We start from the raw sequence: 109,873 nt of genomic DNA, 5'->3' as shown, positions 1-109,873 counted from the left end.
CTTCGCCTGCGATCTCACATAGGCGATGTAGCCACGCACGTCGCCGGCCGGCTCGGCGTAGGCCTTGCCGAGCTTCTTCTCGATTGCCGCCATATATTCGGTGGCCCATTGCGGCAGCGCGTAGTCGACGACCGCCAGGAACTCTAGCGTCGCCGCCAGCCGGATGTCGGCGATCGACGGGTTCTGGCCGCCGATGAACGGCTTGCCGTCCCTGAAGAAGCTATGGAAAACCTCCAGCGGCTCGGCGATCGCCGCCATTGCGGCCTTCTGCGCCTCGGACTTCCTGTCGGGATGGGCATCGCTGTGGCCGACCTCGCCGGCATATTGCGGGAACCCCAGCGCCGGATATGTGGCGCGCGCCACATAGGGGTAGAGTGTGCCGATCAGGTAGAACATGGCGCTGTCGATCATCGCCCGCCTGGCCGGCGCCTTGGGATAGAATTTCTCCAGCCCATACTTGTTTGCCAGATACTGCATGATGGCGCAGCTTTCCCAAAGCACGCCTCTGGGCAGCCCCTTGTCCTCGATCATCGGCGTCAGGTGCGCCGGATTGCGGGCCATGTATTCGGGCGAGCGCGTGTGACCCCAGGCGTCCGTCTCGGCGGCATCGAACCCTGCCGCGCGCGCAAATACCCGCACCGTCATGTTGTTGACGCTCGGCTTCAGCATGCTGAGCTTCAGCGCCGGCTTTTTCGCCGCCTTGGCCTTCGCGGTCTTCGGCACCGGCTTCTTGGCTGCCGGTTTTGCCGCCGCTTTCGGCGCGGCCTTTGCCGCTGCCTTCACCGCCGGCTTCGCGACTGCTTGTGCGGCAGGCTTGGCGGCGGCTTTCGGCTTTACCTTGGCAGCCGGTTTCTTCACGCTCTTGGTCACTGTCTTTGTCTTTGCCATTGTTGTCCTCCCTCTGTTTTGTTGGCCGTCAGTATGGATTCTTCGGCGTCCGGGCGTCCGACAAGGTCGCGCGGGAGCTTTCGACAAGCGCCTGGATCGCGTCGGCAAGATGCACTTCGGCGATGTTGTAGTCGCCACGCGCGACGCGCAGCCTGTGTGCCTGCATCAGCACCTCGGCATGGGTGAAACCCGCCGGCGGCTCGAAGCGGTAGGAAGCGAGTTCGATCAGCAGGCCGAGCGGATCCTCGAAGTAGATCGAATCCATGAAGCCTCGATCCTTGACGCCGCTGTGCTTGATGCCGCGCTCGTCGAGCCTGGCGACCGCCTGCAGGAAGGTGACGCGCGACACCGCGAACGCGATATGATGCACGCAGCCCGGATCGGTCGGCGTGCGGCGCTTGACCGGCGTGCGGCTCTCATCGGTGAAGACGGTGATGAGCCGGCCGTCGCCGGGATCGAAATAGAGATGGCTTTCGCTGGCCTTGTCGAGGTTGGGCTGCTCGAAGATGAACGGCATGCCGAGCACGCCTTCCCAGAAATCGATCGAGGTCTGGCGCCCTGCGCCGACCAGCGTGATGTGGTGAACGCCCTGCGATTGCAGTTTCTGCATTGGCCTTCTCCCCGCGGCATCGATTGCCCGTCAGGATCTGCCTGGCACCCTGCATTCCGCGCAGCGCTTCAGCCGTGCCTCGAAATCCATGAGGTGATGCTAATGCAATCGGTGACGCGGCGCCAGAAGCGGCACGTCCTATCGTTGCACGAAGGGCGAAGTCGCTCTGGGCCGCGAAAGCCTGCGGAATCTCTTCAAGGGATGGCGGCACGATCGCGACGCGAAAGCCGTCCGCATCGTGGCGGCCGAAGCAACGACTAGGCGACGGCCCTGAGCTCGGCTTCCGCAAGCATCCCCACACCGCCACACTCGGTGCAGATAAGGGTCTTTCCTGGGCAACTGGTCTGATGCGTCCCTTGCGGGCAGCAATGCCCTTTCGATACGCTCCATCGGGAGCAATCGAAAACCTTGCCGCCGCCGTGGCAATGCGGGCAAATCATCTTCAGTGACGCCATTCCAACTCTACCCGACCCAAAATCCGCACTGCCGCGGATGCTACCCCCGGCACCGCAAGTAACAGAGATTGCTGCGCCTTCAAGCGCCGCAGCCTGACTTAAATTGGGTGGATTGGAGGCTTTGAGCCTTCGGACCCTCCGAAATTTGCCAATCCACTGGCCAAACGAGGTCCGCGCGGATGCGTGTCCGGGTGCCGTCCGCCCCTTTCTATTCTTCGCCTCTATTCTCAGCGCAGGATCGCCACGAAATTTGGATAGGGCTGCTTCTTTCATCTATTCGGCCGATGCGCCAACTCATCCCGAGGACCATATTGAAGGTGATCCTACGGATCACCGAGCAGTCCGAAGCCAGTCCCTTTGCGACTACTCCAAGGCCCGCCTGACTCCCGGTCGGCGGGCCTTTCCCATGCAGGCGGCCAGGGACGAGCTCGGGGCGCAGGAGCGGATGGCGCGCAGCCGGAACCGCCTCGATCAAAGATTGAAGACGTGCGAGGCGGTCAGCCCGGCCAGCAGCACGCCCGCAAGAAGAGCGATGATCGAGGCAAGGAACCAGCGCAGCGTGACCCGATAGACCGGCTCGTCGTCGTCGCGTGGCAGCAGCGAACGCCACAATGCGACGAGTTGCAGAACGATGGCCAGCGCGAGAAGGACCGTCGCCAGGATCGAGGCAATCGTCCATCCGCCATCGGCTTCGAAATTCCAGTACCGCAGGAAGAGGAGCGAAAATCCGAGCAATACGGTGATCGCGGAGATCACACCTTGTCGGTAGCCGCCGGGCAAGGGAACCCTGCGTGCCTCGATGGCCTGAAAAGCCGGTTCGATGGTCTCGTCGGGATGGCCGTCCTGGCGCTTGGAAGGGTCGATCATGGAGGCAACATATAGTTGGCGGGCCCTGGAGGTCGGCGCGGGCTCCCGTTCAATCGATACGAACGAGGAAGCCCTGCGGCCGTCATCATCATCCTTGTGCCTTCGTCGCGCAAGGTGAGTGGCTCGATGCCATAAACAGTCGTATCTACCCGTGCCCCTACTGCGGACAGAAAGTGGATCAGCGCGACTTGGCCAGGTATTCTGGCACGAGGCGTCACGTCATAAGCCGTCGGCCTGCAGAAGAAGCAACGATCTCGAGTTCGGAAGATGGCGACAAAACGAGAAAGGCGCGTCAGCCGGAGCCAGCGGGCCTCGATTCCAGCCCACGGCGATTATGTGGGCTCAGTGTCGATCGGCGGCGGACACGCCACCTGAGCCACAACGCTCTACAGTTTCTCAGGCCTGGTCAGTTCCGGCTTCTTGGAAGCCACAGCCGCTGGTCCATTAACCACTGTCATGGATAGCGCGGACCCAAAACCCAGGTTAAACGGTTGGGCTATATGGAAAATCACCAGCATAGATTTTATTGCCATATCGAGGCTGACGGATCATGGGGCGTGTGGGACTGCGTCCGCAACAAGCCAGCAACATTGGGCGGCGGAGACCTGATCGGTTGCACTGCGCAAAGAGCTGAAGCTGCGGAACAGGTCTTGACGAGTATTTACAGCGGCGGGCTCGATGCACTCGCAGTTCGGATCGCCGGGATTGTCAGCCAGCGCGGTCGCACGCACCAACGGTGCATCTGGAACGAAAAGCCCACCACCACGGAGGCAGTGACGGGCTCTTAATTGTCAGCTCGATCGAGGGGACCGAGCTCCCGAAGAATTTCGCCGAGCGTAATCGGTTTCAACAACAAGCCCGTGCGTTAACCGCCGTTGGCAGGCGGTGCCGGAGCTGGTGCCGCCGGTGCAGGTGCTGCTGGCTTCGCCGGAGCCTCAACCTTGGGCGCTTCAACCTTTACGTTGATGTCCTGCCCATTGCCGCCGTGGATATTGATAACGCCTGTGAAGAACAACAAGACAACAATTGCGATGATTCCGAGAACAATGGCGACGGCGGTGCCGCCGCCTCCAGAGTTTACAACAGTTGGGCCGTCCGCCATGACTTTCCTCTCCAATTTTCCATTTACAACGGCTGAGTAACGGCCCCCGCACACATGCGTTCCGCTGTGAGGCTAAGGTCCAGGAAGTCACCCGACTGAAGTCCTGCGCCGCAACCGGAGCCTGGCAAGCACGTTAGGATCGCACCTGCGTTGCCCCTCGGTGGAGCGCGCAAATCCCTGTTGTGGATGTGGCCTAGTGGTGACTGTCGTGAGATTTTTGGAAGCGGGGCAACCGGTGAGTTTTGTCGAGAGAACGATTGTCCATCACGGCGGAAGTCAGGCCGCGAATGACAACAATTCCCCCGCTCCTGATACCTCCTCGGCCTTGGACCTCCTTTCGTCGGAAGATGATAAGATGGCGGACCTCGTCAGACGAACCGAGAGACTTGGTGTTGTCGTTGTCGTAGCCATGGCAATTGGCCTGGCCGTCGTACCAGCCCTTTGCTTTGCATTGAGCCGCGGGATATAGCTCGCCGCCTATCTGCGCATAGCCGGCGCGCTCGTGGTACAAGGTTGCCGCACACCCACCCAAGGCTTCTGTGACGTTCAAGTTGCCGGCTTGATCCATTCTCTGTGGCTGCCGGCCTCGTGCGCAAAGTCGGTGCGCGCTACATAAGACAGCATTTATGCAGCGCGGAGGAACGAATATCGAGATCAGGGCTTTCCTCTCGGCGCGTCTTTGCCTCTAGGCCGGCGCCTACGGCTTGTTCGTTGGAGGACCGATGTTGATTAGAAAAATGATTGCGTCGTCGGTTATCCTGGGAGCGCTGACGGGAGGCTGCCTTGCTCAAACGACCGACGACCCGTCAATCACAGCGTGCAAATCCACCGGACTGTTGGCGCTTCAGGAAAAGTCCAAAGACATCAGCGACCTCGTGATCGACATGGAGAGTGTCGCGATGAGCAAGGCCGACACCAGCGTTGAGGACGTTCCCGTCAAGATGGTTGTGCTGGGCGAAGCCTATATCGCTCGAAACGGGAAAACCGGCACACCAGACCGTTTTGTCTGTTTGCTGGGCGACAAAGGTAAAGTTCTGCTGACGTTCTTCACGGCCAAATGAAAGAGAAATCCGAACGCAGTTCGATAGTAGTGCTGGTTTTCATCCCAAGCGGCTTCTGGCTGTTGGCAGAGTTGGTAATGGCTGCCACCGGGTTGACACCGCCGGCAAAACTGACGGCACTTGAGGGAATAACGGAGAACCCCACGAAGAAAATCTACGAGATGCATTACGACCCTGGCATGCCCGAATAGATGGGAATGGCGATCCTCGCGGCTCGCCACACCCATCAGTGCCCTAGATGCTCAGGCCTTGCCGGCCAGCGCGTTCAACTTGGCGCAGAACTCAGCATGCGGTTTGCTCATCGCCGCGTCCTGGCATTCCTTCATCATGGCAGTCTGATGCTTCTTCGACATCTTTGCCCAGACCTTCTTCATGTCGGCATCCGCCTTCATGGTCTTCATGGTCTTATCAGTGAAGAAGGGGGCCATCATCTTTGGCTCGTCGAGGATACCGGCCAACGCCGAGCCGGCAATCACGGTAGCAGCCAAGGCGCCTAAGCAGACAGTTTTGAAGTTCATGGATTGTCTCCTCTCTCTCCTGACGCCGAATTGGCGACAGCGCATTCATTTAGATGATGCTCATATAAGCAGGTGGTCACGTTTTAGTGAGAGCCCGGTGATGCGCAAGCTTGACTGAACATTAGAGATCGCTAACAGTTTCCATCTGCGGCAGGGCGGGCTCCCCTGCTGAAGATCGGCTGAAAAGCCCTGATCGGCCCGCGTTCTCCCACGAGGCGCGGGCTTTCAACCGCCAGGGGCAGAGATGGCCGGCAATCCGGTCACGACCTACATCGTCAGCGTATTCGAGAAGCCGCACTGGCGGACCGTGCTGACCACCAAGGACAAGCAGAAGGCGTTCGATATGGCCAAGGAGGTTGGCGACCAGGTTCGGGTGGAGAAAATCACTCCGAAGCCGAAGAAGCGCTAAAGGCTCGGCGCAGTCGGCGACACATCCTGTGATAGATTGGCGAGCTTTGCAGGTCTCGGGCTGCGTGCGTGAGCAGCAGGACGACAAACAGAACCACCACCGCAGATGCGAACCCGGTAACGAGAGCCATCCGCGCAAACGTCGCTGACGTCTGGATGTTCCTTTGAAAATAGCCGGCGCTCGACGTGCTCGCGCAAAGCGGCTTGATCAATGAAAACGGTCAGATTGAGGAGCTGCACAGAAAGCGCGTCGCCCTTTCGGCTTATAGCGCAGCTTGCGTCTGGCAGACCGATTGTCCTGGAGCGGCTGATTGGTGAGTTCAAAATAACTTGTGTAATCCAAGAGTCTTAGGACATCATCGGCAGCCATGAACTGTGCGGCAATTCCACTTTCCGCGGGATATAGCTCGCCGCCTATCTGCGCGTAGCCGGCGCGCTCGTGGTACCAGGCTGCCGCACACCAACCCAAGGCTTCTGTGACGTTCAAGTTGCCGGCTTGATCCATTCTCTGTGGCTGCCGGCCTCACATCCTTGAGGAGCGCCCCCCTGACGACCCCTTCATTCCTTACGCATTTGTAAGGTCTGCGTCGTGTGAAAGCATGAAGATCGATTGTGAAGAGTGACCTTTATTCGCGGGCCGAGAAAGGAGATTGTCGCGATGGATGGTTCCGATGTTTACGTGTTGGGCGAGCGGCCATCCGAGCGGGGCGCTTATAGCGATTACCGATCAAGCCATCAGAACGCTGACTACGGCGACAGTTACTTGAGAACGTTCTGTTCCGGCTACTATGCTGCGTTGTGGTCGCGTATCGAACGACCTCTCGTCGAAAGCATTCTCAAGTCACTTGCCGGGCCGGACCGCAGCTGTCTTGACTTCGCGTGCGGCACAGGCCGCGTTACAAATGTCGCAGGCCCACTGTTTGGCGTGGTGGTTGGGGTCGATGTGTCCCAATCCATGCTTGCTTGCGCGCGGGTTCCGGAGACAGTGACGCTGGTGAAAGCCGATCTGACGGTCTCCCCGCTCCCCAGAAGATTCGACGTGGTTACGGCTTTTCGATTCTTCTTGAACGCTGAAGACACTCTTAGGAAAGACGCACTTTTGGCTATTCATGAGCATTTGAACGAGGGCGGGTTGCTGGTTTCCAACATCCACATGAACGCATCCTCGCCAATGGGGCTGGTCTATCGCTTTCTAAACCGATGTCAGGGACGCGTCGTGCGCAATACGCTGAGCGTCCAGGCATATCGCCAGATGCTCGTTTCCAATGGCTTCGCCGTCGAACAGGTCATTGGTTACGGGTACTTGCCGCGGCCCGGATGGCTGCTACCAAGGCTTTGCGAAATGTTGGTCGGGCCCATTGAGACGATAAGCAGGAGAGCCGGTATCCCGGAGCGCTTTGCCCAAAATTTCTTGGTGGTGGCGAGAAAACGCTAGTCGAGCCCCCATAGAAGCGGACCCGGCGGATGGCCCACTCCCCGGCAACTCGGGGAGTTGAACATTTGGGGAAACCTGTTCGGTGACGGCCACGGCTTTTCTCGGCGGGGCGAAAGCACATGTGCACACTTTCAGCTGTTGGCGCCCGTAGAGCGGCCAGCGATGGGAGAAAAGTGCGCTTCGCAGTCAACGGCTACTGCGGCCGATATTACCGCCCACCTACAGTGTACGGCGTGGCGCGGTATCAATTTTGCGGACAGAACTATGCCCTGATGTGGCGAGCCAACGAGGCAGTTCGTTTATGACTTCTACTGCAACGGCAATGGAAATCGTTGGTACGCCCAAGGGGAATCGAACCCCTGTTCCCGCCGTGAGAGGGCGGTGTCCTGACCGCTAGACGATGGGCGCGCTCAAGAACCGGCGATATAGGCTGACGGCCGGGAAAAAGCAACTGGGGTTCGGCGGCTTTACCGCATCGAGGGAAAACCGGCGGCAGACCTACCGTCTCGGCTCGATCAAGTCCCAGAGATTGCCGTGGAGATCGGCGAAAACAGCGACCGTGCCATAGGGTTCGAAACGCGGCGCTTCGCGGAATTCGATCCCCTTCTCCAGCATCGTCGCATGGTCACGTGCAAAGTCATCGGTTTCGAGGAACAGGAAGACCCGGCCGCCGGTCTGGTTGCCGATGCTTTGCCTTTGCGCCTCGTCGGACGCCTCGGCCAGCAGCAGCCTGGCGCCTTGCCCGTTGGCCGGCGCCACCGTCACCCAGCGCTTGCCGCCGCCGAGATCGACATCCTCGGTGAGCAGGAAACCCAGCCGCCCGACATACCAGGCGATCGCCTCGTCATAATCGGCGACGACCAGCGCCACGGTCGCGACACGGCGATGTTCGGCAAAATCCTTCATGCTTGGGCCTGCTCGTGGTTGCGGCCTGTCATCTGCTGCGAACAGCGAAACGGCCGATCAGGCGACGCTCGCCAATGTCATAGACGAAGATCGTGCGGCCGCCGTCGGCAAGTTCGGCATCGATCGAGATGCGATTGCCGGACAGCGACTGGCTCACCACCTTGGCGCCGACCGGCAGCACGATGTCGCCGCTCAACGGCTCGCCGGCGGGCACCTGGATATCGCCGACCGATGGCGGGTTCTCGGGAGATGCTTTGCGCGCTTTGTAGACAATCGCCGCGATCACCACCATAAGAGCCAGCAACAGCAGGCCGAGATTGATGGCCATGAAGCGGACGAGCTTGCCACGCATCTTTTCGACCTCGGGATCGAGCGGCTTTTCCTGATCTTCTTCGGCAGCGGGCCGGGCCATGGCAAAACATTCCGGAACGGTTTTTCGATGAGCGCTCATAACGAAGAGGCCCCCGAATTGATAGGGGACCAATTGACAGAGGCAGCACCCACCGCGCTGATAGCGGGCGAAGATGCGGCCGGCCAGCGGCTCGACCAATGGCTGGCGGCCAGCCTTGGCCCTGATATGTCGCGCAGCCGCGTGCAGATGCTGATCCGGCAAGGCGCGGTCAGGGTCGACGGCAAGCCGGTCGACGAGACCAAGCGCAAGATGACACCAGGCGAACGTGTATCGGTCGCGATGCCGGAGCCGGAGCCGGCCGCGCCACAGGGCGAGGACATCGCCCTCGACGTACTCTATGAAGACGACGCGCTGATCGTCATCAACAAGCCGGCGGGGCTGGTCGTGCATCCCGGCGCCGGCAACTGGACCGGCACGCTGGTCAACGCGCTGATCCATCATTGCGGCGACAGCCTTTCCGGCATTGGCGGGGTGCGCCGGCCAGGCATCGTCCATCGTCTCGACAAGGAGACCAGCGGCGTCATGGTGGTGGCCAAGACCGACCGCGCCCACAAGGCCCTGTCAGAGGCCTTCGCCGACCATGGCCGGACCGGCGATCTCGAACGCGCCTACCTGGCCCTGGTCTGGGGCATCCCGCAAAGGCCGACCGGAACAGTCGACGCACCGCTCGGCCGCGCCGCCGACCGGGTGCGCCGCGCCGTGGTGCCGGAAGGCCGCGACGACGCTCGCCATGCCGTCACCCATTTCGCCGTTCAGGAGCGTTTCGGCGAGAACCAACAGGCGTTCGCGACCGCCAGCCTGGTCGAATGCCGGCTGGAGACGGGCCGCACCCACCAGATCCGCGTCCATATGGCCCATATCGGCCACCCGGTGATCGGCGATCCTGACTATGGCCAGGCCTACCGCACCAAGGCCAATCGCCTGCCGGAACCCCTGAAAAGTCAGGTCAAGGCATTTTCCCGGCAAGCTTTGCACGCCTGGCTCCTTGCATTTCGCCATCCGGATACCCATCTACCGATGAGGTTCGAGGCGCCGATACCGAGGGACATGGAGGAACTCGTCGGCGGCTTTCGTAATCTCTGAACCTGCCATCAACGAGCTCGAAACCAGCCATCAAAAAACCTGACTGGCATTGTTCACTTCAACGTGACACACTGTTTCGTGTTGAACAAATGTCTGTCTTTTCTGGTTTTGTTCCTGTATAAGATCAGATGTCGCGAGCGAGCCTTTTGGTGTTCGCGTCACATGCCCGCCGCGTTTCGGGGGCATCACTCCAATAGAGAGGGGGCGCTATCATGGCCCAGTCACTACCCAGTATCGTTTCCGGCGAAGGCGGCCTCAGCCGCTACCTGGAAGAAATCCGCCGCTTTCCCATGCTTCAGCCGCAGGAAGAGTACATGCTCGCCAAGCGTTATGCCGAGCATGAAGACACTTCCGCTGCGCACAAGCTCGTCACCAGCCATTTGAGGCTCGTCGCCAAGATCGCCATGGGCTATCGCGGCTACGGCCTGCCGATCGGCGAAGTGATCTCGGAGGGCAATGTCGGCCTGATGCAGGCCGTCAAGAAATTCGAACCCGAACGTGGCTTCCGCCTCGCGACCTACGCCATGTGGTGGATCAAGGCCTCGATACAGGAATACATCCTGCGCTCGTGGAGCCTGGTCAAGATGGGCACGACCGCCAACCAGAAGCGCCTGTTCTTCAACCTGCGCAAGGTGAAGGGCAAGATCCAGGCGCTGGACGACGGCGACCTCAAGCCCGACCAGATCGCAGAGATCGCCACGCGGCTCAACGTTTCCGAAGCCGAAGTGGTGTCGATGAACCGCCGCCTGTCGGGCGACGCCTCGCTCAACGCCCCTATCCGTGCGACGGAAGGCGAATCCGGCGAATGGCAGGACTGGCTGGTCGACGACCACGAAAGCCAGGAAGAGATGCTGATCGAGCAGGACGAGCTGGAAAACCGGCGCGGCATGCTGTCGGGCGCTCTTGCCGTGCTCAACGACCGCGAGCGGCGCATCTTCGAGGCGCGTCGCCTCGCCGAGGAGCCTCTGACCCTGGAAGAGCTGTCGTCCGAGTTCGACATCAGCCGCGAGCGCGTGCGCCAGATCGAGGTGCGCGCCTTCGAGAAGGTGCAGGATGCGGTCAAGGCCGCCGCCAAGCGCCAGACCCAGGCCCTGCGCACCATCGAGGCCCAGCCGGCGGCTTAAAGACCGGGTTCGGCAATGAACAAAGGGCGGCGCCAGGAAACTGGCGCCGCCTTTTTTGTGATGCCAGCGATTTGGCGAAACCGGCCCCACAGCCCTTTCTCCCCGTCACTATACGGGGAGAATGTCCAGCAGGACAATGAGGGGCAGCGCCGAGATTGCGGGTTTGCCACCACACGAGCAGCGGCGTGATCATAATAAACGTTGGCGCCGCCCCTCATCCGGCTGCCGCCACCTTCTCCCCGTATAGTGACGGGGAGGAACTAACCGTGCGGCGCCGCGCCTTCAAAGCCCATCCAGCGGAAACTTCAGGTACCGCCGGCCATTGGCTTCCGGTTCCGGCAGCCGTCCGCCATTCATGTTGACCTGCAGCGCATGCAGGATCAGCCGCGGCATCGGCAATGTCCGGTCGCGGGCCTCGCGCAGGGCGACGAACTCGGCCTCGTTGCGCGCTGCAACGAGATGGATGTTGGTCGCCTTCTGCGCGGCCACCGTGCTTTCCCACAACGGCTCGCGGCCACCGGCCTGATAATCATGCCCGACAAAGACGCGCGTCTCGTCGGGCAGCGCCAGTATGCCCTGGATCGAGTGCCACAGCCGCGCGGCACTGCCGCCGGGAAAATCGGCCCGCGCCGTGCCGCTGTCGGGCATGAACAGCGTATCGTGGATGAAGGCGGCATCGCCGATCACATAGGTGATCGAGGCCAGCGTGTGCCCCGGCGAGAACAGCACCTTGACCGGCATGGTTCCGACCCGGAAGGTTTGGCCCTCTGCGAACAGCCTGTCCCACTGCGAGCCGTCGGCGGGAAAATCCGGCCAGTTGTAGATCGCCTTCCACAGGTTCTGGACGTCGACGATCCTGTTGCCGATCGCCATCGGTGCTCCGGTCTTCTGTTTCAGGTAGTGCGCTGCGGAGAAATGGTCGGCATGCGGGTGCGTGTCGAGGATCCATTCCAGCTCCAGCCCGCTTTCCCTGATGAAATCGAGCAAGGCATCCGCGCTCTTCGTACCCGTCGCGCCGGATTTCTCGTCGAAGTCGAGGACCGGATCGATGACGGCACACCGCTTCGTGGCAGGGTCGGTGACGACATACTGGATGGCCCCGGTCGGCTTGTCATAGAAGCCCCTGACCATTGGCCTGGCCAAAGTTACGTCCACTTCCGGCTCCCTCGACCCATCGCCGGCGGGAACAATTTTCTCCACCGGCACCCAACGGGAGCATGGTTGTCCACCGTCGCGGACCAGTCAAGCATGACGTGGCCCGCGAGGGCGGAAAAGCCAAAAACTGTTCCGGTGCGCCTGCTTCAGGCGGATGGCTGCTTGGTCTTCCTGAGATAGGGCAGGATGGTTTCGTAGGCGCCGAAGCGCTTGATCGCATCCTCGTTGGAGACGGCGGCGGTGATGATGACGTCCTCGCCCTGTTTCCAGTTGGCCGGCGTCGCCACCTGATGCTTGGCGGTGAGCTGCATGGAATCGACCGCGCGCAGAATCTCGTCGAAGTTGCGGCCCGTGGTCATCGGATAGGTCAGCACCAGCTTGATCTTCTTGTCCGGTCCGATGACATAGACCGAGCGCACCGTGGCGTTGTCGGCGGGCGTGCGGCCCTCCGAGGTTTCGCCGGCACCGGCGGGAAGCATGTCGTAAAGCTTGGCGACCTTGAGGTCCTTGTCGCCGATCAGCGGATAGTGCACCGAATGGCCGGTCGCCGTCTTGATGTCGGCCTGCCACTTTTCGTGGCTCGCGACCGGATCGACGGAGATGCCGATGATCTTGACGTTGCGCTTCTTGAACTCGCCTTCCAGCCCCGCCATCGTGCCAAGCTCGGTCGTGCAGACCGGTGTGAAGTTCTTCGGATGGCTAAACAGGATCGCCCAGCCGTCGCCGATCCAGTCATGGAACTTGATCTCTCCTTGCGTGGTCTCGGCGGTGAAGTCCGGCGCGATGTCGTTGATACGAAGGCTCATGGCACATTCCCCTGTAGCTGATCTGATCCCCGGTTCAGCGCGGCGGGCGGCAAACCGTGCCGCCACCAGGCGCCCGCCCTCCGGCACAGCCGCATCTTAGCGCAAAAATCGCGACTGCAAGATAATATGAAACTCTTGTCGGCGGCGGAATGAGCATTTTCATGCTGCCGACGGTGCCGGCGCAAGAGCCTTCCGGTTGCACGGGCGAGGCTTCGGCAACTCAGGCCTTGTTGATCGCCAGCGTCGCCGTCAGATCTTCCATGCGCTGCGCCAGCGCGCCGAGCGCGTTGGTCAGCACGCTGTCGCTCTTGTCGGCCTTGGTCAACGCCTCGTCGCGCGTCTTGCGCAAGGTCAGCACTTCGCTTTCCATACCCTTGACGCGTTTCTGCAGCTCCGACAGCTCGTCCATCACCATGATGCCCGCCATGACCGTCAGCCGCTGGTCGCCGATCTCGCCGAACGAGTCCTTCAGGTGCGAGACATAACGGTCGAAGCGCTCGGCAAGGTCGATCAGGTGCTCTTCCTGGCCCTCGTCGCAGGCCATGCGGTATTGCTTGCCGTCGATTGAAACCGTGACCTGTGCCATGGGCCAGCTCCTATCTGTCCAACACGGCGCGGATGGTTTCCATGGCGGTCACCAGCCGTCGCGAGACTTCCTTGTTGGCGTCTTCCAGCCGTTCGGCGCGCGCTTCGGAATTGTCGAGTTCCTGCGCCAGCCGCGAGCGGTCGGCATTCATCCGCTGCACTTCGGCCTCGGCTTCCGAATAGTCGCGCTCGTGCTCCAGCTTGGCCGCGACGGCGTTCTCCAGCCCTTCGATGGCCTTGCCCAGCCTGGCGATGACTTCCTTGAGCGTGCTTTCCCCGGTCATGGCTTCGTCCTGTGCCCTGCCCATCACCGAATCGTTCGCGTTCAGAACGCGTTATCTCGGAAACATTAGGCACCGGGTGAAGGCAACGTCAACAAAGCTCTCGCGACTGTCCCCCGCTAACGCTAATGTAGGCCCGCCGCCGGCATCACAAGACCGGCAAATGTGCACCCGATTTGTTGACTAAAAGCCCGCGCCTGCTATGTGTCGCGCACCCTTTTCAAGGGCTCTCCCAAGCCCCCAAACCCCCACCCTGGAGGAACCATGACGTCGCGTGAACAACATGACCGGATGGCCAATGCGATCCGTTTTCTCTCCATGGACGCCGTTGAGAAGGCGAATTCCGGCCATCCCGGCCTGCCCATGGGCTGCGCCGACATCGCCACGGTGCTGTTCACCCGTTTCCTGAAATACGATCCCAAGGCCCCGCACTGGGCCGACCGCGACCGCTTCATCCTGTCGGCCGGCCATGGTTCGATGCTGCTCTATTCGCTGCTCTACCTGACCGGCTACGAGGACATGACGATCGACCAGATCAAGCATTTCCGCCAGTTGGGCTCCAAGACCGCCGGCCATCCCGAATACGGCCATGCCACCGGCATCGAGACGACAACCGGCCCGCTCGGCCAGGGGCTGGCCAATTCGGTCGGCTTCGCGCTTGGCGAGCGCATCATGAACGCCGCCTTCGGCAACGACCTCGTCGACCACTACACCTATGTGCTGGCCGGCGACGGCTGCCTGATGGAAGGTGTTTCCCAGGAAGCCATCGCGCTTGCCGGGCATCTGAAGCTCAACAAGCTCATCGTCTTCTGGGACAACAACAACATCTCGATCGACGGTCCGGTTTCGCTCGCCGACAACACCGACCAGGTCGCCCGCTTCCAGGCCTCCGGCTGGAATGCGAGCCATATCGACGGCACCGATCCGGAAGCGATCGCCTACGCCATCGAGGCCGCCCGCCATTCCGACAAGCCGACGATGATCGCCTGCAAGACGACCATCGGCTTCGGCGCTCCGACCAAGGCCGGCACCAACAAGGCGCACGGCTCGCCGCTCGGCGCCGACGAGATCGCCGGCGCGCGCAAGTTCTTCAACTGGCAGTCGCCGCCCTTCGAGATCCCGGCCGAGATCCTGGAGGCATGGCGCGCGGCCGGCAAGGCCGGCGCCAAGCCGCGCACCGACTGGGAAGGCCGCCTCGCCAAGGCCGAGCCGAAGCTGAAGGCCGAGTTCGAGCGCCGCCTCGCCGGCAAGCTGCCATCCAACTTCGACGCCGTCATTGCCGAGTACAAGAAGAAGCTCTCGGCCGACAAGCCGAAGGTCGCCACCCGCAAATCGTCCGAGATGGCGCTGGAAGTCATCAACGGCGCCGTACCGGAAACCATCGGCGGTTCCGCCGACCTGACCGGCTCCAACAACACCAAGACCAGCCAGACCAAGAATATCACGCCGGACGACTATGGCCAGCGCTATGTCCACTACGGCATCCGCGAGCACGGCATGGCGGCCGCGATCAACGGCCTGACGCTGCATGGCGGCCTCATCGCCTATGGCGGCACGTTCATGTGCTTCTCCGACTATGCCCGCCCGTCGATGCGGCTTTCCTCGCTGATGGGCATCCGCTCGATCTTCGTCATGACCCATGATTCCATTGGTCTGGGCGAGGACGGCCCGACCCACCAGCCGGTCGAGCATCTGGCGGCCCTGCGCGCCATCCCCAACCACAATGTCTTCCGTCCGGCCGACGCGGTGGAAACCGCCGAATGCTGGCAGATCGCGCTCGAATCCGAAAAGACGCCGTCGACCCTGGCGCTGACTCGCCAGAACCTGCCGACGGTTCGCACCGAGCACTCGGCCAAGAACCTGAGCAGCCAGGGCGCCTATGAACTGGCCGCGGCCAGCGGCGAGGCGGCGGTGACCATCTTCGCCACCGGCTCCGAAGTCGAGATCGCTCTTGGCGCCCGTGACTTGCTTGAGAAGCACGGCCACCCGACCCGGGTCGTCTCGGTGCCTTGCTTCGAACTGTTCGACAAGCAGAGCGACGACTACCGCAAGAAGACGATCGGCAACGCGCCGATCAAGATGGCGATCGAGGCCGGCATCCGCCAGGGCTGGGATCATCTCATCGGTTCGGACGGCATCTTCGTCGGCATGACCGGCTTCGGCGCCTCGGGCACGATCGAGCAGCTCTACCCGCATTTCGGCATCACCGCCGAGGCGGCGGCCAAGGCGGCGGAGGCCCGCCTGCACGCCAAGTAAGGCCTGTGCATATGCCCAAACCGTATTGCGGTCTTGGGGCAAAGACATGCACGAAACAGAAATGACCCGGCGAAACCGCGCAAAGCGATTTCGCCGGGCTGGCCTAACCTAATCGATTTAAATCCGCGTCGTTGCGGCTGGATTCTTTCCGCTTGCGCCGCTATGAAGCTGCGGACCCATCGTCTGCCCTCCAGCTCCCAGGGAGAGAAAAATGACCGTCAGAGTTGCCATCAACGGATTCGGCCGCATCGGCCGCAATATACTGCGCGCCATCCACGAATCCGGCCGCAAGGACATCGACGTCGTTGCCGTCAACGACCTCGGCCCGGTCGAGACCAACGCGCACCTGCTGCGCTACGACAGCGTGCACGGCCGCTTCCCGCATGAAGTGTCGGTGTCCGGCGACCAGATCACGGTCGGCAAGGAAAAGTTCAAGGTCACCGCCATCAAGGACCCGACGCAGCTGCCGTGGAAGGAACTCGGCGTCGACATCGCGCTCGAATGCACCGGCATCTTCACCGCCCGCGACAAGGCCGCCGCGCACCTGACCGCCGGCGCCAAGCGCGTTCTGGTCTCGGCCCCTGCCGAAGGCGCCGACCTCACCGTCGTCTATGGTATCAACCACGACAAGCTGACCAAGGACCACATCGTCATCTCGAATGCCTCCTGCACCACCAACTGCCTCGCGCCGCTGGCCGCCGTGCTGCACGAGACGGTCGGCATCGAAAAGGGCATGATGACGACGATTCACTCCTACACGGGCGACCAGCCGACGCTGGACACCATGCACAAGGATCTCTACCGCGCCCGCGCCGCGGCCCTGTCGCAGATCCCGACCTCGACCGGCGCCGCCAAGGCGATCGGCCTCGTGCTGCCCGATCTCAAGGGCAAGCTCGACGGCATCTCGATCCGCGTGCCGACCCCGAACGTCTCGGTCGTCGACTTCAAGTTCATCGCCAAGCGCCCGACCACGGTCCAGGAAATCAACGACGCGGTCATCGCCGCTTCCAACGGCAAGTTGAAGGGCATTCTCGGCGTCACTCATCACCCGAACGTGTCGATCGACTTCAACCACGATCCGCGATCCTCGATCATGGCGCTCGACCAGACCAAGGTGATGGACGGCAACTTCGTTTCGGTGCTGTCGTGGTACGACAATGAATGGGGCTTCTCCAACCGCATGGGCGACACCGCCGTCGCCTTCGGCAAGACCATCGCCTGATCGCGGCCCCATCTTCCAGAGACTTGAAACGCCCGGCTTTGTCCGGGCGTTTTCATTTGCCGGAGCAGCGACGAAAATCGACGGCTTCGGCCAAAAAACCACCCTCCCGCCTTGCACTGGCCATGCCTTCGCCCCACTCTCCATTGAATCGGAAAGACAGGGAATTCGAGGGGCAAATCACGGATGGAGCATGCGATCTATCTCGTCACGCTGGTCGGCACGGCGTTGGTTGTCGCCGCCGCGTTTTCGAGCCTGATCGCCTTCCGCTTCGGCGCCCCCCTCCTGCTGCTCTTTCTGTGCATCGGACTCGCCTCCGGAACCGACGGCCTCGGCATCCAATTCGACAATGCCCGTATCGCCTATTTTGCCGGCTCACTGGCGCTCGCCGTCATCTTGTTCGATTCCGGCTTCGGCACGCCGCTCAACGCCTTGCGGCAGGCGGCGGGCCCGGCGCTCTCGCTGGCAACCTTCGGCGTGCTTCTCACCACCGGCCTGTTCGGCGCCGCCGCCTACTACCTGCTCGATTTGAGCTGGCTGGAATCCTTCCTGCTCGGCGCCGCCGTCGCTTCGACCGACGCCGCGGCGGTGTTCTTCCTGCTGCGCGCGGGCGAGATCAATCTGCGCGAACGCGTGCGCTCCACGCTTGAGGTGGAATCCGGCAGCAACGACCCGATCGCCATCTTCCTGACCATCACCCTGGTCGAGGTCATCGCGGCCCATGCCAACCCTGAAGCCAACGTCCTGGTCACCAGCCTGATCCTCGGCTTTCTCGTCAATATGGGCCTCGGCGCCATCGTCGGCGTGTTGGGTGGCCTTGCCATCGTGCGTCTCGTCGACCGGCTCAACCTCGACCATGGCCTGCTGCCGATCTTCGTGTTGACACTGTCGCTGATGGTCTTCGCCGCCGCCGGCGCCATCGGCGGTTCGGGCTTTCTGGCGGTCTATATCGCCGGCCTCATTGCCGGCAATTCCGACATCCGCGCCGTCACCATCCTCAAGCGCTTCCAGGACGGCATGTCCTGGCTGGCGCAGATCATCATGTTCCTGATCCTCGGCCTGTTCGCGACCCCCTCGCAGTTTCCGGCGATCATGGTGCCGGCGGTGCTGCTCGGCCTGTTCCTGATGTTTGTCGCAAGACCGGTCGCGGTCTGGCTCTGCCTGATTCCGTTCCGCCTGCCGCGACCCGAAGTCGCCTTCGTCTCCTGGGTCGGCCTGCGCGGCGCCGTGTCGATCCTGCTTGCCATCACGCCGCTGCTCGGCGGGCTGGAGAACGGCCGCATCATCTTCAACACCGCCTTCATCATCGTGCTGGTGTCCCTGGTCGTTCAGGGCTGGACCGTCGGTCCCCTGGCCCGCCGCCTAGGCCTCATCGTGCCGGCGCGGTTGGGGCCGCTGGACAAGGTTGAACTTGAACTGCCGGGCTCCGCCCATCACGAGCTACTCGCCTATCGCGTCGCACCCGGCAGCCCGGTGGCGCGCGGCGAGCGTATTCCGCGTTGGGCACGGCCCTCGCTAGTGTTGCGCGACGGCCGCTCGATGCGCTTCCAGGACATGGGCCGGCTCGCCGCCGGCGACCAGGTCTACATCTTCGTGCCGGACCGCTATCCGCGCCTGCTCGACAAGCTGTTCGCCAGCCGTGCCGTGGTCGACCCCGAGGATGCCGATTTCTTCGGTGCCTTCGCCGTCGACCCGGCGCGCTCCGCCGCCGAGCTGGAGGCCGCCTATGCGCCGGGCCTGACCGAGGCGGAGCAGAAGCAGACCGTCGGCGCGCTGGTCACGGCGCGGCTCGGCGGCCATGCCGAATATGCCGACCGCGTGCTCATCGGCTCGATCGAGCTGATCGTCAGGGACGTCGACGACAAGGGCAGGATCACGGGCCTCGGTCTTTCCTTCGAGCCGACCGCACCGGTGGCGCGGGTCCCGGTGTTCCTCAGTGCCGGCGAGATGGGCGACCGGCTGAGCGCCTTTATCCGCAACTGGCGCAAACCGATCGAGACGCAGGCGCTGGCAGAGCCTGAGGACGCCCCTGAGCCGTCGGTAGAAAAGGCAACGACCGGAAGCTGACAACAGCGATCGTTTGCCCTGTGCCATCGGCATGGGACGATCTTCACGGACTGTATCCCCGTCCGCCTCAAAATTTCGCACCGCGCCGCGGCCAAAGCCTTGCATCGTCACCGATGCGGGGTATGGTCCCGGCGATTTTCCGAGGAAAGGGACCAGCATGGCTGCCTTCAAGACACTGGACGATATCGGCAACATCAGCGGCAAGCGCGTGCTGGTGCGCGTCGACCTCAACGTTCCCGTCGCCGACGGCAAGGTCACCGATGCCACCCGCATCGAACGCGTCGCGCCGACCATCGCCGAATTGTCCGGCAAGGGCGCCAAGGTCATCCTGCTCGCGCATTTCGGCCGGCCTAAGGACGGTCCCTCGCCCGAATTCTCGCTGGAGCCGATCGCCAGGGCGACGTCAGAGGTGCTCGGCCGCCCCGTCGGCTTTGCCTCGGATTGCGTCGGCGACACGGCGGGCAGTGCGGTCGCGGCCATGAACAAGGGCGACGTGCTGCTGTTCGAAAACACCCGCTTCTACAAGGCCGAGGAAAAGAACGACCCGGCCTTCACCGAAAGGCTCGCCGCCAATGGTGACATCTTCGTCAACGATGCCTTTTCGGCGGCCCACCGCGCCCACTCCTCGACCGAGGGGCTGGCCCGTCTGTTGCCGGCCTTTGCCGGCCGCACCATGCAGGCCGAACTGGAAGCACTGGAGAAAGGCCTGGGCAAACCAGTGCGCCCGGTCGTCGCCATCGTCGGCGGCGCCAAGGTCTCGACCAAGATCGACCTGTTGATGAACCTGGTGAAGAAGGTCAACGCGTTGGTGATCGGCGGCGGCATGGCCAACACCTTCCTCGCCGCGCGTGGCACCGATGTCGGCAAGTCGCTGTGCGAGCATGACCTCGCCCCCACCGCCAAGCAGATCATGATCGAGGCGGCGGAGGCCGGCTGCGCCATCATCCTGCCCGTCGACGGCGTCGTCGCCAGGGAGTTCAAGGCGGGCGCGGCCTGCGAGACGGTCGCCATCTCCGACGTCCCGGCCGACGGCATGATCCTCGATGTCGGCGCCAAGACCGTGACCACCATCGGAGAATGGATCGACCGCGCCGCGACGCTGGTCTGGAACGGCCCGCTCGGCGCTTTCGAGATCGAGCCGTTCGATCACGCCACGGTTGCCGCGGCAAAACACGCTGCCGCGCGCACCAAGGCCGGCAAGCTGGTCTCCGTTGCCGGTGGTGGCGACACGGTGGCAGCGCTCAACCACGCCGGTGTCGCCGACGACTTCACCTATGTCTCGACCGCCGGCGGCGCTTTCCTGGAATGGATGGAAGGCAAGCCCCTGCCCGGTGTCGACGTATTGAAGCGGTAAGCAATCCAGGGAAAGCGTACAACGGTTCCCTGCGCGGTTGCGTCAAGGCAGCGAGATTGAGTGGTTCGGCGTTTCCGCGAAACGATGAACCGCGCAAAGGCATTTCAGCCAGGGCAGAAATGCCTAGCGTGGCGGAAGTGCGGTCAAGACAAGCGACCTGATCAACTCACCGGGAGCAAATGAGAGCGCCCGAGACTTTCAATCGATTCGAGCTTTCCGGCGTCATTCCTTTGGCGGTAGTGTTCTGTTAGGCGCAGATCAACCGGTTCAGGAGAAGCATGATGAGCGAACGTCTCGAAGACATTGCCGCCGCGATCGTGGCCAACGGCAAGGGCCTGCTGGCCGCCGATGAAAGTTCCGGCACGATCAAGAAGCGCTTCGACGTCATCGGCGTCGAATCGACCGCCGACAGCCGCCGCGACTATCGCGAGATGATGTTCCGCGCCAAGGACGCGATGACCAAGTACATTTCCGGCGTCATCCTCTATGACGAGACCATCCGCCAGAAGGCCGCCGACGGCACGCCGCTGGTCGACATCATCAAGGCGTCAGGCGCCATCCCCGGCATCAAGGTCGATGCCGGCGCCAAGCCTCTGGCCGGCTTTCCCGGCGACACCATCACCGAAGGCCTCGACGGCCTGCGCGAGCGGCTGGCCGACTATTACAAGCTCGGTGCCCGCTTCGCCAAATGGCGCGCGGTGATCGACATCGACATCGCCAAGGGCGTGCCGTCGGCGACCTCTATCGGCTCCAACACCCATGCCCTGGCCCGCTACGCCGCCCTTTGCCAGGAAGCCGGCATCGTGCCGATCGTCGAGCCGGAAGTGCTGATGGACGGCGCCCATTCGATCGAAACGTGCTACGAGATCAGCAAGATGACTTTGCTTAAGCTCTACAGCGAGCTCTACGCGGCGCGCGTCGTGCTCGAAGGCACGATCCTGAAGCCCAACATGGTGCTGTCGGGCAAGAAGTCGGGCACGGTGGACAGCCCCGAAAAGGTCGCCGAGATGACCATAAAACTGTTCCGCGAGACGGTGCCGGCGGCGGTCCCGGGCATCGCCTTCCTTTCCGGCGGCCAGGAGGACGAGGAAGCGACCGCCAACCTCAACGCCATCAACGCCATCGGCCCGCATCCGTGGAAGCTGACCTTCTCCTACGGCCGCGCGCTGCAGGCCGCCCCGCAGAAGGCCTGGAGCGGCAAGGCATCGAATGTCGCGGCCGGTCAGGCCGCCTTCACCCATCGCGCTCACATGAACTATCTGGCCGCGCTCGGAAAATGGAAGGCGAGCCTCGAACAGGCCGCCTGAACACAGCGCTTCCGTCTCCCTTCAAACCCGGGCCAATGCGCCCGGGTTTTTGTTTGCGGCAGGCGCGGGCTTGGGATGGAACCTGTCCGTCCTTATCTCCCTCTCGGCACCGGAGCATGATCCAAAAGGCGGGAGCCGGTCTTCTCGGACAAACGGGAGCCGGCTTGTCCAGGGATCATGCTCGACCAACGAGCGATGTCGGTTTGCGCTCATCCCGAACGTCCTTGGGGTGCAGACAGGGAGAGATTCATGCATCGCAACAAGATCGTTTCACGCGAAGACTGGTTCCAGGCGCACAAGGCACATCTGGCCCGCGAGAAGGAACTGACCCGGCTTCGCGAGCGCATCGCGGCCGAGCGGCGTGGATTGCCCTGGCTGAGGATCAGGAAGGACTATGTCTTCGAGACTGAACAGGGGCCGAAGAAACTGACCGACCTGTTTGGTGCCAACAGCCAGCTGATCGTCTACCACTTCATGTTCGGGCCGGGCTGCACGCATCATTGCGAGGGCTGCTCCTTCCTTGCCGATCATATAGACGGCGCCAATCAGCATTTGAGGCATCACGACGTAACCCTGGTGGTGATCTCGCGGGCGCCGCTGGCCGAGCTTGCGCCCTACAAGCGGCGCATGGGCTGGAAATTCGACTGGGTGTCGTCCTATGCCTCGGACTTCAACTTCGACATGCAGGTTTCCTTCACCGACAAGCAGATAGCCGCCGGCGACACCACCTACAATTTCGAGACCCGTCCACGGACATCGAGGGAGCTTCCCGGCACCAGTGTTTTCTACAAGGACGAGAGCGGCGAGATCTTCCTCACCTTCCTGTCGCGTGCGCGCGGCGGCGAGGCGCAGATCGGCGCCTATGACTATCTCGATATGACGCCGAAAGGCCGCAATGAAAATGGCCCCTATCATGGCCTGATGGACTGGGTGCGCCTGCACGACGAATATCAGGACAAGCAGGCGGCTCCGACGAACTGCTGCGACTGAAGGCGTTCACCTCCGCCGAAACATGCGCTAAGCCTGCCGCAAATCATTCCACGGTATCGCCATGCGTTTTCCCGCCCTTCTCACCTGGCTCGCCTTCCCCGTCTATGTCTGGCAGGGATTGGGTGTGCGCCGCCGCACCTCGCGGATGCTGCCGGCACAGGGACCGGTCATGCACGAGATATCAGGCAAGGCACCGGTGGTCTCGCTGCTGGTGCTGGGCGATTCCTCCGCCGCCTCGGTCGGCATAGGCAATTCCGAGGACGGGCTTGCCGCGCAGCTCGCCGTTCTGGTCTCGCAACGTACCGGCCACGCCGTGCGCTGGCGCGCCGCCGGCTTCAATTCAGCGACGTCAGGCCAGATCCGCGACCACGTCCTGCCCAATCTGTCCCCCGATCAGTGGACGCATATCGTGCTCGCCATCGGCACCAACGACACCAAGAATTTTCATTCCGTGCCGCGCTTCAAGAAGGAGTTCGGCGGCCTGCTCTACGCGCTGCGCGCCAAATGGCCGGAGGCGCGCGTGGTGTGGTCGCCGGTTCTGGAGTTCACGCGGGCGCCGGCCATGCCGACGCTGCTGGGGAAAATCCTCGAAATCCGCGCCACCGCGATGAACCGGATGGGCGAGCGGCTGTGCCTGGAGCGCGGCGCATTGCCCGCGCCCCGCCTGCCGATCACCAATCCCGAGGCCGGTTTTGCCTCGGACGGCTTCCATGCCTCGGAGGCGGGTTACCGGGCCTGGGCGGAACATCTCGTCGGCATGGTCCTCACCAGCTGACAGCCAAGAAACCGATCTTGTCTTGGGAAGGCCTATGTCAAATGCCCGAGCACGGCCGCCAGCGAGATCGCTGCCATGGCGAGAAGCGCCAGCTTCCAGAAATCGGCGCGCCGCCTGAGCCCGGGCCAGCCGATTGGCTTGATCAGCTGGATGACCATGAAGCCGACGATGACAAGGGCGAGAAGTTTCGTCATGCCGCCTTTGACCAGCAACGCGACCGGCTGTCAAAACCTGCTTATAAATCACCGGCCGAAGCCAGATGTTCCAGCGCATACCATCAGCGGACGATGCTTGCGGGGATGCAGGATCGCGCATTGCGCAGATCATAGATCCTAACCGTCGGCGCGACATAGCCATAGTTGCCATATGGCTTCGAAAATTGCACCACGACATGACCTTCGAGGCATTGGAACATGCCGGCAAGCTCATAAATTAGCGGATCCTGCGCTCTCAATCCTCCGCCACGCAGATATCGCTGAAACTTCAACGATACGAGGTAATCGGCCGACGAGAGATTGCTGTAGTCCCTGGTTTCCGGTGCCGGCTCTCCCATTGGATAGTCCACCACGAAACGCCTGATTTCCCGCTCTTCAAGGAAGCGCATCGCTGCAAAGCGTGTATCCGTTCCCCGGTCCAGGTTCGCGACATAGGCCATGCCGGCGTGCGCGCTGGCAACCATCGCAACAAGTCCAAGTCCGATTGCCACCGGCGTGCTTCGCAGCCCGATCGCCCTGGAGCAAGCGATGCCCGCAGCCAGCAGAAGGTAGACAACGACCGGCAGGATGTAACGCATGGAGCCGAAGAGTTTGAGCGGCGAAAGTTCGAGCAGGAAGAGCCAGATGAAGGCTCCGCCCGCGTAGGCGACAACATATCTGTTACGGTCGGCGATGATAGCGAAAGCGATCGCCCCAAGCGCGATCGCCGCGGTCGGGCTGGTGAGGCTGGGGATCAGATGGTAGCGGAAATGCATAAGCCCATAGCCCTCCCAGAACCACTCCTTGAGGTCGTGACCCGTTTCAGCATGCATCAGTTCCGAGCCAAGGCCTCTGATCACCGTTGAAAGGCCACTTCCGGCCTCGGTCAGCAGCGACGCGCCGAAGATCGCCAATATGGTAAGCGCGTCAGCGGCGACGATGATGGCGGTCTGCCTGAGACCGAGCCGGCAGTAGAAGATCGCCACGATGAAAAGAGCGAGGCTGTTGCCGGCGCCCACGTATTTCGCCGAGACGGCGAGGCCGAGCGCAAATCCGAAATAGACGAGATTGACTGAGTTGGCCTGCTCCCTCAGCCGCACGAGCGCATGCAGCCCGACACACAGGGCGAAGACCAGGACAGCGTCTTCCTTGAAGTAATGCGCATGAACCGCGATGGCTGGCGAGACCGCGAAAACGCAGGCCCACAGGAAGGCATTGATATCATCCGCGTAACGCCGCAACACGATGTAGAAGAGGATACTTGCCGCAACACAGGCCAACGCGCTGACACTTCGGCCAGCCAGCAAATAGTCATGTTCGTTCGACGCGCCGGAAAGCCATCCCGCGAAGCGGGCCAATACGATCAACAATGGCGGGTGTGCGTAATTGTGGTGCTGCCCCGCGGCAAACGCCACCTTGATCGACTCGTCCGGCTGGATCCCAAAAGGGAAGTCGAGATTGTAAAAGGCAAGCGACGCCGAGACTGCTGCCAGCACCAACATGGCCAACGCCTGCGAATCACTCCGTGTCAGGTCGGCGGCGGTGGCTGGCATAAGCGGCTGGCCGACAGTCATGGTCTCACAACGAACGAGAGGAATTTCGACAGCCGCTTTTTGCCCTGCATGGCGGCCGGCTGTCAAAGTACTCCTCTCGCCCGTCTGTCTTGAGTTACCTCAGCGGCTTGAGGCCGGCCTCGATCGAGGCGCGTTTCGGTTCGAGGAACGGCGGCAGGGCCAGGCTTTCGCCCAGCGTCTCCAGCGGCTCATCGGCGGTGAAGCCCGGCCCGTCCGTGGCAATCTCGAACAGGATGCCGTTTGGCTCGCGGAAATAGAGCGAGCGGAAGTAGTAGCGCTCGACCTCGCCGCTCGACGGCAGGCGGAATTCGCCCAGACGGGCGGTCCATTGATGCAGCGTCTCCTGGTCCGGCGCCCTGAAGGCGACGTGGTGAACCGCGCCGGCGCCTTGCCTTGCCGGCGCCAGGCCGGGCTGCACGGCGACATGAAGCTCCGCCGCCGGCCCGCCCGCGCCCATTTCGAAGACGTGGACCTGGCCCTCGCCGTCAGGGGAGGCATAGTCGCGGACCTTGCGCATGTTCATGACCCTGGTCAGCACCGCCTCGGTATTGGTGATGTCGGGGACGCTGATGACGATCGGCCCGAGCCCCCGGATCTGATGCTCGGCCGGTACCGGGCTTTGCGCCCAGGGGTGGCTGCCGCCCTTGCCGCCATCGCTGATCAGCCGCAGACGCTGGCCTTCAGGATCCTCGAAATCCAGGCCGGGATAGCCGCCGATGTCGGCAATCTCTCCTGTCTCAATGCTCTCAGCGGCCAGATGCTGCTTCCACCAGGCAAGGCTCTCCCGGCTGCCGACCCTGAGGCTGGTCCGCGCAATGCTGTGGGTGCCGCGTCGTTCGCGGCCAACCGGCCAGTCGAAGAAGGTGAGGTCCGTGCCCGGTGTCGCCTCACCGTCGGCATAAAAGAGGTGGTAGGCCGACGTATCGTCCTGGTTCACCGTCTTCTTGACCAACCGCAGGCCCAGCACCTTCGTGTAGAAGTGAAGATTGCCGGGTGCATTGGCGGTGATGGCGGTCAGATGGTGGATTCCTGTCAGTTGCAGGCTCATGGTCGTCTCCCTGTTTCTGGGGAAGAATTTTCTCCAGTCATATCAGAACTGCGGTCCCATCGCTGAAGGCCTTGTATCCCGACAGTCCGTCGCCGCGGATTGAACAACGACGCCCAGATAAGTACTCACAAAGTGAACAATCATCCTCCCGTGCACTGGTCGGTGACTGCGGTTCGAGGATGGCCTACCGAGGACCCGTGCCGGGCGGAACTATCGCCGCGAACCCTGCCATCCTCCTGACAGACTGCTGTCAGGAGGGGTGTGCGATACTGCCTTCAGTCAGAGAGAGGAGAATAGCCATGAACGGTTTCACCATTCTGCGCGGCATGCAGCACTATGTCGGCAAGGTTCGCACCATGCGCAACGAGATCCGCACGCAGCGTTTCATGAACGCACTGCCGGCGGACATCCGCAAGGATATCGGCTGGCCGGACATGTATGCGGAACGTCGCTCCCCCGGCAATTGAGGCGAATTTTTCGACGTTGATATTGGACATGGACGCGCCAATGCCCAGATATCGATGCATGTAACCCAAATGGCCTCCGGTTTCGGGGCCACGACATGCATCAAAATAAGCTATGGCGCGCCGGGGATGGAGCGAGCTTATGCCCGAACAGAAGACAATCGGCTTCCTCTTCATCGAAGGATTTGCCGACTGGGAGTATGGCCTGCTGGCGGCCTCGGCGGTTGAATGGTTCGGCGCCCGCACCGTGTCGCTGACGCCCGAAGGGAGGCCGGTGACCGGAATCAGCGGTTTTCGGCTGACGCCTGACCGCTCGGCCGGCGTTGAAGAGAATGCCGATCTCGATGCTGTCGCAGTCATCGGTTCCGACCAGTGGGCCGGCAAGGCGCCACCGGATGTCGCCGAACTGCTCAACGCCGTTGCAACGCGCGGCGGTGTCGTTGGCGGGATTTGCGCCGGCACGCTGGCGCTGGCTCGAGCCGGCATGTTCGAAGATGCCGGGCATACCAGCAATGGCCGCGACTGGATCAACGGTCATGAAGCCGGCTATGCGGGTGACAATAACTATCAGGACGTGCCGCACGCGATCGCGGACGGCAAGATCGTGTCGGCGCCGGGTTCGGCGCCAGGCACCTTTGCCCTCGCCTTTCTGAAGACGCTCTATCCGGAAAGAAGCAGCGATTTCGCACAGATGCGGACGCTGTTCGCCAGGGAATATGCTGAAGCCTCCTGACAGTATGCTGTCAGGAGGCGCGTGCAATGGTGAAACAATGCGCAGGGCCGGCCGAGAGGACGATCGATGAAAAGCTGGAACGACAAGCTGAACACGCCTGGCATCAACGGCGTGAAACCAACGCCGCGCACGGTGGGAGATGTCATCGAAGGCCAGCCGATGCTGGTGCCGACCGCACGCCAGGTCGATGACTTCATCCGCTCGATTCCCGAAGGCGTCGAGATGGACGTCCGTGCGTTGCGCACGGCGCTTGCCGTCGAACACGGTGCCGAAGTGACATGCCCGGTCACCATCGGCTATCATCTGCGCACGGTTGCCGAAGCCGCCAAGGAAGACCTCGAGCGCGGCATGACGCTGAGCGACATCGCTCCCTTCTGGCGCGTGCTCGATGCCAAGACGCCGACAACAAAGAAACTGTCCTTTGGCGCGGAGTTCGTTGCCGCGCAGCGCAAGCGCGAGGGACTGAAGCCGTAATGCATGTCATCTGCAAGTGGATCCCGTCTGGGAGCCACGGCATGCACGGGAAAACCACTGGGGAAGCAAACGATGCGCCGCGCCGACAGGCTCTTTCAGATCGTGCAGCATTTGCGGGGTGGCCGTCTGGTCACCGCCCAGAAGCTCGGCACGTGGCTCGAGGTTTCCGAGCGAACAATCTACCGCGACATAGCCGACCTGCAGTCGACCGGGGTCCCGATCGACGGCGAGGCCGGTGTTGGCTACATGATGAGGGAAGGTTTCGACCTTCCGCCGCTGATGTTCACGCGTGACGAGATCGTGGCGCTGGTTGCCGGCGCGCGCATGGTGCGCGCCTTTGGCGGCGCCGCCATGGCACGCGCCGCCGACGAGGCGCTGGTCAAGATCGGTGCCGTGCTGCCCGATACCGAAAAAGACCGCATCGCCCGCACCGAGATCCATACACCGATGTGGGTGGTCAGCGACGCCGCCCGCGAGGCGATCGACCTGATCGAGCGTGCGGTCGAGAAGCGCCAGGTGCTGACCATTGACTACTCGGACGAGGCCGGCCGCGGCACCGCGCGCGACATCAGGCCGCTCGGCCTCTGGTTCTGGGGCAAGGTGTGGACGCTGGTCGCCTGGTGCGAGATGCGCGACGACTTCCGCGCCTTCCGCATTGACCGCATCGCCTCGGTGGTGATCGCCGGCCGCATCTTCAAGCCGGAGCGCGGCAAGCAGCTTGCCGACTTCTACCGGGCGGTGGAGCGCAGCGAGGATTACGGCATGGCGCCGGACCGCGTGGCGCGAAGCTGAGATCGCCCATAAAAAAGCCCGCTCGAAGCGGGCTTTTTTTGGTCTGTCGAGACCCTTACTCGTCGTCTGCGTCCTCGTTCTTCGACTTCAGCGCCGAGAGCTTGGCGAACACGGCATTGGCGTCGAGTTCGGCATCCTCGTCCTTCGGCTTTTCGGGAGCCGGCACCAGCCGCTCGGTCAGGGCGGCGGGCAGCAGCGTATCGCCGACCGGCTGCGCCTGCTCGCGGCCGCGCGAGGCGCGGTTGACTTCCATGTCGAGGTCGATCTGCGACGCAAGGCCCAGCGTCACCGGATCCATCGGCTGCAGATTGGCCGAGTTCCAGTGCTTGCGTTCGCGGATCTGCTCGATCGTCGACTTGGTGGTGCCGACGAGACGCGAAATCTGCGCGTCCTTGAGTTCGGGATGGTTGCGCACCAGCCAAAGGATGGCGTTCGGCCGGTCCTGGCGCTTCGACAATGGTGTGTAGCGCGGACCCTTGCGCTTGGATTCCGGCACCCGCACCTTGGGGTCGGAAAGCTTCAGCCGCTGGTTCGGATCCTTCTCGGCGCGCGCGATCTCGTCGCGGGTCAGCTGGCCGGTCATGATCGGGTCCATGCCCTTGATGCCTTGCGCCGATTCGCCATCGGCGATCGCCTTGACCTCGAGCGGATGCAGCCCGCAGAACTGCGCGATCTGCTCAAAGGAGAGCGCGGTGTTGTCGACCAGCCAGACGGCGGTCGCCTTGGGCATCAGCAGCGTATTGGCCATTTTAAAAATCCTTCTCGTTCGCCCGCGTTCCCGCGCGGGCGGTGGTTTAGAGCCACCAAAATGGGAAATTCGCGGCCTGTATAACCGTTCCCTTGCCGTTTCGCAATGTTTTTGGAGGCGCGGCGGCCTCAATACGTTCGGGGGCCAGCGAGCGCATTAATGCCCAAACCGCCGGCGACCTCAACCAAAGGGTCCGGCGCTTTTGAGCAGGGCCACGAGCTGGCTTTGCTGGCGTGTCCCGGTCTTGGCGAATATTCGCTCCAGATAGGTCCGGGCGGTTTTTTCGGTGATGTTGGAGCCGGCTGCGGCGGCCTTGAGCGCGTGGCCTTGCGACAGCGCCGTGGCCAGCCGTGCTTCGGCTGGCGTCAGATCGAACAATCCGGCAAGCAGTGTTGGCGAAGGCACGACCGAGCTGGCGCTGAGCGCCGTCGCCGCCACCAGAATGTCGGCGCCTGAAAAGATCTCATGCGCCGAACGGCGCAACGGCAGCATGTGCAGAACCATCGGCCGCCGGCCGTCCACGCCTTGCACCGGTATGGAACGGACTGTCGGCTCCATGTCGTTGCGCGCGGCGACGACAGCCTGCTGGAACAGCCGGTTGGCCTCGGCATCGGCAATGGCCAAGCCGCCAAAGGCTGTAGGCAGGAACAGGGAGGACAGGCCGTCGAACAGTGCGTTAGCGAGCATCACCCGTCCTTTCAGCGACAGGACAGCCGCCGGCAGGCCCATCGCCGTCATGGCGGCAACTGTTCCTTCGGCGCGTTCAAGGCCGAGCCGCCCCGCTATCAGGCCGGCACGCGCCATGGCTGGCCGGAGACTGTCGAGCACGTCCAGGCTCCTTTGGTCGTAGTCGCCTTCACCGAGCCGTCGCTGGAAAACGAAAATCGCCAGCTCGCCGCTGGGCATCGGTATCGCGGTGCAGGCATGCGCGCCGATGCCCATGGCGCGAAGCCGTTTGCGGACCGGATCGTTCTCGATCTCGTCGGGCGTGAGGAAAGCCTCAACGTCGACGAAGCTCGCCGGCTGCAGCGCGCACATGCGCGAAACCGCCGCCGAAAACTGCAGCGCGTCGCTCGCCAGCAATTCGCCTTGCAGATCCTGCAGGAACGCTATCGCCCTGCCGCGCGCGGGCTGGTCGTCACCGAACAGAAACACGGCGCCACCCACGGAACCGGATACGGAATCGATATCCTCCAGCACATCAGGCCAGAGGTCTGGCACGAAGGCCGCCTCGTAGATTCTGTTCGTCAGATCGTCGAGCATGGGCAAGAAGCCTTTCCGGGCAAGCAACTTGCCAGGCCCGAACAATCAACGCTTCAGGCCGACCGATCTTCCCCCGTGGTCAAGCATGCCACGGCGGCAACCATGGTCAATAAGCAAGATGCCGAAGAGCGGTCGGCTTGAGCAGCACCATTGAACTGCCTCCTGCCGCTTGCAACGCGACGCGCCCTCTTTTGGAACCGGCAAGCCAATCACCCGGATCCCCAAAAGACAAAACCCGCTGGACTGGGTCCAGCGGGTTCGGAACCGGAGACGGGAAGCGTCTGCGACGGCTCTGCTTCTCGGCAAGTGCACGGCCTTGCGGCCGGGTCGTGCTTGAGATCAGATCGCCTGGCGGGCGATCCGTTCGATGTCGGCACGGTTGATGCCGAGGTCGCTGAGCTGACGCGCGTTGAGACGGTTCAGTTCGCGCACGGTCTCGTTGTACATGCGCCAGTTACGGAAAGCGCGGATCGGGTTCATGATGGTCCTCCTGATGGGGTGTTCGTTTCGATGCTGCACAGATAGTGATCATCGATGAGGACTTGAACGGCCGATTTTGCATAGCAATGATGCAAATGCTGCATTGCACCATTAAGCTTCTGTTCATCTTGTAGGCAGGGAGGAGCTGTCTCCGGACGTGTCGGGATTCCCGGTCAGGCCGGCCTCACCTGGATATCGGCACGTACTAGCCGACGTCGAGCACGATCTTGCCGATATGTTCGCCCTCCTCCATCCGCTCATGCGCGCGCCAGGCATCCGTGAGCGGGTAGATCATGTCCATGACCGGAGCGACCTGGCGCGTGCCGAGCAGCGGCCAGACCTGCGCCTCCAGCGCCGCCGCGATCGCCGCCTTGAACTCGACGGTGCGCGGCCGCAGCGTCGAACCCGTATGGGTCAGCCGCTTGACCATGATCTTGGAAAAGTCGGCACTGGCCACGGCGCCCGCCTGCACCGCGATCTGGACGATGCGGCCCTCGACGGCGGCGGCCTCGTAGTTGCGCTGGACATAGTCGCCGCCGACCATGTCGAGGATGACATTGGCGCCCTTGCCGTCCGTCGCCTCCTTCACCGCCTTGACGAAGTCCTCCTCGCGATAGTTGATCGCCCGGTCGGCGCCGAGCTTCCGGCAGGCATCACATTTCTCCTTGGATCCGGCGGTGGTGATGACATGGGTGCCGAAAGCAGAGGCAAGCTGGATCGCGGTCGTGCCGATGCCGGACGAGCCGCCATGCACAAGCAGCGTCTCGCCTTTCTTCAGGCCGCCGCGTTCGAAGACATTGTGCCAGACCGTGAAATAGTTTTCCGGCACCGCCGCCGCTTCCGTATGGGTGAAGCCCGCGGGCAGCGGCAACACGCTGCCGGTGTGAACCTTGACATATTCGGCATAACCGCCGCCGGGGGTGAGCGCGCAGACCCGTTCGCCGATGCGCCAGCGCGACACCTCGTCGCCAAGCGCGGCCACTTCGCCCGAGACCTCGAGGCCCGGCAGGTCCGATGCGCCGGGCGGTGGCGGATAGGCCCCCTTGCGCTGCTGCACGTCGGGCCGGTTGACGCCGGCGGCATGCACCTTGATCAGGATCTCGCCGGGACCTGGCTGGGGCACGTCGCGGGTTTCCGGTTTCAGCACCCGTGGGCCGCCCGGCTCCGAGATCGCGATCGCTGTCATCCTTGCCGGAATTTTCTGTCCGCTCGCCATGAACTTTCCCGTCTTTCCTCGCCGCGTTCTTACCGGCTGTTTGCATCGACACCCTTGCCCTATGTATGCTCATTGCCAAATCAGGCAAATGGCCAATCTGGTATGGCGGAGGAGGAGCAACCATGGCGATCTTCGACGACGAACCCAAGAAGAAGGCGCGTCCGCACGAGATCGGGCAGGACCTGTCGCTGCTCTCCGTTGGCGAATTGTCGGAGCGCATCGGCATCCTGCGAGACGAAATCGCCCGGCTGGAGGCCGAACTCAAGGCCAAGGACAACACCAAATCGGTCGCCGAGGCGCTGTTCCGCCGCGGATAGGCGATGGGCGCAACGGCCCGCCGCCGAAAAGCCCGAATGCGACTGTCTTCAGACCTTGCGTCCCTCCCAGAGTCCAGCCGGATCAAAAAATGCTCGCATCCTACAGGCCGATCCTCTCCCTGCTTCGCGGCACTGCCTTCCTGCTGGCTGCATCGGGCCTGCATGGGCTGCTGTTGCCCTTGCGCGGCCAGGTGGAAGGGTTTTCGACAGCCTCGCTTGGCCTGATGGGCACGGCCTGGGCCGGTGGCTTCGTCACCGGCTGCTTTTTTGCACCGCGCATCGTCCGCCGCGCCGGGCATGTGCGCGCTTTCGGCGCCTTTGCCGCGTCCGGTGCCATCGTGGCGCTGCTCACCGGCCTGGTCATCGACGAATATGTCTGGATCCTGCTGCGCGCTTTCACCGGCTTCACCATGGCCGGCGCCTTCATGGTCATCGAAAGCTGGCTGAACGAGAAAGCCACGAACGAGAACCGCGGCACCGTCTTCGGCCTCTATATGATGGTCACCTATGCCTCGATCATGGGAGGCCAGATGATCGTCGCCGGCGGCGATGTGAAGTCGGCGTCGCTGTTCATGATCACCGGCATCCTGTTCTGCCTGTCGCTGATCCCGACCGCGGTTTCGACGGCCTCGCACCCCAAACCGCTGCAGGACGTCAAACTCGACGTCAAGGGGCTCTACGCCAACTCGCCGGTGTCGGCGATCGCCTGCCTGCTGATCGGCATCGCCAACGGCGCCTGGGGAACGCTTGGTGCGGTCTACGGCGCCCGCATTGGTATTTCCACCGCCGAGATCGCCCTGATGATGAGCCTTGTGGTCGTCGCCGGCGCCGCCATGCAACTGCCGGCGGGGCGTCTGTCCGACAAGACCGACCGGCGTTTCGTACTGGCCGGTGCGGCTTTCGGCGCGGCCCTGTTCGCCCTCATGATCTTCCTGTTCGAACCGCGCTCCGGCATCTTCGTCATCGTCTTCACCGCTGCCTACGGCGCTTTCGCCTACACGCTCTATTCGATCGCCGTGGCGCATGCCAACGACCACGCCCGTGCCGAGGATTTCGTCAAGGTATCGGGCGGCCTGCTGCTGCTTTACGGCTTTGGCACCATGATCGGCCCTTTGCTGGCGGCGGCGCTGATGGGCTGGATGCGCCCGGAAGGCCTGTTCCTGGCGACCGCCTTCGCGCATCTGTCGCTGGCCGGCTACACGCTGCTGCGCATCAGCCGCCGCGCTCCGGTGCCGATCGGAGATCGCGACGCCTTCAAGACGCAACCGGCCGACCGCTCGCTGACGCCGGAAGCATTGCGGCTTGATCCAAGAAGAAAAGAAGAAACAGACAGTTGAGATTTGAAAAACTTTGCCTCACAAATAAGGCATGATGTTTTCCGACGCCTTCATGGCGATCGCCGACCCCAATCGGCGCCATCTTCTGGAAGAACTTCGACGCGGTCCGAAGACCGTCAACGAATTGGCGGCCGGGCTGCCAGTGTCGCGCCCAGCCGTTTCACAGCATCTGAAAGTGTTGCTCGACGCCGGGCTGGTCAACGCCAAGGCCGAAGGCACGCGGCGTGTCTACACGATAAGCAACGCCGGCTTCCTGAAGCTCAACATCTGGCTTGATCAATTCTGGGAGGCCTGATCCAGCGCCCTCAACCTTCGACAGCGCCCCGATGATCAGGTCTGTACATGCAGGAAGGCGCCAAGCGCGTCGAGCAGTTCGCCCGTTCCGTGCTCACGCGTGGCCGGCGTGTCGTGGCCGTCGAGGAAGGCCCCCTGCTCCGTCATCACAAGCCGCGTGCCACCGCTTTCCGCCATGAGCTCGATTGTCGCCAGTGACACCGAGACGCGGGTTTCGCCGAACAGCAGCTCATAGCTGTAGACGATGCGGCTGTCCGGCACGATGTCCTGATAGACCGCGTTGAAGAAATGCATCTGCCCATCGCTCGGACAGCCGGCATTGGTCTCCTTGCCGCCGACGCGGAAGTCCATTTCGTGTCCGCTGGGCATCGGGTCGTGGGGATCGACGAACCATCGCCGCTTGGCATCAGGATTGCTGAGCGCGAAGAAGACTCTCGCAGGTGCCGCCGGATAGAAGCGCTCGACGACAAAGGTGGAATGGACGACGGATCGTTGGGTCATTGAAGCCTCCTTCATGTTTTGTCACTGGTCTCGGCGAGAAAATCGCCGAGCCGGTCCAGCCGGCGTTCCCAGGCGTTTCGCCGCTCGTTGATCCAATGCTCGGCCGCTCTCAACGCCTTCGGCTCGATCTGGCAGGTGCGCACCCGTCCCAGTTTTTCCGAGCGCACCAGGCCGCTCGCCTCCAGCACGTTGAGATGCTGGACCACGGCCGACAGCGACATCGCCAGCGGCTCGGCCAGTTGGCTGACAGAGGCGGGGCCCCGCGACAGCCGGTCGACCATCTGCCGTCGCGCCGGATCGGCAAGCGCCTGGAACATCAGGTCGAGCTGGGCGGAATCGTGCAGCATCCCGGTTAGCCGTTGTTGTAAGGGAAGAACTTGAAGTAGGGCTGCGCCTCCTCGATCACCCTGGCGAAGGCAGGGCGCTGCAGCAGCCGGTCGTGATAGCGCTTCACGGCCGGATATCTGTCGCCGAACGGCTCGACCTTGTTGGCATAGAAGAGTGCTGGAGATGCCGCGCAATCGGCCAGGCTGAAGGCATTACCCACCGCCCAGCTGTGCGACTGCATCTCCTGTTCGATGATGGCATAGGAGGTACGCAGCTGGCCGCGCGCCTGCTCGACACCGAACGGATCGGTCCTGTCCTGCGGACGCAACCGGTCGCCGACGATCTTCTGCATCGGCTCCTGCACATAGAAATCATAGAAGCGGTCGGACTGGCGGACGGCCAGCGCCAGATCGACGTCGGCGGGAACGAGTTCGACCGGCCCCGGATAATGCGCGGCCAGATATTCGACGACGATGGTCGATTCCAGCAGCGTGCGGTCGCGCGTATCGTCGCGCAGCGCCGGCATCTTGCCGGTCGGCGATATCTTGAGGAAGGCCGCGCGCGATCGCTCGTCGCCGAGATCGACGATGACCGGGTTGAAGGCGGTGCCGTTCTCGTAAAGCGCGATCAGCGGCTTCCAGCAGAAGGAGGCCAGGGGATGGAAATGCAACATCAGGGACATTCTTTGCTCGCCTGTTTCTGGTTCGCCGATGGGTAGGAGCCGGATGCCCGGCCAAGCCAACACTGAAGTATTTACTTCACTATTGTGTCAGGCCTTGCCCGTCAAGCCCGGCACATCAGGTCCCCTGGTTGGACCTGATGTGCATGACTATGGCGGCCGATATCGCGGGCCAGTCCTGAGGATGCAGTTCATGGCCGCCGCCGTCGACACGAAGGAATTTCGCGCCGGCGACTGCCTCGGCCAGCGCCTCGCCATGCTCGACCGGAAAAACGGGATCGGCCGTGCCATGGATGACCAGCAGCGGAGCTTGCATCTCGTGCAGGCGGCCCTTCCACTCGGCGCCGCCCTTGAGCGAGAAATGATTGGTCGCGCTCAGGAACCCGCCGGATCGATCGTAATCCTGTTCGATGAAGGCTCTCATCCCGAGCTCGTCGAATGGATGGGCGATGCTGGCGATCGCCTTGGTATCCCTGACCATGAAGTCGATCACCTGGCGGCGGTCCGTCCAGTCGACGTCGGCGCCCTCGGCCGAATGCTCGATATAGGCGTCGCTCATCCTTGGCAGATGCGAGGTGTCCATCCCCATCGGCGAGCTGCTGATCACGGTCAGCGATGCAACACGGGAGGAGTGCCTGAGCGCTACCATTTGCCCGATCATGCCGCCCATCGACATACCGGCGACATGGGCCTTGCCGATGCCATGACTGTCGAGCACGCCAATCGCATCGTCCGCCATGTCATCGAATGTGTAGGGCGGCTCGCCAGGCGGATATTTGGTCGAGCGCCCGGTATCGCGATTGTCGTAGCGGATCACGTACAGCCCGGCATCCGCCAACTCCCGGCAGAATGCCGCCGGCCACCACAGCATCGAAGCCATCGCGCCCATGATCAGCAGCAGCGGAGGATTTTTGGGGGCGCCGAAGGTTTCGGACTGGATCACGGGACGGTCGATCGTCGTCATTGTATGCCTCCAAACTGATTGCATTTTGCAATCAGTTGCACCATAATAAAACTGATACGATAATGCAACTGGTTTTATGGAGAGAATCGAATGAGCCTCGATCGCCGGTCCGGCTGCCCGATCAACCTGTCGCTGGAAGTGTTCGGCGACCGCTGGAGCCTGATCATCCTGCGTGACATGATTTTCGGCGGCAGGCGTCATTTTCGCGAGCTGCTCAACGGATCGATGGAAGGCATTGCCTCAAATATCCTCGCCGACCGGTTGAAGCGGTTGATGGAGCTTGGCATGCTGACCAAGGCCGACGACCCCTCGCACAAGCAGAAGGCGATCTACAGCCTGACCGAGATGGCCATCACGCTGGTGCCGATCCTCGCCCATCTTGGCGCCTGGGGGCGGGTCTGGCTGCCGACCAGCGAGGAACTCTCGATCCGCGCCGAGCTCCTGGAAAAGGGCGGACCGCCATTGTGGGAGAAATTCATGGACGAGTTGCGCCATGAGCATCTCGGCACGCCGCTCGACAAAGCGTCTGGCCCTTCTGTCCGCGCGACCCTGCAGGCCGCCTATGAAGCCGTGGTCGCCGGCAAGGCTCTCGGCGCCAGCCCGGCCGCGTGACCAACTATTTTCCCCGCTAAGAGGCCGGCTCTGCTAGAAGAAGCGGAAACCACAATTCACGGGATTGGATAAGGTCTTGGTTGAGAACTCTCGGGATGCCGCCCGCGCGCGCGCCGATTTGCGCTTCAAGAAGCAGGAAGAAGCGGCCACCGTCCGCCAGAAAGCGATGGCGGAATACGCCGCGGAGAGTGATGCCCGCAAGGCCAAGACCGACAAGTTGCGGGCGCTGCGGCTCGCCAAGGAAGCCGAAGACCTCGCCAACGCGCCGGCAGTGCCAGCCAAGAAGCCTGCGCGCGCCAAGAAGAAATAGCGCGCCGCTCTCCGGCGAACCGACGCTGCTCGGATACATCAGCTACACCATCCAGACAGCCCCGGCCTTCATTCCATCGCTTCGCAAGAAGCAATTTCAACCGAAACCGGGATTGCTTCGTGCGGCCGGCCCCCGATCATTGTCCTTTTCAAACAGGAGATTGCCATGACCGCACTGCCGCTCGAAAAAGCCCGTCAAATCATCGATGCCGCCTTCGCCAAGGGTGCCGATCTCAAGCTCAAGCCGCTGGGTGTCTCGGTGCTTGACGCCGGCGGCCATCTGGTCGCCTTCCAGCGTCAGGACGGCGCCTCGTTCCTGCGCCCGCAAATGTCGGCGGGCAAGGCTTATGGCGCACTGGCCATCGGCATGGGCTCACGTAAGGTCGAGGCCTTCGCCAAGGAGCGCCCCCATCTGGTCGCCGGCATTTCCGATGTGTCGGGCGGACGCGTACTTGCTGTGGTCGGCGGCGTGCTGATCCGCGACAAGGCCGGCACCATCATCGGCGCCGTCGGCATTTCCGGCGATACCTCGGACAATGACGAGGCCGCGGCCATAGCCGGCATCGAGGCGGCCGGCTTTACCGCCGACCCAGGCTGAGCGCCGGGGACGCGGCGGACGTTTCCGCCAACTGTCGGTACAAGCGCCCGTCAAACTTCCACGCTGAGACCTAGTTCAGGTTGATGTCCCGGCTCGCCGACCGTATCGACACCGCGAACCCGGCAAGCACATCGAACAGCGCGATGATCATCAGCGTGAAGAAGATGGAATGCGCCGCGCCCTTGACCAGCAGGAACTCGACCAGGAAGGCGACGAAGACCAGCGTCGACAGAAGGTGGTCCATGATCGAAGCGCCGGTCGTGCGCGCCGCCTTCACCATTTCGAGGAACAGGAAGATCAGCCCGAGCAGCACCATCAGGTCGCCAAGCGTCATCGAGAATACCCCACCCGACATCATGCGGAACGAGAAGATCTCACTCGCCCATGGATCGTCGCCGCCGCCGAATATACCCAGCAGGCCGAGATTATAGAGAATGAAAGGCACGATCAAAAGCGGGACGGCACCGAACATCTGGCGTCTCCAAAGGGGCACCTTCTGTAGAATGCGCCGCAGGCACGCCGTCAAGATTTTTCGTGCGCAGCCGCAAACACGGTCGAAGACCGGATGAAACAAGCATGTCAGCCGGTTGCCCGGCTGACATGGAGCAAACGAGAGATAAAAGGCTCAGCGCTTGAAGTAGCCGGCACGCACGGCGGCGCCGATGACGTTGAGGACGATATGGCCGGCCGTCATCGAGGTGATCTCGTTGACATCGCGCGCCGGCGCGATCTCGACGATATCCATGCCGACGAGACGGCCCTTGCCGACCAGCCCCTTGATCAGTTCGATCGTCTGGCGGTAGCTGATACCGCCCGGCTGCGGGCCCTCCACCGCTGGCATGACCGCAGGGTCAAGTCCGTCGGCGTCGATGGTAAGGTAGTAGCGGCCGCCGTCCGGAATGCGCTTGAGCAGCGCGGCGGTGCCGATATCCTGCCATTCGTCGGTGGTGATGATGTTGGCGCCGTAGGCGCGGGCCGCCTCCACCTCCTCGGTGCGCGCACTGCCCTGGCCGCGAATGCCGACCTGGAAGATATCCTTGATATGCGCCATCTCCGAGGCCCGCCGGATGGTGCTGGAATAACCTTCCTTGACGCCGTTGACATTGTCGCGCCAGTCGAGATGGGCATCGAGCTGCACCAGCGTGATCGGGCCTTCGCCGTCGAGCGCCCGGAAGATCGGGATCGGAATGCCGTGGTCGCCGCCGATGGTGATCGGCAGTGCGCCGGCGGCGAGGACCTTGCGGATCGCCGCCTCGGCCCTGCCGTAGTGCCCGACATGATCGGCGGCATTGCCCGGCACGTCACCGACATCGACCACCTTGATGTCCTGGCCGGCGAAGACCGGCCCGCCAATGTCGAAATCATAGCGGTCGAGCGCCTGGCTGATGCGCTGCGAGGCGCGCCGTACCGCCGTCGGCGCGTTGGTCTGGTCGTTGATCAGCTCGTCGATCGTGTAGGGATCGCCATAGGGCATGCCTATGATGGCGACATCGGCCTTGAGCGTGTCGAGATCCTCGACCAGCGGGAAGTTCAGGAATGTCTGGAAGACATCGCGCGGCGCGGTGGTGAGTTTGGACATGGGGTCTCCTCTGTGTTGAAGGCTTTTTGGATCAGGCGCCACGGCGGGCTGCGAGATGGGGCTGCAGCCTGTGCTCCAGGCTGCGCGAGATTGCCGCGACAAGGGCGGTCAGCCCCCAATACAGCAATGCGATGGCGGTGAAGATCTCCACCGGCGAGAAGGTACGGCCGATGATGTTCTGGGCCATGTAGGTGAGTTCTGGCACGGTGATCGCCGACAGGATCGCCGATTCCTTGATCAGTGTGATGGTGAGGTTGGTGGCCGCCGGCAGGATGTAGCCGAGCACCTGCGGCACCAGGATCTTGCGGAAGATGGTGAGGTAGCGCAGGCCAAGCGCATAGCCGGCCTCGACCTGGCCAAATGAGATGGACTGGATCGCGCCCCTGATGATCTCGGCGGAATAAGCGCTGGCATAGGCCGACAGAGCACCGATCGAAACCACCACCGGCGAGAGCCGGACGCCGAACATCGGCAAGGCGTAGAACAAAAGGAAAATCTGGATCAGGAACGGAATGTTGCGGAAGATCTCGACATAGGCCGACACGATTGCCGCCGGCAGCCCTCCGCCCCTCAGCCTCACCAGCGCCAGCAAGATGCCGAGCGCGAAGCCGAATGGCAGCGACACGGCGCACATCAGCACCGTATTGCCAAAGCCCTTGGCCAGGATCTGCCAGTTGTCCGCGATGACGGCGAAATCGAACGTCATGCGCGCGCGCCTTCCGCCTTGCGCTCCAGATGCCGGGTCAAAAGGCTGCAGGAAAACAGCACGATGAAATACAGCACCGCCGCGATGCAGAACGCCTCGACCGGCCGGTAGGTAACGTTCATGATGTTCTGCGTGGTGCGGGTCAGCTCGACCACGGCGATCACCGACAGGATGGACGAGGCCTTCACCAGCATGGTGAACTCGTTGACCATCGGCGGGATGATGGACCTGAACAGCTGCGGCATGATGATCTTGAACCAGGTCACCACGGGTTTCAGGCCGAGCGCCTTGGCCGCTTCATACTGGCCGGAGGGAATGCGCGTCAGCCCGGCGCGCAGGATCTCGGCGACGAAGGCCGCGCTGTTGAAGCTGAGCGCCAGCACGCCCGCCAGGAGCGGCGGCAGATCGATGCCGACCAGCCCCGGCAGCACGTAGTAAACGACGAAGATCTGCACGATCAGCGGCGTGCCGCGGATGAAGCTGGTGTAGAGCGCGCCGATCCAGCGAACCAGGCGCCAGCGCGACCGGCCGCAGGCCAGCAGGCCGAAGCCGATCAGCGTGCCGGCCAGGAACCCCAGCGCCGAGACGCCGAGCGTGATGCCCGCGCCGGTCAGGAATTGCGGCAGAAAGGTCAGCGTTTTTGAAAAATGGAACATTTTTCAGCTCGAACGGAGAGGCACCGTCCGGCGTCGGCGCGGGCGATAGCCGCGGCAGCGCATCGCCTGCGCCACGCCAGACAAGTTCAGGGGAAACGATTCAGAGCGCGCCGGGTGGCAGATAGCCCTGGTCTGGCGTCTTCATCTCGAAACCGAACCATTTCAGCTGCAGCTCCTTCAGCTTGCCGCTGTCCTTCAGCTCGCCGATCTTGGTGTTGATGAATTCGCGCAGGTCCTTGTCCTCCGGCCGCACGACCCAGGACAGGTAGGAGAATTCGCCGATCGAGCCGACGACCTTGTAGGTATCGGGGACGTTCTTCATCAGCACCGCCGCCGAAGGCGAGGCAATGACAATGGCATCAACCTGGCCGGAGGCGAGAGCGACATGGGTTTCGGGGAAGGAGGTGAACAGCTTCAGTTCGCCGACACCCTTGCCGCCCTTGTCCTTGAGTTCCTTGTCATAGGCCTCGATGATCGGCTGCACGGACGAGGCAAGCTGCGTTGCCACCACCATGCCGCTGATGTCTTCCGGCTTCTTGATGCGCTCCTCATCGGCGCGCACCACGATGACGTTCTCGAACGAGCCCGTCGGCCTCGTGTAGGCATATTTCGCCGCCCGCTCGGCATTGATTCCGGTCGAGGTCGCCATCAGGTCGAACTTTTTCGCCAGCAGGCCCGGCAGCAGCCCCTGGAATGGCAGGTTGAGCTGGTCGAGCTTCACACCGAGCTGGCTCACCACATAATCGAGGATGTCCTTGTTGTAGCCGACGATCTGGCCGTCGCGGACGAACTCGAACGGCTCGAAGGCCGCCTCGGTACCGACCACGATGGTGCCGCGCTGCTTGATCTGGTCGACAAGCCCGTCGGCATGAGCGGCGGATGCGAAGGACAGGAAGAGCGGCGCGGCGGCAAGCAGGGACAGGACGCGGCGGCGCGATGCGGAAAGGAACTCACCCATTGTTACCCTCTTTTTTCTTCGGTTTTGCTGCGCTGGTAGGCCCGGCCCGAGTGCTTGAACACACGGCCGATCATGTAGCTCTCGGAATCCTTGATCCCGGGAACGTTCGCCAGTTCACTGACCAGGAAGTCATGCAGGCTGGTCGTTGATGGCAAAGTGAGTTGGATGATGATGTCGAACGGCCCGGTCATGGCGTAGACGCTGTCGACGAACGAATATTCCGACAGTTTCCGGGCGACGCTGATGATGTGCTCGCGATCGACATCGAACCCGACAATGGCGGCGATGCCGACATCGCTGCGCAAGGGGCGCACGACCGCCTGGATGCAGATATCCGGATCCTCGAGCACGCGCGCCATTTTCCGCCGCACCGTCGCTTCGGTGACGCCGATGCGCTTGGCGATATCGACGCTCGACATCCGCCCGTCGACCTTGAGTTGGGAAAGCACCGCCTGTTCGGTGTCGTCGAGATCACTCGTGCTGACGAAATCCCACATGTAATTCCCCATTGATGTCGATTTCCGACTATAATTTTGAAAATTACATAAGAAACCGCCAATGACAATCCCACCCGCGCCGAAAAACACCGAGAGAAGGCCCCTCGATGGTCGGATGAGATGCTGGAAGCTGGGCTTGGCTTTGAGGGAAGTAGCGTCGATGGGCATCAGCCGGGGAGGATCGCGCGGCGCGCGGGTATCCGACGCGCTTGGGCACAGCCCCGTCGAAGGCAGCCTCAAGGCCTTGTCGGTATTCTGGAGTGGGGACGATGGCCCGGGCGTCGGCTCTGCTTGTTAAGTTCCGCCAAACGCAAAAAGACCGGCCAGAGGCCGGTCCTTTGTAACTCAAACCTTCAAAAAAGCTGGTCTCAGCTTTCCTTGGGGGTCAGCACCTGGCGACCGCGATACATGCCGGTCTTCAGGTCGATATGGTGCGGGCGGCGCATCTCGCCGGAATTCTTGTCCTCGACATAGGTCGGGGCCTTGAGGGCGTCGGCCGAGCGGCGCATGCCGCGCTTGGACGGAGAGGTTTTGCGTTTCGGAACGGCCATGGATATGCTCCACTACATGGTCAAAAGCCCCGCCCGCCCTCGTGAAAGGGCCATGTCGGGCCTAAATCTGAGAAAGTCGGGTGCCTATACACGCCTGACACTGTTTTGGCCAGCACTACAGTGAATTTTTTTGAGCTGGCTATTCCAGACAGCCGACATAGGCGCCTGAACGGCCGGCACGCCGCTCGATCAGATTGGCGAGTCTTCTCAGGCCCGGCCCGGGTTTTGCCGGATTGCGGGCGATCGGATTGGGCAGCGTGACGGCCAGAAGCGCTGCCTGCCGTCTGGACAGCTGTTTTGCCGGAATGCCGAAATGGTGCTGCGCCGCCGCCTCGATGCCATAGATGCCGGGGCCCCATTCGGCGATGTTGAGGTAGATCTCCATGATCCGCCGTTTCGACATCACCGCGTCGAAATAGACGGCCAGCGGCAGTTCGACGACCTTGCGCACCGAACCCAGCGGCCTCGACCACAGGAACAGGTTCTTCACTGTCTGCATGGTGATGGTCGAGGCGCCGCGCGTCGCCTCGCCGGCCAGCGCATCGTCGACGACCCCTCTGAGTTCGCCCAGATCGACGCCGCGGTGGAAGCAGAACTGGCCGTCCTCCGACATGATGACGGAATGGGCCAGCACCGGCGCGACATCGTCGATCGAGACCCAACGCCGGTCATAGCCGGAGAAGGTCGTCAGATCCTTCAGCATCAGCGTCGACACCGGATGCACGAAGGACGGCAGGTAGAGAAAGGTCAGCACTATCGGGATCAGCGCTAGCACTGCGGCCGCGATGAGGCCGCGCCGGACCCAGCGCCTGAGACTGCGGCGGTTCACGCCGCGCGATCTCGTCGCCATGTCCAGCTTTTCGGTTTCATGATCGACGATCGGTTCCGCCAAGCCGCCCAACCCGTGCCAGAGAGATCGTTTTGAAACTCGCTCCTGTGCATCACATGACGGTGTTTTCGAGAACCGGAGCGGAGCGTACATTCGGGTACGCAAGCACAGGAAGCGCGGAAAACGCCATCAAATGACCGCAGGAGGAGAGTTTCCAAACGGGCTCATACCGCTCCGGCATAATGGCGCTTGCCTTCTTGCGCAACGTCTGAGTGTCGGCTACCGCTCCCGGCCATGACGAATGACGACGAAATGGCGTTCGAAATGGCGCTTATCCGGCGGGCAGCCGCCATCGAGGTGCTGCTGCGGCGGCTGCTCGACGATCGCCCGCTTTCGGGCGAGATCGCGCGGCCCGATCGTCTGATGGCCGCGATGCGCCATGGCGTGCTGAACGGCGGCAAGCGCCTGCGGCCGTTCCTGGTCATGGAAAGTGCCGCCCTGTTTTCGGCCGATGGCGAAGCGGCGCTGCGTGTCGCGGCGGCGCTCGAATGCGTGCACTGCTATTCGCTGATCCATGACGACCTGCCGGCGATGGACGACGATGATCTGCGCCGCGGCCAGCCGACCGTGCACAAGGCCTTCGACGAGGCGACAGCCATCCTGGCCGGCGACGCCTTGCTGACGCTGGCCTTCGACATCATCGCTGGCGAGGCGACCCTGTTGCCGGCCGAGCGGCGGGCCGCCCTGGTGCTGGCGCTTGCCCGCGCCGCCGGTGCCGGCGGCATGGTCGGCGGCCAGAAACTCGACCTCGAGGCCGAACAGGCAGCGCCCGACGAGGCCGGCATCATCCGGCTGCAGGCGATGAAGACCGGCGCGCTGATCCGCTTCGCCTGCGAGGCGGGTGCCATCATCGCCGGCGCGCCGGCGGAGGATCGCGAACGGCTCGCCGAATTCGGCTCGGCGATCGGCCTCGCCTTCCAGCTTGCCGACGACCTGCTCGATTTGACGGCCGACGCCAGCCAGATGGGCAAGGCGACCGGCAAGGACGCCGCCGCCGGCAAGGCAACCCTCGTGGCGCTGCATGGTGTGAACTGGGCGCGCAGTCAGTTGCATGGTCTTGTTGGCCAGGCGCACGCGCTGCTTGACCCCTATGGCGACAAGGCGGCGCTGCTGAAGGAAGCCGCGACCTTCGTCGCGACGCGCAACAGCTGACGGCAGGCCCGATATCGGCGGTGCGTGGCGAGAGGCAAATGGGAGATCAGCTTCGATGTCGTCCAATCTGTTCGATCTCAGCGGGCGCCGGGCGCTCGTAACCGGCTCGTCGCAAGGCATCGGGTTCGCTCTGGCCAAGGGCCTGGCGCAAGCCGGAGCAAGCGTGATCCTCAACGGCCGTGACGCCGCGAAACTCGGCGCGGCGGCGGCGCAGATCGCTGCGGCGGAAACGCTCGCCTTCGACGCGACCGATCATGACGCGGTCCGCGCGGCGATTGACAATTTCGAACTGTCCGACGGGCCGATCGACATATTGGTCAACAATGCCGGGATGCAGTTCCGCACACCGCTTGAAGATTTCCCCGCCGATGCGTTCGAGCGCATGCTGCAGACCAACGTCGCCAGCGTCTTCCATGTCGGTCAGGCAGTCGCACGCCACATGATCAGGCGAGGCCGCGGCAAGATCATCAACATCGCCAGCGTGCAGACAGCCCTCGCCCGCCCTGGCATCGCGCCCTACACGGCGACGAAAGGCGCGGTCGGCAACCTGACCAAGGGCATGGCGACCGACTGGGCCAAACACGGCCTGCAATGCAACGCCATCGCGCCCGGCTATTTCGACACGCCGCTCAATGCGGCCCTTGTCGCCGATCCGGCCTTCAGCGCCTGGCTTGAAAAGCGCACCCCGGCCGGCCGCTGGGGCAAGGTCGAGGAACTGGTCGGGGCCTGCGTGTTCCTGGCCTCCGATGCCTCGTCCTTTGTCAACGGTCATATCCTTTATGTCGACGGCGGCATCACCGCATCGATCTGATCCGTCACGATGCCTCATGCAGGAGCAATGGCGCCGGCCGCGCGAACGAAATCTTAATGTAAATGAAGCGTAATCCCGGTCGTTAAAATAATGCGTATGTGTTGGGGTTGCGCATGCCGGAATATTCTTCCTTCATCCGGTTTGTCCGGATCCGCTACCTTTCAGGACTGCTGATTTTCGCGCTGGCTTCCATGGCCATCATGATTGCGCTCGACCGTGTCAATTCCTTCCGCCATGACATCGATGCGCTGAGCAGCAACCTCGTCGTCTTCACCCGCGACCTGCGCAACGCGACCAGCTTCGCCGAGACGACCGGGTCCGCCTGGCGCAACGAAACGCGCGATGCGCTGACCGCTTCGGCGCGTGATCATTCCGAACGCCTGACCCGCGAGATCGACACACTGACCGCCCAGCTCGCCGCGATACGTCCGCGCCTGTCGGCCAAGACCATCAACGAACTCGAAGCCTCTTCCGTCAACGGGGATCTGTTCTGGTCGCCGCGCGACATGGTGCGCAACCTCAACCTGATGTCGGTGGCGCAAAAAGCCGATGAATGGCGCTACCGGGAAATCCGCAACCAGAACGACCTGTTTGTGCAGCCGATGCTGGTACGTGTCCGCACCACGATGGATGACGAGCGCCATCTGGCCGACGCTTCCAGCGACCGGCTGCTGCTGTGGGCGAGCGGCCTGTTGTTCGGCGTCCTGGCCATCGTCGCCTTCTGGATCTTCCGGCCGATGGAGCAGGCGATCCGCCGCGCCTTTGCCCAATCGGCCGAATCCCTGTTCAAGGCCGAGGCCGCCGACCGTGCCAAGTCCGAATTCCTGGCCAATATGAGCCACGAGATCCGCACGCCGATGAACGGCGTGCTCGGCATGGCCGAGTTGCTTGCCAAGACCGAATTGACCGCGCGCCAGAAGACCTTCACCGACGTCATCGTCAAATCGGGCAATGCGCTGCTCACCATCATCAACGACATCCTCGATTTCTCCAAGATCAATGCCGGACAGCTCACCCTGGACCCTGCCCCGTTCCGTCTCTCCGAAGCGGTCGAGGATGTGGCGACGCTGGTTTCGGCCCGTGTCGCCGAAAAGAACCTCGAACTGATCGTGCGCGTCGATCCGCGCCTGCCGGCCCATGTCGTCGGCGACGCCGGGCGGTTCCGGCAGATTGTCACCAATCTGGTCGGCAATGCGGTGAAATTCACGGAGAAGGGCCATGTGCTGATCGATGTCGGCGGCGAAACGGTCAACGATGTCGTCCAGCTCAAGCTGCGCGTCGAGGATACCGGCATCGGCATCCCGGCCGAGAAACTGCAGAACGTGTTCGAGAAATTCGCGCAGGTCGACGGGTCCTCGACTCGCCGCCACGAAGGCACCGGCCTGGGGCTTGCCATCGCCGCGCGCCTCGTCGACCTGATGGCCGGCAAGATCGGCGTCGAGAGCGAGATCGGGCGCGGTTCCGTCTTCTGGTTCGCGGTGCCGCTGCCCGTGCATCATGCCGAGGCGCGCGACGCGGTCGTGCCGGTCGACGTCACCGGCGCGCGCGTGCTGGTCATCGACGACAATCCCGTCAACCGCGAGATCCTGCTCGAGCAGCTCAGAAGCTGGAGCTTCGACTGCGCGGCAGCCGAAAGCGGCGCCGTGGGGCTCGCCTTCCTCGATCGCGCCTGCCAGTTGGGCGCCAGCGTCGACTGCATCATCCTCGACTACCAGATGCCCGGCATGAACGGCGGCGATGTCGCCCGCGCCATCGCCGCCGACAGCCGGCTGTCCGCCATCCCGATCGTTATCCTGACCTCCGTCGATCAGGTCGATTTCGGCAAGATGATCATCGACTTCGGCATATCGGCGCATCTGACCAAGCCGGCGCGCTCGGCGATCCTGCTCGGCACGGTCATCTCTGTTATCCAGAAGGCCCGCTCGCAGGCCGGCAAGGCGCATTTCGTTCGCGAGCCGGTCCAGATGCCGCAGCCGGCTCCGCCTGCCTTCACGGTCATCCGTGGCCCAGCCGTTCCGGCCGTGACAGTACCGGAATCGGCCACCGCGCCGAACGGCCCGATCGACATCCTCATCGCCGAGGACAATGAGGTGAACCAGCTGGTGTTCGGCCAGATCCTCAACGGACTCGGCCTCAGCTACCGCATCGCCGGCAACGGCCGCACGGCGGTCGAGATGTACAGGTCGCTGCATCCGAAACTGATCCTGATGGACGTCTCGATGCCCGAGATGAACGGCTACGAGGCAACCCGCGCCATCCGCGCGATCGAGGCCTCGTCGGGCAGCCACATCCCGATCGTCGGCGTCACCGCGCACGCGCTGAAGGGCGATCGCGACAAATGCATCGAGGCCGGCATGGACGACTATCTGCCGAAGCCCGTTTCGCCCGATCGCCTTGGCGCCAAGATCGGCACATGGCTCAGTGAAACAGTGGTGGCCAAGACCGCCTGATCCAGGTCACGGCGCCAGGCGGGCCGCGTCAAGGCGATAGCGGCGCATCCAGTCGAGGCTTGTCTCGTCAGCGAGCTTTGCGACGCCCGGCCGGATGTCGTCCGCATTCGGAGGCTGAACGCCGAGAGCATCGCATATGCTCAGCAACGCCGCCGCCGGATCGGCGGATAGACGCTCATAGCCAACCCGCAGCGGCGTTATGCCTTGCGCTGCGAACCAGACGTTCCAGGCCGCGTCATAGGCTTCGAGTTCGTCAAGCTCCCCTTTGATGCGCTCGAAATCATATTGGGGGTCTTGCGCCGGTGCGACCCGTTCGATCTCGGTGCCGTCAGGCGCGATGTGCCAAAGACCGGTCTGCTGTGCCTTGATCAGCGAGATCGCCTGCGCGAGCTTGTTCTCCCGCGACAGATGTATGTAGAGAATGCGGCCAAAAGCTCTTTCGAAACGCGCCCTGTCCGACGCCAGCCCTGGGAAAATCCGGTCGAGAATCGCCGAAAGCTCATCCAGGTTTTCGCGCATCAGGCGCAGGCCGAAAATCTCGGTGCCGCCCCTGCCGGCGGTGATTGCCGCATCGACATAGGCGACATCGAATTCAAGCTCGCCCATCGTGTCGCGGCCGGGCAGTCTCCACTCCTCGGCCCACTCCGGCACGTCCTGCCGCCGATAGAATGAGTGCGGATCGCCTGATGTCCCGGTGGATGCCAGGAGCTTGCACAGCAAAGTGCTGCCGGTTCTCGGCGTGCCGCAGATGATATAGGCGTCGAACATCCCGTTGCCCTTGTCGTTTCACAGGCAGGGCAAGCCCGGCCGATCCATCGGCGCCTATAGTCGAAATTGTTGCTGGATGCGACGGGCGCATTCCAGCGGGGTGAGATGGCTGGTGTCGACCTCGAGATCGTAGACTATGCCCGCGTGCACGCGCCCATATTGCCAGCGCGCCAGGCCCGGCCGTCTGGGCTTCGCGGGCTTCCAGGACCTCCAGCGGCGCCATGACGCCAACCCGATGGAGATCGAAGGCCGACAGCAGTTCGACATATTCAGGCATTTCGCCATTGCACAGCACATCGTCGACGATCAGGTTGTTGCCTTGCCCGGCCATGGCGGCGACGGCGTGGCGCATGCCGCGCAAGGCACGCGCTCCCGTCGGTCCGGTCCTGATCACGACCGACGTCTGGCCGCCTTGCCGGATGGTCTCATAGGAAAAGCCGTCGGCATGGTCCTGCAAGGCATCGGGCAGCATCTCGATGAAGGTGTCCATCTGGACATGCAGGAACGGTTCGGCGGTTATTGTCTGCAACGCCCTGGCGATCGAACTTTTGCCGGCACTGCCGACGCCATTGAGCAGGACGATCCTGGCATTCATGTTCGATTCTCTTTCAAGCATCGAGCCGGCTTCAGCCTTTAACGGTTGCGCACCACCACGCAGGCCCCGCCGACGCTCTGCAGTTTCTGGCAAATGACATTGGCGGCGGCGCGGTCGTCGATTCCGATCCTGACCGCGTAGATGCCGCGCCGGCCGATCGGCGTGCGCACCCGGCTCACCACCGGATCATGGCCGGCAAGCAGGGCCGGAAACCGGCTCCTCACCCGCAGCCACTGGCTGATCGCGGCACTGCGGCGGAAATTGCCGGCCACCTGGACGCCCCACGGCTTGACGTTGATCGAGGCCATCGCCACGGTCTGGGACATGATCACCGGCAGCTTGCGGCAGGCGACGGCAAAATCCGTCTTGGCGTCGAGCGGCGCGACCTGTCCGGCATAGGCGGGGTCGGTGAACTTGTCGACCGGCTCGCCCATGATGTCGAAGACATAGCTCTCGGTCTCCATCGGCAGGAAACCGCCCGAACCCAGCCAGCGCGACACCCGGCTTTCGCCGGCATTGTAGGCGGCGGCCGCCAGGCCAAGATTGCCGTAGCTGGTCTTCATTTCGGCGAGATACTTCGCCGATGCCGGGATCGCCTGGTTGATGTCGAAGGAATTTTCGAGCCCCCGCATCTTGGCGGTGCCCGGCATGAACTGGGCGATGCCCTCGGCGCCGACGGGGCTGACGGCGTTGGGGTCGAAACGGCTTTCCTTCCAGATCAGCCGGGCGAAGAAATCCCGGGGCAGGCCGTTCTGGTCGGCATGGGCCTGGATCAAATTGCAGACCTTGTCGATCAACCGCTGCTTGGCCGATTGCGGCGGATCGGCCTGGGCAAGCGTTGACCAGGCCACACTGCACAGGACTATCAGCGCCACCCGGGGGAAACGCCGCATCTGGCCTACTCTGCCGCGGCCTTGCCGCTGCGACCGAACCGTTGCTCGATGTAGTCGGCGACCATTTTCTCGAAATCCGCCGCGATCGCTGGCCCGCGGAGCGTCGCCGCTTTCTTGCCGTCGACGAAGACAGGCGCCGTCGGCGTCTCGCCGGTGCCGGGCAGCGAAATGCCGATATCGGCATGCTTGGATTCGCCCGGGCCGTTGACGATGCAGCCCATCACCGCGACCTTGAGGTTCTCGACACCCGGATATTTTTCGCGCCAAACCGGCATGTTCTTGCGCAGATCCGCCTGGATATTCTGGGCGAGTTCCTGGAACACGGTGGATGTCGTGCGGCCGCAGCCAGGGCAAGCGGCGACGATCGGCACGAACTGCCGGAAGCCCATCGTCTGCAGCAATTCCTGCGACACCTGCACCTCGCGCGTGCGGTCGCCATTCGGCTCGGGCGTCAGCGAGATGCGGATGGTGTCGCCAATGCCTTGCTGCAGGAGGATGCCCATCGCCGCCGACGAGGCGACGATGCCTTTCGACCCCATGCCGGCCTCGGTGAGGCCCAGATGCAGCGCATGGTCGGAGCGGGTGGCGAGTTCCGTATAGACGGCGATCAGGTCCTGTACGCCGCTGACCTTGGCGGACAGGATGATCTTATCGCGGCCGAGGCCGATCTCTTCGGCCATCTCGGCCGACAGGATCGCCGACTGCACGATCGCCTCGCGCGTCACCTCCTGCGCCGTCAGCGGAAAACCCTTGTCCTGATTGTCATCCATCAGTCGGGTCAGGAGTTCCTGGTCGAGCGAGCCCCAATTGACGCCGATGCGCACGGGCTTGTCGTGCTTGATCGCCATCTCGACGATATCGGTGAACTGCCGGTCCTTCTTGTCCTTGAAGCCGACATTGCCCGGATTGATGCGGTATTTGGCCAGCGCCTCGGCGCAGGCCGGATGATCGGCGAGCAACTTGTGGCCGATATAGTGGAAGTCGCCGACCAGCGGCACATTGATGCCGAGCCGCTGGAGCCGTTCATGAATGCGCGGCACGGCGGCCGCGCTCTCGTCGCGGTCGACGGTGATGCGCACGATCTCGGAACCGGCGCGGTGCAGTGCTGCAACCTGCGCGACCGTCTGGTCGATATCGGCGGTGTCGGTGTTGGTCATCGACTGCACGACAACCGGAGCGCCGCCGCCGACGACCACGCCGCCGACATCGACGCCGACCGAGGTGCGGCGAGGGAAGGGAAAGGAAAAATATCCGGTCATGCCGGCAGCCTTTTGTCTCTGAAGTCCCGTGCGTCCGCTCGGACGCACAAGCACTCCCCGGGGCCGATGCGCTGAAGTCCGGGCATGAGGTGGAGGAGCAAAGATGGCTTGTCAATGGCGACAGGTCGCCACTGGCCCCGAAATAGCCCGCAAGCAGTTTCCAGGCGCCGGAGTTTTGACCCGGTCGCTCGCGTTGACGGCCGCATACCTTCGCGATTGGCGGAGATGTTTCACACTTCGTCATCCACGGGCGGAGCAAGGAGCGTAGCGACGCGGCGCAGACCCCTGGGGCTGCTCCGCAGCCCAAGGGATCCATGCCGCGACTTCCGAGCGCCGCAACGGCGCAGAATAATGCTCCGCTGCACTCCTCGGCCAAGGTCACGGAATGGATCCCAGGGTCTCCGCGACGGAGCTTCGCTCCTGCTTCGCCCTGGGATGACGAAGTTGAGAAGGCTTCGGCCTAATATGATTTTTATGATGGCCGCCCGGAGCGGAAAACAAAACCCACTACACCGGCGGCGGCTGCCGCCGGCAAGCAAGACCGCATAGTGGCGGCTATGTCAGTCGGGCATCAATGCGTGGTTGGTTGCGCTTTCAGTTTCTCAATCGCATCCTTGAGTGCCAGCTTGCGTCGCTTGAGATTCACGATTTCGAGGTCGTCCACCGACGGGTGGTTCATCGCGTCATCGATTTCGCGTTCGATGTCGCCGTGTTTCCGCTGCAACTCATCAAGATGGGATGCAAGAGACATGATTGGTTCTCCCTTTCATGGTTTCCTCGATTGCAGCCGCCAAGGCGCGTCCACCGCAGGTCGCTTCTGTGACGGCACAATGACACTTTGCCACCTTCCGACAGTGATGTCGAATGCTGCGTGGTAGCATTCCACGGCAATGTGAAATGTGATATGGGCTGCGCGCCGGTGGCAGAAAGTGCCGCCCCCGCCCAACAAGGCCCAGTTTTGGGCGCCGCAGTGCAGACGGTAGAGAATGTCCGATCAGGAACAGGCCGATATTCGCCTCGAATTTTCCCGGCTGAAGCAGGAACACGCCGATTTTGACGCGGCGATCAACGCGATGATCGCCACCAATTGCGACCCGCTGCAGATCCAGCGCATGAAAAAGAAGAAGCTGGCGCTGAAGGACCGGCTGATGAAGCTGGAAGACAAGATCATTCCCGACATCATCGCTTGAGCCGCGGGCCGCGCGATCCTCGTCACGTTTCGCCTATCCGGCGATGGAGAGCCTGCCGGCGCGTTCGCGCAGCAGGCCGATGAGACTTTCGGTCCGCTCCTCGGTCGTATCGATCGGAACCACAAGGCACATCGTCGCCTCGACCTTGCCCGGCGCTGAAAAGACCGGCACGGCGAGACATTTGGTGTAGGCGTCGACGAGCCCCGAGGTGACGCAGTAGCCGGTGACCCGCGCCTTGGCGATGTCGGCGATGAAATCATCCAGCCGCAGCTTGCGGCCATCGGGCAGCACGAGATCGTCCTGCGACACCATGTCCTCGATCGCGGCCCGCTCCAGCCCCGCCAGAAGCAGCCGCCCCGAAGCGGTCCAGGGCAACGGTATCTGCAGGCCGGTGGCCGAGCTGATGCGGAACGGCCTGGTGCCGGGACTGGAGTGGACGATGGTATAGCGGCCACTCTGCAGCATGCACAGTTCCGAGGTTTCCCCGGTCTCCCGCGACAGATGGTCGACCTCCTGGCGCCCTCGCCGCAGCAGGTCATTGCCGCGCACATAGTCCATTCCATAGAGATAGAGCTTCTTGCCGAAATAGACGCGGTTGCCGTCGCCGGCCATTTCCAGCAGGCCCGCGTCGACCAGCGAGCGCACCAGCGTGTAGGTCGTCGAGCGCGGCGCGTTCACCCCCTTGGCAAGGTCGCCGATGCCGATCGCGCGCTGCGTCGTGTGCAGGAAGTCCAGGATCTCGAGCACTCGGTTGAGGCCCTTTTCGCGGGAAGCCGTCGTCTTTTCGTCGGCCGAAACGGCCAAGGCATTGCCATCTTGCATTGTCGATTCCTGGTGTTAGTATCTGTCTTGTACAGGATACATGCGTCTCTTGTAAGAGACAATTTTCTTGAAATCACCGACGTGTGTCTTGCCTGTGCATGGGGAACACAACACGAAAGGAGGTCGCCGTGAACGACACATCCGGAAGACGTGATTTTCTGAAATTGGGAATGGCTGGACTGGCCACCGCCGGCGTGCTGGCAACCGTAGATGCCCAGAAGGCCGCGGCCCAGGCCGCGTCCGACAGCCTGCTGCGCACCGTGCTCGACCGCGGCAAGCTGATCGTCGGCACCGGCAGCACCAACGCGCCCTGGCATTTCGAGAACGATGCCGGCGAACTGGTCGGCATGGACATCACCATGGGCCGCATCCTGGCCAAGGGCCTGTTCGACGATCCGACCAAGGTCGAGTTCGTCATGCAGGATCCGGCGCAGCGCATCCCCAACGTCACCACCAACAAGGTCGACATCACCATCCAATTCATGACGATGACGGCGCAGCGCTCGCAGCTGATCAACTTCACCCGGCCGTACTATGTCGAAGGCGTTGCCCTGCTGACGCTTCCCACCGCCGAGAACAAGACCTTCGACAAGCTGCTTGCCGGCGGTTCGGCGACGCGCATCTCCATCCTGCAGAATGTCGACGCCGAAAGCTCCGTGCACTACGCCCTTCCGCAGGCGCAGGTGCTACAGATCGACACCCAGGCCAACGTGCTGCAGGCGCTGGAATCCAAGCGCGCCGATGCAGCCGCCGTCGATCTGTCGACCGTGCGCTGGCTCGCCTCGCGCAATCCGGACAAATATTTCGACGCCGGCAAGAGCTGGTATTCGATGCTCTACGGCGCCGCGCTTCGGCAAGGCGACCTCGACTGGCTGACCTTCGTCAACCAGACCTTCACCATTGCCATGTTCGGCCATGAATCGGCGCTCTATGACGCCGCCTTCAAGGACTATTTCGGCCAGGAGCCGCCGGCGCGTCATCCGGGTTTCCCGGTCATCTGACCCAGCAGGCGGAAGGGGCATTCCGCGCCCTTCCGCCTGCTTCCTCCGACGCCCTTCACACCGAGGCGGACGCATGGGCTATGCCCTCAATTTCAATCTGATCTGGCGGCATTTCGACAAATTGTGGGGCGGTCTGCTGCTCAGCCTCGAGCTTGCCGTGATCTCGATCGCCATCGGCGTCGTCATCGGGCTGGTGCTCGCGGTCTGGTACGTTTCGGCCGGGCGGGTGGTGCGCGCGATCATCGCAGCCTATGTCGAATTCATCCGCAACGTGCCGCTGATCCTGCTGGTCTACCTTGTCTTCTACGGCCTGCCCACCGTGGTCGACCTGGCCTACAGCGCGCCGACCTCGTTTGTCCTGACGTTGTCGGTCTATAGCGGCGCCTATCTGGTCGAGGTGTTTCGCTCAGGGCTAGAGGCTGTCCCGCGCGGTCAACTCGATGCCGGCAAGGCCATCGGCCTGACACCCTGGCAAAGGCTCATCCATGTGCGCCTGCCGACCATGCTGCGCATCACGCTGCCGGCGCTGTCCAACACCTTCATCTCGCTGTTCAAGGACACTTCGATCGCCTCAGTCATCTCGGTGCCCGAACTCACCTTCGGCGCCCAGTGGATCAACTTCAACACCTTCCGCATCGTCGAGGTCTATCTGGTGACGACGGCGATGTATCTGGTGACCGGCTACGCCTTGCTTTTTGCGCTCAGGCTGGTCGAGCGCCGGTTCAGGGCGGCGCGCTGACATGCTGAGCCAGATCCTCTACGCTCTGCCTTTCCTCGCCAAAGGCTTCGCCCTGACCCTTTGGGTATCGCTTCTGGTCGTGGTCCTGTCGCTCATCGCCGGCGTCCTGCTGGGTGTCGCCCTGGTCTATGGTCCCGCCCCGTTGCGCTGGGCGGTGCGCATCTTCTCGGACACCATTCGTGGCATTCCGATCCTGGTGCTGATGTTCTTCGTCTATTACGGCCTGCCCGCCATCGGACTTCATCTGCCGTCGTTCTGGGCGGCGGTGCTGGCGCTGACCCTGTTCAAGACGGCGCAGGTCATCGAATATCTCAGGGGCGCGGTCGCCTCGATTCCGAAGGGACAGTCCGAGGCTGCAATGGCGATCGGGCTGACCTTCAGCCAGCGGCTGACCTACGTCATCTTCCCGCAGGCCTTCAGGCGCTTCCTGCCGCCGTGGATCAACGGCGTCACCGACGCGGTCAAGGGCAGCGCGCTGGTCTCGCTGCTCGGCATCACCGATTTGATGCAGGCCATCAACCAGGTCATCGGCCGCACCTATGAGGCGATGCCGCTCTATATCCTCGGCGCGCTGATCTATTTCGCGGTCAACTATGCGCTCTCGCTCGCCAGCCGGCGGCTCGAGCGGCGCTTCTCCTTCATTCGGGAATAGCAAGATGTCCGATGCCACAAGCGCCAATCCGGCACTGCTCGAAGTGCGCGATGTCTCGAAGGCTTTCGGCGCCGTCGAGGTGCTGCGTTCCGTCAGCCTTCAGGTGAAGCGTGGCGAGGTGGTCACCGTGATCGGCCCCTCGGGCAGCGGCAAGACCACGCTGTTGCGCTGTGTCAATTTCCTCGAAAGCTACGATAGCGGCTCGATCCGTATCGACGGCAAGGAGGTCGGCTATCGCGAGGCCGGAACGCGCCAGCGCCGCAGCGAGCGCGACTTGGCCGCGATGCGCGCCGAGACTGGCATGGTCTTCCAGAGCTTCAACCTGTTTCCGCACCTGACAGCGGCCGGCAACATCATGCTGGGCTTGACCAAGGTGCGGGGGAAGAGCCAGGCCGAGGCGCGACAAACCGCCGAACACTGGCTCGGCCGCGTCGGCCTCGCCCACAAGGCCGACAGCCTGCCGGCGGAGCTTTCCGGCGGCCAGCAGCAGCGCGTCGGCATCGCGCGCGCCGTGGCGATGGAGCCGAAGATCCTGTTGCTCGACGAGATCACCTCGGCACTCGATCCCGAACTGGTTGGCGAGGTGCTGGCCGTGGTGCGCAGCCTCGCCGAGGACGGCATGACGATGCTGATGGTGACGCACGAAATGGCCTTTGCCCGCGACGCCTCGAGCCGCATCGTCTTCATGGCCGATGGCGGCGTCAGTGCTGTTGGTCCGCCCAAGGAGATCCTCGCGGCGGAGACCAGCAACGAGCGCCTCCGCACCTTCCTGGCGCGCTTCCGCGCCTCGCATTTCTGACATCGGACGGCAGACGCCGTCTCATTCTTGAATATCGGATGGCTGAAGCCAACCAAGGGAGCCTTCTTCCATGACGCCTTACATCCGGCTCGCCGAACTTGGCCTGACGCTGCCCGAGCCGCCAACCCCGATCGCCAACTTCGTCACCCATGCCGAGAGCGGGCGGCTGATCTTCCTGTCCGGCCAGGGGCCGCTGCGCGCCGACGGCACGCTCTGCACCGGCAAGGTCGGCGAGGATGTGACCGTCGAGCAGGCCTACGGGCATGCGCGCCTGACGGGGCTCAATCTGCTCGCCGTCATGCATGCCGCCGCCGGCGATCTCGGCCGCATCGTGCGCGTCGTCAAGCTGCTCGGCTTCGTCAACGCGACGCCGACCTTCAGCGACCACCCCAAGGTGATGAATGGCTGTTCCGATCTGTTCGCCGATGTCTTTGACAAGATCGGCGGCCATGCCCGCTCGGCCATCGGCGTCGGCTCGCTGCCTGGAAACATCACTGTCGAAATCGAAGCGGTCATCGAGATCGCCGCCTGATCTGCCACCCACAGGATCCGCTCACATGAAAACCACTTCCTCCACCGGCTCCAACACCACCATCCGCGAACGGCTGGGCTTGAGGCCAATCATCAACGTCTCGGGCACCATGACCGCGCTTGGCGCGTCGATCATCGTCCCGGAAGCGATCCGCGCCATGGCTGAAATGGCCTCGCAATGGGTGGAGATGGACGATCTGCAGCGCGCCGCGAGCACCGTCGTCGCACGCCTCACTGGCGGCGAGGCCGGCTTCATCACCGCCTGCTGCGCCAGCGGCATCACCATGGCGATCGCCGGCGCGATGACGGGAACCAACCTGCTGGCCATCGAGCGTCTGCCCGATGATACCGGCGACCTCAAGTCGGAGGTCGTCATCCAGCTTGGCCACATCGTCAACTACGGCGCACCGATCGACCAGTCGGTCCGCGTCGCCGGCGCCAAGGTGGTGCCCGCTGGCACGGTCAGCGTGACGCAAGACTATCATGTGCGCGAAGCGATCAACGAACGCACGGCGGCGGGCCTTTATGTCGTCGCCCACCACACCGTGCAGTACGGCATGCTGTCGCTGGAGGAGTTCTGCGAAATCTGCCACGCCAAGGGCGTGCCGGTGATCGTCGATGCCGCGTCCGAATACGATCTGCGCGGTTTTCTGGCGCGCGGCGCCGACGTCGTCATCTACAGCGGCCACAAGTTCCTGAGCGGGCCGACCAGCGGCATCGTCACCGGCCGCAAGGATCTGGTGCGGGCCGCCTATCTGCAGAACCGCGGCGTGGCGCGGGCCATGAAGGTCGGCAAGGAAAGCATCGCCGGCACCATGGCCGCGCTGGAAGCCTGGGAGACGCGCGACCACGACGGCATCCGCCGGCGCGAGGAGGCCGCTCTCAATCTCTGGAAGGATGCTTTGCAGGGGATAACAGGCATCTTTGCGAAGATCATTCCAGATCCAACAGCCAATCCGCTCGACCGGCTGCAGATCTTCGTATCGCCCGAGAGCCGCTTTACCGCCGCCGGGCTCACCTCGGCGCTTGCCTCGGGCTCGCCGCCGATCATTGTGCGCAACCACGAGATCGAGCGCGGCCATTTCTTCCTCGACCCCTGCAATCTGCATCCCGGCGAGGCCGAGATCGTCGGCGAACGCCTGCGCGCCATACTGACCGCGAAGGACCGTCCCGCCGATGCGATGAAAGCCGCCCGCAAGGATTCCTCCGGCGTCTTGCGCTGGCCGGATTAAGCACCAGGCCGACCAAAAATTCCAGAAGCGCCGGCTGATCACGCGACTGTGAACAGCCGGATTTATGCGCGACGGGAATAAGCCGGCGCCGCGACAGGTCTCTTCAGCATACGCCACGGCTGGCGTTGAGGAGATCGGCATGCCCCGTCAATGCGAAAACAGCGACCATGGCTGCGGCACCGACCGTGACCATGCGCTGGCGCGCGTGATCGTCATCAGTCTCTCTTCCATGGCGCTTGACACCGGTGAGGCAGATGATTTCAGTTTCAGCAAGGCAGGCGGCTCTGCCTGCTTCCGGGGGCTTTGCCCCAGCGAGCAAGTCAAGGTCGCCGTCGCATCTTGAAGCGGCACGGCCCGGAGTCTCGGATCATGGTGCTGCTTTGAGCGAGAGGGCCCTGGCAGAACGCTTCAACCAGGTGGTGCTGCCGCATCTCGGCGACGCGCTGGCGCTTGCCCGCTGGCTGACCGGCAATGCAGCCGATGCCGAGGATGTCGTGCAGGACGCCTGCATCAAGGCACATGCCGGCATTTCAGGCTATGCCGGCGGCAACGCCCGCGCGTGGCTGCTGACCATCGTGCGCAACACTTCCTACACCTGGATGGCGCGTAACCGGCCGCGCGCCATGATGGCCGTCGGCGATCTCGGCGATCTCGACGACATGGCGGCGGCACACGGCAGCAGCCTGCCGGAAGAGGATGGCCCGGAGGCGAGCCTGATCGCCAGGGCCGATACGGCGGCGCTCGAGGCGGCGATCGCCGCCTTGCCGCAGCCATTTCGCGAAACGCTGGTGCTGCGCGATATCAACGGCCTCAGCTATCGCGAGATAGCGGCCATGCTCGACGTGCCGATGGGCACGGTGATGTCCAGGCTGGCGCGTGCGCGCGGCCTGCTGGCATCTGAATTGGGGAGAGCGCCATGACCAACCATGACGACGGACTGCCCAATGATCCCGAAGGTATCAGACTGATGATCCATGCCCTTGTTGATGGCGAGCTTGATGCGGCAGCCGCACTTGCCGTGGAGCGTCGCATCGCCGCCGACCCCCGGCTTGCCGCCGAGCATGCCCGCATTGTCGCCTTGCAAGGCGCTGTCAGCCGCTTGCCGCGCCCCGATGTCAGCGACGCCTTTCGAGCCCGCATCGCGGCGATCGGCATGGCCGGCACCGAACAACAGGCGCCGGCCCAGGCGACGGAGCCCCAGCGGGGCGCGCCGTCGGCATTGCCGAGATTGATAGCGGGCTCCGCCGGCGGCCAGAGGCGGGAAGCCGGGACACGTCCTTCCCCGGCACGGCCATCGCCAAGAGCGCGCCGCTTCGGCTCGTTCGACTGGCGCACCATGGCCGCGTCGATCATGATCAGCGCCGTGCTCGCCAGCGGCGCGACGCAATGGGTGATGCAAAGCGGCGTCGACGACGGCTTTGCCGCGGCGGTCGCCAGCGGCCACCGCCGCAGCCTGCTTGCGGCGAGCCCGATCGACATCGTTTCGTCCGACCGCCATACGGTGAAGCCGTGGCTCGACGCCCGCATTGGCGTCTCGCCACCGGCGCCGGACCTTGCCCAGGACGGCTACGCGCTGATCGGCGGCCGGGTCGAGGTGATATCGGGCCGGCCGGTGCCGGCACTGGTCTACCGCCACCGCGAGCACCTGATCACGCTGGTCGCCGAACCGCAGCAGGGCGGCAAGACCACCCAGCCGGACGACCTTTCATCCGGCGGCTTCTCGATGGTGCAATGGAGCGACGGTGCCTTCTCCTATTGGGCGATCTCCGACATGGAACGGCCCGAGCTTGACGACTTCGTCGCCCGCTTCCGCAAGGCGGCGGTGTGACCTGGATTGTGGCCGTCGGCATCTGGCCGATGGCCTGAAATCCTTGCGGCCCCGCGCGAATTCCGCTAAGGCGCGCCTTTGTCGCCGGGGAGCAACAGCTTGAACGACCAACGCGCCGACGTCGCCATCATCATGGGCAGCCAGTCCGACTGGGCGACGATGCGCCAGGCTGCCGAAACGCTGGAGGCGCTGGGCGTTCCGCACAAACGGCTGATCATATCAGCGCATCGCACGCCCGACCGGCTCTATGAATTCGCCAAGGGCGCCAAGGCCGCCGGCTACAAGGTGATCATCGCCGGCGCCGGAGGTGCGGCGCACCTGCCCGGCATGACGGCGGCGATGACGCCGCTGCCGGTGTTCGGCGTGCCGGTGGAATCGAAGGCGCTGTCGGGCCAGGATTCGCTGCTCTCGATCGTGCAGATGCCGGCCGGTATTCCAGTGGGGACGCTGGCCATCGGCAAGGCCGGTGCGGCCAATGCGGCCCTCCTGGCCGCCGCCGTGCTGGCACTGAACGACGACAAGCTCGCCCAGCGGCTCGACGCCTGGCGCGCCTCGCAGACCGCCAAGGTCGCCGCCGAACCGACGGATACGCCGTGAGCCTGCCCGCCGGATCGACCATCGGCATCATCGGCGGCGGCCAGCTTGGCCGCATGCTGGCAATGGCCGCCGCCCGCCTCGGCTACCGCACCATCGTGCTGGAGCCGCAGCCGGATTGCCCGGCCGCCCAGGTCGCCAACCGGCAGATAACATCAGCCTATGACGATCCGGCCGCCCTTGCCGAACTGGCGGCCGCGAGTGCCGTCATTACCTACGAATTCGAGAACGTGCCGGTCGCCGCGGCGGAAGCGCTTGCCGCCAAGGTCGCGGTCCATCCGCCGGCGCGCGCGCTTGACGTGGCGCAGGATCGGGTGAACGAAAAGACATTCCTCAACGGCATCGGCATCGCCACGGCCGATTTTCGCCCGGTCGACACCGACGACGAGCTGACGGCGGCGCTGAAGACATTCGGCGGCAGCGGCATCCTGAAGACGCGGCGCATGGGCTATGACGGCAAGGGCCAGCGCGTCTTCCGCCACATGGAAACGGGCGGCTTCGCCGGCACCTGCGAGGCGATGGGCAATGTGCCGCTGATCCTCGAAAGCTTCGTGCCGTTCGAGCGCGAAATCTCCGTTATCGCGGCACGGGGGCTGGATGGAACGGTCGTCGCTTATGACCCGGCCGAGAATGTGCATCGCGACGGCATTCTCCACACCTCGACCTTGCCGGCCGCCATCACGCCTAAGACGGCGGCAGCGGCGCGCGCGGCTGCATCGACGATATTATCCGCGCTCGACTATGTCGGCGTCATCGGCGTCGAGTTCTTTGTGCTGGGTGACGGTTCGCTGCTGGCCAACGAGATTGCGCCTCGCGTCCATAATTCCGGCCACTGGACCGAAGCCGCCTGCGTCATCTCGCAGTTCGAGCAGCACATCCGTGCCATTGCCGGACTGCCACTGGGCAGCCCGGGCCGCCATTCCGATTGTGTGATGGAAAACCTGATCGGCGACGACGTGCTGCGCGTGCCGGCCCTGCTCGCCGAGCCCGATCTGATGCTGCATCTCTACGGCAAGGCCGAGGCGCGGCCCGGCCGCAAGATGGGCCACTTCACCCGCATCAGCCGGCGCGCCTAGAGCAATTCCAGGAAAGGTGTGACACGGTTTCCGTTCGGAATTGCGTGCAAACAACGAGATAGAGCGGTTCGGCCTTTTCGTTGAAACGGTGAACCGCTTCAACGCCGACCCAGGTTACTGCACCTCGTCGCCCTCAACCTCGTCGGAACCGGCGCAGCTCGCATTGCCTTCCCCGCAATTGGCCGAGGCGGCGAGCTGCTTGATGCGGTCGTTGGTCAGCCTGGTCAGGCATTGCGAAACCTCCATCGCGTGGATGGAACCGCCCGCGCTGGCGGTGGTGGTATGCGCGCACTCGGCGTCGCGAAAGGCGATCCAGGCGCGCTGCGCCGCCTGCAGCAATCTCTTGCCGTCTGCGTCATCCGAGCCGATCAGGTTCTGATAGGCCGCGTTGAGCCTGGCATCGGCGGCCTGGTAATCCGCTCCGGCACAGATGTTCATCATCTGCTGGCTGTCGTCGGAGCGGTCGCATTCCTGTGCGCGAGCAACCGACGCTCCCGCCAGCAAGACAAGGCAGGCGGACAGGAATGTTCGGCGCATGACGGTCCCCAAATCACTTGAGATGCAGCGCATCATCCCAGTCCGCCCGGAGCGGTGCAATGCCGCCGGGACGACATGGCGGATATTTGATGATATCAGGATGCGGCGCATGCTTGCGGTTGACACGGACAAGGGTCCTCGTTTATGAGCCACCCACCGTTCAAAAGGCGCGTCTTCTGGCGCGCCTTAAAATTTCGACCCGGCACCGGGTCCACACCGACAGGCAAGACCATGAAGATCAAGAATTCGCTCAAGGCGCTGAAGGCGCGTCACCGCGACAACCAGCTGGTTCGCCGCAAGGGCCGCGTTTACATCATCAACAAGACCGCCCCGCGCTACAAGGCGCGCCAGGGTTGAGTTTTCGGCTGGAGGCTCTTGCCTCCGCCCCTTGATGCTTGTCGGCCCGCCGACCTTCTCACGCTAAAATCACTTTGATGTTCCGCCGCCCGGGGCTAGGATCGGGCGATGCGGATTCTTTTTGCATTTTTGACAGCTCTGCTTGTTTCCGGTGCCATGAGCTTGCCGGCCAGAGCCGCCGACGATCAGCCGGCAGTACCGGCCACCCCAGATGCTCCGGCGCCGCCGATGACCAAGCAGGCCCGGCTGGACAAGCTGTTCTCCGATCTCAAGCGCGAACGCAACGAGAAGGCGGCCGAACGCATCGCCGGCAATATCTGGAACGAATGGTCCCAGTCCGGCAGCGCCTCGATCGACCTGATGATGCTGTGGTCGCAAAAAGCGATGGACAACCAGAAATTCGACGTCGCGCTCGATTTCCTCGACCAGGTGGTGACCTTGCAGCCGACCTATGCCGAGGGCTGGAACCGGCGCGCCACGGTGCATTTCATGATGAAGAACTACGGGAAGTCGATGTCGGATATCGACCGCACGCTGCAGCTCGAGCCGCGCCATTTCGGCGCGCTGTCGGGTCTGGCGCAGATCATGGCACTGACCGGCCACAAGCAGTCGGCGCTCGAGGCCTGGCAGAAGGTACTGGCCATCTACCCGATGATGCGCAGCGCCCAGGATCAGGTCGCCACCCTTTCGGAAGAGCTTGCCGGCGAAGGCATTTGATCCCTGAAGGGAGTAAGGCAATAGAGATAGATTCCACCGCGGAACGCCCGACTCTACTGCCCTACTGCCGGAACTAATCCCGTCCCACCCCGTATCTCCCCGCATGAACCTGATCTACGCCGCGGTCGCCCTTCTCCTCGCACTCGTCCTTGCCCTGGTCGGCGTTACCCGCGTCGGCTCATGGCTGATCGAGCGCCGCAACCAGGCGGTCGGCGAATTTGCCGACATCAACGGCGCCCGCATCCACTATGTCCACATCCCCGCCCCAACCAAGACGGACCTGCCGCCAATCGTCTTCATCCACGGTGCCAGCGCCAATCTCAAAGACCAGATGTTGCCACTGCGGCCGTTGCTCGAAGGCCATGCCGAACTGCTGTTCTTCGATCGGCCCGGGCATGGCTGGTCCGGGCGCGGCGCCGGCAACAATGAAAACCCTTCGGCTCAGGCTGCCACCATCGCCGCTCTGATGGACCGTCTCGGCATCAGGAAGGCAATCATCGTCGGCCATTCCTTCGGCGGCGTGGTCACAGCCGCTTTCGGCCGCGAGCATGCCGACAAGACGCTCGGTCTAGTCTTCTTGGCGCCTGCGACGCATCCCTGGCCGGGCGGCGCGACGTCCTGGTACTACGACCTGACCACCATTCCGGTGATCGGCCGGTTGTTTTCCGAGACGCTGACCTATCCCGCGGGAGCACTGCAGATGGCGGACGCCACGACCTGTGTGTTCGCGCCCAACAAGGTGCCGGATAATTATCTCGGCATGGCCGCGATCCCGCTGGTGTTGCGGCCATCGGCCTTTCGCGCCAATGCCACCGACGTTGCCGGCCTCTACAGCTACGTGCTCAGTGCGGCGCCGCACTATAACGAGATCACGGCGCCGACCGTGGTCATTTCGGGCGACCGCGACAAGATCGTCTACGCGCACATCCATTCCGTCGGCCTGGTACGCGACATAGCGGGCGCCGAACTCGTCTGGGTGCACAACCTCGGCCACAAGCCGGACTGGATCACCCCCGACCTCGTCGTCGGCGCCATCGAGAAGGTCGCCGGCAAGGATATCGATCTGGCGGCGATGGCAAGGACGGCGGAAGCGCGGATTGCCGGCGACGCCTATGGCGCCGGCAAATGTGCCGACCTCAAGGAGCCTCAGGCCGAGCTCGCTCCGACCTGATGTCCGACAGAGAAGCAGCTGCGCTGCACCCCGGGGCTAGATGACCAGCAGCGGTGTCTTGCCGGGGACACGCTCGTAAAGATCCATGACATCCTGGTTGAACATGCGCACGCAGCCCGATGACGCTGACTTGCCGATGGACTTCCAGTCCGGCGATCCATGAATCCGGTAGAGCGTGTCGACGCCGTCCTTGAAGATATACAGCGCGCGTGACCCCAGTGGGTTGCTGATACCGGGCTGCATGCCCTGGCGCCATTTTTCCAGCTTCGGATCCCTGCGGATCATTGCCGATGGCGGCGTCCAGGTCGGCCATTTGCGTTTCCACTGGACGATAGCGCGGCCCTTCCAGGAATAACCCTGGCGCCCCAAGCCGACGCCATAGCGCATGGCCTTGCCGTCCTTGAGCACCCAGTAAAGGTGCTTGTCTGTCGTGTTGACCACGATCGTGCCGGGTTGTTCTCCAGTCGGATCGTCGACGATCTGCCGCAGGAACCGGCCGTCGACCTTGCTGAAGGGAATCGCCGGCAGCGAATGACCGCCATCTTCGACCGCGCTGTACATGCTGGCGTAATCGGGAGACACCCGGGCTTCAGGCGCGGCGACTTCGATCGGTGCCTTTTCAAGTGTCGGCTCAAGCGGCGCCGGATTGAGAGGACTGGCAACGCTGAGGGACTGCTTGGGAAATTGAGCACACGCCGAGATCGTGGAAACACCAATAAGCGACAGCCCGGTCAGAAGTGACCGGCGCGAGACGAGAGATGACATTCACTATACTTTCAAACGATGGGAAATGCAGACGGGCGCGGGGCGACTGTTAGCGCCGCTTCACCGCGTTTTGTAGAGGCGATCACGACAACCCTGTGTCGAGACAAAGGCCGGGATCATTGTCCGTGCCTTTGTTGTATTATGGCCACAGGAGATGAGCACGAAACCCGCGATACGCTTCCGCCTGGAAAGAACGGGTTAGCGACTGCTTTGCACGTCCGAGCCGACATAGGCGATGCGCAGCATGTTGGTCGAGCCGGGCGTCCTCAGCGGCACACCGGCCGTGATGATGACGCGGTCGCCGGGCTTGCCGAACTCTTCTTCCAGCGCAATGCGGCAGGCGCGATTGACCATGTCGTCGAGATCGGTGGCATCGGGTGAGACCACGCAGTGCGTGCCCCACAAAAGCGACAACCGCCGCGCTGTATTGAGGATCGGCGACAGCGCGATGATCGGCACCTGGGGACGCTCGCGGGCGGCACGCAGGCCGGTGGTGCCGGACGCGGTGTAGGTGATGATGGCGGACAGTTTCAGCGTTTCGGCGATTTCACGGGCGGCCAGCGAAATGGCGTCGGCGCCGGTCGCTTCCGGCTCGGAGCGCTGCGCGTTGATGATGCCGGCATAGGTCGGATCGGTTTCGACCTTGGTGGCGATGCGGTTCATCATCGCCACCGCTTCAACCGGATAGGCACCCGCCGCCGATTCCGCCGACAGCATGATGGCGTCGGCGCCCTCGAACACGGCGATCGAAACATCCGACACTTCGGCGCGGGTCGGCACCGGTGCGGTGATCATCGATTCCAGCATCTGCGTGGCGACCACCACCGGCTTGCCGGCGCGGCGCGCGGCGCGCGTGATCTGCTTCTGGATGCCGGGCACGGCTTCGAGCGGCATCTCGACGCCGAGATCGCCGCGGGCGACCATCAGCGCGTCGGACAATTCGATGATCTCGGCCAGCCGGGCAACGGCCTGCGGCTTTTCGATCTTGGCCATGATCAGCGCCCGGCCGCGCGCGATCTTGCGCGCTTCGGCCAGATCCTCGGGGCGCTGCACGAAGGACAGCGCGATCCAGTCGACGCCCGTGGCCAGCACCGCGTCGAGGTCCTTGCGGTCCTTCTCGGTCAGCGCGCCGACCGGTAGGTCGGTGTCGGGCAGGCTGACGCCCTTCTTGTCGGAAATCGTGGTGCCTGCGACGACGGTGCAGACGATCGACTTGCCATCGCTCTTCACCGCCTTCAGCTCGAGCTTGCCATCATCGATCAAAAGACGGTGACCGGCTTCGACCGAACTCAGGATTTCCGGATGCGGCAGGTAGACCCTGGTCGACGTGCCGGGCTCGGGATTGTCGTCGAGCGTGAAGGTTTGGCCCGGTGTCAGCACTTCCTTGCCATTGGCGAACTTGCCGACGCGCAGCTTGGGGCCTTGCAGGTCGGCGAGGATACCGATCGGCCGGCCAACCTGCTCCTCGACGGCCCGGATGCGTCCGACCAGCGTGCGCATCAGTTCGTGATCGGTATGGCTCATATTGATGCGGAATACATCGGCGCCCGCTTCGAACAGCTTCTTCAGCATCTCCTCGGAGGAGGAGGCCGGACCGATTGTGGCTAGGATCTTGACCTTGCGGCTGCGTCTCATTGACTGTTGGTTCCCGGGGCGGCTGGAGCGCCTCCCGTTGCGGGCTCATCGGTCAGCTGGACCATCCAGCTTGCCTGTTCGCCCGTGTCATATTCCTGAAATCCGGCGCGCTGGAAGCCCCGGGCGACGCAGTCGTTCACGCCGGCGATCTTGAACTCTTTTTCAGCCACGCACATGTTGATCGGGCCGTCCCAGCGTCCACCGCGCTCGGCGTCTTCTGCATAAAGATAGTAAAACCTTGATGACAGCGGCCCTTCGATCAACGTCTTGCAGCTCGATCCTTCAATGTGCCACCAGCCTTCGGTGATCCAGCCGGCCTTGGCGCGATACCCGATGCCGACGCCGACCAGGTTCTGCGTGGCGTTGCAGACGCGGAAATCGGCGCGCGCCGGCGAGGCCATGACCATCGCCGACACCCCAACGGTCAGGATCAGGAGCGGCACGGCAAAGACAGAGCGCATGCGCTGCCTGCCGGCGGAACCCATCCCAATACCCCTCAAGAACCACATCAGCATCTCTCTGCGCCCCTTTTCGGAAAAGTCCGGGCGCATGTCAACGCGCCGTTTTGACCAATTCCAATCGATTTAGGAAGGCTCCCGGCGCACTATCCGTCGCCCCTTGCCAGATTTCAGCGGAAACCTTGGCCAAACAACGGCATTGCGCACGCGTCGTCTTCGTGGAATGACGATAGCACCCTCCCCGGAAGCCAGCGAACAGACCATTTCCCGCCAATGACCCGATCCACAGTTTTCGCGCCTTTCGATATCGTCGAGGGCGACCGCAAGCGAGGCATCGTGCTTTTGGCCGATCATGCCCGCCGCGACCTGCCCGAGGACTATGGCAGCCTTGGCCTGCCGGCGGCGGAATTCGACCGCCACATCGCCTATGATATCGGCGTCGAAGCGGTGACGCGCGAACTTGCCGCCTTGCTCGGCGTGCCTGCGCTGATCGCCAACTTTTCACGGCTCTTGATCGATCCCAATCGTGGCGAGGACGATCCGACGCTCATTCGCCAGCTCTATGACGGCACTGTCGTGCCAGGAAACTATCCGCTTGCGCCCGAGGAGCGCGAAAGGCGGCTCGATCGCTTCTACAGGCCCTATCACGACGCCGTCGGCGCCATGATCGCTTCGGTCGCGCAGGCTTCCGGCCAGGCGCCCTTCATCTTCTCGGTGCATTCCTTCACCCCGGTCATGCAGGGCAGGCAGAGGCCATGGCATGTCGGCATCCTCTGGGATCGGGACGACCGGGTGGCGCGACCGCTGATCGACATGCTTGCCGAAGACAAGAACCTCGTCGTCGGTGACAATGAGCCCTATGACGGCGCGCTGCGTGGCGACACCATGTTCAAGCATGCCATCATCAATGGCTATGCCCACGCATTGATCGAGATCCGCCAGGACCTGATTTCAGACCAGAAGGGCGCGATCGCGTGGGCCGGGCGCCTGGCGCCGATCGTTGACGCCATCGACCGCCGTCCCGATATACATGTCGTGAAAATGTTCGGCTCGCGCACCGGGCCGCTGTGACGGAGGTTTCGATGACCAAACTCAGCGACGAGCAGAAGCGCGACTTCGAGGCCGCTGCCTTTCGCCGGCTGGTCCAGCATCTCAGGGAACGCAATGACGTGCAGAACATCGACCTGATGAACCTCGCCGGCTTCTGCCGCAACTGCCTCTCGAACTGGTATCGCGAAGCCGCCAATGCCGAGGGTGTCGATCTCTCCAAGGACCAGTCGCGCGAGATCGTCTACGGCATGCCTTATGCCGAGTGGCAAGCGCTCAACCAGACCGAAGCGTCGGACGCCAAGAAAGCCGAATTCGAGGCCAGGCGGCCGAAGGATCATTAGCGAGCCCGATACGGCGAGCGGCCTTCGGCCACTCACATCCGGCGCCTGTGTAGACCAAACCTCCGCGGCTTCGCCCGTGGATGACGAAGGGAAGAGCGTTTCGGCTCATCTCCAAGGTGTCAGCCCGCCATCAGCGATGCCGGTCCCATTCGCCCTTTGGTCCAAGCATTCCCCGCGGCCGGTGCTTGACTGCGAATTGAATCGATCTAATTTGCCGCGCAAAGCCATTTTCGACCGGATTCGCCTTATGAACGCATCGAACGCCGTGCAGACTGCCATTCGCGGGCGATGGGCCGTGGCCGCCATTTTCCTTGCCAATGGCTTCCTGACCGGCAGTTGGGCGCCGCAGATTCCGGTGTTCCTGACCCGGCTGGACATTTCGAAATTCACGCTCGGCCTGCTGATCCTTTTGTTCGGCGCCGGCGCGGTCACCGCCATGACCTGGTGCGGCCACCTGATCTCGAAGCATGGCTCGCGCACCGTGCTGCGCTGGTTCGGCCTTTGCGGCAGCCTCGGCCTGCTGGTCGTGGCGCTGGCGCCCAACGTGCCGCTGGCGGCCCTCGCCATGTTCATTTTCGGTGGCTCGATCGGCGGCATGGATGTCGCCATGAATGCCAATGCGGTGGTGGTGGAGCGAAAAATGTCCCGCGCCATCATGTCGTCTTCGCACGGCTTCTGGAGTCTCGGCGGTTTCGCCGGCGGCGGTCTCGGCGGCTTCGCCATCCAGCACTATGGCCACCTCGCTCATGCCGCGGTCGTGACCGTGCTTGCCTTTGTGGCGATCGCGATGGCGGTCGGGTATCTCGTTGCCGAGGACAGGCCACAGGCGGCCGAGCATCATAAATTCACGCTGCCGGCAAACCCGCTGGTCTACCTGATCGGCCTGATGGCCCTGCTGACAATGATCTCAGAGGGCGCGGTGCTCGATTGGGCGGCGCTGTATCTCAGACAGGAACTCGGCGCCGACCTTGCCATCGCCGGTCTTGCCTATGCCGCCTTTTCCGGCGTCATGGCGATCATGCGCTTCTTCGGCGATGGCGTGCGCAACCGCTTCGGCGCGGTGACGACGCTGCGCGGCTCGGCTGTCGTCGCCGCCGCCGGCATGCTGATCGCTGGCCTGTCGCCCTCACCCTGGCTCGCCATCGCGGCCTTCGCGCTGTGCGGCTTCGGCATCGCCAATATGGTGCCGATCATCTTTTCGGCCGGCGGCAACCAGGAAGGCATGTCATCGGGCACCGGCATGAGCGTCGTCACCACCATGGGCTATTCCGGCATTCTGGTGGCGCCGTCCGCGATCGGCTTCGTCGCCGAGCATTCCAGCTTCGGGCCGATCTTCATCGCCATGTCGGTGCTGCTGATCGTCGTCTTGTTGATGGCGGGCCTCGCTCACCGCGCCGAATTCGCTCCCGATACGGCACCCGCCGAATAGCGTTTGAGTTCCTCGTGGAGAAAGTCGGCCACGCGGCGGATGCGCACGCTGCCGCGCACATCGCGATGCATGGCCAGCCACACCGGCAAGCTTGGCAGCGGCAGGCCGGGAAGCACCTTCTCCACCAGCGGATCGCGGTCGGCCAGCGGCTCCTGGCCGAGGCCGACACCATTCCCCGCCCGTACCGCCTCCCACAGGACGATCTGGTTGTCGGCCCTGAAGCGAAAACTGCTCCGGGTGACCGGGATACCGGATTGCGTGAAGCCTCGGATCATCTCGTCGCTGCGATCGAAGCCGATCAGGGCATGGATGACGAGATCGGCCGGCCCGAGCGGGCGGCCGCGCCGGTCGAGATAGGAAATGGCCGCGCAGGCGCAGAGCGGGATATCGCAGACCTTGCGCGCCACCAGTTCGTTCTGCGCCGGCTTGACCATGCGGATGGCGATATCGGCATCCCGGCGCAGCAGGTTCTCGACCTGGTTCGAGGCAACGATCTCGACCTCGATGCCGGGCTCCTCCATGCCGAGCCGCGCCATCATGTCGGGCAGCACATAGGCCGCCACCACCTCGCTGGCGGCAATGCGCACCGTGCCTTCGATGGCCTCGACCGAACCCAGTGCCAGCCGTGAAAACGCACTCGCCTGCTCGCTGACGGCCTTGCCGCGTTCGAACAGCGTGGCGCCAGCTTCGGTCAGCGCGTAGCCGCTCCGCCCACGCCGGAACAGCGTGACACCGAGCGCCTGCTCCAACTCCCCGATGTGACGGCCCAGCGTCGGCTGGCTGGCCGACAGTTTTCGCGCGGCGGCCGACAGGCTGCCGGTTTCCGCGACCGTGACGAAGCTCTTGATCAGGTTCCAATCGATATCTGCCATTCAATAATGAATATCAAAACTGCATACATGGTCAATTTTAATTCATTCGTGAAGCAATCATATTCGCCCTGCAAACACCAATACGGACTGCAACACCAACCAAGGAGAATTCAAATGACCAAGATCGCACTCACCGCCACCGCCCTCCTCATCGCCGCCGGCGCGGCTTTTGCCGGCAGCGACAAGTTCGGCTCTAACGCCACCAACCAGCCCGCCGCCACCGGCGTCGACAGCACGATCACCACGTCGATCGCGAAGTCCGGGGCCGCTGATCAGCAACCGGTCGTCCAGGGCGCCGACCGCAACCTCTTCGGCAACCGCTGAAGGGCGGTTCTCGAACGATCCTGAAAGCGGCGGGCTCGCCCCGTCGCTTCAAAGCAAACCCTGTCGCTTCAGAGCAAACAAGGAGACGAACAATGACCAAGATCGCAATTCTCGGCGCCAATGGCCGGCTCGGCCGTGTGGTTGCCAAAGCCTTCATCGACGCCGGCTTCGACGTCCGCACCGTCACCCGCACCGGCAAGGTACCGGCCGAGATCGAAGGCGCCACGGCGGTTGCCGGCGATGCGCTGGACCGCCAATCGCTGATCCGTGCCACCGAAGGCGTCGATATCATCTTCAACGGCCTCAACCCGATCTATACCGACTGGGGCAAATGCCTGCCGATGGCCGAGAACGTCATGGCCGCCTGCCATGCCAACAACGCGCTGCATCTGTTCCCCGGCACCGTCTACAATTACGGCTCGCCGATGCCGGCGGTGATCACGGAGGACACGCCATTCCACCCGACGACCGAGAAGGGCCGCATCCGCTGCGCCATGGAGGATCTGTTCCGCCGCGAGGCCGATGCCGGCCGGGTGCGCACCGTTGTGCTGCGCGCCGGCGATTTCTTCGGCGGCACCGGCAGCGGCTCCTGGTTCGATCTGGTCGTCGCCGCCAAGATCAACAAGGGCGCCTACACCGCGCCCGGTCCGGCCGACCTCGTGCATGAATGGGCCTACCTGCCGGATTTCGCCGTTGGCTTCGTCGCGCTGGCTAGCAATCTCGACAAGCTCGGCTCCTACGAGGCGCTGAACTTTCCCGGCCACGCCGTCACCGATATCGAGATCAAGGCCGCTGCCGAGAAGGCGCTCGGCCGGTCGCTCAAGATGACCTCGATGCCCTGGTGGGTGCTGCGCGCCGGCAGCCCGTTCGTGGCGATGTGGCGCGAGATCGTCTCGATGTCCTACCTGCGCTTCGAGCCGCACCAACTGGCCTCGACGCGGCTGGAAGGCATCATCGGCGAAATCCCGCATACGCCGCTCGATCAGGCGGTCGCCCAAGCCCTCGAGGACATCGGCATCGCCACCGTGGCGGGCACGTCGAAAGCGGCCTGAGCCAGTCGGCGGCCATGCCGTCCTTCTCTCACGCTGAAAGGCATCTCGACGAACCGAAAAGGCGGCTCAGAGCCGCCCCATCAGCAGCAACACCAGAACCACCACCAGCACCACGCCGATAATGCCCGACGGTCCATAACCCCAGGAGCGCGAGTGCGGCCAGGCCGGCACCGCGCCGATGAGGACAAGGATCAGGACGACGACGACAACGGTGCTGATCGGCATGAGGAATTCCCCGCATTTGACGCTCTGCTGCGAGACGATGCCTTGCATCGCTCTTGGGGGGACAATGCAAAAGGCCGCCCGGTTGTTCCGGGCGGCCTTTGCCGGTCAGGTCGGAAAGCCTGCCTATTCGGCGGCTTTCGGGAAGGCAATCGCGGGTTCCGCCCCGGCATCCGCCGTCGGCGCGTCCGACGAGATCTCGCCCTTGCCGCGCCGGAACAGCCGGCTGATCAAGCCGCGCCGTGCGCCGGGTTTGACCTTGGCGCGGGTGAACACCATCAGCATCGACGGCGTCACCACCAGCGTCAGCACCGTGGCGAAGGACAGGCCGAAGACAATCGCCGACGACAGCGAAATCCACCATTGCGTCGACGGCGCGTTGATCGTCGTCTCGTGATGGAAGATTTCCAGGCCAAGGCCGAAGGCGATCGGCAGCACGCCGAGGATGGCCGACACCGCCGTAAGCACCACCGGTCGCGCGCGCTCGCGGCAGGTCTGCAGCACGGCGTCCATCTTGTCCCAGCCTTCTTCACGCAGCCGGTCATAGGTGTCGATCAGCACGATGTTGTTGTTCACCACCACGCCGGCGAGCGCGATGACGCCGATGCCCGACATGACGATACCGAACGTCTCGCCTGTTATCAGCAGCCCGAGGAATACGCCGATCGTCGCCATGACCACGCAGGACAACACCAGCCAGACGCTGGTGAACTTGTTGAACTGCGCCAGCAGCACCAGGAAGATCAGGAAGATCGCGGCACCGAAGGCCTTGCTGAGGAAGGCGCTGGCTTCCGCGCTGTCCTCGTTCGAGCCGGCCAGCTTCCAGCGGATGCCGCTGCCGAGGTTCATGTCGGTGACGGCCTGGGTTACCTCCTGCTGCACGGCGGCGACCTGGGCGCCGGCGGCGACGTTGGCCTGCACCACCACGGTGCGGGCGCCGTCGATGCGGTTGAGGATACCGACGCTGGGCTTTGCCTTGCGGACGACGAAGTTCGAGATCGGCACCGAACCTTGCGCGGTCTGCACCCTGAGCTCGTCGAGCGTCGACAGCGTGCGCCGGTCCTCCGGCAAGCGCAGCCGGATGTCGACCGCCTTGTCGGCGCCGGCAGGCCGGTATTCCGACAACTTCAAGCCGTTGGTGACGAGCTGCACCACCGTTCCAACCGAGGTCGGACTGATGCCGTATTGGGCAGCCTTGGCACGGTCGACCTCGAGAGCCCAGTCGACGCCGGGAGGTGGCAGGCCATCGGAGATGTCGATGACGCCGGGCACCTTGGCGATCCGCGCCGCCACCGCACGCGCCTTGTCGTCAAGGCCGGCCGGGTCGATGGCCGAAAGCCTGATCTGGATTGGCTTGCCGGTCGGCGGGCCGGCTTCCGGCACGCGGACCTCGACGTCGACACCGGGAATGCCGGCCATCACGCCGCGCAGATCGTTCAGGATCTGGTTCGCCGATTTGCGTTCGCGCCAGTCGATGAATTCGTACTGGATGACGCCGACCACATCTTCCGGGACGTCCTGGCCGCCGCCCTGCGTCTTGCCGACGCGGGTGTAGACCGATTTGATGCCGGGCCAGCCAACCAGCCTGTTTTCGGCGATCTTGGTCGCCGTATCCATTTCGGCCAGCGAAAGATTGCCGCGGGCATGCACGTAGAGCAGGCCGTAATCCGGTTCGACACTCGGGAAGAACTCGACGCCGGCGCCATACTTCGAATACCCGACGAAGATGCCGGCCAGCAGGACGACGGTGAGCACCATCACGGTGATGGGAAAGCGCACCGCTTGCTTCACGACAGCCATGTACCAGCCATCGCGATTGTCATCCGCGTGATGGTCCGGCGCCTTGGCAAAGATCGCTCCCAGCGTCGGAGCGAAGACCAGCGCGTAGAGCATCGACGCCGACAGCGTGACGATCAGCGTGATCGGCATGTACTTCATGAAATCGCCGATGATGCCCGGCCAGAACAGCAACGGCGAGAAGGCGGCGATGCGCGTCATCGTCGCCGCGATGACCGGACCGGCCATGCGCTTGGCGGCCAGCGCGAAGGCTTCCTGCTTCGGCATGCCTTCGCTCATCCGCCGTTCGGCGAATTCCGTGACGATAATGGCATCGTCGACCAGCATGCCGACGGCCAGGATGAGGCTGAACAGCACGATCATGTTGATCGTGTAGCCCATCATCGCGAGCAGCAGGATGCCGATCAGGAAGGACGACGGGATGGCGAGGCCAATGAGCAGCGAGGCACGGCCGGACAGCGCGTAGAGGATGACGATGAACACCAGGATGACGGCGATCATCACGTGGTTCTGCAGGTCTCCCAGCAGCTGATTGACGAAGACCGACTTGTCCTGCGTGTAGGTGACGTGCATCCCCTCGGGCATCGTCTTGACGAAGGCGTCGGACACCGCCCTCACCTTGGTGAGCGTGTCGATCAGATTGGCGCCGATGCGCTTCTTCACCTCGATGGCGATCGCGGGCTTGCCGTTGAGCCGCGTGATCGTGTCGGCATCGGCGAAGGTCGAACGGATCGTCGCGATATCCTTGGCCTGCACCACCGCATTGGGACCGGCGACCACCGGCAGCGCCGCCACATCCTCGGGCGTCTCGATCAGCGAGGGCACCTTGACGGCGTATTTGCCCTGCGACCCTTCGATGTTGCCGGCGGCGACCAGGCTGTTGGAGGCGCCCACAGCCCCGATCAGTTGCTCGAGTTGCAAGCCGTAGGACGACAGCTTCATCGGATCGATGACGACTTCGACGAGATCGTCGCGTGAGCCCTGCAGCGAGCCTTCCAGAACGCCGGGCACCTCTTCGATGCGGTCGCGCAACTCGCGTGCGGCGGCGGCCAGCACACGTTCGGGCAATTCGCCCGACAGCGTGACGACGAGCACCGGAAATTCGGAAATGTTGACTTCGGTGACGACAGGCTCCTCGGCCGCCTGCGGCAGGTCGGCCTTGCCGTCCTGCACCTTGGAGCGTGTGTCCTGCAGCGCCGTCGCCAAATTGGTCTGCGGCTGGAACTCGACCAGCACATAGCCGCCGCCCTGGAAGGCGGCCGAGCGCATTTCCTTGAGGCCCTTCAGGCTTTTCAGCTTGCTTTCCATCGGCCGCAACAGGAGGCGCTCGGAATCCTCCGGCGAAATACCTTGATAGATCAGGCTGACATACATCATCGGAATCGGAACATCCGGTTCCGCTTCCTTCGGCGTCGACTGATAGGCGACCCAGCCCGCGATCAGCAGGAAGACCAGGACCGAGATGGTCAGGCGGGCATTGTTGATTGCGAGTCTGACGATATCCATGACTTGTGCCTGCGGTTGCTTTCGGAAGTGGCCAACGGACGTCTGTCGCCGGAAGGTCCGGCGGCGTCGCCGCTTCGCTACTGCGTGCCGGCGGTGGCCTCGCCGATCAGCTTGTTGATGGTCGCCTGGTCGGCCTCGACCGGATTGACCTCATCGGCTTCCTTCACCAGTTCCTGGCCGGCAACGATGATGCGCGCGTCGGCCGGGATTCCGCCAAGCACCAGACCGGTCGGCGTGTCGTCGACCAGGTCGATCGGGAAGAACGCCACCTTGTTGTCCTTGCCGACGGCGCGGATGCCCAGATCGCCCTTGTCGCCCAGCGTCACTACCGAGCGCGGCAGCAGAACCGCGTCTGTGGGCAACGCGCTGAGCTGGATTTCCGCCGTCATGCCGGCCGGCACGGAGCCGTCGGCATTGGGGATGGCGATCTCGACACGGAAGGTGCGGGTCGCCGACGAGGCGTCGCGGCTGATGTAGCGCACGGTGCCTTCGACGGTCTGGCCGCTGACCAGCCGCACTTTGGCCTTGTCGCCGATCTTGAGATAGCCGAGGTCGCGCTCGCTGATCTCGCCGCGCGCGATCACCGGATCGAGCTTGAGGATGGTCGCAACCTCGGCGCCCTGCATGACGGAGCTGCCGAGTTCCACCGGCACCCGGTCGATAACGCCGTCGAACGGCGCCTTGACTTCGTTGCGGTCAAGTTCAGCCTGCGCGGTGTCCAACAGGGACTGCGCCTGGGTCAGGTTGGAGCGGGCGGTGTCGAGCTGCAGCTTGGGCAAATTGCCGGTCTTGGCGAGCCGCTCCGCGGCATCGAGCTCGGCCTTGCGCTGCGCCAGCAACTGCTTGGCGTTGTCGACATTGGAGATCTTCTCTTCCGCCGCGAGCATCAGCACCAGATCACCCGTCTTGACGTGCTGGCCCTGGCTGACCGGCAGCTTGTCGATGACGCCGCCGACACGGGTTGCCAGCACCGCGCGCTTGTCGGCCTCGGTCAGGCCTGAAATGCGGATGGCCCGCGCATAGGTCTTGCGCGGCGGCGTCACCACCGCGACGGTGCGCAACGGCGCTTTCGGTTCGGCTTCCGCAGTCTTCGGCTTGCTCGCGTCCGGTGCCTTGCCCTGCTCGGCTTCGGCTGCCTTGGCCTTGTTCGCCGCTACGCTGCCGACCGACGAGAATTCGCCTGTCGCCATCCACGCCGCGAAACCGATGAGCACAACAATGGCTGCAAGCTTGTGAAACCTGATTTTAGGCATCGTCGTTTTTTCCGTTGCGGGTTCGGCCAGCGCCGCGCCTCCATGACGCGGGCGCGTCGCCGATATGGGTGCGCGCCTGACCGTGTTCAAATTGCCGTGATCGGCGTGCGCGCTTCTACATCAAAGTTGCACCGCAATATAGTCCGAAAGTTGCAGCAGCGTTGCGTGACGGGACAAGATGTGGCCGCCGCGAAACTGTTGTTGATCCGCTAAAATACAAGTTCAGCGGGCTTGCGGACGGCTCACGATCTCTCCCTCATGACCAAACCCGAACGATCGGTCTGCCATTGCCGACAGGCAGCGCGACGTCCCCTCAATAACGCGACCGCCACGCGCAGATTCCTGGAACTGGACGCGAAATTTAGACCGACAAGCCCGATCGTTTTCAGTTAGCGAACGACACTCTCCGCCTCGGAGAGCTTGTGCAACGCATTGGAACTGCTGGCGAAATGGCTGAAACCCAATCAGGCCGGGATCGCCCGGGGTCGGTTTCGTTGCCACGGAAGCTGGCGTCGGCAACCTCGATGTGCCCTGTTCGGGAACATCCGGATCGGCGGAACCTACCGGCTCGCGACCGGACAGCGGACGTGGCGCGACCGGGGAAATCCGAACTGTCTTCCCTGTCATTCGCCGGAGCGGCGCCCATCGTTCGGCTCATGGGTTCGGCGACACCGCGCTGCACCCTCGGCACGTGGGTGGCAACAGGCGTCAGCATGATGAAGCATCTCTCACACGCGAAGGTTGTCGCCTTGCCGGACCGGGCAAAGGACGCGGGGCGACCAAGGCGTCAGCGCGGTCTCCGGAAATCGGAGTGGCGCTCAGGCGCAGGCCCGGCGAGTTCAAGCACGGCGGCGCTCGGCTTCCGGGTTCTTGCGCACGGCGAGGAATTCCTTGACCCGACGGCCGGGTGCTGGACCGCGCACCGGCTTGAAGCCGTCGTCGAGTTCACCCGAGAGGTCGAGTGTGGCATGGCTGCCGACGGCGTCGTAGTTCTCCTCCAGCCAGTCGCTGGCAGCGGTGCGGCCGAGATCGCGCAGATAGGTCAGGAACGCCCATTCGGCATTGACCTTCGATGACGCCGACAAGTCCTTGAACGCCTCGTCGGCATCGATGCGGTGCATGCGGATATCGCGGTATTCGCCATGCGGCAGGCGGCCGGCGGCGATCAGTTCCTTGACGAAGGCGATCGAGCGGAATTCGCGCAACAGCCCCGCGTTGAAGGTGATCTCGTCGATGCGGTTCTGGATCTCGTTGGCACTCCTCGGTGTTCCCTCGCGCACCACGGGGTTGATCTGCACCAGGAGCACATCCTCGGTCGCCGCTGTCTTGAAAAACGGATAGAGCGCCGGATTTCCGCCATAGCCGCCATCCCAATAAGGCACGCCCTTGATCTCGACCGCACGGAACAATTGCGGCAGGCAGGCCGAGGCCATCACAGTGTCGAGGTCGATCTCGCCATCCGAAAAGACGCGCAACTGCCCGGTCTCGACATTGGTGGCGGAGATGAACAGTTCCATCGACTTGCAGGCGCGGACATTCTTGAAGTCGATCTCCTGCGCGACCACGTCGCGCAGCGGATTGAGGCCAAGCGGGTTGGCGAGATAGGGCGAGAACACCCGCGACATCGTATCGAAGAAGACATAGCCCGGCGTGTTCTCGATCGACCAGTTACCCCAGGCGACGTCCCACGGCATGCGCTGGACCGGGCTGAACCGGCCCTTCGCCGCGACGGCGTGCCAGAAATCATCGAGCTTCCTGCGCGCGCCCTCGACCCCGCCGCGCACATATCCGTCGGCCAGCGCCACCGCGTTCATGGCGCCGGCGCTGGTACCGGAAACGGCCGATATTTCCAGCCTGCCGTCCTCCAGCAGGCGGTCGAGCACCCCCCAGGAAAAGGCGCCGTGCGAGCCGCCTCCCTGAAGGGCTATATTGATCTTCTTCTTGTCCTCCGCCTTGGCGTTCTTCGTCATGGCGTTCCTGTCATCCTGATGCGTCAACCTGCCCCACCGTCAATGGAAAGAGCAGCGCTATCGCTTTATGTTGCAGTGCAACATATAAGGATGGACCGTGGCAAGACACGAACACGGTCGCGTGATCACATGAAATTTCGCTTGTGCCAAAAGCCCCTCCGCTTCGACGCGGCGAGGCCGTGCCTCTGATGGACTATGCGACGAGGTCCGGCACCGGGCCGACATAGCGCGATTGCGGACGGATCAGCCGCCCGGTTGTCTGCTGCTCGCGCGCATGCGCGATCCAGCCGGCAACACGGCCCGCGGCGAAGACATTGCTGAAAGCCCGCGGCGGGAAACCCGCCGCTTCCAGCACCAGCGCTGTATAGAACTCGACATTGGTCTGCAGCGAGCGCTGCGGTTTGGCGATCCGCAGCACCTCGAGCGCGGTCTGCTCGACTGTCTCGGCGAAAGCCAGCCGGCGGCCGGTTTCGCCTTCGCCGCCAAGCTGCCGCACCACGGCCTTGAGCACATCGGCACGCGGATCGCGCACGCGGTAGATGCGGTGGCCGAAACCCATGATGCGCTTGCCATGCGCGATCTCGTCGCGCAGCCAACCGGCCGCGTCGCCATGCGCCTCGATCGCATCCAGCATCTCGATCACCGGTCCGGGCGCGCCGCCATGCAGCGGTCCCTTGAGCGCGCCGAGCCCGGCCAGCACCGACGAGGTCAGGCCGGCCAGTGTCGAGGCGACGACACGGGTGGCGAAGGTGGAGGCATTCAGGCCGTGGTCGCAGACGGTCACCAGATAGGTGTCGACCGCTTTTGCCAATGCCGGCGATGCCGCGACGCCATTGAGCATCCTCAGCATGTCGGCGGCATGATCGGCCTTGCCGTCCGGGGCGACCGGCTGCTCGCCGCGCTGCAGGCGCAACAAGGCCGGCGTCAGCACGGCGGGCGCCGCGATCAGCCGCAAGGGGTCCGCCAGCGTCTCGCCATCCGGCAGCAGAGCCATGCCGGCGCGCATGGCGCTGTAGATTTCGAGCGGCGCCAGCAAGGGCAGCGAGGGCAGGAGCTGCTCGAACACCTCGACGCGGGCCTCGCCCAGTCTCGCCATCAGTTCGGCATCGCCAGGCAGATCGTCGAAGAAACCATCCAGCAGCAGGCGCACCACTTGCGGGTAGCTCCATCGTCCGGCCAGCTCCGGCAGCGAATAGCCACGGATCGTCAGCCGGCCACCCAGCCCATCCACATCGGACAGCACGGTTTCGGCCGCCACCACATCATCGAGCCCATTCGCCATGGCCTTGTCTCCTTGAAGCTTTTCCACATGGGAGATAAGGGTAGGCCAGATCGTCATCAATCTTGATCAATAGAATCAATATCAGGGCTCGCCATGTCCGAATGGTTGTCGCGGGAAGAGGCACTGGAAAGGCTGCGGGTGAGGCCGCAGACGCTCTACGCCTATGTCAGCCGCGGTCGCATTGGCATGCGCCCGGACCGCGCTGACCCACGCCGCAGCGAATATCGCGCCGACGACATCGCCGCGCTGGCAACGCGAAGGGCACGCGGGCGCAGCCCCTCCGCCATCGCCGAAAGCGCCATCGCCTGGGGCGAGCCGTCGATCGCAACGGCGATCTCGACCGTCTGGCACGGCCATCTCATCTATCGGGGCCGGGACGCCGTTGCGCTGTCCGACCATGCGACGCTGGAAGAAACCGCCGCTGTGCTTTGGGCCCTGCCTGAACCGGTCCGCTTCGAGGCGCCGCCGCCAGATGCGCCGCGCCAGTTCGGCCGAGGCCCGGCCTTCGCGCAACTTGCCTTGCTTGCCGGCCAGGCGCGGCCTTCGCTTGGACGCAGCGCCGCCTCGCTATGCGCCGACGCGGCGCGCGCGATCGGCGTGCTGGCCGGCGCCCTCGGGGCCGAGGCGGGGCCGGAGCCGGTGCATCGGCGACTGGCGCGGGGCTGGTCGGTCGGCAAAGACGGGGCGGAAGCGATCCGGCGCGCCCTCGTGCTGCTCGCCGATCACGAACTCAATGCATCGACCTTCGCCGCTCGCGTCGCCGCCTCCACGGGAGCCTCACCCGCCGCTTGCCTGCTGGCGGGACTGACGACGCTGTCGGGCCCGCGGCACGGCGGCGCCGGCGAGGCGGTGATGCACCTCGCCGAAGATGCGGCACGGCACGGCGCCGATGCAACGATCCGGCGCTGGCTCGGCCATGACCGGCCATTGCCGGGTTTCGGCCATCAGCTCTACCCCGAAGGCGATCCCCGGGCCGCGGCGCTTCTGGCCGCCATCGGCAACACAGACGAGACATTGCGGTCGCTGGAAGCCGCCGCCATTGCCGCCACCGGCGCTCCGGCGAATATCGATTTTGCCCTCGCCGTGCTGACGCGCGGCCTGGGCTTGCCGCGCGATGCGCCGTTCCACCTGTTCGCGCTCGGACGCAGCGTCGGCTGGGCCGCGCATATGGTCGAACAGATCGTGAGCGGCAGCATCATCCGCCCGCGCGGCCGCTATGAGGGATTGCTGCCCGGACAGCTGTGAGGCCGTCAGGCTGGGTTGGCACTGGTTCCGAACCGCGCCCGGTAAGTGGCGGGCGTCGTTGCGAATTGCTGGCGGAAATGATGCCGCAACGTCGCCGCCGCGCCAAATCCGGCGGTCTCGGCAATCCGCTCGATCGGCATGGCGGTTTCTTCCAGCAATGTGCGCGCCCGCGATAGCCGTTCCGAAAGCAGCCAGCGCGCCGGCGTGACACCGGTAGCGGCCGCGAACCGGCGCAAGAATGTCCGCTCGCTCATTCCGGCCAGATTGGCGAGGGTGGCTATGGGATAGTCGGCGGAAATATCCGCGCGCATCCTGTCGATCAACGGTCCGAGCCGGCTGCGTTCATGAGGCTCGGGAACCGAGCTCTCGACATATTGCGCCTGGCCGCCGTCGCGATGCGGCGGCACGACCAGGCGTCGCGCCACCATGTTGGCGGCCTTGGTGCCGAAGTCGCGCCGGACCAGATGCAGGCACAGGTCGATGCCCGCCGCGCTGCCGGCCGATGTCAGCACATTCCCCTCATCGATGTACAAAACGTCCGGAACCACGGTGATGTCGGGATACATCTCCCTCAGTTTCTCGCTGTAGCGCCAATGCGTGGTCGCCTTCTTGCCCGACAGCAGGCCGGCCGCGGCGAGCACGAAGACGCCCGAGCAGATGGACAGGATGCGTGCGCCCCGCTCATTGGCCGCCCGAAGCGCCTCGACCAGCGAGGGCGGCACCGGACACTCCACACCGCGCCACCCCGGCACGATCACCGTGCCGGCCTCGCCGATCAGATCGGGCCCGCCATCGGCGACGACACGCACGCCGCCCATCGCGCGCATTTCGCCGGCATCGATGCCGGCGACGGCAAACCGATACCAATCCGCGCCCATCTCCGGCCTGGGCAAGGCGAACATCTCGGCCGCCACGCCGAACTCGAACGTGCACAGCCCGTCATAGGCGACGGCAACGACCAGTGGATTGGCGAGAGGCGGATTTGGCATGATCTTGACGATATATGGCAAAGCTGCCAGCTGCAATCGTCTGGCCCGGTGCGCTACCTCGGTTCCATCAGAGATGGAGACCGGCTCCATCTGAGATGGAGACCCTTGATGAGCTACGTGACAGACATTCCGGCGGCATCGCCGGAGATTGCCCGCGACCATTTCCTGCGCCGGCTTTCGGTCGAAACCGACTGTTCCGACGTCGCCGCGACACTGCGCGCCGGCGAGCCGGACTTTGTCCTTCTGCATGTGGTCGGTTCGCCGCAAGCCTATGAGCGCCGCCATGTGCCGGGCGCGCTCCACCTGCCGCACCGCGAGATCTCGGCCGACCGAATGGCGAAATGGCCGGCAGGCACGCTGTTCGTCGTCTATTGCGCCGGGCCGCATTGCAATGGCGCGGATCGGGCGGCCTTCAAATTGGCCAGCCTCGGCCTGCCGGTGAAGGTCATGATCGGTGGCATGACAGGCTGGCAGGATGAAGAGCTTCCTTTCGCCTCCGGCAAGGCGCCTGGCACTCCGAGGGCATGACCGCAACGCCGAGCCCAGCGCGCAAAGCGGTCGTCCGTCCGTTCGAGCGGCGGGATGTCGGCGCGGTGCTCGCCCTTATGCGGGCGCTCGCCGTCTTCGAGGGCTATGACGACGAATTCCGGGTCACCGAGGCCGACATCGTCGACCATGGGCTGGGGCCATCGCCCCGCTTCGGCGTGTTCGTGGCGGAGGTCGACGGCGTAATCGTCGGCATCGCCGTCCATTATCTCATCCCCTGGACCTACGATCTGAAGCCAGTCGTGGTGCTCAAGGAACTCTACGTGGCTGAGGCGGCGCGCGGCAAGTCGGTCGGCCGCGCCCTTGTCGAGCGGCTCCGAGACCATGCCACCAGCATCGGTGCATCCGCCATCAAGTGGACGGTGCTGCACTCCAACATGCCGGCCAAGGCTTTTTATCGCTCGCTTGACGGGCGGGCCGACGACACCTGGGAATTGTGGAAGCTGACCATCGACGGATAAGGCACGGCCGGGTTGGGCTGCGCCCGACCCGCTGCCGGCTTACGACATCGTATCGAGCTTGCGCTGCATGGCCGCGATCTGGTCCTTCAGCTGCTGTAGATCGTCGGATTTCTCGGCCGGCGCGTCCTTCCTGGCCGGCTCGGCGGGGGCCGCGGCCGGTGCCGAGCCCGCGGGCGGAAAAGGCGTGAACAGCCGCATCGCGTTCTGGAACATCTCCATGTTGCGGCGCGTCTGTTCTTCCAGCGCCTTGATCGGCGTCGCCATCTTCATCACGTCCAGCGGCGACTTGCCGATCGCCCCCTTCATCTGCTCGCGAAAGCGCTCCTGCTCCTTGGAGAAGGCGATCATTGACTGTTCGAGGAAGCTCGGCACGATCATCTGCATCTGGTCGCCGTAGAAGGCGATCAGCTGGCGCAGGAACGGGATCGGCAGCATGTTCTGCCCGTCCTTGTTCTCCAACTCGAAGATGATCTGGGTCAGCACCGGATGCGTGATGTCGTCGCCGGTCTTGGCGTCCTGGACGGTGAACTCCTCGCCCTTCTTGACCATCTCGGCCAGATCCTCGAGCGTCACATAGGTGCTCGTCCCCGTATTATAGAGGCGGCGATTGGCATATTTCTTGATAATGATCGGGTCGTCTTTTGCGGCCATCTGCATCCTCCCCGGACACCGGCGCGCCTGAGTAAGCGGCCGGTAACGATTGCGCCCTTTTTGAGGATATGCGCAAAAGCCTCATAATTCCAAGCAGTTTGTGCAGTGCGGGATCATATAATGCTGCATAGCAGGCAAAATATGCTGCGCAGCAGCGGCCAGCCCGAAGGCATGGCGGAGCGTGACCTGCTTGGCGCGCACGGGCGCCATGCCGATTTCCGGTTTGACTTGGGGTTGGGAAAGGGCAAGAAAAGTCCTCAACGACAGAACAACATCCTTGAAGTCTGGAGAAGAAAATGTCCGATTCCATCGTCATCGCCAGCGCCGCGCGCACGGCCGTCGGCTCCTTCAACGGCGCGTTCGCTGCCACGCCGGCGCATGAGCTCGGCGCCGTCGTCATCAGGGAACTTTTGTCACGCGCCGGAGTCGAAGCGGCGGAGGTCGACGAGGTCATCCTCGGCCAGGTGCTGACCGCGGCCCAGGGCCAGAACCCGGCCCGCCAGGCCTCGATCATTGCCGGCCTGCCGAAGGAGACCACCGCCTGGGGCCTCAACCAGGTTTGCGGTTCGGGCCTGCGCGCCATTGCACTCGGCATGCAGCAGATAGCCACCGGTGACGCCAAGGTGATCATCGCCGGCGGCCAGGAATCGATGTCGCTGTCGCCGCACGCGCAGCATCTGCGCGGTGGCGTCAAGATGGGCGACTACAAGATGATCGACACCATGATCAAGGACGGGCTGTGGGATGCCTTCAACGGCTATCACATGGGCAACACCGCCGAGAACGTCGCCCGCCAGTTCCAGATCACCCGTGACGACCAGGACCAGTTCGCGCTGGCCTCGCAGAACAAGGCCGAGGCGGCGCAGAAGGCGGGCAAGTTCAAGGACGAGATCGTCGCCTTCACCATCAAGGGCAAGAAGGGCGACACGATTGTCGACCAGGACGAATACATCCGCCATGGCGCGACGCTGGACGCCATGACCAAGCTGAAGCCGGCCTTCGACAAGGACGGCACCGTGACCGCCGCCAACGCCTCCGGCATCAATGATGGTGCCGCCGGCGCGCTGCTGATGAGTGAAGCGGAAGCCGCACGGCGCGGCATCACCCCGCTGGCGCGCATCGCCTCCTGGGCGACCGCCGGCGTCGATCCGGCGATCATGGGCACCGGCCCCATCCCCGCCTCGCGCAAGGCTTTGGAAAAGGCGGGTTGGTCGGTCGGCGATCTCGACCTTGTCGAGGCCAACGAGGCTTTCGCCGCGCAGGCCTGTGCCGTCAACAAGGACATGGGCTGGGATCCCTCGATCGTCAACGTCAATGGCGGCGCCATCGCCATCGGCCACCCGATCGGCGCCTCGGGCGCCCGCATCTTCAATACGCTGGTCTACGAGATGCGCCGTCGCGGCGCCAAGAAGGGGCTGGCCACCCTGTGCATCGGCGGCGGCATGGGCGTCGCCCTGTGTGTGGAAGCCCTCTGAAAAATACTGAACGGGCGGCGCAAGCCGCCCCTTTCATATCCAGTGCCTGCCAAGCCCGACAACAGGGCGATATCAAAAAGGGGAAATGCATGACCAAGGTTGCAATCGTCACGGGCGGATCGCGCGGCATCGGCGCGGCGATCTCGATCGCCTTGAAGAACGCCGGCTATTCGGTCGCGGCCAACTATGCCGGCAACGACGAGGCGGCGGCGAAATTCAAGGCCGAGACCGGCATTCCGGTCTACAAATGGTCGGTCGCCGACTATGACGCTTGCGCCGCCGGCATCAGCCAAGTCGAGGCCGATCTCGGCCCGGTCTCGGTGCTGGTCAACAATGCCGGCATCACCCGCGATGCCATGTTCCACAAATTGACCCGTGAGCAGTGGAAAGAGGTCATCGACACCAATCTTTCCGGCGTCTTCAACATGACGCACCCGCTGTGGGGCGGCATGCGCGACCGCAAGTTCGGTCGCGTCATCACCATCTCCTCGATCAATGGCCAGAAGGGCCAGGCCGGCCAGGTCAACTATTCCGCCGCCAAGGCCGGCGACATCGGCTTCACCAAGGCCCTCGCCCAGGAGGGCGCCCGCGCCGGCATCACCGTCAACGTCATCTGCCCCGGCTACATCGCCACGGAGATGGTCAAGGCAATCGATGAGAAGGTGCTCAACGAGCGCATCCTGCCGCAGATCCCGGTCGGCCGCCTCGGCGAGCCGGAAGAGATCGCGCGCTGCGTCGTCTTCCTCGCTTCCGAGGATGCCGGCTTCATTACCGGCTCGACCCTCACCGCCAATGGCGGCCAATACTTCGCCTGAGACGTCCGACGGCTTCATACCGTAGCGAACGGACCGGGAAACCGGTCCGTTTCCTTTGATGCCTTGGAAGCGAAAAAGCCCCGCCGCAGCGCAATGCCTGAATCCCGCACGCAGGGGCTAATGCGGCAGCGCCGCCTGTGCGGAACCCTGTGGCCAAGCCTGTGGATTGTCGGTGGAAAAGCTGTTCACAACACAAGTTATTGGAGAACAAAAAGGGAAAACGCCGCCGGCGCTGATTTGTAGCCGATTCGTTCCGGCTTTGAGCGCAAGTTAACGTTAACTGGCCGGAATCGCCCACAGTTCCTTAACACCAAATTCAGAAAGATTAACAATTTCATAATCTTGAGTGATGGATATCGTGCCGCCGCCGTCGTTTCTCGGCAAAGCTTAATAGCTGAGGTCGCTTAGCATAAAACGGGCCAGTTCAGGGATTCAGCATGTGGTGAGAGTCACGCTCACGAAATCCACATATAGCCGTGAACAAAAGCTGAATCTGGTCGAGTCACTGATTCGTCGCCGATTCGTTCCAGACTCGTTCCATCAGTTAAGCGATAGCCAATTTAGCGCTGTGCAAAGAGGCCTTCGAGCCGCCCACGGAACATTCCGCTTTCGCTTCGCGCACGAAATCCCTATGTGTCGCCTGTCATACGCGCCAGTTTGAAGGCACGCTCCCGACAATGAGAGGCCAGAAAGCCTTATTTCCGAGCCGATGAACATCCAGCCGAAACATACCGAGCCGCTGATCCTGTCGGGCCGCGACGTGACCGCCGTGCTTGGGCCGACCAACACCGGCAAGACCCACCTCGCCATTGAGCGCATGGTGGCGCATGAAACCGGTGTCATCGGGCTGCCGCTCAGATTGCTGGCGCGGGAAGTCTACACGCGCGTCTGCGAAAAGGTCGGCGCCCATAAAGTCGCTCTGATCACTGGCGAGGAGAAGATCCAGCCGCCAGGCGCCAGATATTCGGTCTGCACGGTCGAGGCCATGCCGCGCGAGACCGACGCCGCCTTCGTCGCCATCGACGAGGTGCAGCTCGCCGGCGACCTCGAGCGCGGCCACATCTTCACCGACCGCATCCTGCATCTTCGCGGCCGCCAGGAAACGCTCCTGCTCGGTGCCGCCACCATGCACGGCATCCTGCAGCGCCTGTTGAAGGGCGTCTCCGTGGTGACGCGGCCAAGGCTTTCGCATCTCGCCTATGCGGGCTCGAAGAAGCTGACGCGCCTGCCGCGCCGCACCGCGATCGTCGCCTTCTCCGCCGACGAGGTCTATGCCATCGCCGAGCTGATCCGACGCCAGCAAGGTGGCGCCGCCGTCGTGCTCGGCGCGCTCTCGCCGCGCACCCGCAACGCCCAGGTGGCATTGTTCCAATCGGGCGATGTCGACTATCTCGTCGCCACCGATGCCATCGGCATGGGCCTCAACCTCGATCTTGACCATGTCGCCTTCGCCCAGAACCGCAAGTTCGACGGCTACCAGTACCGCAACCTGACGGCGGCCGAGCTCGGCCAGATCGCCGGCCGCGCCGGACGCCATCTGCGCGACGGCACTTTCGGCGTCACCGGCCAGGTCGATCTGCTCGACGAGGAACTGGTCAAGAAGATCGAAAGCCATGACTTCGATCCGGTGAAGGTGCTGCAGTGGCGCACCGCGCATTTCGACTTCGCCAGCCTGGACGCGCTGAAGCGCTCGATCGAGACCAACGCTCCGGTGGAGGGTCTGACGCGCGCTCTGCCGGCGGTCGACGCGCAGGCGCTCGAATATCTTTCCCGCGACGAGGATATCCGCGCGCTGGCGACCGACGCCAAACGCGTGGCGCTCCTGTGGGAAGCCTGCGCGCTGCCCGACTACCGCAAGATCGCCCCGGCGCAGCATGCCGACCTCATCGCGTCGATCTATATGGACCTCGCCAAGCGAGGCCATGTCGACGAGAATTACATGGCCGAGCAAGTGCGCCGCGCCGACACCACCGAGGGCGACATCGACACGCTGTCGCACCGGATTGCCCAGATCCGCACCTGGACATTCGTGTCGAACCGGCCCGGCTGGCTGGCCGATCAGGCACACTGGCAGGAAAAGACGCGCGAAATCGAAGACAGATTGTCGGATGCGCTGCATGAGCGGTTGACGAAACGCTTCGTAGACCGCAGGACTTCCGTCCTCATGCGGCGCCTTAGAGAAAATACCATGCCTGAAGCCGAAATAAGCCCTACCGGAACCGTCCTTGTCGAAGGCCATCATGTCGGCGAGTTGCAAGGGTTCCGCTTCACCGCCGACCAGACCGCCGGCGGCGAAGACGCCAAGGCCGTGCGCACCGCCGCGCAAAAGGCGCTGGCCGCCGAATTCGAGGCGCGCGCCGACCGTTTTGGCGCCTGCGCCAATGGCGACCTGGCACTTGGCTCGGACGGCACGCTGCGCTGGATCGGCGCGCCGATCGGCACGCTGGTCTCCGGCGAAGACGCGCTGAAGCCGCGCCTCGTGCTGCTGGCCGACGAACAGCTGACCGGCCCAGCGCGCGACAAGGTCGCCGCGCGCGCCGAACGTTTCGTCAATTTCCAGATCGAGTCGCTGCTGAAGCCGCTGGTCGACCTGAAGAACGCCGACCAGATTTCCGGCATCGGCCGTGGTATCGCCTTCCAGCTGGTCGAGAATTTCGGCCTCATCAACCGCCGCGACATTGCCGAGGAGATGAAGTCGCTCGACCAGGAGGGTCGCGCGGCGCTTCGCCGGCTTGGCGTGCGCTTCGGCGCCTATCATGTCTTCGTCCCGGCGCTGATCAAGCCGGCACCCGCCGGACTGGTGACCTTGCTGTGGGCGCTGAAGAATGACGGCAAGGACAAGCCCGGCTTTGGCGACGTGGTCCATGCGCTGGCGTCCGGCCGCACTTCGGTGGTCATCGATCCGGCCTTCGACAAGGCCTTCTACAAGCTCGCCGGCTACCGCAATCTCGGCCGCCGCGCCGTGCGCATCGACATTCTGGAGCGGCTGGCCGACCTGATCCGTCCGGCGACCAACTGGAAGCCTGGCCTCGGCCAGCGTCCGGACGGCGCCTATGACGGCCAGTCCTTCATGGTGACGCCGCCGATGATGTCGATCCTCGGCGCAACCGCCGACGACATGGAAGAGATCCTCAAGGGCCTGGGCTATCGCGCCGAGCCGAAGCCGGCGGCGGAGGTCAAGGCGCGGTTGGAAGCGCAGGACACTGCCGCACGGGAAGCCGCAGCAGCCAGGCTTGCGGCGGAAGAAGCCACACGCGCCGAGCAGGCCAGGGCTGCGCAGGCTGCCGCGACAGATGCTGCGGCGGAGGCAGCGATCGAGGGTTCGGAACCGGCTGCTGTCGAAGCTCCGGCCGAGGTCATCGCGGAAGCCGCAGCAGAACCTGTCGCGGAAGAGCCAACCGAAGCTTCGGCCGAAGTCGCGGAAGAGCCCGCAACTGAGGCTGTCGCCGAAGCAACTGCTGAACCTGCTGCCGAGCCAGAGGCGGAAGCTGAATCCGTCGAAGCCACAGTGGAGCCAGTTCCCGAAGCTGCACCCGCGACGGAAGCGGTTTCGGACGTGCCTACCGAAGCGCCCCCCGGCGAGCCCGCTCCAGAAGCTGAAGCGCCCAAGCCGATCCTGTTGTGGCGCCAGGGCCGTTTCGAGCAGCGCCCCCGCCATCACGAAGGCCGCAACAATCGCCAGCGCAACGGACAAGCGCGCGGCCGAAACAATGCACCGGCCGACTCCGGCGGCGCACCGGCCACGGCTGCTCCCGGAGAGCGCCCCGCCCATGAAGGGCGGCGTGACGGCGCCGGCAAGCCGCGCTTCGACCGGTCGAAGTTCAAGCCCAAGCCACCGGGTGAAGGTGAACAGCGCCGTGACGGTCGGCCCCAGGGCGATCGTCCCGAACGCCGCGAAGGCCGCCCCGACTGGAAGGGTGGCCGGCCCGAGGGCAAGGGTGGCCCCGATCGCGGCAAGGGCGGCGCCAAGCCGGCCTTCCAGCCGAAGCCGCGCGAGGAACGCCCGGTGCGCTTCGATCCAGACTCGCCCTTCGCCAAGCTCGCCGCCTTGCGCGACCAGCTGAAGAAGTAGGCTCGGTAGGGTTCGATGGTTGCCGAAGGCCGCCAGCGCATCGACAAATGGCTGTTCTTCTCACGCGCGGTGAAATCGCGTTCGCTGGCGGCGAAGCTCGTCGTCGCCGGGCGCGTGCGCATCAATCGCGACAAAGCAGCGCAGGCCTCTGATCTGGTCAAGCCGGGCGACGTGCTGACCATCACGCTGGACCGGCGCATTTTCGTCTGGAAGGTGATCGGCGCCGGCGTCCGGCGCGGCCCGGCGGAAGAAGCCCGCACCCTCTATGAGGACATGTCGCCGCCACCCGCACCGAAGGGTGAGGCCCTTCCCGATGCGATTCCGGCGCTGCGCGAGGCCGGCAGCGGCCGCCCCACCAAGAAAGAACGCCGGCAGACCGACCGCTTGCTTGGCGAAGAATGATCCCGTCGCTCAACACCGCATAACGACTTCACGTCAATGACGCGGCTTGGGGCAAAGCCGAACCCCGCAAACAAGACCCTCCCGAGGACATGACAGGCTTCCGCCGTACCCGATGTCTGGAATTCCATTCCGGAAACGACGATGCCGCCGCGCATGGCCGCCCTTGCAAGCGACGGACAAAGGCGTTACCTCACGGAAAAAGCCCAACAAAACTGGCCCATTAAAGCTGGGGCGTCCCGGAGCCGACCGATGACCTATGTCGTGACCGACAATTGCATCAAATGCAAATACATGGACTGCATCGAGGTCTGTCCGGTCGACTGTTTCTACGAAGGCGAGAACATGCTCGTCATTCATCCCGACGAGTGCATCGACTGCGGCGTCTGCGAGCCCGAATGTCCAGCCGACGCGATCAAGCCGGACACCGAGCCAGGCCTCGACAAATGGCTGCAGATCAACACCGAATATGCCGAGAAATGGCCCAACATCACCGCCAAGAAGGAGCCTCCGGCAGACGCCAAGACCTTCGACGGCGAGGCCGGCAAGTTCGAGAAATACTTCTCGGCCGAGCCCGGTGAAGGCGATTGACAATGCGGCCGTAAAGGCCGGTATTACGCAGCGTAAGAGACATGTCACATAAACCGCCTTGACAGGCGGCGCGAACCTGTGGCCTGCGCGAACGCAGCAAAACCTTGATTCTTCCGACTTTTTGTGTTACATCAGCGAAACATGCCGGTGACACAACGTCGATTTATGGCGCAGACGCCCCAAATCACTGAAAGGTGAAAAATCCCATTCCGGACCAGAGCGATCTGGGCCAGGCGGTCGCAATCCATGCGGTTTGCCGGTCCCAGCCTTTCCGGTGGGTTCACCTGTTGTGCGGCTAACGATCGGTTTCCCCGGTCGCACGAGTTCGGGCCGGCAGGACGCCGGTACCACAACAAGGAGTTCAGGGCGTAATGGCAACGATCACCCCGCAGAAGAAGTCCACCGGAGCGCGTCACGGTTTCAAGACTGGTGAGTACATCGTCTACCCGGCGCACGGCGTCGGCCAAATCGTGTCGATCGACGAGCAGGAAGTGGCGGGTCACAAGCTGGAACTGTTCGTCATCGACTTCCAGAAGGACAAGATGCGCCTGAAGGTGCCGGTCGCCAAGGCGACCTCCATCGGCATGCGCAAGCTGTCGGAGGAAGATTATGTCGAGCGCGCGCTCAAGGTCGTTCAGGGCCGCGCCCGCGTCAAGCGCACCATGTGGTCGCGCCGCGCCCAGGAATATGATGCCAAGATCAATTCGGGTGACCTGATCTCGATCTCGGAAGTCGTGCGCGACCTCTACCGCGCCGACAATCAGCCGGAGCAGTCCTATTCCGAACGCCAGCTCTATGAGGCCGCGCTCGACCGCATGGCCCGCGAGATCGCGGCCGTCAACCGCATGTCGGAAACCGAAGCCGTGCGCCTGATCGAGGTGAACCTCAACAAGGGCCCTAAGCGCGGCGCCAAGGCTGACAATGAGGAAGCCGAGCAGGAAGAAGCTGCCTGAGGCTCTTTGGCCTTCGAATTCGAAAAACCCGGCCTCGCGCCGGGTTTTTTGTTTTGACTTGCACTCGCCACAAGGGGGTAGAGAGTTCAGCCGCCGCCTTCCCTCTCCGCCTCCTGCTTCAGCGTCGCGATGAACCGCTTCGTCCGTTCTCGCTCCGGGTTGCCGAACAGCACCGTGGACGGCCCCTTCTCGACGATGACGCCGGCGTCGAGGAACACCGCCTCCTGGGCGATCTTGGAGGCAAGCCGCAGGTCATGCGTGGCCATCACCATGGTCGTGCCTTCGCTGGCGAGCTTGCCAAGCACATCGACCACCTCCTGCGCCAATTCAGGATCAAGCGCCGAAGTCGGCTCATCGCACAGCAGCACCTTCGGTGATGGCGCCAGGGCGCGGGCAATCGCCACGCGCTGCTGCTGGCCGCCCGACAGCGTCGCCGGCCAGGCGTCGGCCTTGTGCGCCATCCCGACCTTTTCCAGCAAGGCGAGCGCCCGCTCGCGGGCCTTCTCGGGCGACCATTTCAGCACCGTGACCAGGCCTTCCATGACGTTCTCGATCGCGGTGCGATGCGGGAACAACTGGAAATTCTGGAACACCATGCCGGTCTGCAGGCGCAACCGCCTGATGTCGCTCGCCGGCACCTTGATGCCCGGACGGAACTCGAGCGTCTCGTCGCCTATGCGCACCGTGCCCGAGGTCGGGATTTCCAGCAGGTTGATGCAGCGCAAGAGCGTGCTCTTGCCGCCGCCTGAAGGGCCGACCAGCGCGGTGACGCTGCCTTCCGCAATGGCGACTGTCACGCCCTTCAGCACCAGATTGTCGCCGAAGCGCTTTTCGATATTGGTGAGGCCGATCATGAGCGCGCCTCCAGGAAGCCGCCATAGCGGTTGAGCCGCTCCTCCAGCCGCGTCTGCAAGGCCGACAGCACCGAACTCATCGCCAGGTAGAGGATCGCCGCCTCGACATAGAGGATCAGCGGCTCATAGCTGGTGGCGACGATGCGCTGCGCCGCCTGGAACATCTCCGGCACGGTGATGGCGGCGGCCAGCGACGTGTCCTTCACCAGTGAGATGAAGGTGTTGGAAAGCGGCGGCACCGCGACGCGGCCGGCTTGCGGCAGGATGGTGCGCCGCATCGCCTGGCTCCAGGTCATGCCGATCGAATAGGCGGCTTCCCACTGGCCTTTCGGCACGGAGCCGATTGCCGCGCGGATGATCTCCGACGTGTAGGCGCCGATGTTGAGCGTAAAGCCGATCAACGCTGCCGTGAAGGCGTCGAGCAGGATGCCAAGCGACGGCAGGCCGTAGAAGATCAGGAACAGTTGCACCAGGAGCGGCGTGCCGCGGAAGATCCAGACATAGAAGCGCACGACCGCGACCAGCGGCCTTGGTCCGAACAGCCGGCCAAGTGCCGCGCCGAGGCCAACCGTCAGGCCGAGGACGAACGACAACAGCGTCAACGGCACGGTGAAGATGAGAGCGGCCCAGAGCAGCGAAGGCAGCGACTCCAGCATCAGTTGCAGCCAGTGCGGCACGAAAGACCCCCAGAATGATCGCGGCGGCGTTATCGGAATGCGAATGCAGGCGCCATATCACGACAAAAGCGGCGGGCCGTCAAAGACGGCTCGCCGCTGGGCATGTTGCAGGGCCGAAAAACCGGCCCCGATAATCAACTACTTCGAAACGTCCTGGCCGAAATAAGTGTCGGCGATCTTCTTATAGGTGCCGTCGGCCTTGATATCGGCCAGTGCCTTGTTGATGGCCGCGACCAGCTCGGGATCGCCCTTGCGCACGATAACGCCGGAATAATCGGCGTTTTCTTCCTGCGCGGCGATCTTCACATTGGCGTCGGGCTTGTGTTTCTTGAAGTCGAGGAACGACAGGCTGTCATTGATGGTGGCGTCGGCACGGCCGGTCAGCAGAAGCTGGATCGACTGGTCGAAGCCGTCGGTGCCGACGAGCTCGGCGCCGTTGGCCTCGGCCAGCTTGCCGAAATTCGAGGTCAGCGACTGCGCCGACTTCTTGCCCTTGAGGTCGGCGAAAGTCTTGATGTCATTGTTGTCGCCGCGCACGATCAGCACCGCCTTGGAAGCGATGTAGGGATCGGAGAAATCATACTTGGCCTTGCGTGCGTCGGTGATGCCGACCTCATTGATGACGGCGTCATAGCGGCTGACGTCGAGACCGGCGATCAGCCCATCCCACTTGCCTTCAAGGAACTCGACCTTGACACCCAGCTTGTCGGCGATCGCCTTGGCGATCTCGACGTCGAAGCCGACCAGCGCGCCCGAAGCGTCATGATAGGTGAAGGGTGCGTATGTGCCTTCCGTGCCGACCTTGATGACGCCGGCCTGCTTGATCTGATCGAGATTGGCGCCCGCATGGCCTGAAGTGACCGCCAAGGCCTGCAGCGTTCCGGCGACGATAAGCGACTTGAGCCATTTCATCTTTTTGTGATCCCGTCCTTGGCCTGAAATCCGGCCTGTTGTGAGGGCTGGAAAATGACAGATGCCGACAGAAAGAATAAGGAATCAGATTTCAAAAACAAATAATTTCCGAAACGTAATTCTCAAAAAGGGATTGTTAGCAGCGTCCGAGGCGTCCGGGCGACGGTTTGAAATCGCCTGAACAGCGTCACTCGCCCGCCCGCGCCAGCGGAACCTTTCTCGCGCATGGCAGTTTTGGCTGTTCTAGGGCGCGACGCGGCGATTTCAACCGGTGCCCTGCCAAGTTCGCAAGTCGTATCGCCTGAACCAGGGAGCGCCTCATGATGGAAGACACGGCAGGACGGATCATGGTCCGCGCGGCGATGAAGGCTCCCTATCTCGAACGGGATGAGGAGCATCGGCTGGCCCTGCTCTGGAAGGAAGACAACGACCAGAACGCGTTGCACTGCATCACCGTCGCCCATATGCGGCTGGTCATTTCCATGGCCTCGAAATTCCGCCATTACGGCCTGCCGCTCGGCGACCTGATCCAGGAAGGCCATGTCGGCCTGCTCGAGGCCGCCGCCCGCTTCGAGCCGGAACGCGAAGTGCGGTTCTCGACCTATGCGACGTGGTGGATCCGCGCCTCGATGCAGGATTACATCCTGCGCAACTGGTCGATTGTGCGCGGCGGCACCAGTTCGGCGCAAAAGGCGCTGTTCTTCAACCTGCGGCGCCTGCGCGCCCGGCTGGCGAACGGTGCGGAGCCGCTCTCCAACACAACGCTCTACCGCGAAGTTTCGGTTGCGCTTGGCGTTTCCGAGGCTGATGTGGCGATGATGGACTCGCGGCTGTCGGCACCCGACTCCTCGCTCAACGTGCCGCTTGCCGACGATTCAGGCGGCACCGAGCGCATGGACTTCCTGGTCTCGGACGATCCCCTGCCCGACGAGATCGTCGGCGACAGGATCGATGTCGCGCGCCGCTCGCTCTGGCTGCGAGAGGCGCTTCGTGCGCTTAACGCGCGCGAACTGAGGATCATCGAGGAGCGCCGGCTGAACGACGAAGGCGCCACGCTCGAGGCGCTTGGCGAGACGCTTGGCATTTCCAAGGAACGCGTCCGCCAGATCGAGGCGCGCGCCATGGAAAAGCTCAAGGTCGCGCTGGTGAAGCAGAATCCGGAGTTTCTGGCGACAGCCGCCTGACCGCTCAAAGCACGGGATCAAGAGCGCGTTGAAAACTCGCTCCGCTGAGGCGAATGGCGTGGGTTTCGAGAACCGGAGCGGAGTGGACTCTAAGTCCATGAGAACCGGAAGCACAAAAACCCGCGGCAGGCGTCCAGCGAAGTGAGTTTGGAGCGTGCTCTTACTTGTCGGTGACGATCTTGACCTTGTCGCCGGCCGAAACCGCGGCCCCCGGCGACAGCGCATTGAGCACCCGGAACAGGTCGAGCTTGCGGTCGACGCCGACCATCTGCGCGGCGAGCGTGCCCATGGTCTGGCCCGGCTGCACGGTGAGCACGCGGATATGCAGCGGTTTCAAGGCCGCCTTCTCAGCGGCGCTCAGGATACGGAACGAGCCGCTGACCGAGCGCGCGACCGTGTCCAGCGAGGTGCTGGCAGAGGGAGCCGCGGTCAGGAGCCGGTAGACCTGACCGCCGGCGCGGATCACCGCTATGTCGAACTGCCAGCCTTCTGCGCCGGCATGCGCGGTCGCCGCCTCGTTGCCGTTGATGGTTTCCTGCTTGACCGTGCTGTCGTCGAGGCCAGCCACCCAGCCGCTTCTGATATAGTCGGTCAAGGCGCGGTTCTTGTCGATCGAAACGCCGTCGAAGCGGATCGCGATGTCGCCCGGCCCGGTCGCTGTCACCGCCGCCGCCGAATTGTCGATGATGAAACCGTCCGGCACCGTGAACGACACGCCGAGCCCCGGATGCAGGAAGGTCTCGCCGCGCACATAGCCTTCCTCCGGTGTATCGCCGTAGAGCAGGCCATCTATGCCGGCGAGGAAGGAATCGCGGTCGCGCGTGCCGACCCCGGGTGCGCCGAACTGGCGGGCATGGCGCTGCGCCAGGTCGATGCGCTGCGGCGTGTTTGGATGCGTGGCCAGGAAGTCGAGGCTGGCATCGGTGGCACCGCTGATCGACCGGAAATCGGTATAGGCCGACATCGACTGCAGGAAGCGGCCGGCGGCATAGGGATCGTAGCCGGCTTCGCCGATCGACTTGATGCCGATGGCGTCGGCCTCAAGCTCCTGGTTGCGCGAGAACTGCGCCAGCCTGAGCTTGCCGCGGATCAGTGCCGCCTTGGCGGTCGGGCTGTCACCCAGCACGTCAGAGACCACCTTGGTCGCCAGGCCTTCCTCGGCCTCGAGCTGCTGGCGCTGCAGACCGTGGTTGGCGGTGACGTGACCCATCTCATGCGCGATGACGGCGGCGAGTTCGGACGAATCATTGGCCAGCGCCAGCAGCCCGCGCGTGATGTAGAGATAGCCGCCCGGCAGCGCGAAGGCGTTGACGTTGGGCGAGTTGAGGATGGTGATGCGGTAGGTCTGGGTCGGGTTCGCCGACACGACGGTCAGGTTGCCGACCACCTTGGCGACCATGCGCTCGAGCTTGGGATCGGAATACTCGCCGCCATAGGTGGCCAGGATGCGCGGGTGCTGCGCCTTGGCGAGTTCGGCGAGTTTGTTGTTGGCGGCGACATTGTCGACCGTGATCGGCTTGTCGGACGGCTGGAAGCCGGATTCCTGGACCTCCGGAGGCGTGAACATCTGGCAGCTTGCAAGCGCCACGGCAAAGCCGGCCAGCGCCAGAAAGCGCGCCAGTGGATTCATTCGCAGCTTGTCAACGCCGATCGCCAGAACGGCTTCCTTTCAGGTCCTGGCGCATGACCACGAAAATCGGGGGCGATCTTCGGAACCTGTCATGCGCAAAAAACAAACTTCTACAGCATCCGTCACGCGTCCCTCGAGACGTGCGGCGGATGCTGTAGGCAAATCACGGCTTGTGCCGGACCAGTAGGGCGGACCTAGCCACACTACTTCTGCCATGGCAAGCAAGCGCCCCATCGCCTGAGGCCGGTTTGACCGTAAATTATGTCCGCTTCCGGGCAATATCTCGTGATACGGCATTCCCGGCACTGGCACCGATATAGCGCCGGAACGCATCGGGACCAGCCCCGGCAAAGAAATCGCCCGCGCTGCCGGTCGCCGCCACAATACCATTGTCCAGAAACACCACATTCTGGCCGATGCGGCGGGCGTCCTCCGGCTGATGCGTGACGAACAGCACCGTCATGCCACGTTCCGCATGCACGCCGGCGACCAGATCGAGCATGTCGTCACGCAAGGCTGGCCCGAGCGAAGCGAAGGGCTCGTCGAGCAGAAGCACCGGGCGATCACGCACCAGCACGCGCGCCAGGGCGACGCGCTGGCGCTCGCCGCCGGAGAGCTCGCGCGGCAAGCGTTTTTCCTTGCCGCCAAGGCCTGTGCGCGCCAGCGCCCCGGCGATATCAGCGCGGTCCGCCTCCGTCAGCCGCAGCGATGGCGAGCGGCCGAGCCCGACATTCTGCTCGACGGACAGATGGGCGAAAAGGTTGTTTTCCTGGAACACCATCGACACTGGCCGTTCAGCCGGTGGCGCGGCGCCGGCGTCGGTCCCGCCGATCAGCACGCGGCCGGACAACGGCGTCTCGAACCCGGCTATGAGGTTGAGCAGCGTCGACTTGCCCGAACCGCTCGGCCCCATGATGGCGGTGATTTCCGCCGCGGCGAACGTGACATCGAAGGCGAGCGGAGCCTCGCCATAGCTGAACGAAACCTTGTCCAGCCGCACCGGAACGCCCTTCCTGTCCATTGCCCCGTCAGACATTGCCGACCTTTTCCCTGCCGAGCCAATCCGCGGCCAGCACAAATGCGAGGCAGACGAAGCCAAGCAACAACGCCAGGCCGGCGGCGTCCTCGGTGCGGTAGCTGCCCATGCGCGCCAGGAGAAGGTAGGGCAAGGTCTGCACGGAATCACTGCCGAACAGCGCGATCACGCCGAGATCGCCGAGCGAAAGCGCCATGGCGAAAGCAAAAGCGGTGGCGAGCGGACGCCGCAGTGATGGCCAGTCGACCAGCCGCAATCTCGCCCAGCCGGCAATGCCGAGCTGCGCGCAGAGCCGTTCGTGACGCTCGCTCGCCGCGTCATAGGCGGGACGGACGGCCCGCAGCGCGAACGGCATCGCCATGACAGCATTGACGGTGACAACCATCACCGGGGCCACGGCGAAGACATCGCCGGCATGGCGCAGCAACAGGAACCAGCCGGCGCCGATGACGATGGGCGGCACGACCAGGACGAACCCCGCGCCGGTGTCGGTTGCGTGCTCAAGCAATGTCCTTGGCCCGGCACGGCGGCCCAGCGCCAGCGCTCGCCGCGCCATGGTGAGCGCCAGCGACAGCATCACCGAGAGCAGCGCCGACAGGAAGGCGAGCACCGCGCTGGTCAGCGTCGCTTGCCGGACGGCGGCCTCGCCGGCGAGCCGGCCGAGATCGGCGCCCAAACCGGCGGCCACGGTCGCGGCCATCGGTCCGACAACGAACAGCAGCGCCAAAACGATGAGCGCGGCGTTCAGCGACGCCTCGGTTCCGTTGACGGAGAGATAGCGGCGCGGCGCGACCGGCAGGTTGGTGTCGCCGACGACGTTGGCGCCAAGCCGCGTCAGCGCCAGCACCACGACAAAGGTCAGGGCGATCTGCAGCAATGTCAGGGCGACCGCGCGCGCGGGATCGAAATCGAAGCGCAGCGCCTGATAGATGCCGACCTCCAGCGTCGTCGCGGCAGGCCCGCCGCCGAGCGTCAAAACGATGGTGAAAGACGTGATGCAGAGCATGAAGACCAGCCCGGCGACGCCAGGCAGAGCGGCACGCAGCGTCGGCCATTCAATCAACCGGAACGCCGGCCGCGCGCCCATGCCGAGCTGGCTCGCCAGCCGCCACTGGTCGGCGGGAATGGTCTGCAGCGCCTCGAGCAGCAGTCGCACGCTAAGCGGTAGGTTGAAGAAGATATGGGCGACGAGAATGCCGGACAGGCCGTAAATGCCAGGCCAGCCCCCGCCGCCAATCGCGCTGAACAGCCCGGCGAAGTAGCCGGCGCGACCGTAGAGCGCCAGGATGCCGAGCGCCGCGACGATCGCCGGCAGCGCCAGCGGCACGGCAAAGAGCTGCAGGATGAAGGCGCGGCCAAGGAAGCGCGGATGCCGCGACAGGGCGCGTGCGACGAAGAGTGCCGGGATGACCGAAAGCAGCGTCGAAAGGATTGCCTGCCAGAGCGTGAAGCGCACGACGCGAAGGAGATAGGGATCGAAGGCCGCCCACGCGCCCGAGAAGTCATGAGCGCCTTCGACGAGCAAGCCGGCAAACGCGCCACCGATCAGCAGCGTGATCGCGGCGAGCGCGATGATGCCGGCGGTGATGCGGGAGTCAGATGCGCGCCTTCCACCCTCCCCCCTGTGGGGAGGGTCGGAGCGCGGATGCCGCGAAGCGGTGTCCGCGAGCCTGGGTGGGGGTGAGGCAGTGCTCAGTGTCGCAGCCCCCACCCCGCTCCGCTGCGCGGATCGACCCTCCTCACAAGGGGGAGGGTGAAGAGCGCGTTCATTTGCTCATCACCGCCAGCCATTCATCGACCCAGGGCTTGCGGTTGGCCGCGACCTCCTCCGGGCTGAACAGCAAGGTCTTGGTCGGCTTGACAAGCCTGTCGAAGGCCGGGTTGAGCGGCTTGTCGGTCTTGCCGGCCGGGAACATCCAGTTGGTCTCGGGGATCGCGTCCTGGAATTTCGGTCCGGTCATGAAGGCGATGAACTTTGCCGCCAGCGGGTTCCTGGCCCCGGTCGTGGTGATGCCGGCGACCTCGATCTGCAGGTATTCGCCCTCTTCAAAGGAAGCCGCCTGGTAGCGCTGCGTATTCTCGGCGACCATGTGGTAGGCCGGCGACGTCGTATAGGACAGGACCATCGGCGCCTCGCCCTTGGTGAACAGGCCATAGGCCTCGCTCCAGCCGGGCGTCACGGTCAGCACCTTGGCCTTGAGCTTGGCCCAGGCCTCCGGCGCCTTGTCGCCATAGACGGACTTCACCCACAACAACAGGCCGAGGCCCGGCGTCGAGGTGCGCGGATCCTGGATGACGATCTTGTCGTCGGCACTGCCTTCGACCAGGTCCTTCAGGCTCTTGGGCGGGCTCTTCAGCTTCTCGGTATCGTAGACGACGGCGAAATACCCGTAGTCGAACGGAACGAAAGTATCGTCGCTCCAGCCGCCCGGCACATTGACGTCGCTTACCGCGCCATGCGGCGCGAACAACCCGCTAGCCTTGGCATCGGCGGTGAGATTGGTGTCGAGGCCAAGCACGATATCGGCCTTGGTCGACGCCCCTTCGAGCTTGACGCGGTTGAGCAGCGCCACGCCATCGGCGACCGAGACGAACTCGACGTCGCAGCCGCATTCGGCCTCGAACTCCTTCTTAACCACGGGACCTGGACCCCAGTCGGCGGTAAAGCTTTCATAGGTGTAGACGGTGAGCTTGTCCTTGGCCAAGGCCGGCCCCGACAACGCAACGACCATGGCTGAGACAAGAGAGTATAAAAGCGTGCGCATCGGCGCCTCCTTCGTTCGCGTGACAAGGAATTGAGGCGTCGGACTGTCCGAAACGTCTAATCCCTCCGCCGGTACAAACCGGATCAGGTTCAGCGGGTTGGCGAGACTGCCTCTCAGCCGGTCCGCGAAAGATCGCGTCCGGCACCCCGTTAGAGCGTTTCGACACATAGGCCCGGCCGAGGAACCGCGCAAGTGGGAGTTTGCCGCCTTCCGTTTCCGCCGCCGGGCTGGTACAGGCCACCGGATATGAGCACATTCACCATCCTGCTTGGCGGCAATCTCATCCGCACGCCCCGGCTCGACCGCCAGGTCGAGGGCTCACGCGTCATCGCCGCCGACGCCGGCATCGGCCACGCCAGGCTGCTCGGCCTTGTGCCGGAATTGTGGGTAGGTGATTTCGATTCGGTGCCGGCCGACCTGCCCGCCGACCTCGCCGCGGTGCCCCGCCAGACCTTCCCGGCGGAAAAAGACAAGACCGACGGAGAACTGGCGATCGCGGCGGCCCTTGAGCGCGGCGCGACCCGCCTTGTGCTGGCGGGCGCGTTTGGCGGCAAGCGCGCCGACCATGCCTTCCTGCATCTGGCGCTCGCCCTGCGCCTTTCCGAGGCCGGAACGGAGGTGCTGCTGACCAGCGGCGCCCAGGAAGGCGTGCCCCTGCTGTTGGGAAAGGCCGGCTTCGACTATGCCGACGGCACGCTATTTTCGATCCTCGGCTTTTCCGAACTTGCCGGCCTGACCGTCACCGGAGCCAAATGGCCGCTGAACCAGGTCGAGGTGGCCTTCGGCTCATCACTGACCATCTCCAACGAGGTCAAGTTCGACGAGACCGGGGGCCGCCTCGACATCGCGCTCGGCCATGGCCGCGCGCTGCTGCTCGTCCATCCCTATCCCTTGCCCGAAAGCTGACATGGCCCCGCCTCTTCTCAATCTCGACGGGATAAAACTGACCTTCGGCGGCACGCCACTGCTCGACGGCGCCGCCTTGACCGCTTCGGCCGGCGACAAGATCGCGCTGGTCGGCCGCAATGGCTCCGGCAAGTCGACGCTGCTGAAGATCGCCGCCGGCCTTATCGAGCCGCAGGACGGCGAAGTCTTCCGCCAACCCTCGGCGACGGTCCGCTATCTGCCGCAGATGCCCGACATGGAAGGTTTCGCCACCGTGCGCGCCTATGTCGAGGCGGGCCTCGGGCCCGCCGACGATCCCTACCGCGCCTCCTATCTGATGGAGCATCTTGGATTGTCGGGCGAAGAGCGGCCGGGCGATCTCTCAGGCGGCGAGGCCAGGCGCGCAGCCCTCGCCCGCGTCATGGCGCCGGAACCCGACATTCTGCTGCTTGATGAGCCGACCAACCACCTTGACCTGTCCGTCATCGAATGGCTCGAAGAAGAGCTCGTCCGCACCTCTTCGGCGCTCATCGTCATCTCGCACGACCGCCGCTTCCTCGAACGCGTGTCACGCGCCACCGTCTGGCTCGACCGTGGCCAGACCCGCAGGCTGGACAAGGGTTTTGGCCATTTCGAGGAATGGCGCGATCTCATCCTGGAAGAGGAAGAGCGCGAGCAGCACAAGCTTGGCCGCCAGATCGTGCGCGAGGAGCACTGGCTGCGCTATGGCGTCACGGCGCGGCGCAAGCGCAACATGCGCCGCCTCGGCGAGTTGCAGACCATGCGCCAGCGCTTCCGCGGCCATCGCGGCGCCGAAGGCAACGCCACCATGGTGGCGAGCGATGCAGCCGAATCCGGCAAGCTGGTGATCGAAGCAAAAAACATCGAGAAGAGCTTCGGCGATCTCACCGTGGTCAAGGGGTTCTCGACCCGCATCCAGCGCGGCGACCGTGTCGGCCTCGTCGGGCCGAACGGCGCCGGCAAGACCACGTTGCTGAAGATGCTGACCGGCGAATTGCCGCCGGACGCCGGCTCGGTGCGCCTCGGCACCAATCTGGAAATCGCCACGCTCGACCAGAAGCGCGAGGCGGTCGACCCACAGGAGACGCTGGCGCAATACCTCACCGACGGGCGCGGCGAAAACCTCGTCATCAATGGCGAGCAGCGCCATGTCGTCTCCTACATGAAGGATTTCCTGTTCAAGCCGGAGCAGGCGCGCACGCCGGTGCGCGAACTGTCCGGCGGCGAGCGGGCGCGGCTGATCCTGGCGCGCGTGCTCGCGCGGCCGGCAAACCTGCTGGTGCTCGATGAACCGACCAACGATCTCGACATGGAGACGCTGGAGCTGCTGCAGGAACTGGTCGCTGGTTTTGCCGGCACCGTCATACTGGTCAGCCACGACCGAGATTTTCTCGACCGCACCGTGACCAGCGTCATCGCGCCGGACGGCGGCGGCCGCTGGGTCGAATATGCCGGCGGCTATTCCGACATGCTGGCGCAGCGCGGCGGCACCCGGCTCGATGACCGCAAGGCCCGCGCCAAGGCGGAAGCCGCCGATACGCCGGCGGCGGGCAAGAGCGAACCGGCAACCCCAAAAGGGCCCGCGAAAAAACTGTCGTTCAAGCAGAAATTCGCCCTGGAATCGCTGCCGAAGAAGATCGAGGCGGTGACCGCGTCGATCTCGCGGCTGGAGAACAACATCGCCGACCCGGCCTATTACGAGCGCGACCCGGCCTCGTTTCAGAAGACCATCGCCGCCCTCGACAAGGAACGCGCGACGCTGGCCGCGCTCGAGGAAGAGTGGCTGGAGCTGGAGATGCTACGGGAAGAGATGGAGGGGTGAGGAGCGTTCGGCCGTAGGCCGATCAATCGACAACGATTTGTCGATTGAAGCGACGAACGCCCAGAGCCATGGCGGAAACCGGGACCACCAGCCAGAGCCACTCCATTATTGCTCCCGTGCAAGAATGCGCATACATTATGCGCATGTTGCGGAGGCCATTATGCGTAAGATTGCCTTGAATGCGATCCGTCAGCCTGCAAATCTGTCGATCGACTCGAACCTCATGAGGGAAGCCAAGGGGCTTGACGTGAATGTCTCACGCGCCGCGGAAGCTGGCATCGCGGAGGCTGTGGCTGCGGAAAAAACACGGCTTTGGAAGCTTGAGAACCGGGCCACAATGGATGCTTGGAACGACTACGTCGAAAAGAACGGCATTCCTTTGGAAGAGTACCGACAGTTCTGATGGCACGCTATGATGTCTTCGCTGGCCGTATCGAAGGCAACTATGTGCTCGACGTTCAATCCGACCTGCTCGACAATTTCAAGACACGGTTAGTCATCCCGCTTCTTCCGATCGCAGCGGTGCCGCCGCCGATGCGAAAACTTCATCCGATCTTCGAGGTCAATGGCCGGAAGCTGGTCATGGCGACACACCTGATTGCCACCGTTCCAGCGAGCGAATTGGGTGAAAGCCGGCTGAACCTGACGAAATATCACGACGACATCGTCGCCGCGCTCGACATGCTGTTCCAGGGCTTCTGAACAAAGGCGAGCGTTACGCCGCTCTCTCAGCCCGCCGTCTTCGCCTGCCAGGCCTTGATCGCCTCGTCGAACACCTTCTCGCCGGGAATGCCTTTTTCCATGGTCAGCAGTGCCCGCCGTCCGGTCTTGTAGACCACCGGCACGTCGATCCAGTCCTGGCCGCGCAACAGGGTCATGTTGGCGTCCTCGTCGGCCTTGGTGTCATTGAGCGCGACGAGGAAGAAGCCGTCGGCGATCTTGGCCGGGATGCCGATCAGCGGGCTGCCGGCATCCTGTTCGGAGCTTTTCATGGCGACGCGCAGGATGTTGTCGACACCGCCGCCTTCGAAACCGTCGGGCGTCAGGAAGATCATCTCGATGATATGGCTGGCCGGCAGCGTCTGGTCGGTGTTGCGGCGGATGGTCATGCGCAACTGGATGTCCTTGCCGGGGATGGTCGCCTCGGCACGGATCGCCGGCTCGGGCGGCAGGTCGCCACCCGGCGATTCCTGCACCAGCGACCAGACGATGCTGCCGGGCTCGGCCGACCCCTGTGCCGTGCTGGTGCGCTCCTCATAGAAGATCGCCTTCTGGCCGACCGGTACCGAGGCCTCCGTCGCCGGAGCGGCCGCCGGTGCCGCGGGCGTAGCGCCCGCCGGCGCGGGCGGCGGTGTGGCGGCGGCATCGGCCGGCGCCGCGGGTGCGGTTCCGTTGGCGGGCGGTGTCGCGGGCGCGGCACCCGGCGCGGGCGTGGTCGCGGCGGGCGCGGCCGCGGCGGGTGCAGCTGCGGCCGGCGCGCCGGTGACCGGTGGCGGAGCCGCCGGGGCGGTGGTCGCCGAAGGTGGCGTCGTCAGCGCGGCGACGGATTCACCCTCGCCTATGCCGCTCTGCCCGCCGGCCGGGCCGGGATCGGTTTCGCCGCCTTCAGGCGTCAGGCGCTGCGTGAATTTGGTTCCTTCGGCGCCGGCTGCCGGTGCCGGTGGCGTCGCCGCTGCGTCGCTAGCCGGCTTGGCCGGCGCCGGTTTCACCGGCTCGGTCTTGGCGACAACCTTGCCGCCGTCCAGGCCCAGCATCCTGCTGAAGGCGCCCTTGTTCAGCCAGATGCCATAGCCGCCGCCGGCAACGACCAACAGGGCGACGACGGCGGCGATCAGCCCGCCATAGCTGCGCTTGCGTTCGGCTGGACGCAGGCGCTGGAAGGTATCGCCCGCCTCCGGCTCTTCGTCATTCGCGAAGACATCGGCCCGGTCATCGTCCTGGTCCGCATCCATGCCCGGCAAGGCATGGTCGGCAAGGTTTGGAGCCGCCGGTTGCACCGGCGTGGGCTTCTGCCAGCTCGGCTCGGCCTTGGCGGCGGGCGGTGGTGCCGGCCGGTAGGGTTCCGGCTTGGCGGCGGGCGGCGCTGGCGGCGCCGGCCATACCGGCTCCGCCTTCACCGGCTGGCGCGTGTGGCTCGGTTGGTTCTTGTTGCGGTCGATGGAGGAAAAGATGTGCTCCAGCTCGGCGAGCGGGTCTGTTTCCGGCACGCTCTTGGCATAGTCCCGCTCGACGACCGCGATAGCGTCTTCCAGCGAGCGCTTCTGCATGTTTATGGCTTCGGCGGCCGGCGGCGGCGAATAGTCCGCAAGCTTCTTGGCGAGCATGGTACGAACGCTGTCATAGATGCGCGTACGCTTCTCGGGCGTCTCGTCACCGTGCTTGTCGAGCGCCTTTTTCAGAATAGCAACGAAATCTGCCATGCTTCAGTCGACCTGTATTTTGCTTCCGCGCCGGCCCCCGCAAATCAGCCGCGATGCCCGGAAAGGCTTCAGAAACTAGTCTTGAAACGGATCGGTCACAAGTATCGTGTCATCCCGTTCCGGGCTGGTGGAGAGGAGTGCTACCGGCGCGCCGATCAACTCCTCGATGTAGCGGACATATTTGACCGCCTGTGCCGGCAGGTCGTTCCAGCTGCGCGCGCCTGCGGTGGTGCCTTTCCACCCCTCCAGCGTCTCGTAGACCGGCTCGACACGGGCCTGCGCGCCCTGGCTGGCCGGCAGGTAGTCGATCATCTCGCCATCGAGGCGATAGCCGGTGCAGACCTTGATTTCGTCCAGCCCGTCGAGCACGTCGAGCTTGGTCAGCGCGATGCCCTTGATGCCGTTGACGGCGACCGCCTGGCGCACCAGCACCGCGTCGAACCAGCCGCAGCGGCGCTTGCGCCCTGTGACGACGCCGAACTCATGACCGCGCGTGCCGAGGAATTCGCCAATCTCGTTCTTCTGTTCGGTCGGGAACGGACCTTCGCCAACGCGCGTCGTATAGGCCTTGGTGATGCCGAGCACATAGCCAATGGCGCCCGGACCGACACCGGAGCCGGCGGCGGCCTGCCCAGCCACCGTGTTGGACGAGGTGACAAAGGGATAAGTGCCGTGATCGATATCGAGCAGGGTGCCTTGCGCGCCCTCGAACAGAATGCGCTCGCCGGCGCGGCGCTTGTCGTCGAGAATTTTCCAGACGCGGTCCATATAGGGCAGGATCTCATCCGCGACCGACGTCAACTCCGCCATGATCGCGTCATGCGTGACTTCCGCGTGGCCAAGCCCACGGCGCAGCGCATTGTGATGCGTCAGCAACCTGTCGACCTTCAGGGGAAGCGTTTCCAAGTCCGCCAGATCCATCACCCGCACCGCGCGCCGACCCACCTTGTCCTCATAGGCCGGACCGATACCTCGGCGGGTCGTGCCAATCTTCGTTCCGGAATTTGAGGCGGCGTCCTCGCGGAATCCGTCCAACTCCCGGTGCACCGACAGGATAAGCGCCGTGTTTTCGGCTATTTTCAGGCGATCCGGCGCCACTTCGACGCCCTGCGCCTTGAGTTTCGCCACTTCGGCCACGAAAGCATGCGGGTCGAAGACCACGCCATTGCCGATGATGGACAGCTTGCCCTGCCGCACGACACCGGACGGCAACAGCGACAGCTTGTAGACCTTGCCGTCGACGACCAGCGTGTGGCCGGCATTGTGGCCACCCTGGAAACGCACCACCACATCGGCGCGCTCCGACAGCCAGTCGACGATCTTGCCCTTGCCTTCGTCACCCCACTGCGAGCCGACGACCACCACATTGGCCATGTTTCTTTTCCCTTGAGATGCCGCCGAGCGGCCTGGATATGGTTCGAAACGACAGGCCTCTATAGCGTCAAGACCTCGCGAGTGCGACCTCTCTTTGCCGCCTAAAATGCCCTGAGGCACAACAATTTTCGGCTTTGACATCATTTACTTGGGCTGGCGGGGGCAATAGGCCGGCAAACACCCCGGCACACCCGCCGCGGCCGGAATTCCGCGATGCATCGAAGCGCCTACATATTCCTGCTGCTCACCACCTTGCTGTGGGGAGGCAATTCGGTGGCCGGGAAGCTGGCGGTCGATCACGTCTCGCCGATGACATTGGTCTTCCTGCGCTGGGTGCTGGCAGTCGCCATCCTGCTGCCGGTCGGCTGGCGCACGATCCGGCAGGATTGGCCGGTGGTGCGCCGGCACTGGTTGGTGCTGGCGGCACTTGGGGCCAGCGGCTTCACCCTGTTCAACACCATCTTCTATACGGCGCTCAACTACACGACTGCCATCAACGTCTCGATCGAGCAGGCGGCGATGCCGGTCCTGATCATCCTCGC

120 protein-coding genes, 1 tRNA gene, 1 pseudogene and 1 riboswitch (2 of these 123 running past the window's edge) are annotated in these 109,873 nt (G+C 63.7%); of the genes and pseudogenes, 61 read left to right on the top strand and 61 right to left on the bottom strand.

The annotated features are described in order from the left end of the window. The 5 genes from EB815_RS07750 to EB815_RS07730 all read right to left on the bottom strand — a co-directional run. Positions 1-888, bottom strand: the 5' portion of a protein-coding gene (locus EB815_RS07750; RefSeq protein ID WP_056575759.1) for a glutathione S-transferase family protein. The gene continues 6 nt to the left of window position 1, outside the view; the window shows 888 of its 894 coding nt (coding positions 1-888); the start codon lies at positions 886-888; the stop codon falls past the left edge of the window. A 28-nt stretch (positions 889-916) separates the two neighbouring features. Beyond that, on the bottom strand, positions 917-1,498 hold the full coding sequence (locus EB815_RS07745; RefSeq protein ID WP_056575756.1) for a VOC family protein: 582 nt from the start codon (positions 1,496-1,498) through the stop codon (positions 917-919). 926 nt (positions 1,499-2,424) lie between these two features. Continuing rightward, positions 2,425-2,820 carry a hypothetical protein gene (locus tag EB815_RS07740; protein ID WP_196772387.1) on the bottom strand — a complete coding sequence of 132 codons (396 nt, stop codon included), beginning with the start codon at positions 2,818-2,820 and terminating at the stop codon, positions 2,425-2,427. 865 nt (positions 2,821-3,685) lie between these two features. After that, positions 3,686-3,922, bottom strand: a complete 237-nt coding sequence (locus EB815_RS07735; RefSeq protein WP_081295021.1) for a hypothetical protein — start codon at positions 3,920-3,922, stop codon at positions 3,686-3,688. Between the two features lie 193 nt (positions 3,923-4,115). Further along, positions 4,116-4,490: a hypothetical protein gene (locus EB815_RS07730; RefSeq protein WP_056575751.1), complete on the bottom strand. Its 375-nt coding sequence runs from the start codon at positions 4,488-4,490 to the stop codon at positions 4,116-4,118. Positions 4,491-4,644: 154 nt separating this feature from the next. Between EB815_RS07730 and EB815_RS07725 the strand changes: the two genes are divergently transcribed. Both EB815_RS07725 and EB815_RS07720 read left to right on the top strand, forming a co-directional pair. Beyond that, positions 4,645-4,983, top strand: coding sequence for a hypothetical protein (locus tag EB815_RS07725; protein WP_155772505.1), 339 nt, complete (start codon positions 4,645-4,647; stop codon positions 4,981-4,983). After that, complete coding sequence (locus EB815_RS07720) at positions 4,980-5,174, top strand: hypothetical protein (RefSeq protein ID WP_056575748.1); 195 nt, start codon at positions 4,980-4,982, stop codon at positions 5,172-5,174. The genes EB815_RS07725 and EB815_RS07720 overlap by 4 nt, the downstream gene beginning before the upstream one ends. Before the next feature lie 51 nt (positions 5,175-5,225). Here the strand turns inward: EB815_RS07720 and EB815_RS07715 are convergent, their stop codons facing one another. Continuing rightward, on the bottom strand, positions 5,226-5,501 hold the full coding sequence (locus EB815_RS07715; RefSeq protein ID WP_056575745.1) for a hypothetical protein: 276 nt from the start codon (positions 5,499-5,501) through the stop codon (positions 5,226-5,228). Between the two features lie 244 nt (positions 5,502-5,745). Here EB815_RS07715 and EB815_RS07710 point away from each other — a divergent pair, with 244 nt between their 5' ends. Beyond that, complete coding sequence (locus EB815_RS07710; protein WP_171883277.1) at positions 5,746-5,910, top strand: hypothetical protein; 165 nt, start codon at positions 5,746-5,748, stop codon at positions 5,908-5,910. 207 nt (positions 5,911-6,117) lie between these two features. Here EB815_RS07710 and EB815_RS07705 read toward each other — a convergent pair whose 3' ends face one another. After that, a complete protein-coding gene (locus tag EB815_RS07705; RefSeq protein WP_155772504.1) occupies positions 6,118-6,414 on the bottom strand; it encodes a hypothetical protein in 297 nt (98 codons plus the stop codon). A 153-nt stretch (positions 6,415-6,567) separates the two neighbouring features. Here EB815_RS07705 and EB815_RS07700 point away from each other — a divergent pair, with 153 nt between their 5' ends. Beyond that, entirely contained in the window at positions 6,568-7,344 is a 777-nt protein-coding gene (locus EB815_RS07700) for a class I SAM-dependent DNA methyltransferase (RefSeq protein WP_056576514.1), read from the top strand. A gap of 333 nt (positions 7,345-7,677) precedes the next feature. Here EB815_RS07700 and EB815_RS07695 read toward each other — a convergent pair. The 3 genes from EB815_RS07695 to EB815_RS07685 all read right to left on the bottom strand — a co-directional run bounded on the left by EB815_RS07695 (position 7,678) and on the right by EB815_RS07685 (position 8,662). Continuing rightward, positions 7,678-7,752: transfer RNA gene (locus tag EB815_RS07695), tRNA-Glu, on the bottom strand. Positions 7,753-7,842: 90 nt separating this feature from the next. Next, entirely contained in the window at positions 7,843-8,250 is a 408-nt protein-coding gene (locus EB815_RS07690) for a VOC family protein (RefSeq protein ID WP_065005516.1), read from the bottom strand. A gap of 28 nt (positions 8,251-8,278) precedes the next feature. Next, positions 8,279-8,662, bottom strand: coding sequence for a fimbrial protein (locus EB815_RS07685; RefSeq protein WP_065005515.1), 384 nt, complete (start codon positions 8,660-8,662; stop codon positions 8,279-8,281). 27 nt (positions 8,663-8,689) lie between these two features. Here EB815_RS07685 and EB815_RS07680 point away from each other — a divergent pair, with 27 nt between their 5' ends. After that, on the top strand, positions 8,690-9,745 hold the full coding sequence (locus tag EB815_RS07680) for an RluA family pseudouridine synthase (RefSeq protein WP_065005514.1): 1,056 nt from the start codon (positions 8,690-8,692) through the stop codon (positions 9,743-9,745). 212 nt (positions 9,746-9,957) lie between these two features. Next, positions 9,958-10,869: an RNA polymerase sigma factor RpoH gene (gene rpoH / locus EB815_RS07675; protein WP_065005513.1), complete on the top strand. Its 912-nt coding sequence runs from the start codon at positions 9,958-9,960 to the stop codon at positions 10,867-10,869. Between the two features lie 282 nt (positions 10,870-11,151). Here the strand turns inward: rpoH and EB815_RS07670 are convergent, their stop codons facing one another. From EB815_RS07670 to EB815_RS07655, 4 genes are all read right to left on the bottom strand, one after another. After that, positions 11,152-12,000 (bottom strand): MBL fold metallo-hydrolase, encoded by an 849-nt coding sequence (locus EB815_RS07670; RefSeq protein WP_065005512.1) that lies wholly within the window; start codon positions 11,998-12,000, stop codon positions 11,152-11,154. A gap of 170 nt (positions 12,001-12,170) precedes the next feature. Next, complete coding sequence (locus EB815_RS07665) at positions 12,171-12,830, bottom strand: peroxiredoxin (RefSeq protein ID WP_065005511.1); 660 nt, start codon at positions 12,828-12,830, stop codon at positions 12,171-12,173. Positions 12,831-13,050: 220 nt separating this feature from the next. Then, positions 13,051-13,416 (bottom strand): cell division protein ZapA, encoded by a 366-nt coding sequence (locus EB815_RS07660; protein WP_056575728.1) that lies wholly within the window; start codon positions 13,414-13,416, stop codon positions 13,051-13,053. A gap of 10 nt (positions 13,417-13,426) precedes the next feature. Further along, the gene (locus EB815_RS07655; RefSeq protein ID WP_056576508.1) at positions 13,427-13,699 is read right to left on the bottom strand and encodes a DUF4164 domain-containing protein; all 273 of its coding nucleotides are present in this window, start codon (positions 13,697-13,699) and stop codon (positions 13,427-13,429) included. A gap of 261 nt (positions 13,700-13,960) precedes the next feature. On the opposite strand from EB815_RS07655, the gene tkt reads away from it, so the two are divergent. From tkt to EB815_RS07620, 7 genes are all read left to right on the top strand, one after another. Continuing rightward, positions 13,961-15,952: a transketolase gene (tkt, locus tag EB815_RS07650; protein ID WP_065005510.1), complete on the top strand. Its 1,992-nt coding sequence runs from the start codon at positions 13,961-13,963 to the stop codon at positions 15,950-15,952. 211 nt (positions 15,953-16,163) lie between these two features. Beyond that, a complete protein-coding gene (gene gap / locus EB815_RS07645) occupies positions 16,164-17,174 on the top strand; it encodes a type I glyceraldehyde-3-phosphate dehydrogenase (protein ID WP_065005509.1) in 1,011 nt (336 codons plus the stop codon). A 183-nt stretch (positions 17,175-17,357) separates the two neighbouring features. Next, entirely contained in the window at positions 17,358-19,238 is a 1,881-nt protein-coding gene (locus EB815_RS07640) for a potassium/proton antiporter (protein WP_056575720.1), read from the top strand. A 157-nt stretch (positions 19,239-19,395) separates the two neighbouring features. Beyond that, complete coding sequence (locus tag EB815_RS07635) at positions 19,396-20,592, top strand: phosphoglycerate kinase (RefSeq protein WP_065005508.1); 1,197 nt, start codon at positions 19,396-19,398, stop codon at positions 20,590-20,592. A gap of 281 nt (positions 20,593-20,873) precedes the next feature. Continuing rightward, complete coding sequence (locus tag EB815_RS07630) at positions 20,874-21,899, top strand: class I fructose-bisphosphate aldolase (RefSeq protein ID WP_056576505.1); 1,026 nt, start codon at positions 20,874-20,876, stop codon at positions 21,897-21,899. Positions 21,900-22,148: 249 nt separating this feature from the next. After that, complete coding sequence (locus EB815_RS07625; RefSeq protein ID WP_056575714.1) at positions 22,149-22,889, top strand: DUF899 domain-containing protein; 741 nt, start codon at positions 22,149-22,151, stop codon at positions 22,887-22,889. A gap of 61 nt (positions 22,890-22,950) precedes the next feature. Then, the gene (locus EB815_RS07620; RefSeq protein WP_056575711.1) at positions 22,951-23,664 is read left to right on the top strand and encodes an SGNH/GDSL hydrolase family protein; all 714 of its coding nucleotides are present in this window, start codon (positions 22,951-22,953) and stop codon (positions 23,662-23,664) included. A 32-nt stretch (positions 23,665-23,696) separates the two neighbouring features. Here the strand turns inward: EB815_RS07620 and EB815_RS07615 are convergent, their stop codons facing one another. The 3 genes from EB815_RS07615 to EB815_RS07605 form a co-directional block, all read right to left on the bottom strand. Continuing rightward, positions 23,697-23,858, bottom strand: a complete 162-nt coding sequence (locus EB815_RS07615; RefSeq protein WP_081295073.1) for a hypothetical protein — start codon at positions 23,856-23,858, stop codon at positions 23,697-23,699. Between the two features lie 83 nt (positions 23,859-23,941). Further along, positions 23,942-25,432, bottom strand: coding sequence for an ArnT family glycosyltransferase (locus EB815_RS07610; RefSeq protein ID WP_056575706.1), 1,491 nt, complete (start codon positions 25,430-25,432; stop codon positions 23,942-23,944). A 94-nt stretch (positions 25,433-25,526) separates the two neighbouring features. Next, on the bottom strand, positions 25,527-26,480 hold the full coding sequence (locus EB815_RS07605) for a ring-cleaving dioxygenase (RefSeq protein ID WP_056575703.1): 954 nt from the start codon (positions 26,478-26,480) through the stop codon (positions 25,527-25,529). 299 nt (positions 26,481-26,779) lie between these two features. Between EB815_RS07605 and EB815_RS07600 the strand changes: the two genes are divergently transcribed. The 4 genes from EB815_RS07600 to EB815_RS07585 all read left to right on the top strand — a co-directional run bounded on the left by EB815_RS07600 (position 26,780) and on the right by EB815_RS07585 (position 28,943). Then, on the top strand, positions 26,780-26,947 hold the full coding sequence (locus EB815_RS07600; protein WP_081295019.1) for a hypothetical protein: 168 nt from the start codon (positions 26,780-26,782) through the stop codon (positions 26,945-26,947). Between the two features lie 139 nt (positions 26,948-27,086). Continuing rightward, positions 27,087-27,677: a DJ-1/PfpI family protein gene (locus tag EB815_RS07595; protein ID WP_056575700.1), complete on the top strand. Its 591-nt coding sequence runs from the start codon at positions 27,087-27,089 to the stop codon at positions 27,675-27,677. Positions 27,678-27,743: 66 nt separating this feature from the next. Beyond that, positions 27,744-28,151, top strand: a complete 408-nt coding sequence (locus EB815_RS07590; protein WP_056575697.1) for a hypothetical protein — start codon at positions 27,744-27,746, stop codon at positions 28,149-28,151. A 72-nt stretch (positions 28,152-28,223) separates the two neighbouring features. Then, the gene (locus tag EB815_RS07585) at positions 28,224-28,943 is read left to right on the top strand and encodes a helix-turn-helix transcriptional regulator (RefSeq protein ID WP_056575694.1); all 720 of its coding nucleotides are present in this window, start codon (positions 28,224-28,226) and stop codon (positions 28,941-28,943) included. Positions 28,944-28,998: 55 nt separating this feature from the next. Here the strand turns inward: EB815_RS07585 and EB815_RS07580 are convergent, their stop codons facing one another. From EB815_RS07580 to EB815_RS07565, 4 genes are all read right to left on the bottom strand, one after another. Then, positions 28,999-29,691, bottom strand: a complete 693-nt coding sequence (locus EB815_RS07580; RefSeq protein WP_044548374.1) for a DUF1013 domain-containing protein — start codon at positions 29,689-29,691, stop codon at positions 28,999-29,001. 180 nt (positions 29,692-29,871) lie between these two features. After that, on the bottom strand, positions 29,872-30,954 hold the full coding sequence (locus EB815_RS07575; protein WP_056575691.1) for a helix-turn-helix transcriptional regulator: 1,083 nt from the start codon (positions 30,952-30,954) through the stop codon (positions 29,872-29,874). A gap of 339 nt (positions 30,955-31,293) precedes the next feature. Then, entirely contained in the window at positions 31,294-31,434 is a 141-nt protein-coding gene (locus EB815_RS07570; RefSeq protein ID WP_064987068.1) for a DUF1127 domain-containing protein, read from the bottom strand. Positions 31,435-31,639: 205 nt separating this feature from the next. After that, positions 31,640-32,650: an NAD(P)H-quinone oxidoreductase gene (locus tag EB815_RS07565; protein WP_056575687.1), complete on the bottom strand. Its 1,011-nt coding sequence runs from the start codon at positions 32,648-32,650 to the stop codon at positions 31,640-31,642. 122 nt (positions 32,651-32,772) lie between these two features. Here EB815_RS07565 and EB815_RS07560 point away from each other — a divergent pair, with 122 nt between their 5' ends. The 3 genes from EB815_RS07560 (at position 32,773) to EB815_RS07550 (ending at position 34,599) form a co-directional block, all read left to right on the top strand. Beyond that, complete coding sequence (locus EB815_RS07560) at positions 32,773-32,967, top strand: DUF1192 domain-containing protein (RefSeq protein ID WP_056575684.1); 195 nt, start codon at positions 32,773-32,775, stop codon at positions 32,965-32,967. Positions 32,968-33,056: 89 nt separating this feature from the next. After that, on the top strand, positions 33,057-34,304 hold the full coding sequence (locus EB815_RS07555) for an MFS transporter (protein ID WP_056575681.1): 1,248 nt from the start codon (positions 33,057-33,059) through the stop codon (positions 34,302-34,304). 31 nt (positions 34,305-34,335) lie between these two features. Continuing rightward, positions 34,336-34,599 carry an ArsR/SmtB family transcription factor gene (locus EB815_RS07550; protein ID WP_056575678.1) on the top strand — a complete coding sequence of 88 codons (264 nt, stop codon included), beginning with the start codon at positions 34,336-34,338 and terminating at the stop codon, positions 34,597-34,599. A 35-nt stretch (positions 34,600-34,634) separates the two neighbouring features. Here the strand turns inward: EB815_RS07550 and EB815_RS07545 are convergent, their stop codons facing one another. The 4 genes from EB815_RS07545 to EB815_RS07530 form a co-directional block, all read right to left on the bottom strand. Then, on the bottom strand, positions 34,635-35,099 hold the full coding sequence (locus EB815_RS07545; protein ID WP_056576502.1) for an SRPBCC family protein: 465 nt from the start codon (positions 35,097-35,099) through the stop codon (positions 34,635-34,637). An 11-nt stretch (positions 35,100-35,110) separates the two neighbouring features. Continuing rightward, positions 35,111-35,446, bottom strand: a complete 336-nt coding sequence (locus EB815_RS07540; protein WP_056575673.1) for an ArsR/SmtB family transcription factor — start codon at positions 35,444-35,446, stop codon at positions 35,111-35,113. Positions 35,447-35,451: 5 nt separating this feature from the next. Beyond that, positions 35,452-36,108 carry a glutathione S-transferase family protein gene (locus EB815_RS07535; protein WP_056575670.1) on the bottom strand — a complete coding sequence of 219 codons (657 nt, stop codon included), beginning with the start codon at positions 36,106-36,108 and terminating at the stop codon, positions 35,452-35,454. 115 nt (positions 36,109-36,223) lie between these two features. Then, positions 36,224-37,069 (bottom strand): alpha/beta fold hydrolase, encoded by an 846-nt coding sequence (locus tag EB815_RS07530; RefSeq protein ID WP_056575668.1) that lies wholly within the window; start codon positions 37,067-37,069, stop codon positions 36,224-36,226. Positions 37,070-37,159: 90 nt separating this feature from the next. Between EB815_RS07530 and EB815_RS07525 the strand changes: the two genes are divergently transcribed. The 3 genes from EB815_RS07525 to EB815_RS07515 all read left to right on the top strand — a co-directional run bounded on the left by EB815_RS07525 (position 37,160) and on the right by EB815_RS07515 (position 38,588). Further along, positions 37,160-37,681, top strand: a complete 522-nt coding sequence (locus EB815_RS07525) for a winged helix-turn-helix transcriptional regulator (RefSeq protein ID WP_056575665.1) — start codon at positions 37,160-37,162, stop codon at positions 37,679-37,681. 76 nt (positions 37,682-37,757) lie between these two features. Beyond that, on the top strand, positions 37,758-37,991 hold the full coding sequence (locus EB815_RS07520; RefSeq protein WP_056576497.1) for a hypothetical protein: 234 nt from the start codon (positions 37,758-37,760) through the stop codon (positions 37,989-37,991). Between the two features lie 165 nt (positions 37,992-38,156). Beyond that, a complete protein-coding gene (locus EB815_RS07515) occupies positions 38,157-38,588 on the top strand; it encodes a GlcG/HbpS family heme-binding protein (protein WP_056575662.1) in 432 nt (143 codons plus the stop codon). A 70-nt stretch (positions 38,589-38,658) separates the two neighbouring features. On the opposite strand, the gene EB815_RS07510 is transcribed toward EB815_RS07515, so the two are convergent. From EB815_RS07510 to EB815_RS07475, 8 genes are all read right to left on the bottom strand, one after another. Then, positions 38,659-39,060 (bottom strand): hypothetical protein, encoded by a 402-nt coding sequence (locus EB815_RS07510; protein ID WP_056575660.1) that lies wholly within the window; start codon positions 39,058-39,060, stop codon positions 38,659-38,661. A gap of 153 nt (positions 39,061-39,213) precedes the next feature. Continuing rightward, positions 39,214-40,167 carry an agmatinase gene (locus EB815_RS07505; RefSeq protein WP_056575656.1) on the bottom strand — a complete coding sequence of 318 codons (954 nt, stop codon included), beginning with the start codon at positions 40,165-40,167 and terminating at the stop codon, positions 39,214-39,216. A gap of 31 nt (positions 40,168-40,198) precedes the next feature. Next, the gene (locus tag EB815_RS07500; RefSeq protein ID WP_056575651.1) at positions 40,199-40,873 is read right to left on the bottom strand and encodes an amino acid ABC transporter permease; all 675 of its coding nucleotides are present in this window, start codon (positions 40,871-40,873) and stop codon (positions 40,199-40,201) included. Beyond that, positions 40,870-41,529, bottom strand: coding sequence for an amino acid ABC transporter permease (locus EB815_RS07495; RefSeq protein WP_056575648.1), 660 nt, complete (start codon positions 41,527-41,529; stop codon positions 40,870-40,872). Before EB815_RS07495 ends, EB815_RS07500 begins: the two co-directional genes overlap by 4 nt. Before the next feature lie 100 nt (positions 41,530-41,629). Continuing rightward, positions 41,630-42,487, bottom strand: coding sequence for a transporter substrate-binding domain-containing protein (locus EB815_RS07490; RefSeq protein ID WP_056575646.1), 858 nt, complete (start codon positions 42,485-42,487; stop codon positions 41,630-41,632). A gap of 2 nt (positions 42,488-42,489) precedes the next feature. Then, the gene (locus EB815_RS07485) at positions 42,490-43,152 is read right to left on the bottom strand and encodes an Lrp/AsnC family transcriptional regulator (RefSeq protein WP_081295018.1); all 663 of its coding nucleotides are present in this window, start codon (positions 43,150-43,152) and stop codon (positions 42,490-42,492) included. A 200-nt stretch (positions 43,153-43,352) separates the two neighbouring features. After that, positions 43,353-43,535, bottom strand: coding sequence for a 50S ribosomal protein L32 (rpmF, locus tag EB815_RS07480; protein WP_008834724.1), 183 nt, complete (start codon positions 43,533-43,535; stop codon positions 43,353-43,355). Between the two features lie 139 nt (positions 43,536-43,674). Beyond that, positions 43,675-44,436 (bottom strand): biosynthetic peptidoglycan transglycosylase, encoded by a 762-nt coding sequence (locus tag EB815_RS07475; RefSeq protein ID WP_056575639.1) that lies wholly within the window; start codon positions 44,434-44,436, stop codon positions 43,675-43,677. Positions 44,437-44,658: 222 nt separating this feature from the next. On the opposite strand from EB815_RS07475, the gene EB815_RS07470 reads away from it, so the two are divergent. From EB815_RS07470 to EB815_RS07460, 3 genes are all read left to right on the top strand, one after another. Continuing rightward, complete coding sequence (locus tag EB815_RS07470; protein WP_056575636.1) at positions 44,659-45,576, top strand: polyprenyl synthetase family protein; 918 nt, start codon at positions 44,659-44,661, stop codon at positions 45,574-45,576. Positions 45,577-45,631: 55 nt separating this feature from the next. Further along, positions 45,632-46,387, top strand: a complete 756-nt coding sequence (locus EB815_RS07465; RefSeq protein ID WP_056575633.1) for an SDR family oxidoreductase — start codon at positions 45,632-45,634, stop codon at positions 46,385-46,387. A 113-nt stretch (positions 46,388-46,500) separates the two neighbouring features. Then, positions 46,501-48,837 carry a response regulator gene (locus EB815_RS07460; RefSeq protein ID WP_056575630.1) on the top strand — a complete coding sequence of 779 codons (2,337 nt, stop codon included), beginning with the start codon at positions 46,501-46,503 and terminating at the stop codon, positions 48,835-48,837. 6 nt (positions 48,838-48,843) lie between these two features. Here the strand turns inward: EB815_RS07460 and EB815_RS07455 are convergent, their stop codons facing one another. The 5 genes and pseudogenes from EB815_RS07455 to EB815_RS07435 form a co-directional block, all read right to left on the bottom strand. Next, complete coding sequence (locus tag EB815_RS07455; protein ID WP_056575628.1) at positions 48,844-49,605, bottom strand: Stf0 family sulfotransferase; 762 nt, start codon at positions 49,603-49,605, stop codon at positions 48,844-48,846. A 54-nt stretch (positions 49,606-49,659) separates the two neighbouring features. After that, positions 49,660-50,200: pseudogene (locus tag EB815_RS07450) on the bottom strand (phosphotransferase-like protein). Between the two features lie 38 nt (positions 50,201-50,238). Beyond that, positions 50,239-51,093 (bottom strand): lytic transglycosylase domain-containing protein, encoded by an 855-nt coding sequence (locus EB815_RS07445; RefSeq protein ID WP_056575621.1) that lies wholly within the window; start codon positions 51,091-51,093, stop codon positions 50,239-50,241. Between the two features lie 5 nt (positions 51,094-51,098). Further along, positions 51,099-52,352: a flavodoxin-dependent (E)-4-hydroxy-3-methylbut-2-enyl-diphosphate synthase gene (gene ispG / locus EB815_RS07440; protein WP_056575618.1), complete on the bottom strand. Its 1,254-nt coding sequence runs from the start codon at positions 52,350-52,352 to the stop codon at positions 51,099-51,101. Between the two features lie 571 nt (positions 52,353-52,923). Next, complete coding sequence (locus EB815_RS07435; RefSeq protein WP_010911953.1) at positions 52,924-53,103, bottom strand: YdcH family protein; 180 nt, start codon at positions 53,101-53,103, stop codon at positions 52,924-52,926. A 235-nt stretch (positions 53,104-53,338) separates the two neighbouring features. Between EB815_RS07435 and EB815_RS07430 the strand changes: the two genes are divergently transcribed. Beyond that, positions 53,339-53,542, top strand: coding sequence for a YdcH family protein (locus tag EB815_RS07430; protein WP_010911954.1), 204 nt, complete (start codon positions 53,339-53,341; stop codon positions 53,540-53,542). Positions 53,543-53,575: 33 nt separating this feature from the next. On the opposite strand, the gene EB815_RS07425 is transcribed toward EB815_RS07430, so the two are convergent. Next, entirely contained in the window at positions 53,576-54,364 is a 789-nt protein-coding gene (locus EB815_RS07425; RefSeq protein ID WP_056575615.1) for an IclR family transcriptional regulator, read from the bottom strand. Positions 54,365-54,534: 170 nt separating this feature from the next. Between EB815_RS07425 and EB815_RS07420 the strand changes: the two genes are divergently transcribed. The 11 genes from EB815_RS07420 to EB815_RS07370 all read left to right on the top strand — a co-directional run bounded on the left by EB815_RS07420 (position 54,535) and on the right by EB815_RS07370 (position 62,816). Next, the gene (locus EB815_RS07420; RefSeq protein ID WP_171883346.1) at positions 54,535-55,365 is read left to right on the top strand and encodes a transporter substrate-binding domain-containing protein; all 831 of its coding nucleotides are present in this window, start codon (positions 54,535-54,537) and stop codon (positions 55,363-55,365) included. A gap of 73 nt (positions 55,366-55,438) precedes the next feature. After that, positions 55,439-56,104, top strand: coding sequence for an amino acid ABC transporter permease (locus tag EB815_RS07415; RefSeq protein WP_056575612.1), 666 nt, complete (start codon positions 55,439-55,441; stop codon positions 56,102-56,104). Position 56,105: 1 nt separating this feature from the next. Beyond that, entirely contained in the window at positions 56,106-56,756 is a 651-nt protein-coding gene (locus EB815_RS07410) for an amino acid ABC transporter permease (protein ID WP_056575609.1), read from the top strand. 4 nt (positions 56,757-56,760) lie between these two features. Next, positions 56,761-57,555: an amino acid ABC transporter ATP-binding protein gene (locus tag EB815_RS07405; RefSeq protein ID WP_056575605.1), complete on the top strand. Its 795-nt coding sequence runs from the start codon at positions 56,761-56,763 to the stop codon at positions 57,553-57,555. 70 nt (positions 57,556-57,625) lie between these two features. Continuing rightward, positions 57,626-58,087 (top strand): RidA family protein, encoded by a 462-nt coding sequence (locus EB815_RS07400; RefSeq protein WP_056575602.1) that lies wholly within the window; start codon positions 57,626-57,628, stop codon positions 58,085-58,087. A 25-nt stretch (positions 58,088-58,112) separates the two neighbouring features. Continuing rightward, positions 58,113-59,318: an aminotransferase class V-fold PLP-dependent enzyme gene (locus EB815_RS07395; protein WP_056575599.1), complete on the top strand. Its 1,206-nt coding sequence runs from the start codon at positions 58,113-58,115 to the stop codon at positions 59,316-59,318. Positions 59,319-59,457: 139 nt separating this feature from the next. Further along, on the top strand, positions 59,458-59,661 hold the full coding sequence (locus EB815_RS07390) for a hypothetical protein (RefSeq protein ID WP_155772503.1): 204 nt from the start codon (positions 59,458-59,460) through the stop codon (positions 59,659-59,661). A 37-nt stretch (positions 59,662-59,698) separates the two neighbouring features. Continuing rightward, a complete protein-coding gene (locus EB815_RS07385; protein ID WP_056575593.1) occupies positions 59,699-60,238 on the top strand; it encodes a sigma-70 family RNA polymerase sigma factor in 540 nt (179 codons plus the stop codon). After that, positions 60,235-61,146: an anti-sigma factor family protein gene (locus EB815_RS07380; RefSeq protein ID WP_056575590.1), complete on the top strand. Its 912-nt coding sequence runs from the start codon at positions 60,235-60,237 to the stop codon at positions 61,144-61,146. Before EB815_RS07385 ends, EB815_RS07380 begins: the two co-directional genes overlap by 4 nt. A gap of 99 nt (positions 61,147-61,245) precedes the next feature. Further along, on the top strand, positions 61,246-61,743 hold the full coding sequence (gene purE / locus EB815_RS07375; RefSeq protein WP_027141852.1) for a 5-(carboxyamino)imidazole ribonucleotide mutase: 498 nt from the start codon (positions 61,246-61,248) through the stop codon (positions 61,741-61,743). After that, the gene (locus EB815_RS07370; RefSeq protein WP_056575586.1) at positions 61,740-62,816 is read left to right on the top strand and encodes a 5-(carboxyamino)imidazole ribonucleotide synthase; all 1,077 of its coding nucleotides are present in this window, start codon (positions 61,740-61,742) and stop codon (positions 62,814-62,816) included. The genes purE and EB815_RS07370 overlap by 4 nt, the downstream gene beginning before the upstream one ends. A gap of 114 nt (positions 62,817-62,930) precedes the next feature. Here the strand turns inward: EB815_RS07370 and EB815_RS07365 are convergent, their stop codons facing one another. Continuing rightward, positions 62,931-63,353 carry a lysozyme inhibitor LprI family protein gene (locus EB815_RS07365; protein ID WP_056576487.1) on the bottom strand — a complete coding sequence of 141 codons (423 nt, stop codon included), beginning with the start codon at positions 63,351-63,353 and terminating at the stop codon, positions 62,931-62,933. 231 nt (positions 63,354-63,584) lie between these two features. Between EB815_RS07365 and ykgO the strand changes: the two genes are divergently transcribed. From ykgO to EB815_RS07350, 3 genes are all read left to right on the top strand, one after another. Then, positions 63,585-63,710: a type B 50S ribosomal protein L36 gene (gene ykgO / locus EB815_RS07360; protein WP_006327841.1), complete on the top strand. Its 126-nt coding sequence runs from the start codon at positions 63,585-63,587 to the stop codon at positions 63,708-63,710. 108 nt (positions 63,711-63,818) lie between these two features. After that, entirely contained in the window at positions 63,819-64,427 is a 609-nt protein-coding gene (locus tag EB815_RS07355) for a tetratricopeptide repeat protein (protein WP_056575584.1), read from the top strand. Between the two features lie 103 nt (positions 64,428-64,530). Beyond that, positions 64,531-65,598, top strand: a complete 1,068-nt coding sequence (locus EB815_RS07350) for an alpha/beta fold hydrolase (protein WP_056575581.1) — start codon at positions 64,531-64,533, stop codon at positions 65,596-65,598. 36 nt (positions 65,599-65,634) lie between these two features. Here the strand turns inward: EB815_RS07350 and EB815_RS07345 are convergent, their stop codons facing one another. The 3 genes from EB815_RS07345 to EB815_RS07335 all read right to left on the bottom strand — a co-directional run bounded on the left by EB815_RS07345 (position 65,635) and on the right by EB815_RS07335 (position 68,405). Then, positions 65,635-66,363, bottom strand: a complete 729-nt coding sequence (locus EB815_RS07345; RefSeq protein WP_056575578.1) for a L,D-transpeptidase — start codon at positions 66,361-66,363, stop codon at positions 65,635-65,637. A gap of 198 nt (positions 66,364-66,561) precedes the next feature. After that, complete coding sequence (gene pyk / locus EB815_RS07340; protein ID WP_056575575.1) at positions 66,562-67,998, bottom strand: pyruvate kinase; 1,437 nt, start codon at positions 67,996-67,998, stop codon at positions 66,562-66,564. Next, positions 67,995-68,405: a DUF1036 domain-containing protein gene (locus EB815_RS07335; RefSeq protein ID WP_244494134.1), complete on the bottom strand. Its 411-nt coding sequence runs from the start codon at positions 68,403-68,405 to the stop codon at positions 67,995-67,997. Before EB815_RS07335 ends, pyk begins: the two co-directional genes overlap by 4 nt. A 324-nt stretch (positions 68,406-68,729) precedes the next feature. Between EB815_RS07335 and EB815_RS07330 the strand changes: the two genes are divergently transcribed. From EB815_RS07330 to EB815_RS07320, 3 genes are all read left to right on the top strand, one after another. Beyond that, positions 68,730-69,527 (top strand): N-formylglutamate amidohydrolase, encoded by a 798-nt coding sequence (locus EB815_RS07330; RefSeq protein ID WP_056575569.1) that lies wholly within the window; start codon positions 68,730-68,732, stop codon positions 69,525-69,527. Positions 69,528-69,538: 11 nt separating this feature from the next. Then, a complete protein-coding gene (locus EB815_RS07325; RefSeq protein ID WP_056576484.1) occupies positions 69,539-69,847 on the top strand; it encodes a DUF1244 domain-containing protein in 309 nt (102 codons plus the stop codon). Positions 69,848-70,094: 247 nt separating this feature from the next. Further along, complete coding sequence (locus tag EB815_RS07320; protein WP_056576481.1) at positions 70,095-71,276, top strand: MFS transporter; 1,182 nt, start codon at positions 70,095-70,097, stop codon at positions 71,274-71,276. Here EB815_RS07320 and EB815_RS07315 read toward each other — a convergent pair. Beyond that, a complete protein-coding gene (locus EB815_RS07315; protein ID WP_056575566.1) occupies positions 71,234-72,148 on the bottom strand; it encodes a LysR family transcriptional regulator in 915 nt (304 codons plus the stop codon). The two genes, EB815_RS07320 and EB815_RS07315, sit on opposite strands and share 43 nt — an antisense overlap. Before the next feature lie 114 nt (positions 72,149-72,262). Between EB815_RS07315 and EB815_RS07310 the strand changes: the two genes are divergently transcribed. Continuing rightward, a complete protein-coding gene (locus tag EB815_RS07310) occupies positions 72,263-72,472 on the top strand; it encodes a DUF680 domain-containing protein (protein ID WP_056575563.1) in 210 nt (69 codons plus the stop codon). Between the two features lie 92 nt (positions 72,473-72,564). Continuing rightward, positions 72,565-73,524 (top strand): SDR family oxidoreductase, encoded by a 960-nt coding sequence (locus EB815_RS07305; protein ID WP_056575561.1) that lies wholly within the window; start codon positions 72,565-72,567, stop codon positions 73,522-73,524. A gap of 66 nt (positions 73,525-73,590) precedes the next feature. Here the strand turns inward: EB815_RS07305 and EB815_RS07300 are convergent, their stop codons facing one another. From EB815_RS07300 to EB815_RS07280, 5 genes are all read right to left on the bottom strand, one after another. After that, complete coding sequence (locus EB815_RS07300; protein ID WP_065005546.1) at positions 73,591-73,749, bottom strand: DUF3309 family protein; 159 nt, start codon at positions 73,747-73,749, stop codon at positions 73,591-73,593. 123 nt (positions 73,750-73,872) lie between these two features. Then, a complete protein-coding gene (locus EB815_RS07295; RefSeq protein WP_056575556.1) occupies positions 73,873-77,049 on the bottom strand; it encodes an efflux RND transporter permease subunit in 3,177 nt (1,058 codons plus the stop codon). A gap of 77 nt (positions 77,050-77,126) precedes the next feature. Continuing rightward, the gene (locus EB815_RS07290; protein WP_081295071.1) at positions 77,127-78,302 is read right to left on the bottom strand and encodes an efflux RND transporter periplasmic adaptor subunit; all 1,176 of its coding nucleotides are present in this window, start codon (positions 78,300-78,302) and stop codon (positions 77,127-77,129) included. 839 nt (positions 78,303-79,141) lie between these two features. Then, entirely contained in the window at positions 79,142-80,272 is a 1,131-nt protein-coding gene (locus EB815_RS07285; protein ID WP_056575553.1) for a patatin-like phospholipase family protein, read from the bottom strand. A gap of 193 nt (positions 80,273-80,465) precedes the next feature. Further along, a complete protein-coding gene (locus EB815_RS07280) occupies positions 80,466-81,554 on the bottom strand; it encodes a citrate synthase/methylcitrate synthase (protein ID WP_056576475.1) in 1,089 nt (362 codons plus the stop codon). Between the two features lie 93 nt (positions 81,555-81,647). Between EB815_RS07280 and EB815_RS07275 the strand changes: the two genes are divergently transcribed. Beyond that, complete coding sequence (locus EB815_RS07275; RefSeq protein ID WP_056575550.1) at positions 81,648-82,799, top strand: citrate synthase; 1,152 nt, start codon at positions 81,648-81,650, stop codon at positions 82,797-82,799. A 5-nt stretch (positions 82,800-82,804) separates the two neighbouring features. On the opposite strand, the gene ftrA is transcribed toward EB815_RS07275, so the two are convergent. Beyond that, positions 82,805-83,788: a transcriptional regulator FtrA gene (gene ftrA / locus EB815_RS07270; protein ID WP_056576473.1), complete on the bottom strand. Its 984-nt coding sequence runs from the start codon at positions 83,786-83,788 to the stop codon at positions 82,805-82,807. A 108-nt stretch (positions 83,789-83,896) separates the two neighbouring features. Here ftrA and EB815_RS07265 point away from each other — a divergent pair, with 108 nt between their 5' ends. Both EB815_RS07265 and EB815_RS07260 read left to right on the top strand, forming a co-directional pair. Next, positions 83,897-84,316: a rhodanese-like domain-containing protein gene (locus EB815_RS07265; RefSeq protein WP_056575546.1), complete on the top strand. Its 420-nt coding sequence runs from the start codon at positions 83,897-83,899 to the stop codon at positions 84,314-84,316. Further along, positions 84,313-84,795, top strand: a complete 483-nt coding sequence (locus EB815_RS07260; protein WP_056575543.1) for a GNAT family N-acetyltransferase — start codon at positions 84,313-84,315, stop codon at positions 84,793-84,795. Before EB815_RS07265 ends, EB815_RS07260 begins: the two co-directional genes overlap by 4 nt. 39 nt (positions 84,796-84,834) lie before the next feature. Here EB815_RS07260 and phaR read toward each other — a convergent pair whose 3' ends face one another. Together phaR and EB815_RS33940 are read right to left on the bottom strand one after the other, a co-directional pair. After that, on the bottom strand, positions 84,835-85,446 hold the full coding sequence (gene phaR, locus EB815_RS07255; RefSeq protein ID WP_056575541.1) for a polyhydroxyalkanoate synthesis repressor PhaR: 612 nt from the start codon (positions 85,444-85,446) through the stop codon (positions 84,835-84,837). Positions 85,447-85,527: 81 nt separating this feature from the next. Next, positions 85,528-85,656 carry a hypothetical protein gene (locus EB815_RS33940; protein WP_274534603.1) on the bottom strand — a complete coding sequence of 43 codons (129 nt, stop codon included), beginning with the start codon at positions 85,654-85,656 and terminating at the stop codon, positions 85,528-85,530. Positions 85,657-85,742: 86 nt separating this feature from the next. On the opposite strand from EB815_RS33940, the gene EB815_RS07250 reads away from it, so the two are divergent. The 6 genes from EB815_RS07250 to EB815_RS07225 all read left to right on the top strand — a co-directional run bounded on the left by EB815_RS07250 (position 85,743) and on the right by EB815_RS07225 (position 93,751). Continuing rightward, positions 85,743-86,921: an acetyl-CoA C-acetyltransferase gene (locus EB815_RS07250; RefSeq protein WP_056575538.1), complete on the top strand. Its 1,179-nt coding sequence runs from the start codon at positions 85,743-85,745 to the stop codon at positions 86,919-86,921. Between the two features lie 89 nt (positions 86,922-87,010). Next, positions 87,011-87,736, top strand: a complete 726-nt coding sequence (gene phbB / locus EB815_RS07245; protein WP_056575534.1) for an acetoacetyl-CoA reductase — start codon at positions 87,011-87,013, stop codon at positions 87,734-87,736. A 709-nt stretch (positions 87,737-88,445) separates the two neighbouring features. Then, on the top strand, positions 88,446-91,808 hold the full coding sequence (locus EB815_RS07240) for a helicase-related protein (protein WP_056575531.1): 3,363 nt from the start codon (positions 88,446-88,448) through the stop codon (positions 91,806-91,808). A gap of 15 nt (positions 91,809-91,823) precedes the next feature. Continuing rightward, positions 91,824-92,210: an RNA-binding S4 domain-containing protein gene (locus tag EB815_RS07235; protein WP_056575528.1), complete on the top strand. Its 387-nt coding sequence runs from the start codon at positions 91,824-91,826 to the stop codon at positions 92,208-92,210. 249 nt (positions 92,211-92,459) lie between these two features. Next, complete coding sequence (gene fdxA / locus EB815_RS07230; protein WP_008873823.1) at positions 92,460-92,798, top strand: ferredoxin FdxA; 339 nt, start codon at positions 92,460-92,462, stop codon at positions 92,796-92,798. 371 nt (positions 92,799-93,169) lie between these two features. Beyond that, positions 93,170-93,751 carry a CarD family transcriptional regulator gene (locus EB815_RS07225; RefSeq protein ID WP_010911999.1) on the top strand — a complete coding sequence of 194 codons (582 nt, stop codon included), beginning with the start codon at positions 93,170-93,172 and terminating at the stop codon, positions 93,749-93,751. Positions 93,752-93,837: 86 nt separating this feature from the next. Here the strand turns inward: EB815_RS07225 and EB815_RS07220 are convergent, their stop codons facing one another. From EB815_RS07220 to EB815_RS07210, 3 genes are all read right to left on the bottom strand, one after another. Then, positions 93,838-94,605, bottom strand: a complete 768-nt coding sequence (locus EB815_RS07220; RefSeq protein WP_056575525.1) for an amino acid ABC transporter ATP-binding protein — start codon at positions 94,603-94,605, stop codon at positions 93,838-93,840. Then, positions 94,602-95,282: an amino acid ABC transporter permease gene (locus tag EB815_RS07215; RefSeq protein WP_056575523.1), complete on the bottom strand. Its 681-nt coding sequence runs from the start codon at positions 95,280-95,282 to the stop codon at positions 94,602-94,604. Before EB815_RS07215 ends, EB815_RS07220 begins: the two co-directional genes overlap by 4 nt. 138 nt (positions 95,283-95,420) lie before the next feature. Further along, positions 95,421-96,194, bottom strand: a complete 774-nt coding sequence (locus tag EB815_RS07210; protein ID WP_056575520.1) for an amino acid ABC transporter substrate-binding protein — start codon at positions 96,192-96,194, stop codon at positions 95,421-95,423. A 320-nt stretch (positions 96,195-96,514) separates the two neighbouring features. On the opposite strand from EB815_RS07210, the gene EB815_RS07205 reads away from it, so the two are divergent. Then, the gene (locus EB815_RS07205; RefSeq protein ID WP_056575518.1) at positions 96,515-97,378 is read left to right on the top strand and encodes an RNA polymerase factor sigma-32; all 864 of its coding nucleotides are present in this window, start codon (positions 96,515-96,517) and stop codon (positions 97,376-97,378) included. 160 nt (positions 97,379-97,538) lie between these two features. Here the strand turns inward: EB815_RS07205 and EB815_RS07200 are convergent, their stop codons facing one another. From EB815_RS07200 to thiB, 4 genes are all read right to left on the bottom strand, one after another. After that, complete coding sequence (locus EB815_RS07200) at positions 97,539-99,008, bottom strand: M48 family metalloprotease (protein ID WP_056575515.1); 1,470 nt, start codon at positions 99,006-99,008, stop codon at positions 97,539-97,541. A gap of 259 nt (positions 99,009-99,267) precedes the next feature. Further along, positions 99,268-100,044: a thiamine ABC transporter ATP-binding protein gene (thiQ, locus tag EB815_RS07195; protein WP_056575512.1), complete on the bottom strand. Its 777-nt coding sequence runs from the start codon at positions 100,042-100,044 to the stop codon at positions 99,268-99,270. Beyond that, positions 100,037-101,632: a thiamine/thiamine pyrophosphate ABC transporter permease gene (gene thiP / locus EB815_RS07190; RefSeq protein WP_065005545.1), complete on the bottom strand. Its 1,596-nt coding sequence runs from the start codon at positions 101,630-101,632 to the stop codon at positions 100,037-100,039. Before thiP ends, thiQ begins: the two co-directional genes overlap by 8 nt. Positions 101,633-101,810: 178 nt before the next feature. Continuing rightward, positions 101,811-102,809 carry a thiamine ABC transporter substrate binding subunit gene (gene thiB / locus EB815_RS07185; RefSeq protein ID WP_056575509.1) on the bottom strand — a complete coding sequence of 333 codons (999 nt, stop codon included), beginning with the start codon at positions 102,807-102,809 and terminating at the stop codon, positions 101,811-101,813. 43 nt (positions 102,810-102,852) lie between these two features. Then, positions 102,853-102,968: riboswitch (TPP riboswitch) on the bottom strand. Positions 102,969-103,055: 87 nt separating this feature from the next. Between thiB and EB815_RS07180 the strand changes: the two genes are divergently transcribed. The 4 genes from EB815_RS07180 (at position 103,056) to EB815_RS07165 (ending at position 106,239) form a co-directional block, all read left to right on the top strand. Continuing rightward, complete coding sequence (locus EB815_RS07180) at positions 103,056-103,715, top strand: thiamine diphosphokinase (protein ID WP_056575506.1); 660 nt, start codon at positions 103,056-103,058, stop codon at positions 103,713-103,715. Position 103,716: 1 nt separating this feature from the next. Further along, positions 103,717-105,537 carry an ABC-F family ATP-binding cassette domain-containing protein gene (locus EB815_RS07175; protein WP_056575503.1) on the top strand — a complete coding sequence of 607 codons (1,821 nt, stop codon included), beginning with the start codon at positions 103,717-103,719 and terminating at the stop codon, positions 105,535-105,537. Positions 105,538-105,697: 160 nt separating this feature from the next. Continuing rightward, positions 105,698-105,940 carry a type II toxin-antitoxin system CcdA family antitoxin gene (locus tag EB815_RS07170; RefSeq protein WP_056576468.1) on the top strand — a complete coding sequence of 81 codons (243 nt, stop codon included), beginning with the start codon at positions 105,698-105,700 and terminating at the stop codon, positions 105,938-105,940. After that, positions 105,940-106,239 (top strand): CcdB family protein, encoded by a 300-nt coding sequence (locus EB815_RS07165; RefSeq protein WP_056575500.1) that lies wholly within the window; start codon positions 105,940-105,942, stop codon positions 106,237-106,239. The genes EB815_RS07170 and EB815_RS07165 overlap by 1 nt, the downstream gene beginning before the upstream one ends. A 26-nt stretch (positions 106,240-106,265) precedes the next feature. On the opposite strand, the gene EB815_RS07160 is transcribed toward EB815_RS07165, so the two are convergent. Further along, positions 106,266-107,957, bottom strand: a complete 1,692-nt coding sequence (locus EB815_RS07160) for a hypothetical protein (protein WP_056575497.1) — start codon at positions 107,955-107,957, stop codon at positions 106,266-106,268. Positions 107,958-108,032: 75 nt separating this feature from the next. Then, entirely contained in the window at positions 108,033-109,331 is a 1,299-nt protein-coding gene (locus tag EB815_RS07155; protein WP_056575495.1) for an adenylosuccinate synthase, read from the bottom strand. 213 nt (positions 109,332-109,544) lie between these two features. Between EB815_RS07155 and EB815_RS07150 the strand changes: the two genes are divergently transcribed. Further along, on the top strand, positions 109,545-109,873 hold the beginning of the coding sequence (locus EB815_RS07150) for a DMT family transporter (RefSeq protein WP_056575492.1). The gene runs 580 nt beyond the window's last position; the window shows 329 of its 909 coding nt (coding positions 1-329); the start codon lies at positions 109,545-109,547; its stop codon lies off the right edge, out of view.

Origin of the sequence: Mesorhizobium loti (assembly GCF_013170705.1) — a bacterium.
Taxonomy (GTDB): Bacteria; Pseudomonadota; Alphaproteobacteria; order Rhizobiales; family Rhizobiaceae; genus Mesorhizobium; species Mesorhizobium loti_D.
This window is presented reverse-complemented; position numbering and strand designations above follow the sequence as displayed.

Excerpts from the sequence above, each read along its gene's own strand:
- EB815_RS07745 (WP_056575756.1), bottom strand. The coding sequence starts at position 1,498 with ATGCAGAAACTGCAATCGCAGGGCGTTCACCACATCACGCTGGTCGGC.
- EB815_RS07740 (WP_196772387.1), bottom strand. The coding sequence starts at position 2,820 with ATGATCGACCCTTCCAAGCGCCAGGACGGCCATCCCGACGAGACCATC.
- EB815_RS07735 (WP_081295021.1), bottom strand. The coding sequence starts at position 3,922 with ATGGCGGACGGCCCAACTGTTGTAAACTCTGGAGGCGGCGGCACCGCC.
- EB815_RS07730 (WP_056575751.1), bottom strand. The coding sequence starts at position 4,490 with ATGGATCAAGCCGGCAACTTGAACGTCACAGAAGCCTTGGGTGGGTGT.
- EB815_RS07725 (WP_155772505.1), top strand. The coding sequence starts at position 4,645 with ATGTTGATTAGAAAAATGATTGCGTCGTCGGTTATCCTGGGAGCGCTG.
- EB815_RS07720 (WP_056575748.1), top strand. The coding sequence starts at position 4,980 with ATGAAAGAGAAATCCGAACGCAGTTCGATAGTAGTGCTGGTTTTCATC.
- EB815_RS07715 (WP_056575745.1), bottom strand. The coding sequence starts at position 5,501 with ATGAACTTCAAAACTGTCTGCTTAGGCGCCTTGGCTGCTACCGTGATT.
- EB815_RS07710 (WP_171883277.1), top strand. The coding sequence starts at position 5,746 with ATGGCCGGCAATCCGGTCACGACCTACATCGTCAGCGTATTCGAGAAG.
- EB815_RS07705 (WP_155772504.1), bottom strand. The coding sequence starts at position 6,414 with ATGGATCAAGCCGGCAACTTGAACGTCACAGAAGCCTTGGGTTGGTGT.
- EB815_RS07700 (WP_056576514.1), top strand. The coding sequence starts at position 6,568 with ATGGATGGTTCCGATGTTTACGTGTTGGGCGAGCGGCCATCCGAGCGG.
- EB815_RS07690 (WP_065005516.1), bottom strand. The coding sequence starts at position 8,250 with ATGAAGGATTTTGCCGAACATCGCCGTGTCGCGACCGTGGCGCTGGTC.
- EB815_RS07685 (WP_065005515.1), bottom strand. The coding sequence starts at position 8,662 with ATGGCCCGGCCCGCTGCCGAAGAAGATCAGGAAAAGCCGCTCGATCCC.
- EB815_RS07680 (WP_065005514.1), top strand. The coding sequence starts at position 8,690 with ATGAGCGCTCATAACGAAGAGGCCCCCGAATTGATAGGGGACCAATTG.
- rpoH (WP_065005513.1), top strand. The coding sequence starts at position 9,958 with ATGGCCCAGTCACTACCCAGTATCGTTTCCGGCGAAGGCGGCCTCAGC.
- EB815_RS07670 (WP_065005512.1), bottom strand. The coding sequence starts at position 12,000 with ATGGTCAGGGGCTTCTATGACAAGCCGACCGGGGCCATCCAGTATGTC.
- EB815_RS07665 (WP_065005511.1), bottom strand. The coding sequence starts at position 12,830 with ATGAGCCTTCGTATCAACGACATCGCGCCGGACTTCACCGCCGAGACC.
- EB815_RS07660 (WP_056575728.1), bottom strand. The coding sequence starts at position 13,416 with ATGGCACAGGTCACGGTTTCAATCGACGGCAAGCAATACCGCATGGCC.
- EB815_RS07655 (WP_056576508.1), bottom strand. The coding sequence starts at position 13,699 with ATGACCGGGGAAAGCACGCTCAAGGAAGTCATCGCCAGGCTGGGCAAG.
- tkt (WP_065005510.1), top strand. The coding sequence starts at position 13,961 with ATGACGTCGCGTGAACAACATGACCGGATGGCCAATGCGATCCGTTTT.
- gap (WP_065005509.1), top strand. The coding sequence starts at position 16,164 with ATGACCGTCAGAGTTGCCATCAACGGATTCGGCCGCATCGGCCGCAAT.
- EB815_RS07640 (WP_056575720.1), top strand. The coding sequence starts at position 17,358 with ATGGAGCATGCGATCTATCTCGTCACGCTGGTCGGCACGGCGTTGGTT.
- EB815_RS07635 (WP_065005508.1), top strand. The coding sequence starts at position 19,396 with ATGGCTGCCTTCAAGACACTGGACGATATCGGCAACATCAGCGGCAAG.
- EB815_RS07630 (WP_056576505.1), top strand. The coding sequence starts at position 20,874 with ATGAGCGAACGTCTCGAAGACATTGCCGCCGCGATCGTGGCCAACGGC.
- EB815_RS07625 (WP_056575714.1), top strand. The coding sequence starts at position 22,149 with ATGCATCGCAACAAGATCGTTTCACGCGAAGACTGGTTCCAGGCGCAC.
- EB815_RS07620 (WP_056575711.1), top strand. The coding sequence starts at position 22,951 with ATGCGTTTTCCCGCCCTTCTCACCTGGCTCGCCTTCCCCGTCTATGTC.
- EB815_RS07615 (WP_081295073.1), bottom strand. The coding sequence starts at position 23,858 with ATGACGAAACTTCTCGCCCTTGTCATCGTCGGCTTCATGGTCATCCAG.
- EB815_RS07610 (WP_056575706.1), bottom strand. The coding sequence starts at position 25,432 with ATGACTGTCGGCCAGCCGCTTATGCCAGCCACCGCCGCCGACCTGACA.
- EB815_RS07605 (WP_056575703.1), bottom strand. The coding sequence starts at position 26,480 with ATGAGCCTGCAACTGACAGGAATCCACCATCTGACCGCCATCACCGCC.
- EB815_RS07600 (WP_081295019.1), top strand. The coding sequence starts at position 26,780 with ATGAACGGTTTCACCATTCTGCGCGGCATGCAGCACTATGTCGGCAAG.
- EB815_RS07595 (WP_056575700.1), top strand. The coding sequence starts at position 27,087 with ATGCCCGAACAGAAGACAATCGGCTTCCTCTTCATCGAAGGATTTGCC.
- EB815_RS07590 (WP_056575697.1), top strand. The coding sequence starts at position 27,744 with ATGAAAAGCTGGAACGACAAGCTGAACACGCCTGGCATCAACGGCGTG.
- EB815_RS07585 (WP_056575694.1), top strand. The coding sequence starts at position 28,224 with ATGCGCCGCGCCGACAGGCTCTTTCAGATCGTGCAGCATTTGCGGGGT.
- EB815_RS07580 (WP_044548374.1), bottom strand. The coding sequence starts at position 29,691 with ATGGCCAATACGCTGCTGATGCCCAAGGCGACCGCCGTCTGGCTGGTC.
- EB815_RS07575 (WP_056575691.1), bottom strand. The coding sequence starts at position 30,954 with ATGCTCGACGATCTGACGAACAGAATCTACGAGGCGGCCTTCGTGCCA.
- EB815_RS07570 (WP_064987068.1), bottom strand. The coding sequence starts at position 31,434 with ATGAACCCGATCCGCGCTTTCCGTAACTGGCGCATGTACAACGAGACC.
- EB815_RS07565 (WP_056575687.1), bottom strand. The coding sequence starts at position 32,650 with ATGGCGAGCGGACAGAAAATTCCGGCAAGGATGACAGCGATCGCGATC.
- EB815_RS07560 (WP_056575684.1), top strand. The coding sequence starts at position 32,773 with ATGGCGATCTTCGACGACGAACCCAAGAAGAAGGCGCGTCCGCACGAG.
- EB815_RS07555 (WP_056575681.1), top strand. The coding sequence starts at position 33,057 with ATGCTCGCATCCTACAGGCCGATCCTCTCCCTGCTTCGCGGCACTGCC.
- EB815_RS07550 (WP_056575678.1), top strand. The coding sequence starts at position 34,336 with ATGATGTTTTCCGACGCCTTCATGGCGATCGCCGACCCCAATCGGCGC.
- EB815_RS07545 (WP_056576502.1), bottom strand. The coding sequence starts at position 35,099 with ATGACCCAACGATCCGTCGTCCATTCCACCTTTGTCGTCGAGCGCTTC.
- EB815_RS07540 (WP_056575673.1), bottom strand. The coding sequence starts at position 35,446 with ATGCTGCACGATTCCGCCCAGCTCGACCTGATGTTCCAGGCGCTTGCC.
- EB815_RS07535 (WP_056575670.1), bottom strand. The coding sequence starts at position 36,108 with ATGTCCCTGATGTTGCATTTCCATCCCCTGGCCTCCTTCTGCTGGAAG.
- EB815_RS07530 (WP_056575668.1), bottom strand. The coding sequence starts at position 37,069 with ATGACGACGATCGACCGTCCCGTGATCCAGTCCGAAACCTTCGGCGCC.
- EB815_RS07525 (WP_056575665.1), top strand. The coding sequence starts at position 37,160 with ATGAGCCTCGATCGCCGGTCCGGCTGCCCGATCAACCTGTCGCTGGAA.
- EB815_RS07515 (WP_056575662.1), top strand. The coding sequence starts at position 38,157 with ATGACCGCACTGCCGCTCGAAAAAGCCCGTCAAATCATCGATGCCGCC.
- EB815_RS07510 (WP_056575660.1), bottom strand. The coding sequence starts at position 39,060 with ATGTTCGGTGCCGTCCCGCTTTTGATCGTGCCTTTCATTCTCTATAAT.
- EB815_RS07505 (WP_056575656.1), bottom strand. The coding sequence starts at position 40,167 with ATGTCCAAACTCACCACCGCGCCGCGCGATGTCTTCCAGACATTCCTG.
- EB815_RS07500 (WP_056575651.1), bottom strand. The coding sequence starts at position 40,873 with ATGACGTTCGATTTCGCCGTCATCGCGGACAACTGGCAGATCCTGGCC.
- EB815_RS07495 (WP_056575648.1), bottom strand. The coding sequence starts at position 41,529 with ATGTTCCATTTTTCAAAAACGCTGACCTTTCTGCCGCAATTCCTGACC.
- EB815_RS07490 (WP_056575646.1), bottom strand. The coding sequence starts at position 42,487 with ATGGGTGAGTTCCTTTCCGCATCGCGCCGCCGCGTCCTGTCCCTGCTT.
- EB815_RS07485 (WP_081295018.1), bottom strand. The coding sequence starts at position 43,152 with ATGCCCATCGACGCTACTTCCCTCAAAGCCAAGCCCAGCTTCCAGCAT.
- rpmF (WP_008834724.1), bottom strand. The coding sequence starts at position 43,535 with ATGGCCGTTCCGAAACGCAAAACCTCTCCGTCCAAGCGCGGCATGCGC.
- EB815_RS07470 (WP_056575636.1), top strand. The coding sequence starts at position 44,659 with ATGACGAATGACGACGAAATGGCGTTCGAAATGGCGCTTATCCGGCGG.
- EB815_RS07465 (WP_056575633.1), top strand. The coding sequence starts at position 45,632 with ATGTCGTCCAATCTGTTCGATCTCAGCGGGCGCCGGGCGCTCGTAACC.
- EB815_RS07460 (WP_056575630.1), top strand. The coding sequence starts at position 46,501 with ATGCCGGAATATTCTTCCTTCATCCGGTTTGTCCGGATCCGCTACCTT.
- EB815_RS07455 (WP_056575628.1), bottom strand. The coding sequence starts at position 49,605 with ATGTTCGACGCCTATATCATCTGCGGCACGCCGAGAACCGGCAGCACT.
- EB815_RS07445 (WP_056575621.1), bottom strand. The coding sequence starts at position 51,093 with ATGCGGCGTTTCCCCCGGGTGGCGCTGATAGTCCTGTGCAGTGTGGCC.
- ispG (WP_056575618.1), bottom strand. The coding sequence starts at position 52,352 with ATGACCGGATATTTTTCCTTTCCCTTCCCTCGCCGCACCTCGGTCGGC.
- EB815_RS07435 (WP_010911953.1), bottom strand. The coding sequence starts at position 53,103 with ATGTCTCTTGCATCCCATCTTGATGAGTTGCAGCGGAAACACGGCGAC.
- EB815_RS07430 (WP_010911954.1), top strand. The coding sequence starts at position 53,339 with ATGTCCGATCAGGAACAGGCCGATATTCGCCTCGAATTTTCCCGGCTG.
- EB815_RS07425 (WP_056575615.1), bottom strand. The coding sequence starts at position 54,364 with ATGCAAGATGGCAATGCCTTGGCCGTTTCGGCCGACGAAAAGACGACG.
- EB815_RS07420 (WP_171883346.1), top strand. The coding sequence starts at position 54,535 with ATGGCTGGACTGGCCACCGCCGGCGTGCTGGCAACCGTAGATGCCCAG.
- EB815_RS07415 (WP_056575612.1), top strand. The coding sequence starts at position 55,439 with ATGGGCTATGCCCTCAATTTCAATCTGATCTGGCGGCATTTCGACAAA.
- EB815_RS07410 (WP_056575609.1), top strand. The coding sequence starts at position 56,106 with ATGCTGAGCCAGATCCTCTACGCTCTGCCTTTCCTCGCCAAAGGCTTC.
- EB815_RS07405 (WP_056575605.1), top strand. The coding sequence starts at position 56,761 with ATGTCCGATGCCACAAGCGCCAATCCGGCACTGCTCGAAGTGCGCGAT.
- EB815_RS07400 (WP_056575602.1), top strand. The coding sequence starts at position 57,626 with ATGACGCCTTACATCCGGCTCGCCGAACTTGGCCTGACGCTGCCCGAG.
- EB815_RS07395 (WP_056575599.1), top strand. The coding sequence starts at position 58,113 with ATGAAAACCACTTCCTCCACCGGCTCCAACACCACCATCCGCGAACGG.
- EB815_RS07390 (WP_155772503.1), top strand. The coding sequence starts at position 59,458 with ATGCCCCGTCAATGCGAAAACAGCGACCATGGCTGCGGCACCGACCGT.
- EB815_RS07380 (WP_056575590.1), top strand. The coding sequence starts at position 60,235 with ATGACCAACCATGACGACGGACTGCCCAATGATCCCGAAGGTATCAGA.
- EB815_RS07365 (WP_056576487.1), bottom strand. The coding sequence starts at position 63,353 with ATGCGCCGAACATTCCTGTCCGCCTGCCTTGTCTTGCTGGCGGGAGCG.
- ykgO (WP_006327841.1), top strand. The coding sequence starts at position 63,585 with ATGAAGATCAAGAATTCGCTCAAGGCGCTGAAGGCGCGTCACCGCGAC.
- EB815_RS07355 (WP_056575584.1), top strand. The coding sequence starts at position 63,819 with ATGCGGATTCTTTTTGCATTTTTGACAGCTCTGCTTGTTTCCGGTGCC.
- EB815_RS07350 (WP_056575581.1), top strand. The coding sequence starts at position 64,531 with ATGAACCTGATCTACGCCGCGGTCGCCCTTCTCCTCGCACTCGTCCTT.
- EB815_RS07345 (WP_056575578.1), bottom strand. The coding sequence starts at position 66,363 with ATGTCATCTCTCGTCTCGCGCCGGTCACTTCTGACCGGGCTGTCGCTT.
- pyk (WP_056575575.1), bottom strand. The coding sequence starts at position 67,998 with ATGAGACGCAGCCGCAAGGTCAAGATCCTAGCCACAATCGGTCCGGCC.
- EB815_RS07335 (WP_244494134.1), bottom strand. The coding sequence starts at position 68,405 with ATGGTCATGGCCTCGCCGGCGCGCGCCGATTTCCGCGTCTGCAACGCC.
- EB815_RS07330 (WP_056575569.1), top strand. The coding sequence starts at position 68,730 with ATGACCCGATCCACAGTTTTCGCGCCTTTCGATATCGTCGAGGGCGAC.
- EB815_RS07325 (WP_056576484.1), top strand. The coding sequence starts at position 69,539 with ATGACCAAACTCAGCGACGAGCAGAAGCGCGACTTCGAGGCCGCTGCC.
- EB815_RS07320 (WP_056576481.1), top strand. The coding sequence starts at position 70,095 with ATGAACGCATCGAACGCCGTGCAGACTGCCATTCGCGGGCGATGGGCC.
- EB815_RS07315 (WP_056575566.1), bottom strand. The coding sequence starts at position 72,148 with ATGGCAGATATCGATTGGAACCTGATCAAGAGCTTCGTCACGGTCGCG.
- EB815_RS07310 (WP_056575563.1), top strand. The coding sequence starts at position 72,263 with ATGACCAAGATCGCACTCACCGCCACCGCCCTCCTCATCGCCGCCGGC.
- EB815_RS07305 (WP_056575561.1), top strand. The coding sequence starts at position 72,565 with ATGACCAAGATCGCAATTCTCGGCGCCAATGGCCGGCTCGGCCGTGTG.
- EB815_RS07300 (WP_065005546.1), bottom strand. The coding sequence starts at position 73,749 with ATGCCGATCAGCACCGTTGTCGTCGTCGTCCTGATCCTTGTCCTCATC.
- EB815_RS07295 (WP_056575556.1), bottom strand. The coding sequence starts at position 77,049 with ATGGATATCGTCAGACTCGCAATCAACAATGCCCGCCTGACCATCTCG.
- EB815_RS07290 (WP_081295071.1), bottom strand. The coding sequence starts at position 78,302 with ATGCCTAAAATCAGGTTTCACAAGCTTGCAGCCATTGTTGTGCTCATC.
- EB815_RS07285 (WP_056575553.1), bottom strand. The coding sequence starts at position 80,272 with ATGACGAAGAACGCCAAGGCGGAGGACAAGAAGAAGATCAATATAGCC.
- EB815_RS07280 (WP_056576475.1), bottom strand. The coding sequence starts at position 81,554 with ATGGCGAATGGGCTCGATGATGTGGTGGCGGCCGAAACCGTGCTGTCC.
- EB815_RS07275 (WP_056575550.1), top strand. The coding sequence starts at position 81,648 with ATGTCCGAATGGTTGTCGCGGGAAGAGGCACTGGAAAGGCTGCGGGTG.
- ftrA (WP_056576473.1), bottom strand. The coding sequence starts at position 83,788 with ATGCCAAATCCGCCTCTCGCCAATCCACTGGTCGTTGCCGTCGCCTAT.
- EB815_RS07265 (WP_056575546.1), top strand. The coding sequence starts at position 83,897 with ATGAGCTACGTGACAGACATTCCGGCGGCATCGCCGGAGATTGCCCGC.
- EB815_RS07260 (WP_056575543.1), top strand. The coding sequence starts at position 84,313 with ATGACCGCAACGCCGAGCCCAGCGCGCAAAGCGGTCGTCCGTCCGTTC.
- phaR (WP_056575541.1), bottom strand. The coding sequence starts at position 85,446 with ATGGCCGCAAAAGACGACCCGATCATTATCAAGAAATATGCCAATCGC.
- EB815_RS33940 (WP_274534603.1), bottom strand. The coding sequence starts at position 85,656 with ATGGCGCCCGTGCGCGCCAAGCAGGTCACGCTCCGCCATGCCTTCGGG.
- EB815_RS07250 (WP_056575538.1), top strand. The coding sequence starts at position 85,743 with ATGTCCGATTCCATCGTCATCGCCAGCGCCGCGCGCACGGCCGTCGGC.
- phbB (WP_056575534.1), top strand. The coding sequence starts at position 87,011 with ATGACCAAGGTTGCAATCGTCACGGGCGGATCGCGCGGCATCGGCGCG.
- EB815_RS07240 (WP_056575531.1), top strand. The coding sequence starts at position 88,446 with ATGAACATCCAGCCGAAACATACCGAGCCGCTGATCCTGTCGGGCCGC.
- EB815_RS07235 (WP_056575528.1), top strand. The coding sequence starts at position 91,824 with ATGGTTGCCGAAGGCCGCCAGCGCATCGACAAATGGCTGTTCTTCTCA.
- fdxA (WP_008873823.1), top strand. The coding sequence starts at position 92,460 with ATGACCTATGTCGTGACCGACAATTGCATCAAATGCAAATACATGGAC.
- EB815_RS07225 (WP_010911999.1), top strand. The coding sequence starts at position 93,170 with ATGGCAACGATCACCCCGCAGAAGAAGTCCACCGGAGCGCGTCACGGT.
- EB815_RS07220 (WP_056575525.1), bottom strand. The coding sequence starts at position 94,605 with ATGATCGGCCTCACCAATATCGAAAAGCGCTTCGGCGACAATCTGGTG.
- EB815_RS07210 (WP_056575520.1), bottom strand. The coding sequence starts at position 96,194 with ATGAAATGGCTCAAGTCGCTTATCGTCGCCGGAACGCTGCAGGCCTTG.
- EB815_RS07205 (WP_056575518.1), top strand. The coding sequence starts at position 96,515 with ATGATGGAAGACACGGCAGGACGGATCATGGTCCGCGCGGCGATGAAG.
- EB815_RS07200 (WP_056575515.1), bottom strand. The coding sequence starts at position 99,008 with ATGAATCCACTGGCGCGCTTTCTGGCGCTGGCCGGCTTTGCCGTGGCG.
- thiQ (WP_056575512.1), bottom strand. The coding sequence starts at position 100,044 with ATGTCTGACGGGGCAATGGACAGGAAGGGCGTTCCGGTGCGGCTGGAC.
- thiB (WP_056575509.1), bottom strand. The coding sequence starts at position 102,809 with ATGCGCACGCTTTTATACTCTCTTGTCTCAGCCATGGTCGTTGCGTTG.
- EB815_RS07180 (WP_056575506.1), top strand. The coding sequence starts at position 103,056 with ATGAGCACATTCACCATCCTGCTTGGCGGCAATCTCATCCGCACGCCC.
- EB815_RS07175 (WP_056575503.1), top strand. The coding sequence starts at position 103,717 with ATGGCCCCGCCTCTTCTCAATCTCGACGGGATAAAACTGACCTTCGGC.
- EB815_RS07170 (WP_056576468.1), top strand. The coding sequence starts at position 105,698 with ATGCGTAAGATTGCCTTGAATGCGATCCGTCAGCCTGCAAATCTGTCG.
- EB815_RS07165 (WP_056575500.1), top strand. The coding sequence starts at position 105,940 with ATGGCACGCTATGATGTCTTCGCTGGCCGTATCGAAGGCAACTATGTG.
- EB815_RS07160 (WP_056575497.1), bottom strand. The coding sequence starts at position 107,957 with ATGGCAGATTTCGTTGCTATTCTGAAAAAGGCGCTCGACAAGCACGGT.
- EB815_RS07155 (WP_056575495.1), bottom strand. The coding sequence starts at position 109,331 with ATGGCCAATGTGGTGGTCGTCGGCTCGCAGTGGGGTGACGAAGGCAAG.